Source organism: Pseudomonas sp. S5D5 (assembly GCF_003013355.1).
Classification (GTDB): domain Bacteria; phylum Pseudomonadota; class Gammaproteobacteria; order Pseudomonadales; family Pseudomonadaceae; genus Aquipseudomonas; species Aquipseudomonas aylmerensis.
Genome location: NZ_PTEO01000001.1, coordinates 3,798,629 through 3,913,971 on the forward strand (window position 1 = coordinate 3,798,629; position 115,343 = coordinate 3,913,971).

The 115,343-nt window shown below is 62.6% G+C and carries 94 protein-coding genes (2 of these 94 running past the window's edge); 56 read left to right on the forward strand and 38 right to left on the reverse strand.

Going from position 1 to position 115,343, the window contains the following annotated elements:
- Window positions 1–742 carry the 5' portion of an isopenicillin N synthase family oxygenase gene (locus tag C9990_RS17370; RefSeq protein WP_106804095.1) on the reverse strand. 293 nt of this gene lie to the left of the window's left edge, so 742 of the gene's 1,035 nt are visible here — the first part of the coding sequence; it begins with the start codon at window positions 740–742; the stop codon falls past the left edge of the window.
- A 237-nt stretch (window positions 743–979) separates the two neighbouring features.
- On the opposite strand from C9990_RS17370, the gene C9990_RS17375 reads away from it, so the two are divergent.
- Both C9990_RS17375 and C9990_RS17380 read left to right on the forward strand, forming a co-directional pair.
- A complete protein-coding gene (locus C9990_RS17375) occupies window positions 980–1,720 on the forward strand; it encodes a response regulator (protein WP_106804096.1) in 741 nt (246 codons plus the stop codon).
- Entirely contained in the window at window positions 1,717–3,021 is a 1,305-nt protein-coding gene (locus C9990_RS17380) for an ATP-binding protein (protein WP_065906717.1), read from the forward strand. The genes C9990_RS17375 and C9990_RS17380 overlap by 4 nt, the downstream gene beginning before the upstream one ends.
- Window positions 3,022–3,125: 104 nt before the next feature.
- Here the strand turns inward: C9990_RS17380 and C9990_RS17385 are convergent, their stop codons facing one another.
- Entirely contained in the window at window positions 3,126–4,058 is a 933-nt protein-coding gene (locus tag C9990_RS17385; RefSeq protein ID WP_065906715.1) for a LysR substrate-binding domain-containing protein, read from the reverse strand.
- 256 nt (window positions 4,059–4,314) lie between these two features.
- On the opposite strand from C9990_RS17385, the gene C9990_RS17390 reads away from it, so the two are divergent.
- The 6 genes from C9990_RS17390 to C9990_RS17415 all read left to right on the forward strand — a co-directional run bounded on the left by C9990_RS17390 (window position 4,315) and on the right by C9990_RS17415 (window position 11,708).
- Complete coding sequence (locus C9990_RS17390) at window positions 4,315–5,958, forward strand: ABC transporter substrate-binding protein (protein ID WP_106804097.1); 1,644 nt, start codon at window positions 4,315–4,317, stop codon at window positions 5,956–5,958.
- A gap of 49 nt (window positions 5,959–6,007) precedes the next feature.
- Window positions 6,008–6,961, forward strand: coding sequence for an ABC transporter permease (locus tag C9990_RS17395; protein WP_106804098.1), 954 nt, complete (start codon window positions 6,008–6,010; stop codon window positions 6,959–6,961).
- Entirely contained in the window at window positions 6,958–7,794 is an 837-nt protein-coding gene (locus C9990_RS17400) for an ABC transporter permease (protein WP_106804099.1), read from the forward strand. The genes C9990_RS17395 and C9990_RS17400 overlap by 4 nt, the downstream gene beginning before the upstream one ends.
- Before the next feature lie 2 nt (window positions 7,795–7,796).
- Entirely contained in the window at window positions 7,797–9,437 is a 1,641-nt protein-coding gene (locus C9990_RS17405) for an ABC transporter ATP-binding protein (RefSeq protein ID WP_106804100.1), read from the forward strand.
- 84 nt (window positions 9,438–9,521) lie between these two features.
- Complete coding sequence (locus C9990_RS17410) at window positions 9,522–10,691, forward strand: hypothetical protein (protein ID WP_065906703.1); 1,170 nt, start codon at window positions 9,522–9,524, stop codon at window positions 10,689–10,691.
- A 141-nt stretch (window positions 10,692–10,832) separates the two neighbouring features.
- Entirely contained in the window at window positions 10,833–11,708 is an 876-nt protein-coding gene (locus C9990_RS17415) for a LysR substrate-binding domain-containing protein (RefSeq protein ID WP_106804101.1), read from the forward strand.
- On the opposite strand, the gene C9990_RS17420 is transcribed toward C9990_RS17415, so the two are convergent.
- The 5 genes from C9990_RS17420 to C9990_RS17440 form a co-directional block, all read right to left on the reverse strand.
- Complete coding sequence (locus C9990_RS17420; protein WP_106804102.1) at window positions 11,655–13,031, reverse strand: MFS transporter; 1,377 nt, start codon at window positions 13,029–13,031, stop codon at window positions 11,655–11,657. The genes C9990_RS17415 and C9990_RS17420 overlap by 54 nt on opposite strands.
- A gap of 179 nt (window positions 13,032–13,210) precedes the next feature.
- Window positions 13,211–14,644 (reverse strand): NAD-dependent succinate-semialdehyde dehydrogenase, encoded by a 1,434-nt coding sequence (locus C9990_RS17425; RefSeq protein WP_065906697.1) that lies wholly within the window; start codon window positions 14,642–14,644, stop codon window positions 13,211–13,213.
- On the reverse strand, window positions 14,641–15,675 hold the full coding sequence (locus C9990_RS17430; protein WP_065906695.1) for an aldo/keto reductase: 1,035 nt from the start codon (window positions 15,673–15,675) through the stop codon (window positions 14,641–14,643). The genes C9990_RS17425 and C9990_RS17430 overlap by 4 nt, the downstream gene beginning before the upstream one ends.
- Window positions 15,676–15,685: 10 nt before the next feature.
- Window positions 15,686–16,198, reverse strand: coding sequence for a formaldehyde-activating enzyme (fae, locus tag C9990_RS17435; protein WP_065906694.1), 513 nt, complete (start codon window positions 16,196–16,198; stop codon window positions 15,686–15,688).
- Between the two features lie 104 nt (window positions 16,199–16,302).
- Window positions 16,303–16,779 (reverse strand): GNAT family N-acetyltransferase, encoded by a 477-nt coding sequence (locus tag C9990_RS17440; RefSeq protein WP_106804103.1) that lies wholly within the window; start codon window positions 16,777–16,779, stop codon window positions 16,303–16,305.
- A gap of 271 nt (window positions 16,780–17,050) precedes the next feature.
- Between C9990_RS17440 and C9990_RS17445 the strand changes: the two genes are divergently transcribed.
- Entirely contained in the window at window positions 17,051–18,301 is a 1,251-nt protein-coding gene (locus C9990_RS17445) for a ribonucleotide-diphosphate reductase subunit beta (RefSeq protein WP_005788524.1), read from the forward strand.
- A gap of 63 nt (window positions 18,302–18,364) precedes the next feature.
- On the opposite strand, the gene C9990_RS17450 is transcribed toward C9990_RS17445, so the two are convergent.
- Window positions 18,365–18,664, reverse strand: a complete 300-nt coding sequence (locus C9990_RS17450; RefSeq protein WP_106804104.1) for a putative quinol monooxygenase — start codon at window positions 18,662–18,664, stop codon at window positions 18,365–18,367.
- Between the two features lie 238 nt (window positions 18,665–18,902).
- Between C9990_RS17450 and C9990_RS17455 the strand changes: the two genes are divergently transcribed.
- The gene (locus C9990_RS17455) at window positions 18,903–19,391 is read left to right on the forward strand and encodes a DUF1289 domain-containing protein (RefSeq protein WP_106804105.1); all 489 of its coding nucleotides are present in this window, start codon (window positions 18,903–18,905) and stop codon (window positions 19,389–19,391) included.
- Window positions 19,392–19,476: 85 nt separating this feature from the next.
- On the opposite strand, the gene mdeB is transcribed toward C9990_RS17455, so the two are convergent.
- Window positions 19,477–22,155 (reverse strand): alpha-ketoglutarate dehydrogenase, encoded by a 2,679-nt coding sequence (gene mdeB / locus C9990_RS17460; protein WP_106804106.1) that lies wholly within the window; start codon window positions 22,153–22,155, stop codon window positions 19,477–19,479.
- A 190-nt stretch (window positions 22,156–22,345) separates the two neighbouring features.
- Here mdeB and C9990_RS17465 point away from each other — a divergent pair, with 190 nt between their 5' ends.
- From C9990_RS17465 to C9990_RS17475, 3 genes are all read left to right on the forward strand, one after another.
- The gene (locus C9990_RS17465; RefSeq protein ID WP_106804107.1) at window positions 22,346–23,260 is read left to right on the forward strand and encodes a class I SAM-dependent methyltransferase; all 915 of its coding nucleotides are present in this window, start codon (window positions 22,346–22,348) and stop codon (window positions 23,258–23,260) included.
- Window positions 23,261–23,409: 149 nt separating this feature from the next.
- Window positions 23,410–24,126 (forward strand): phosphatidylcholine synthase, encoded by a 717-nt coding sequence (pcsA, locus tag C9990_RS17470; RefSeq protein ID WP_065906682.1) that lies wholly within the window; start codon window positions 23,410–23,412, stop codon window positions 24,124–24,126.
- A gap of 193 nt (window positions 24,127–24,319) precedes the next feature.
- Window positions 24,320–25,099: a TSUP family transporter gene (locus C9990_RS17475; RefSeq protein WP_106804108.1), complete on the forward strand. Its 780-nt coding sequence runs from the start codon at window positions 24,320–24,322 to the stop codon at window positions 25,097–25,099.
- On the opposite strand, the gene nudC is transcribed toward C9990_RS17475, so the two are convergent.
- Window positions 25,067–25,900: an NAD(+) diphosphatase gene (nudC, locus tag C9990_RS17480; protein ID WP_065906678.1), complete on the reverse strand. Its 834-nt coding sequence runs from the start codon at window positions 25,898–25,900 to the stop codon at window positions 25,067–25,069. The two genes, C9990_RS17475 and nudC, sit on opposite strands and share 33 nt — an antisense overlap.
- 5 nt (window positions 25,901–25,905) lie before the next feature.
- Entirely contained in the window at window positions 25,906–26,718 is an 813-nt protein-coding gene (locus tag C9990_RS17485) for a crotonase/enoyl-CoA hydratase family protein (RefSeq protein ID WP_106804109.1), read from the reverse strand.
- A gap of 192 nt (window positions 26,719–26,910) precedes the next feature.
- Between C9990_RS17485 and C9990_RS17490 the strand changes: the two genes are divergently transcribed.
- From C9990_RS17490 to C9990_RS17505, 4 genes are all read left to right on the forward strand, one after another.
- Window positions 26,911–28,158, forward strand: a complete 1,248-nt coding sequence (locus C9990_RS17490; RefSeq protein ID WP_106804110.1) for a chloride channel protein — start codon at window positions 26,911–26,913, stop codon at window positions 28,156–28,158.
- Window positions 28,159–28,253: 95 nt separating this feature from the next.
- Entirely contained in the window at window positions 28,254–28,808 is a 555-nt protein-coding gene (locus tag C9990_RS17495) for a UPF0149 family protein (RefSeq protein ID WP_065906675.1), read from the forward strand.
- Between the two features lie 594 nt (window positions 28,809–29,402).
- A complete protein-coding gene (locus tag C9990_RS17500) occupies window positions 29,403–30,659 on the forward strand; it encodes a 3-phosphoshikimate 1-carboxyvinyltransferase (protein ID WP_065906673.1) in 1,257 nt (418 codons plus the stop codon).
- A gap of 32 nt (window positions 30,660–30,691) precedes the next feature.
- A complete protein-coding gene (locus C9990_RS17505) occupies window positions 30,692–31,081 on the forward strand; it encodes a hypothetical protein (RefSeq protein ID WP_065906750.1) in 390 nt (129 codons plus the stop codon).
- A gap of 96 nt (window positions 31,082–31,177) precedes the next feature.
- Here C9990_RS17505 and C9990_RS17510 read toward each other — a convergent pair whose 3' ends face one another.
- A complete protein-coding gene (locus C9990_RS17510) occupies window positions 31,178–31,783 on the reverse strand; it encodes an NAD(P)H-dependent oxidoreductase (RefSeq protein WP_106804111.1) in 606 nt (201 codons plus the stop codon).
- Window positions 31,784–31,855: 72 nt separating this feature from the next.
- Here C9990_RS17510 and C9990_RS17515 point away from each other — a divergent pair, with 72 nt between their 5' ends.
- Complete coding sequence (locus tag C9990_RS17515; protein ID WP_106804112.1) at window positions 31,856–32,458, forward strand: TetR/AcrR family transcriptional regulator; 603 nt, start codon at window positions 31,856–31,858, stop codon at window positions 32,456–32,458.
- 4 nt (window positions 32,459–32,462) lie between these two features.
- Here C9990_RS17515 and C9990_RS17520 read toward each other — a convergent pair whose 3' ends face one another.
- On the reverse strand, window positions 32,463–33,134 hold the full coding sequence (locus tag C9990_RS17520; RefSeq protein WP_106804113.1) for a GNAT family N-acetyltransferase: 672 nt from the start codon (window positions 33,132–33,134) through the stop codon (window positions 32,463–32,465).
- 152 nt (window positions 33,135–33,286) lie between these two features.
- Here C9990_RS17520 and C9990_RS17525 point away from each other — a divergent pair, with 152 nt between their 5' ends.
- The 5 genes from C9990_RS17525 (at window position 33,287) to C9990_RS17545 (ending at window position 39,975) form a co-directional block, all read left to right on the forward strand.
- A complete protein-coding gene (locus C9990_RS17525) occupies window positions 33,287–33,997 on the forward strand; it encodes a FadR/GntR family transcriptional regulator (RefSeq protein ID WP_065906667.1) in 711 nt (236 codons plus the stop codon).
- A gap of 109 nt (window positions 33,998–34,106) precedes the next feature.
- Window positions 34,107–35,300, forward strand: coding sequence for an L-2-hydroxyglutarate oxidase (lhgO, locus tag C9990_RS17530; protein ID WP_106804114.1), 1,194 nt, complete (start codon window positions 34,107–34,109; stop codon window positions 35,298–35,300).
- Window positions 35,301–35,358: 58 nt separating this feature from the next.
- A complete protein-coding gene (locus C9990_RS17535) occupies window positions 35,359–36,684 on the forward strand; it encodes an MFS transporter (RefSeq protein ID WP_106804115.1) in 1,326 nt (441 codons plus the stop codon).
- Window positions 36,685–36,765: 81 nt separating this feature from the next.
- Window positions 36,766–37,620, forward strand: a complete 855-nt coding sequence (locus C9990_RS17540; RefSeq protein WP_065906660.1) for a CAP domain-containing protein — start codon at window positions 36,766–36,768, stop codon at window positions 37,618–37,620.
- A gap of 168 nt (window positions 37,621–37,788) precedes the next feature.
- Entirely contained in the window at window positions 37,789–39,975 is a 2,187-nt protein-coding gene (locus C9990_RS17545) for an ATP-binding protein (protein ID WP_106804116.1), read from the forward strand.
- Between the two features lie 2 nt (window positions 39,976–39,977).
- On the opposite strand, the gene C9990_RS17550 is transcribed toward C9990_RS17545, so the two are convergent.
- The 4 genes from C9990_RS17550 to C9990_RS17565 form a co-directional block, all read right to left on the reverse strand.
- Window positions 39,978–41,144 (reverse strand): diguanylate cyclase, encoded by a 1,167-nt coding sequence (locus tag C9990_RS17550; RefSeq protein WP_065906656.1) that lies wholly within the window; start codon window positions 41,142–41,144, stop codon window positions 39,978–39,980.
- Window positions 41,145–41,196: 52 nt separating this feature from the next.
- The gene (glgB, locus tag C9990_RS17555; protein ID WP_106804117.1) at window positions 41,197–43,434 is read right to left on the reverse strand and encodes a 1,4-alpha-glucan branching protein GlgB; all 2,238 of its coding nucleotides are present in this window, start codon (window positions 43,432–43,434) and stop codon (window positions 41,197–41,199) included.
- A complete protein-coding gene (treS, locus tag C9990_RS17560) occupies window positions 43,431–46,778 on the reverse strand; it encodes a maltose alpha-D-glucosyltransferase (protein WP_106804118.1) in 3,348 nt (1,115 codons plus the stop codon). Before treS ends, glgB begins: the two co-directional genes overlap by 4 nt.
- Before the next feature lie 150 nt (window positions 46,779–46,928).
- The gene (locus tag C9990_RS17565) at window positions 46,929–48,917 is read right to left on the reverse strand and encodes an alpha-1,4-glucan--maltose-1-phosphate maltosyltransferase (protein WP_106804119.1); all 1,989 of its coding nucleotides are present in this window, start codon (window positions 48,915–48,917) and stop codon (window positions 46,929–46,931) included.
- A 203-nt stretch (window positions 48,918–49,120) separates the two neighbouring features.
- On the opposite strand from C9990_RS17565, the gene C9990_RS32490 reads away from it, so the two are divergent.
- The gene (locus tag C9990_RS32490) at window positions 49,121–49,294 is read left to right on the forward strand and encodes a hypothetical protein (RefSeq protein WP_162946078.1); all 174 of its coding nucleotides are present in this window, start codon (window positions 49,121–49,123) and stop codon (window positions 49,292–49,294) included.
- Here C9990_RS32490 and C9990_RS17570 read toward each other — a convergent pair.
- Window positions 49,272–49,763 carry an MgtC/SapB family protein gene (locus C9990_RS17570; RefSeq protein WP_065906642.1) on the reverse strand — a complete coding sequence of 164 codons (492 nt, stop codon included), beginning with the start codon at window positions 49,761–49,763 and terminating at the stop codon, window positions 49,272–49,274. The genes C9990_RS32490 and C9990_RS17570 overlap by 23 nt on opposite strands.
- Window positions 49,764–49,885: 122 nt before the next feature.
- Between C9990_RS17570 and C9990_RS17575 the strand changes: the two genes are divergently transcribed.
- From C9990_RS17575 to mapR, 3 genes are all read left to right on the forward strand, one after another.
- The gene (locus C9990_RS17575; protein WP_065906641.1) at window positions 49,886–50,125 is read left to right on the forward strand and encodes a DUF3203 family protein; all 240 of its coding nucleotides are present in this window, start codon (window positions 49,886–49,888) and stop codon (window positions 50,123–50,125) included.
- Between the two features lie 184 nt (window positions 50,126–50,309).
- Window positions 50,310–51,719, forward strand: coding sequence for a cytochrome c oxidase accessory protein CcoG (ccoG, locus tag C9990_RS17580; protein WP_065906640.1), 1,410 nt, complete (start codon window positions 50,310–50,312; stop codon window positions 51,717–51,719).
- Window positions 51,720–51,815: 96 nt separating this feature from the next.
- Entirely contained in the window at window positions 51,816–53,225 is a 1,410-nt protein-coding gene (mapR, locus tag C9990_RS17585) for a GntR family transcriptional regulator MpaR (RefSeq protein WP_065906638.1), read from the forward strand.
- Between the two features lie 44 nt (window positions 53,226–53,269).
- On the opposite strand, the gene C9990_RS17590 is transcribed toward mapR, so the two are convergent.
- From C9990_RS17590 to tpx, 7 genes are all read right to left on the reverse strand, one after another.
- Window positions 53,270–54,016 carry an SDR family oxidoreductase gene (locus C9990_RS17590; protein ID WP_065906637.1) on the reverse strand — a complete coding sequence of 249 codons (747 nt, stop codon included), beginning with the start codon at window positions 54,014–54,016 and terminating at the stop codon, window positions 53,270–53,272.
- Between the two features lie 54 nt (window positions 54,017–54,070).
- Window positions 54,071–56,167: a bifunctional diguanylate cyclase/phosphodiesterase gene (locus tag C9990_RS17595; RefSeq protein WP_106804120.1), complete on the reverse strand. Its 2,097-nt coding sequence runs from the start codon at window positions 56,165–56,167 to the stop codon at window positions 54,071–54,073.
- A gap of 203 nt (window positions 56,168–56,370) precedes the next feature.
- On the reverse strand, window positions 56,371–57,780 hold the full coding sequence (locus C9990_RS17600; RefSeq protein WP_226939992.1) for an efflux transporter outer membrane subunit: 1,410 nt from the start codon (window positions 57,778–57,780) through the stop codon (window positions 56,371–56,373).
- Window positions 57,781–57,947: 167 nt separating this feature from the next.
- Window positions 57,948–61,055: an efflux RND transporter permease subunit gene (locus tag C9990_RS17605; RefSeq protein ID WP_065906633.1), complete on the reverse strand. Its 3,108-nt coding sequence runs from the start codon at window positions 61,053–61,055 to the stop codon at window positions 57,948–57,950.
- A complete protein-coding gene (locus tag C9990_RS17610) occupies window positions 61,052–64,153 on the reverse strand; it encodes an MdtB/MuxB family multidrug efflux RND transporter permease subunit (protein ID WP_106804121.1) in 3,102 nt (1,033 codons plus the stop codon). The genes C9990_RS17605 and C9990_RS17610 overlap by 4 nt, the downstream gene beginning before the upstream one ends.
- Window positions 64,150–65,454: an MdtA/MuxA family multidrug efflux RND transporter periplasmic adaptor subunit gene (locus C9990_RS17615; protein WP_106804122.1), complete on the reverse strand. Its 1,305-nt coding sequence runs from the start codon at window positions 65,452–65,454 to the stop codon at window positions 64,150–64,152. The genes C9990_RS17610 and C9990_RS17615 overlap by 4 nt, the downstream gene beginning before the upstream one ends.
- 231 nt (window positions 65,455–65,685) lie before the next feature.
- Window positions 65,686–66,186 (reverse strand): thiol peroxidase, encoded by a 501-nt coding sequence (tpx, locus tag C9990_RS17620; protein ID WP_106804123.1) that lies wholly within the window; start codon window positions 66,184–66,186, stop codon window positions 65,686–65,688.
- A gap of 159 nt (window positions 66,187–66,345) precedes the next feature.
- Between tpx and C9990_RS17625 the strand changes: the two genes are divergently transcribed.
- From C9990_RS17625 to C9990_RS17675, 11 genes are all read left to right on the forward strand, one after another.
- Window positions 66,346–67,635, forward strand: a complete 1,290-nt coding sequence (locus C9990_RS17625) for a glycosyltransferase (protein ID WP_106804124.1) — start codon at window positions 66,346–66,348, stop codon at window positions 67,633–67,635.
- 72 nt (window positions 67,636–67,707) lie between these two features.
- On the forward strand, window positions 67,708–68,613 hold the full coding sequence (locus tag C9990_RS17630) for an AraC family transcriptional regulator (protein ID WP_065906623.1): 906 nt from the start codon (window positions 67,708–67,710) through the stop codon (window positions 68,611–68,613).
- A gap of 343 nt (window positions 68,614–68,956) precedes the next feature.
- A complete protein-coding gene (locus C9990_RS17635; RefSeq protein ID WP_371920659.1) occupies window positions 68,957–70,240 on the forward strand; it encodes a sugar ABC transporter substrate-binding protein in 1,284 nt (427 codons plus the stop codon).
- Between the two features lie 123 nt (window positions 70,241–70,363).
- Window positions 70,364–71,290: a carbohydrate ABC transporter permease gene (locus C9990_RS17640; RefSeq protein ID WP_065906617.1), complete on the forward strand. Its 927-nt coding sequence runs from the start codon at window positions 70,364–70,366 to the stop codon at window positions 71,288–71,290.
- A 10-nt stretch (window positions 71,291–71,300) separates the two neighbouring features.
- The gene (locus C9990_RS17645) at window positions 71,301–72,131 is read left to right on the forward strand and encodes a carbohydrate ABC transporter permease (protein WP_032886872.1); all 831 of its coding nucleotides are present in this window, start codon (window positions 71,301–71,303) and stop codon (window positions 72,129–72,131) included.
- A gap of 37 nt (window positions 72,132–72,168) precedes the next feature.
- Entirely contained in the window at window positions 72,169–73,272 is a 1,104-nt protein-coding gene (locus tag C9990_RS17650; protein ID WP_106804125.1) for an ABC transporter ATP-binding protein, read from the forward strand.
- Window positions 73,273–73,288: 16 nt separating this feature from the next.
- Complete coding sequence (locus C9990_RS17655) at window positions 73,289–74,770, forward strand: mannitol dehydrogenase family protein (RefSeq protein WP_106804126.1); 1,482 nt, start codon at window positions 73,289–73,291, stop codon at window positions 74,768–74,770.
- A 141-nt stretch (window positions 74,771–74,911) separates the two neighbouring features.
- Complete coding sequence (gene xylB, locus C9990_RS17660; RefSeq protein WP_106804127.1) at window positions 74,912–76,393, forward strand: xylulokinase; 1,482 nt, start codon at window positions 74,912–74,914, stop codon at window positions 76,391–76,393.
- A 12-nt stretch (window positions 76,394–76,405) separates the two neighbouring features.
- Complete coding sequence (locus tag C9990_RS17665) at window positions 76,406–77,344, forward strand: carbohydrate kinase (protein WP_106804128.1); 939 nt, start codon at window positions 76,406–76,408, stop codon at window positions 77,342–77,344.
- 99 nt (window positions 77,345–77,443) lie between these two features.
- The gene (locus tag C9990_RS17670; protein ID WP_065906599.1) at window positions 77,444–77,713 is read left to right on the forward strand and encodes a DUF2790 domain-containing protein; all 270 of its coding nucleotides are present in this window, start codon (window positions 77,444–77,446) and stop codon (window positions 77,711–77,713) included.
- 78 nt (window positions 77,714–77,791) lie between these two features.
- Window positions 77,792–78,190 (forward strand): hypothetical protein, encoded by a 399-nt coding sequence (locus C9990_RS17675; RefSeq protein ID WP_106804129.1) that lies wholly within the window; start codon window positions 77,792–77,794, stop codon window positions 78,188–78,190.
- Here C9990_RS17675 and C9990_RS17680 read toward each other — a convergent pair.
- Both C9990_RS17680 and ilvA read right to left on the reverse strand, forming a co-directional pair.
- A complete protein-coding gene (locus tag C9990_RS17680) occupies window positions 78,187–78,456 on the reverse strand; it encodes a DUF1652 domain-containing protein (protein WP_106804130.1) in 270 nt (89 codons plus the stop codon). The genes C9990_RS17675 and C9990_RS17680 overlap by 4 nt on opposite strands.
- Window positions 78,457–78,689: 233 nt before the next feature.
- Window positions 78,690–79,712: a threonine ammonia-lyase, biosynthetic gene (gene ilvA / locus C9990_RS17685; protein ID WP_106804131.1), complete on the reverse strand. Its 1,023-nt coding sequence runs from the start codon at window positions 79,710–79,712 to the stop codon at window positions 78,690–78,692.
- A gap of 251 nt (window positions 79,713–79,963) precedes the next feature.
- On the opposite strand from ilvA, the gene C9990_RS17690 reads away from it, so the two are divergent.
- Entirely contained in the window at window positions 79,964–80,164 is a 201-nt protein-coding gene (locus C9990_RS17690) for a ParD-like family protein (RefSeq protein WP_027606410.1), read from the forward strand.
- Window positions 80,164–80,925 (forward strand): type I methionyl aminopeptidase, encoded by a 762-nt coding sequence (map, locus tag C9990_RS17695; RefSeq protein ID WP_106804132.1) that lies wholly within the window; start codon window positions 80,164–80,166, stop codon window positions 80,923–80,925. Before C9990_RS17690 ends, map begins: the two co-directional genes overlap by 1 nt.
- A gap of 84 nt (window positions 80,926–81,009) precedes the next feature.
- On the opposite strand, the gene C9990_RS17700 is transcribed toward map, so the two are convergent.
- Window positions 81,010–81,942 (reverse strand): magnesium transporter CorA family protein, encoded by a 933-nt coding sequence (locus tag C9990_RS17700; RefSeq protein ID WP_106804133.1) that lies wholly within the window; start codon window positions 81,940–81,942, stop codon window positions 81,010–81,012.
- 6 nt (window positions 81,943–81,948) lie between these two features.
- Window positions 81,949–83,535 (reverse strand): RimK family protein, encoded by a 1,587-nt coding sequence (locus C9990_RS17705; RefSeq protein WP_065906589.1) that lies wholly within the window; start codon window positions 83,533–83,535, stop codon window positions 81,949–81,951.
- Between the two features lie 94 nt (window positions 83,536–83,629).
- Here C9990_RS17705 and C9990_RS17710 point away from each other — a divergent pair, with 94 nt between their 5' ends.
- Window positions 83,630–84,745, forward strand: a complete 1,116-nt coding sequence (locus C9990_RS17710; RefSeq protein ID WP_065906587.1) for a peptidase C39 family protein — start codon at window positions 83,630–83,632, stop codon at window positions 84,743–84,745.
- On the opposite strand, the gene sfnG is transcribed toward C9990_RS17710, so the two are convergent.
- Window positions 84,729–85,814 carry a dimethylsulfone monooxygenase SfnG gene (sfnG, locus tag C9990_RS17715; protein WP_065906585.1) on the reverse strand — a complete coding sequence of 362 codons (1,086 nt, stop codon included), beginning with the start codon at window positions 85,812–85,814 and terminating at the stop codon, window positions 84,729–84,731. The two genes, C9990_RS17710 and sfnG, sit on opposite strands and share 17 nt — an antisense overlap.
- 268 nt (window positions 85,815–86,082) lie before the next feature.
- On the opposite strand from sfnG, the gene C9990_RS17720 reads away from it, so the two are divergent.
- Window positions 86,083–87,321 carry an acyl-CoA dehydrogenase family protein gene (locus C9990_RS17720; protein ID WP_106804134.1) on the forward strand — a complete coding sequence of 413 codons (1,239 nt, stop codon included), beginning with the start codon at window positions 86,083–86,085 and terminating at the stop codon, window positions 87,319–87,321.
- 69 nt (window positions 87,322–87,390) lie between these two features.
- Here the strand turns inward: C9990_RS17720 and C9990_RS17725 are convergent, their stop codons facing one another.
- Complete coding sequence (locus tag C9990_RS17725) at window positions 87,391–88,176, reverse strand: sulfite exporter TauE/SafE family protein (RefSeq protein WP_065906582.1); 786 nt, start codon at window positions 88,174–88,176, stop codon at window positions 87,391–87,393.
- A 91-nt stretch (window positions 88,177–88,267) separates the two neighbouring features.
- The gene (locus tag C9990_RS17730; protein ID WP_106804135.1) at window positions 88,268–89,038 is read right to left on the reverse strand and encodes a class I SAM-dependent methyltransferase; all 771 of its coding nucleotides are present in this window, start codon (window positions 89,036–89,038) and stop codon (window positions 88,268–88,270) included.
- Between the two features lie 137 nt (window positions 89,039–89,175).
- On the opposite strand from C9990_RS17730, the gene C9990_RS17735 reads away from it, so the two are divergent.
- The 3 genes from C9990_RS17735 to C9990_RS17745 all read left to right on the forward strand — a co-directional run bounded on the left by C9990_RS17735 (window position 89,176) and on the right by C9990_RS17745 (window position 91,010).
- Window positions 89,176–89,697 (forward strand): DUF3455 domain-containing protein, encoded by a 522-nt coding sequence (locus tag C9990_RS17735; protein WP_106804136.1) that lies wholly within the window; start codon window positions 89,176–89,178, stop codon window positions 89,695–89,697.
- A gap of 111 nt (window positions 89,698–89,808) precedes the next feature.
- Complete coding sequence (locus C9990_RS17740) at window positions 89,809–90,339, forward strand: sigma-70 family RNA polymerase sigma factor (RefSeq protein WP_106804137.1); 531 nt, start codon at window positions 89,809–89,811, stop codon at window positions 90,337–90,339.
- Window positions 90,336–91,010 carry an anti-sigma factor domain-containing protein gene (locus C9990_RS17745; RefSeq protein ID WP_106804138.1) on the forward strand — a complete coding sequence of 225 codons (675 nt, stop codon included), beginning with the start codon at window positions 90,336–90,338 and terminating at the stop codon, window positions 91,008–91,010. Before C9990_RS17740 ends, C9990_RS17745 begins: the two co-directional genes overlap by 4 nt.
- Here the strand turns inward: C9990_RS17745 and C9990_RS17750 are convergent, their stop codons facing one another.
- Both C9990_RS17750 and C9990_RS17755 read right to left on the reverse strand, forming a co-directional pair.
- Window positions 91,011–92,312: an ATP-binding protein gene (locus tag C9990_RS17750; RefSeq protein ID WP_106804139.1), complete on the reverse strand. Its 1,302-nt coding sequence runs from the start codon at window positions 92,310–92,312 to the stop codon at window positions 91,011–91,013.
- Window positions 92,313–92,315: 3 nt separating this feature from the next.
- Window positions 92,316–93,017 carry a response regulator transcription factor gene (locus tag C9990_RS17755; protein WP_065906561.1) on the reverse strand — a complete coding sequence of 234 codons (702 nt, stop codon included), beginning with the start codon at window positions 93,015–93,017 and terminating at the stop codon, window positions 92,316–92,318.
- Between the two features lie 289 nt (window positions 93,018–93,306).
- Here C9990_RS17755 and C9990_RS17760 point away from each other — a divergent pair, with 289 nt between their 5' ends.
- The 5 genes from C9990_RS17760 to C9990_RS17785 all read left to right on the forward strand — a co-directional run bounded on the left by C9990_RS17760 (window position 93,307) and on the right by C9990_RS17785 (window position 100,421).
- Window positions 93,307–94,464: an efflux RND transporter periplasmic adaptor subunit gene (locus tag C9990_RS17760; protein WP_065906558.1), complete on the forward strand. Its 1,158-nt coding sequence runs from the start codon at window positions 93,307–93,309 to the stop codon at window positions 94,462–94,464.
- Window positions 94,465–94,476: 12 nt separating this feature from the next.
- Window positions 94,477–97,566, forward strand: a complete 3,090-nt coding sequence (locus tag C9990_RS17765) for an efflux RND transporter permease subunit (protein ID WP_065906556.1) — start codon at window positions 94,477–94,479, stop codon at window positions 97,564–97,566.
- A gap of 648 nt (window positions 97,567–98,214) precedes the next feature.
- Window positions 98,215–98,856 (forward strand): DUF1345 domain-containing protein, encoded by a 642-nt coding sequence (locus C9990_RS17775; RefSeq protein WP_065906555.1) that lies wholly within the window; start codon window positions 98,215–98,217, stop codon window positions 98,854–98,856.
- Window positions 98,857–98,927: 71 nt separating this feature from the next.
- Window positions 98,928–99,767, forward strand: coding sequence for an AraC family transcriptional regulator (locus tag C9990_RS17780; RefSeq protein WP_065906553.1), 840 nt, complete (start codon window positions 98,928–98,930; stop codon window positions 99,765–99,767).
- Between the two features lie 54 nt (window positions 99,768–99,821).
- Window positions 99,822–100,421: a LysE family translocator gene (locus tag C9990_RS17785; RefSeq protein ID WP_106804141.1), complete on the forward strand. Its 600-nt coding sequence runs from the start codon at window positions 99,822–99,824 to the stop codon at window positions 100,419–100,421.
- A gap of 52 nt (window positions 100,422–100,473) precedes the next feature.
- Here C9990_RS17785 and C9990_RS17790 read toward each other — a convergent pair whose 3' ends face one another.
- The 3 genes from C9990_RS17790 to C9990_RS17800 all read right to left on the reverse strand — a co-directional run bounded on the left by C9990_RS17790 (window position 100,474) and on the right by C9990_RS17800 (window position 107,079).
- Window positions 100,474–102,747, reverse strand: a complete 2,274-nt coding sequence (locus C9990_RS17790; protein ID WP_106804142.1) for an autotransporter outer membrane beta-barrel domain-containing protein — start codon at window positions 102,745–102,747, stop codon at window positions 100,474–100,476.
- Window positions 102,748–102,961: 214 nt separating this feature from the next.
- Window positions 102,962–104,959 carry a hypothetical protein gene (locus C9990_RS17795; RefSeq protein WP_106804143.1) on the reverse strand — a complete coding sequence of 666 codons (1,998 nt, stop codon included), beginning with the start codon at window positions 104,957–104,959 and terminating at the stop codon, window positions 102,962–102,964.
- Window positions 104,960–105,168: 209 nt separating this feature from the next.
- Entirely contained in the window at window positions 105,169–107,079 is a 1,911-nt protein-coding gene (locus C9990_RS17800) for a hypothetical protein (protein ID WP_106804144.1), read from the reverse strand.
- A gap of 304 nt (window positions 107,080–107,383) precedes the next feature.
- Between C9990_RS17800 and C9990_RS17805 the strand changes: the two genes are divergently transcribed.
- The 5 genes from C9990_RS17805 to C9990_RS17825 all read left to right on the forward strand — a co-directional run bounded on the left by C9990_RS17805 (window position 107,384) and on the right by C9990_RS17825 (window position 112,503).
- Complete coding sequence (locus C9990_RS17805; RefSeq protein ID WP_106804145.1) at window positions 107,384–108,397, forward strand: LacI family DNA-binding transcriptional regulator; 1,014 nt, start codon at window positions 107,384–107,386, stop codon at window positions 108,395–108,397.
- Between the two features lie 71 nt (window positions 108,398–108,468).
- Window positions 108,469–109,251 carry a sugar phosphate isomerase/epimerase gene (locus tag C9990_RS17810; RefSeq protein WP_106804146.1) on the forward strand — a complete coding sequence of 261 codons (783 nt, stop codon included), beginning with the start codon at window positions 108,469–108,471 and terminating at the stop codon, window positions 109,249–109,251.
- Window positions 109,244–110,185 (forward strand): sugar kinase, encoded by a 942-nt coding sequence (locus C9990_RS17815; protein WP_106804147.1) that lies wholly within the window; start codon window positions 109,244–109,246, stop codon window positions 110,183–110,185. The genes C9990_RS17810 and C9990_RS17815 overlap by 8 nt, the downstream gene beginning before the upstream one ends.
- Window positions 110,186–110,230: 45 nt before the next feature.
- Window positions 110,231–111,529 (forward strand): MFS transporter, encoded by a 1,299-nt coding sequence (locus tag C9990_RS17820; protein ID WP_065906536.1) that lies wholly within the window; start codon window positions 110,231–110,233, stop codon window positions 111,527–111,529.
- The gene (locus C9990_RS17825; protein ID WP_106804148.1) at window positions 111,526–112,503 is read left to right on the forward strand and encodes an NAD(P)-dependent oxidoreductase; all 978 of its coding nucleotides are present in this window, start codon (window positions 111,526–111,528) and stop codon (window positions 112,501–112,503) included. The genes C9990_RS17820 and C9990_RS17825 overlap by 4 nt, the downstream gene beginning before the upstream one ends.
- A 91-nt stretch (window positions 112,504–112,594) precedes the next feature.
- Here C9990_RS17825 and C9990_RS17830 read toward each other — a convergent pair whose 3' ends face one another.
- Window positions 112,595–114,220: a methyl-accepting chemotaxis protein gene (locus C9990_RS17830; protein ID WP_106804149.1), complete on the reverse strand. Its 1,626-nt coding sequence runs from the start codon at window positions 114,218–114,220 to the stop codon at window positions 112,595–112,597.
- Window positions 114,221–114,453: 233 nt separating this feature from the next.
- Between C9990_RS17830 and C9990_RS17835 the strand changes: the two genes are divergently transcribed.
- Window positions 114,454–115,343: the 5' portion of a nucleobase:cation symporter-2 family protein gene (locus C9990_RS17835; RefSeq protein ID WP_106804150.1), read on the forward strand. It continues 538 nt past the right edge of the window; the window shows 890 of its 1,428 coding nt (coding positions 1–890); it begins with the start codon at window positions 114,454–114,456; its stop codon lies beyond the right edge, outside the window.

Genomic DNA, 115,343 nt, shown 5'->3' on the forward strand with positions numbered 1-115,343 from the left:
GTTCCAGCAACTCGCCGATGTTCACCACCAGTGTGTCGGGGCGCGGCGACGCATCAATCCAGCGGCCCTCCTCGACTTCCACCTGCAAGCCGGCCTGGTCCTGCAGCAAAAAGCTCAGGAAGCCGGAGTCCTTGTGCGCCCCCACCCCCTGGCGGCTTTGCTGGGCGTGACGACCGGGGTAGCGGATCAGCTTGATGTGCTCGTTGGGCTTGTCGCCGTACAGCGGGTCAAAGGCGTTTTCCGGCAACGACAACGCTTGGGCAAAGGCGCGCAACAGGCGCAGCGCCATCTGCGTCATCGCCTGCTGCCAGCCGAGCACCAGCGGCTTGAGTTGCGGCAAGGCTGCCGGCCATTGATTAGGGCCTTGCAGGCGCGCCCAGGCCGCCGGATGGTGGCCCGCATCAAGTGGCTCGCGCTCGGCGCCGACGTCAAATTGCTCGCGCAGGTCCGGCTGCCCACGAGTGATCTCCGAGGCCGCGCGGTTATAGCCGCGAAAGTGCGGCGAATTGAGCATGCCCACCGCCAGCTTGTCGGCCTCGGGCAAGGCAAAGAACGCGCGCGCCTGCTGCTGCACTTCGGCCAGCAACGCTGGGTCGATCCCGTGGCCGGTGAGGTAGAAAAACCCGATATGCCGCGCCGCCAGGCGCAACTCGTCGAGGAACTGCTGGCGTTGCTGCGGGCTGCCATCGAGCTGCGATAGGTCGAGCAAGGGTAACGTGGTGATGGACTGCACGTGGGACATCGGCGGCTCGCTCCTTGAACAGAATCCTTGAGAAGCGTCCAAGCTAAACGATCTTAAAAACCAGCAATAAATATCTTTTTAGAATTAGCTTAGGCAGGTCGACCTACCTTCCGCGCTGGCTTTTTGCTTCGTCGTGTATCTCGCTATCGCCAGATACACTGCAATACAAAGGGCACAAGGCAAGCGCGCCGACACTGGCTAGACTGCCGCCCAAGAGTATTTAACGAGGAAGGCAGCATGGACCATGTCGATCACATCCTGATCGTCGATGACGACCGCGAGATCCGCGAACTGGTGGGCAATTACCTGAAAAAAAACGGCATGCGCACCACCGTGGTCGCCGACGGCCGCCAGATGCGCAGCTTCCTCGACACCACCCCTGTCGACCTGATCGTGCTGGATATCATGATGCCCGGCGACGACGGCCTGCAGCTGTGCCGCGAGCTGCGAGTGGGCAAGCACAAGGCCACGCCGGTGCTGATGCTCACCGCGCGCAACGATGAAACCGACCGCATCATCGGCCTGGAAATGGGCGCTGACGATTACCTGGTCAAACCCTTCGCCGCCCGCGAGTTGCTTGCACGCATCAACGCAGTGTTGCGGCGCACGCGGATGCTGCCGCCGAACCTTTTGGTCAGCGAAACCGGGCGCCTGATCCGGTTTGGCCGTTGGCGCCTGGACACCACCGCGCGCCACCTGCTCGATGAAGACGACACCCTGGTGGCGCTGAGCGGCGCCGAATACCGCCTGCTGCGGGTGTTCCTCGACCACCCCCAGCGAGTGCTCAACCGCGACCAGTTGCTCAACCTGACCCAGGGCCGCGATGCCGACCTGTTCGACCGCTCCATCGACCTGTTGGTGAGCCGCCTGCGCCAGCGCCTGCTGGATGAAGCGCGCGAGCCGGCCTATATCAAGACCGTGCGCAGCGAGGGTTATGTGTTCTCCCTGGCGGTGGAAATCCTCGGGGCCGATCAATGACCTTCAAACTCGGCTGGCCACGCACCCTGGCGTCGCAGTTGTCGCTGATCTTCCTGATCAGCCTGGTGTGTGCCCATGGCCTGTCCTTCAGTGCGCAGTTCTACGAGCGCTATATCAGCGCGCGGACTGCCATGCTCGGCAACCTGGAAAACGACGTGTCCACCTCGGTGGCGATCCTCGACCGCCTGCCCGCCAACGAACGCGCGGCCTGGCTGCCGCGCATCGACCGGCAGAACTACCGCTACCTGCTCAACGCCGGCGAGCCCGGCGAGCCGATGCGCAACGATGACATCCCAATGGCCGCCACCTCGATCGCCGAGGCCCTGGGCGAACAGTACGCCCTGACCTTTCGCACGATCCCTGGGTTGCAGAAGCACTTCCAGGCGCACCTGACCCTGGCCGACGGCAACCCGATCACCCTTGACGTGCGCCCCGCCGCCCTGCCCGTGGCCTACTGGCTGCCGGTGGTGCTGGTGCTGCAACTCGCGCTGCTGCTGGGCTGCACCTGGTTCGCCGTGCGCCTCGCCATCCGCCCGCTGACCCGTCTGGCCCGCGCCGTGGAGACCCTCGACCCCAACGCCCATCCGACGCCGCTGGATGAACACGGCCCGACCGAAGTGGCCCACGCGGCTGCCGCGTTCAACGCCATGCAGCAGCGCATCGCCGAATACCTCAAGGAACGCATGCAGATCCTGGCGGCGATTTCCCACGACCTGCAAACCCCGATCACCCGCATGAAGCTGCGCGCCGAGTTCATGGAGAATTCGGCTGATCGCGACAAACTCTGGGGTGATCTCAGCGAAATGGAGCACCTGGTGCGCGAAGGCGTCGCCTATGCCCGCAGCGTGCACGGCGCCACTGAAGCCAGCCACCGCATCCACCTCGACGCCTTCCTCGACAGCCTGGTGTTCGACTACCAGGACATGCACAAGCAGGTGAGCCTCAGCGGCAAAAGTGCAGTGGTGCTCGACACCCGTCCCCACGCGCTGCGGCGGGTGCTGGTCAACCTGGTGGACAACGCCCTCAAATTTGCCGGCGCCGCGCAATTGGAAGTCGGCTCGACGACCGAGGGCGAGCTGTCGATCAAGGTGTTGGACGACGGCCCCGGCATCGCCGAAGACGAACTGGTGCAGGTCATGCAACCGTTCTACCGCGTGGAAAGCTCACGCAACCGTGGCACCGGCGGCACCGGGCTGGGGCTGGCGATTGCCCAGCAACTGGTGGTGGCCATTGGCGGTTCGCTGACCTTGAGCAACCGCCCGGAAGGCGGGTTGTGCGCGCAGATCAAGATCAGCTTGTAAGATACCCCGGCAGGCGCTGGCTTGCCAGCGCTGCGGACACCCGGGTGTGGCAGGCCTGCCGCGCCGATGCGATCGCCGGCAAGCCCGCGCCTACAGAAAAACCGTCAGTTCGCCGCCGTAGACGGCTCCAACTGCCGCTGCGCCAACCAGATCTCTTCCTGCAACCACTGGCTGAACACCTGCAACTGCGGCAAATCCGTTTGCTCCGGTCGCGTCACCAGCCAATAGGACTGATGCCCCTCCACATGCACGTTCAGCACCTGGGTCAACTGCCCCGATGCCAACTCCGCCGCGACCATATGCCAGTCGGCAATGGTGATCCCCAACCCATCGGTGGCCGCGCGAATGGCCAGGTCCAGCAGGTCGAATTCATACCCGCCCTGGGTATCCACACCGTGGATGCGCGCCGCGTCCAGCCAGTGTTTCCAGGTCAGATAACGCTGGTCTTCGCTGGCCAGCACATGCAGCAACGTCATGCGGTTGAGGTCCACGCCCTCGTCGCTGCACTCACGGGCATACAGCGACGGCGCGCACACGGCGATATGCCGCTCCTGTATCAGCAACGAACTGTCGAGGCCATCCCATTCGCCGTTGCCAAACCGAATCGCGCAATCCAGCGTGCTGGTCTGCGCCAGGCTGTCCTGCAAACAGGTGGTGATGCTCAGTTCCAGCTCCGGATGGGCCTCGCGCAAACGCCCCAGGCGGGGCATCAGCCAGCGGCTGGTGAAGGTCGGCGGCGCGTTGACGTGCAACCGGTTGGAATGGGTTTTCTGCTGGATGCTGCGCACCGTCAACTCGATCTTGTCGAACGACTGGTGCAGCGCGCGCAGCAACACACGCCCTGCGCTGGTCAGTTCGAGGTGATGGTGACGACGCTCCAACAAGTTCTCGCCCAGCTGCTCTTCCAACTGCCGGACCTGGCGGCTGACCGCGCTCTGGGTCACGTTCAGCAGCTCGGCAGCCCGGGTAAAACTGCCGGTACTGCCGGCCACTTCGAAAGCCTTGAGGGCATTGAGCCCGGGCATTTTGCGTTTCATGGGAAGCACTCGAGGACGACTGACGAGGCGCCAAGCATCCCATGAGCCAGCAGTTTTTTCCTAGCCAACATGATTTTTTGTATCGCGCAGTAACGATCGCCACGCCAGCGGCGCGTCTATCTCGACACACCGCCACCGCCACGCCGACTAACATGCGTTTAAGGAACGTTTAACCGCTGAATTTATCGTTTGTCGATCGTCGCACCGATGACAAAACTGCGGGCATCTCTAATAAAAACAACATGAGAGCAGCCCCATGTCCGATTCCAACGTTTTAGCGACCCTGGACGGTAACGCGCCGCACCCCGCCGTCGAAGCCCTGTGCAATCAGGTGCAAAGCGGCGAGATCAACCGCCGCCAATTCCTGCGCACCGCCGCCCTCCTCGGCATCACCGTGGCCAGCGCCAGCAGCTTTATCGGCGCAGCCCTGCTCGGCAACGATGCCCAGGCCGCCGACGGCACGCCGGCCCGCCAAGGCGGCAGCCTGCGTTTTGCCTGCGCGATCCAGGAAATCCAGGACCCGATGCTGATCACCTGGATCGAAGCGTCGAACCTGCTGCGCAATGCGCTGGAATACCTGACCTGGGTCGACGCCGACAACATCACCCACCCGTACCTCGCCGAAAGCTGGAGCCCGTCCGACGACCTCACAACCTGGACCTTCAACCTGCGCCAGGACGTGAAGTGGAGCAACGGCGACAGCTTCAACGTCGACGATGTCCAGCACAATATCCAGCGCTGGATCGCCGCCGACTCCAAGTCGGTCAACCGCACGGCGTTCCAGGACATCAAGGCCTTCGAAAAAGTCAGCGACTACCAGTTCCGCCTGCAACTCAAGCGGCCGATCCTGGCGATCCCGGAGATGCTCAACGCGTTCACCTGCGCCATGGTCCATCGCAGCTTCAAGGCTGGCGATGACTGGGCCAAGAACCCGCTGGCGACCGGGCCATTCAAGCTGGTGTCATTCGCGGTCAACAAGCAGGCGACGTTCGCCAAGCGCGCCGACTATTGGGGCAAGCCGGCCAACCTCGACGAGTTGCGCTATATCGACATGGGCACCGACGTGTCCACCCACCTGGCCGCCCTGCAGGCCGGTCAGGTCGACGTGCTGTACCGCGTGACCGTGGCCGAACTCGACCTGGCCAAGCGCTTGCCGGGTGCGCAGCTGCTCAGCTGCAAATCCGCACAGACCGTGGTGATGCGCATGGCCTGCGACCAGCAGCCGTTCACCGATGTGCGGGTGCGCAAGGCGGTAGTGCTGTGCGCCGACAACGCACAAATGCTCAAGGTCGCCTATCGCGGCATGGGCACCCTCGGCGAAGACCACCACGTGGCGCCCTCTCATCCGGAGTACTTTGCGTTGCCCAAGCGCGAGCGCGACGTGGCGGCGGCGAAAAAACTGCTGGTCGAGGCCGGGTTTGCCAATGGCCTGGACATCGACCTGATCGTCGGCAACACACAGGGCCGCTATGAGCAGGATTGCGCGCAGATCCTGCAACAGAACTGCCTGGAAGCCGGCATCCGCATCAACCTCAAGGTGGTGCCCGCGGCCCAGTACTGGCCGATCTGGGACAAGGCCGCGTTCAGCCTGACCTATTGGGCCCACCGCCCGCTTGGGGTGATGTCCCTGGAGCTGGCCTACCGTGGCGGCGGCGCCTGGAACGAAAGCCACTACCACGACCCGGCCTTTGATGCGGCCCTGGACAAGGCCATGGGCATCATCGACCCCAAGCAACGCGCGGCGGCCATGCAAGACGTCGAGCAGATCCTGCAGGACGCGTGCGTGATCGTGCAGCCGTTCTGGGGTGACAAGTTCACCGCCGTGAGCAAAAAGGTCCAGGGCTTCCAGGTCCACCCCTCCGACTTCTACCCCATGGGCAGTGTCTGGCTGAGCGCCTGATCGACAGGCGCAACACCCCTTCCCATCCCCCCGTCGGAGCGTGCACCTGATGGCTCATTTTCTACTGCGCAAATTGCTGATGCTGCTGGCGACCCTGCTGTCGGTATCGCTGATTGTGTTCCTGGCGCTGGAACTGAATATCGAGGACGTGGCAATCAACGTCCTCGGCCCCTACTCCGCCGCCGACCAGCGCGCCGCGTGGCTGCTGGAACACGGCTATAACCAGCCGTTCGCGTGGCGTTACCTGGTGTGGTTGAAGGATTTCGTCAGCGGCGACTGGGGCACTTCGGTGTACTTTCGCGAATCGGTGCTCAAGCTGCTGCTGCCCAACCTCTGGCAAACCCTGACCCTGGCCGGGCTGGCCTTGCTGGTGATGGTGCCGGTGGCGCTGACCCTGGGCGTCCTCGCGGGGATCCGCCAGGGCTCGCCGGTCGACCGGCTGGTGTCGTTCCTGTCGATCGTCACCACCTCGATCCCGGACTTCGCCAGCGCCGTATTCGTCTCGGCGATCTTTGTGTTCTGGCTCAACTGGCTGCCCGGTGTCAGCAGCATGAGTGACGGCTTCAGCGCCGTCGAACTGGTGCTGCCGCTGATGGTGCTGTGCCTGTTCGGCATCGGCTACCTGGCGCGTATCACCCGCGCGTCGATGGTCGAGGTGATGCAGGCGCCGTACATCCGCACCGCGCGCCTCAAAGGTGCCTCCACTGCACGCATCGTGCTGCGCCACGCGCTGCGCAATGTGCTGATCGCGCCGGTCACGGTGATCATGCTGTACATCCCCTGGCTGCTGTCGAACGTGATCGTGGTGGAAGTGTTTTTCGCCTACAAGGGCTTCGGCTCGCTGCTCTATACCGCTTCGCTCAACCATGACGTCTACCTGATCGAAGCCTGCGCGATGATCAGCGGCGTGGTGGTGGGCGTCAGCAAGATCTTCTCGGACCTCGCCTACACCTGGCTCAACCCGCGCATCACCCTGCGCAGTCTCGGCGGAGGCCGCCCATGAACCTGCTCAAATCCTTCAAGCATCCGCTGGCGCTGCTCGGCCTGCTGCTGGTCGGCGGCTGGGTGCTGATCGCCCTGTGCGCGCCGTGGCTGGCGCCGCATGATCCGCTGGAAAGTTTCACGCCGCTGCTGACCCCGCTGACTGCCGGCGATGACGGCGCGCGGTTCCTGCTGGGCACCGACATGATTGGCCGCGACATTCTCTCGCGGCTGATCTGGGGCACGCGCACCGTGCTGTTCTGGTCGATCCTCGCCACCCTCACCGCCTTTGCCGTGGGCATCGCCATGGGCCTGTGCGCCGGTTACTTCAATGGCTGGGTCGACGCGGTGCTGTCGTATGTGGCCGACACCGTGCTGTCGTTCCCGGTGCTGGTGCTGTACATCGTGATCATCATCGCCCTCGGCGCTTCGGCGCTGAACATCCTGATTGCGGTGACCTTCACCAGCGCGCCGGCGATCTTTCGCATCATGCGCGCGCTGACCATCGACATCCGCTCGCGCGACTACGTGCTCAGCGCCATCACCCAGGGCGAAGGCTCGCTGCGGATCATGCTGGTGGAAATCCTGGCCAACTGCGGCGGGCCGCTGATCGTCGATTTCTGCCTGCGCATCGGCTACACCGCGATCATGATCGGCGCCCTCGGGTTCCTCGGCCTCGGCCTGCCGCCACCGACCCCGGACTGGGGCGGCATGATCAATGACGGCCGCGCCATGGCCATTTCCTTCCCGCACCTGGTGATCTTCCCCTGCATCGCCATCTCCACCCTGATGCTCGGCCTGAGCCTGCTCGCCGACGGGCTGGATGAACACGCGCAGCAAGGCGCAAGGAGTTGAGCATGAGCAGCGAGCAAACCGTATTGCGGGTCGACAACCTGTCCGTCGAACTGCCCAAGGGCGCCGACCGCAGCCACGCCGTGCAAGGCATCAGCCTGGACGTGCGCAAGGGCGAAATCCTCTGTGTGATCGGCGAGTCGGGCTCGGGCAAGTCCGTGCTGTCGGCGGCGATCATGGGCGATTACGCCAAGGGCCTGCGGCATGCCGGTGGGGTCATCGACTTCCTCGGCGAGGATATCTGCCGCCTCGACGACGCGCGCCTGCGGGCACTGCGCGGCAACCGCATTGCGATGATTTTCCAGGAGCCGATGGCCGCACTCAACCCGGCGATTCGCATCGGCAAGCAAGTCGAAGAGATCTTCGACATTCATGCGCCGCAGATGCCCGGCGCCGAGCGCCGCGAACGCATGCTTGCGCTGTTGGCGTCCACGCAACTGCCGGACCCGCCGCGCATCGCCAACAGCTTCCCGCACCAGTTGTCCGGGGGGCAATGCCAGCGCGTGGTGATTGCCATGGCCCTGGCGATGAACCCGGACCTGCTGATCGCCGACGAACCCACCACCGCCCTCGACGTGACCACCCAGGCCCAAGTACTGAAGCTGGTGCGCGACCTGCGTGGGCGCGGGCAGCACGGCATCCTGTTTATCACCCACGACTTTGGCGTGGTGGCGCAGATTGCCGACCGCATCGCGGTGATGGAAGGTGGCCGCCTGGTGGAGATCGGCGCACGCGACCAGGTGCTGAATGCGCCGGCTCATGCCTACACCCGCAAGCTGATTGCGGCGGTGCCGGCGCTGCACCCCGAACTGCATGTGCCGAGCGAGGACGGCGAAATGGCCTTGCGCATCGAGCACCTGACCAAGACCTACACGGTCGGCGGCAGCTCGGTGGCGGCGCTGCGCGATGTGTCGCTGAACCTGCCGCGCGGCAAGACACTGGCGATTGTCGGTGAATCCGGCTCGGGCAAAAGCACGCTGGTCAAGGCCGCGATCCGCCTGGTGGACAGCGACAGTGGCCATGTGTGGGTCGGCGACACCGACTTCCTGGCCCTGCGCGGCGCGGCATTGGCCGCCAATCGCCGGCGTATCCAGATGATTTTCCAGGACCCGTATGGCTCGCTCAATCCCCGCCACCGTGTCGGTGACATCATCGCGCGCGCCGCGCAATTGCGGGGGCTGTCGGCCAAGGATGCCTGGGCCGAAGCCGGCGACCTGCTTGAGCAGGTGGGCCTCAAGCGCGATGCCCTGCAGCGCAAGCCTCGGCAGTTCTCCGGCGGCCAGCGCCAGCGCATCGGCATTGCCCGCGCCCTGGCGATGCGCCCGGAAGTGCTGATCGCCGATGAAAGCGTGTCGGCGCTGGATGTGTCGGTGCAAAAGCAGGTACTGGAATTGCTCGCCACGCTGCAGCAGCAGTTGAACCTGAGCATCCTGTTCATCACCCACGACCTGCGAGTGGCGGCGCAGATCAGCGACCACATCGCGGTGATGCGCCAGGGCGAGGTGGTCGAATACGGCACCGCCGAACAGGTGCTGCTGCGCCCGCAGAACGCCTACACCCAGGCATTGCTCGCCGCGGCTCCCGGCGCGTCGCAATTGCCGGCGGCCGGGCCGCCGCTACGGCTGATCCGCCCCGCCGCGCACTGAGTTGAAACCTTTTCCCCGCGTCGCAGCGTTCGCTGCGGCAACGGGCTGCTGTTGCCAAAAATAACTAAAAACGAGAGTAAAACCATGCGACCAACGATGCGCTACTTCACCCTTATCCCTGTGCTCGGCGCCCTCGCGGCGCCGGCCATGGCCGTGCAAGTCACCGACAACCTCGACCTCGGCGGCGCCATCCGGGCACGCTGGGACTATGACCCGGACCGCGACATCCAGAAGTTCGGCCTCGACACCGTGTACCTCAGCGCCAAGTACAACTCCGACAGCTGGATCGGCGAAGCGCAGTACCGGTTCTACGGGCGCTCGTACCCCTACCAGTACACCAAGAACTACGGCGATATCCAGTTCGCCAAGTTCGCCTGGGTCGGCTACAAGTTCAACCCCGAGCAACAGGTGCAAGTCGGCCTCAACACCGTGCCGTTCGGGCTGCAGCCGTACTTCGGCAGCACCTTTTATGAAACCCTGGGCAACGTGATCGGCCTGGAAGACGTGCAGCAGGTCGGCGCCAAGTACGTGCAGCAGACCGGCGACTGGAACGTCCAGGCCGGCTACTACCTGCGCCCGGCCTGGCAAGGCAAAGGCACCAGCAAGGGCGTGACCTATTCCAGCGTGGTCTCCGGCGCCGACAGCTACGTCGCCGATGGCAGCGACAACCAGGAACGCAACACCGTGGTGCTGCGCGTGGCCAAGGCCCTCGACCTGGGCGGCTGGAAGTCCGAAGTCGGCGTGTCCGGCCTGACCTCGACCCTGGAAAACAAAGACACCGGCAACGACGGCCGCCGCAACGCAGTAGCCGTCCACTACCTGGGCAAGAACGGCCCGTGGGGCCTGCAATTGCAGGCAGCGCGCCAACAGATGTCACCGCGCAACCCAGGCACCGACAGCGTGGTCACGTTGGGCGGTTATGACGGCACCTTCAACGTGGCCAGCCGGGGCAATTTGTATGTGGCGGATCTGAGTTATGACGTCGGCGGCAAGTACCTGTTCGACCAGGTCAGTGGGGTGAAGCTGTATGCCAACTACAGTGCGTTCGATAAATCCGAGGATCAGTTCAAGACCTCGCAGCGGGTGATTCTGGGGACGTCGTTTTCGGTCAGCAAGCTGTGGGTGGCGACGGAATGGTTGATCGGCAAGAACGATCCGTACATTGGTGGGAGCAGCTATACCCAGAGCTTGGGGGCTGGGGGTAGTAACCAATGGGAAAATCAGCTGTACATGAACATTGGGTATTACTTCTAATAGGCGGCGTCATTACTGATGCCTTCGCGAGCAAGCCCGCTCCCACATTTGATCGGCGCCGCGGTCAAAATGTGGGAGCGGGCTTGCCCGCGAAGAGGCCGCCAAAAACACTATAAAAACAACCGGTGTGGAATCCATTTCATGCGCCAACTGCCCTCCCTCAACATGCTCCGCGTCTTCGAAGAAGTCGCCCGCCACCGCAGCTTCAGCCAGGCCGCCGTCGGCCTCAACGTGACCCAAGGTGCGGTCAGTCGGCAGATCAAGCAGTTGGAGGACTACCTCGGTGTCGCCCTGTTCATCCGCACGCCGCAAGGCCTGGCCCTGACCGAAGCCGGCTTCGCCCTCTCGCCGCACCTGAGTGACGCCTTCGACCATATCGAGCGAGCCCTGCAGGCCATGCGCGTGCCCAACCTGCGCCAGCGCCTGCGCATCGTCGCGCCGCCGACCTGGGCCACGCGCTGGCTGTCCGCGCACTTGCGGCGCTTTTGCGAGCGCTACCCGGACATCAACCTCAGCGTCACCCATCAAAACAGTCACGCAAGCCTGGCGGAAATCGACTGCCAGATCCGCTTCGGCCTGGAACCGGCACTGCATTGCAGCAGCGAATTGCTGGTGATGGAACGCCACATCGCCGTAGCCAGCCCGGAGCTGTTCATCGACGGCCAGCCGCCCGACCTGCGCCGCGCCCCGCTCCTGCATATCCTGCACGACGGCAAGCGCTTGAAGGTCTGGGAGAACTGGCTGGCGGCCATGGGCCGGGAGGACATCGATGCGGACCAGGGCCTGGAATTCAGCACCCTGGACCAGGTGATTCACACCGCGCTGGCAGGCGGTGGCCTGGCGGTGATCGACCGGCAGATGATCGAGCGGGAATTGGCCAATGGCAGCCTGCTGCCGATCACCCCCGTGGAGGTGATCGGCCCGTATGGCTATTGGCTGGATGTGGCGCCGGACAAGCTGGGCTTATCCAAGGTTCGGCTGTTTACGCAGTGGCTGGGCCAGGTCAGCAATCCCTGATGGCACGGGCGCCTCGGCCTTGCACGCCTGGCTCAAGGTCAACGCCTTGGTTTCCGGCGCCCATGCCCAGGAGATGAGCGCGCCCAGCACCAGGATCGCCGAGAGAATGCCCATGGTCGGGCTCAAGCCGATGCCGGCCACGCTCACCGGCAGCAGGAAGGTACTGACCGCCGAGCCCAGGCGGCTCACCGCCGTCGCCAGGCCGATACCGCTGGCACGCACTTCGGTGGGGAAGCTTTCTGCCGGGAACACCCCGACCAGGTTGCTCACCGCCGACAACACCAGGGTGAACACGCCGAAGGTCAGCACCATCAGCCAGGCCATGCTGCCCGGCAACACCGCGAGCAGGAACAGCGCGACGGCGAGGATGATGAATGAGTTGATCAGGAAGCCCCGGCGCGAGAACTTCACCGTGCACCAGATGCCGATCAGCGCACCGACAATCAGCAACAGGTTGAGCAGCAGTTCGGTGCCAAAGCCCTGGGACAGGCCCATCTTCTGCAGGATCGACGGCAGGAACGTGTAGATCGCAAAGTACGGCATCACGATGCACACAAAGAACAGGCAGTTGAACGCCGTGCGCTTGCGGTATTCACGGCTGAACAGGACGCCGTAGCCCGAACGGGTCTGCGTCGACGGTTCTTCATCGAGGACCACGTGTTCGCCGAGGTGCTTCTTGACGATGGCGCGGGCTTCCGCGATGCGCCCACGGTTGATCAGCCAGCGCGGTGATTCCGGGGTGCCGATACGCGCGATCAGGATCAGCCCGGCGGGAATCGCCGAGGACGCCAGCATCCAGCGCCAGGCATCGTCACCCAGGCTGAGCATGGCCGTGCCGACAAAGGTTGCGGCCACGTAGCCGAAGGTCCAGATCACACTGAATGAGCCCAGCAGCACGCCGCGATGTTTCTTCGGCGAAAACTCCGCCAGCATGGCATGGCCGACACTGAAATCACCGCCAAGGCCAATGCCGATGAGGATGCGGCACAACAACAGGCCCATGGCCGTTTCGGCATAGAACTGCATGACCGAGGCGACAGTGATCAACACAAAGCTGACCAGGAAGATTTTCTGCCGGCCGAGGGTGTCGGAGATCCAGCCGAAAAACAGGCTGCCGAGGAACAGCCCGATCAGCGCCGAGGCACCGATCAAGCCTTGCCAGAAGGCGTCGAGTTGCATCTGTGGGCTGAGCAGGGTGAAAGCGATACCGATCAGGCCGAGGATGTAGCCATCGGTGAAGTGCGCGCCGAAAGTCAGGCCGGCGATCTTCAGGTGAAAGCGGCCGATCGGCAGGTCGTCGATATTGACGGGTTGGGCGGTCATGGTGTTCTCCCTATTGTTGTTTTTGATGGAGTAACGGTGGGCGTGCGCCTTGTGGTTGCTCTGTTAGGCGCTGGCTTGCCTGCGAGCGGTGGATCGGTCGAAGCATGGGTCGCTGGCGTACCGCTGTCGCAGGCAAGCCAGCTTCCACAGTCGACCTCTGCTGTTTGCAGACCTGGGGTCTACAGCCCGCCCATCAACAGGTATTTGATCTCCAGGTAATCATCCAGGCCGTACTTGGAGCCTTCGCGGCCCAGGCCGGATTCCTTGATGCCGCCAAACGGCGCGACTTCGGTGGAGATGATCCCTTCATTGATGCCGACCATGCCCGCCTCCAGGCCTTCGGCCATGCGCCACACGCGGCCAATGTCGCGGCTGTAGAAATAGGCCGACAAGCCGAACGGCGTGTCATTGGCGCGCTGCAGTACCTCGGCTTCATCGCTGAAGCGGAAGCACGCCGCCACCGGGCCGAAGGTTTCTTCCTGGGCGATCAGCATCTCGCCGTGGGCTTCGGTGAGGATGGTCGGCTCGAAGAAGGTGCCGCCCAGCGCATGGCGCCGGCCGCCGCACAACAGTTTGGCGCCCTTTTCCAAGGCGTCGCCCACATGGGCTTCAACCTTGGCCAGCGCGGCGGCGTTGATCAGCGGGCCTTGCTCGGTGTCGCCGTCCAGGGCGCTGCCGACGCGCATGGCCTTGACCGCCTCGGCAAGTTTGGTGGTGAACGCGTCATACACGCCGTCCTGGATAAAGAAGCGGTTGACGCACACACAGGTCTGCCCGGTATTGCGGAACTTGGACGCCATCGCGCCTTTGACGGCGGCGTCGAGGTCGGCGTCGTCGAACACAATGAACGGCGCGTTGCCGCCCAGTTCCAGCGAGACTTTTTTCAGCGTGTCCGCCGCCTGGCGCATGAGCAGTTTGCCGGTGCGCGTCGAGCCGGTGAACGACAGCTTGCGCACCACACTGGAGGCCTGCAGCGCGCCGCCGATGGCCACGGCGTCACCGGAGACAATATTGAACACACCGGCCGGAATGCCGGCCTGCTCGGCAAGGACCGCCAGCGCAAAGGCCGACAGCGGGGTTTCTTCCGAGGGCTTGAGGATCATCGTGCAGCCCGCCGCCAGCGCCGGCCCGACCTTGCGGGTGACCATCGCCAGGGGGAAATTCCACGGCGTGATCGCCGCGACCACGCCGATGGCTTCCTTGGTCACGATGATGCGGGCATCGGCCTTGTGGCTTGGAATCACGTCGCCATAGGCGCGCTTGGCCTCTTCGCCAAACCACTCCAGGAAGCTCGCGGCGTAGACCACTTCGCCCATGGCTTCGGCGAGGGGCTTGCCCTGCTCCAGGCTGAGCAACTGCGCGAGGTCTTTCTGATGGCTGAGCATCAGCTCGCTCCAGCGCTTGAGGCGCTGGCTGCGCTCCTTGGCGGTGAGCGTACGCCAGGCCGGCAACGCGCGGTGGGCGGCGGCGATGGCCAGGTCGGTGTGCTCAGCCCCGGCGCGTTGTACGTCGGCGATCAGCGCGCCATTCGCCGGATTGAGCACCGGGTAGGTCGGGCCACCGCTGGACCATTGGCCATCGATGTAGTTGCCAGTACGGATCAGCGGGTTCATGCCACGGCCTCGATCAGGTTGAAACGGTCCAGGCCCGGACGGGCCGCACGCAGGATGCGCTTGCCGGCGGTGTAGTCGTTGATCACATCGCACGGTGTGTAGTTGCGTTCCAGCTCATGCAGTTCTTCGGCATCCAATTGGGTGTCGAGGGCGGCCAGCGCGCTGTCGAACTGCGCGGTGGTGTCGGCGCCCACCAGCATCACATCGACACCTGGATGGTTGGCGACCCACGCCTGGGCGATCTGCGCGTTGGACACGCCACGGGCACGTGCCACGCGCTGCACCGAATGGGCGATATCGAACGAGGTTTGGTCGCTGTACATCTGCTGGGTGAAGAAGTCGGTCTGGTTGCGCGTCGATTGCACCTCGCCGGTGAGCAAGCCGCGCGCCAGCGGGCTGAACACCGAGACGCCGAGGCCCTGGTCGCGGCAGAACGGGATCATCTCGCGCTCTTCTTCGCGGTAGGCGCAGTTCAGTTGCAGCTGCATGTTGATTGGCTTGACCCAGCCATTGCGTTCGCAGGCCAGGAGAATTTTCGCCAGCTGGCCGGTGAGCATGGTCGACACGCCGATGTAGCGCGCCTTGCCGGAGCGCACGATGTCATTGAGGGCGCTCATGGTTTCTTCGACCGGGGTGTTCACGTCGAAGTAATGCAGCATGAACACGTCGACGTAATCCATGCCCAGGCGGCTGAGGGATGCGTCGATGCTGTCCATGATGTGCTTGCGCGAATGGCCGCTGGCGTTGATGCCGCTGCGGGTGCCGTAGCCGACCTTGGTGGTGACCACGATCTCGTCACGCCGGGCGACGCGCTTGAGGATGCGCCCCACCACTTCCTCGCCGACCCCGGCGGAATAGAAGTCGGCCAGGTCGATGAAATTGACGCCGTTGGCCAGGGCGTGGGCGACGATCGGCTCGCTTTGCTTCTCGTCGAAGATCCACGGTTTCCAGTCCGGGGTGCCCATGTTCATGGTGCCCAGGCACAGGCGCGAGACTTGCAGGCCGGAGTTGCCCAAACGAATGTATTGCATGGGGATGTCCTCAGGCTTTAGGCGTGTAGAAAGGGTTGCTGATCTGGTTGACCACGTCCGCCAGTTGCGCGGTGTACGGCGTGCCGGTGAGGGCTGCGCGGATCGCGGTGCGGCAGGCGTTGTAGTTGTTCAGGTAGACGGCATCGAGGTCGTCGCAGGCCGGGTTGACCCAGTTGGCGGTGACGATGGCCCACTCGTCTTCGGCCTCGGCCGGCAAAGTGCCGTCCAGCAACGCTTCGAGCACGGCCTTGGCGATCCCGGCCTGGGACGCGCCCCAGGTGGCGTTGCCGTGCAGGTCGCTGCCGATCGCGGCCTTGTTGACGTAGAGGGTCATGGGCTTGACCGGGATGTTCGGCTGGGCGATCACCATGAACGGGCAATGCCCTTGGCTGGGAGACGCCAGGCTGTTGGCGAACGCCTGGCCGGCCGGGCCGTTGCGCGGGCCGATCAGGATATTGATGTGGGCCGCGTTGACGCCAGGGCCTTCAAAGCCTTCGCCGATGTACAGATCCAGTGTTTTCATTTCGCAAACGCTCTTTGTTGTTATGGGGAGCTGGTTGGCGATTTTTTAGCACTGGCGCTGAGGGCGGGCGTAACCATTAAAAGTCATGGGGCTGTGAGTTTTTCTCATGCCCCCGGGAAAGCACGCTCCATCTTGATGATCTCGATGCAAACCGGGCTGTTGCCACGGCTGAAGGTGCCCTCGCCAATCTTGCGAAAGCCGCTCGCGGCATAGAATTTTTCGGCGGTGAGGGTCGCCTCCAGATACGCCTTGGCATGACCGGCGGCTTCGATGCGCGCCAGCGCTTCGCGAAGCAGGCGAGCCCCTACGCCCTGCCCGGCGGCCTGGCCACGCACAAACAGTTTGCTGACTTCGTGGCCATCGATTTCCACGAACCCCTGGATCACGTCCGTGCAGGCCAGCCACACATTGCCGGCGACGATTGCCTCGCGGTACGTCTCGGGCGAGCGGCCATCCAGCCACATGTTGATCTGAGTGGGGCCGTAATCGGCGTGGCAGAGGCTTTCGACGGAGTCTTTATGCACGTGGAAAATGCCTTCGGCGTCTTCCAGACAGGCGGCGCGGATCAATAAATGGCTCATTCCCTTGAGGTCCTGATTCGGGTCAATAATCCCGGTCTTTATAGCTGACCCACGTCACGCCAGCCACTCGAGAGCGCACATCTTGTGCGTTGACCATCTTTGTTACACACCATATAGTGTGCCCACAAACAGAACAGACCACTACATAGTGTGCAGAATCGATATTTACCGACCACACTACGCGCAGTATTTCAATGCCTAGTAGCCTGCAAATTACATATTTTTGGACGGGTTCACACGCCGTCAGAACAGACCAGGAAGGAGTATTTCAATGCTGAGTTGGGATGAAGTCGACAACGAAGACACCGGTGCAGCGGTGATCAAGGGCGCCAACGCCGGCCACGCCAGTGAAGCCAACATGGACCGCCTGGATGGCGCAGGCGCCGCCGCCGCGCTGGAAGCGCGCAACGTGACGGCCAACGACTCCGCCGCGATCATCCGCGCCAAGGCCGCCCTCGACAAACTCGACGTCGCCGAAGGCCTCGCCGAGCTGGAAGGCTCCGCCGCCCGCGTCGCCGTTGACGAAAAGCGCATGATCAACTGCCGCGCCGACCTCAACCAACTCGTGCCCTTCAAGTACGACTGGGCCTGGCAGAAGTACCTCGACGGCTGCGCCAACCACTGGATGCCGCAAGAGGTCAACATGACCGCCGACATCGCCCTGTGGAAAAACCCCGAAGGCCTGACCGACGACGAACGTCGCATCGTCATGCGCAACCTGGGCTTCTTCTCCACCGCCGACTCGCTGGTCGCCAACAACCTGGTCCTGGCCGTGTACCGCCTGATCACCAACCCGGAGTGCCGCCAGTACATCCTGCGCCAGGCCTTCGAGGAAGCGATCCACACCCACGCCTATCAGTACTGCATCGAATCGCTGGCCATGGATGAAGGCGAGATCTTCAACATGTACCACGAGATCCCATCGGTCGCGAAAAAAGCCGCCTGGGGCCTGAAATACACCCGTTCGATCTCCGATCCGAAGTTCGAAACCGGCACCGTCGAGACTGACAAGGAGCTGCTGCGCAACCTGGTCGCCTACTACTGCGTCCTGGAAGGCATCTTCTTCTACTGCGGTTTTACCCAGATCCTGTCGATGGGCCGCCGCAACAAAATGACCGGCGTCGCCGAGCAGTTCCAGTACATCCTGCGCGATGAGTCGATGCATCTGAACTTCGGTATCGATGTGATCAACCAGATCAAAATCGAAAACCCACACTTGTGGGATGCCGAGATGAAGGAAGAAGCGACCCAGATGATCCTGCAAGGGACTCAGCTGGAAATCGAATACGCGCGTGACACCATGCCGCGCGGCGTGTTGGGCATGAACGCGGCGATGATGGAGGACTACCTCAAGTTCATCGCCAACCGTCGCCTGTCGCAGATTGGCTTGAAGGAAGAGTATCCAGGAACAACCAACCCGTTCCCGTGGATGAGCGAGATCATGGACTTGAAGAAAGAGAAGAACTTCTTCGAGACCCGTGTGATCGAGTACCAGACTGGCGGTGCGTTGAGCTGGGATTGATTGATCTTGTAGACGCTATCGCCGGCAAGCCGGCGATAGCGCCCTGAATACGGCCATCGCTCCTCAGTTGGAAACCTGTTCCAGGAAGATCAACTTCAACGGCTCGCTGAGCAGCTCATCCGCCGTCGCGGCAAACCGCTGAAAGTATGGCGTCGCAAAATGCGCATCGAGTGCCGCCTGGTCCTTGAACGCTTCACGCATGTAGAACGTGCCGGGTTCGTCCCGCAGTTCATACAGCACATAGTCAAGGTTGCCGGGTTCTGTGCGCGTAGGCTGCACCAGCGCCAACAAGCCTTCCTTGAGCGCCTGTTGTTTGCCTGGCTTGGCCTTGAGGACTGCGATCGATACCAGCGGTTTGTTCATGACGGTAGCTCCGTTAGAGGGCGGACTTGCGGAGACGCTGCTCGCAACGGCAATCATCACTGCGCAGAGCCAGTATCCCAGGGGTTTGAGGGTGGGTTTCATGATCGGTACTCGGTGTGGAATGCGCCCATCTTTGCCCGCTCAGCCACAAAGAAAAACCGACAAAACGCGCTAACACTTTCATCACCAGATTGAAAATGAGCCCACGTTTTCTTGATTAGAAAAGCAGTCGCTATTTATGCCCAATCAAACCATCAAGACGCCCTGCGTCGGCCTGTGCTCTACCGTCTACGGTGACCTGGTCTGCCGGGGGTGCAAGCGTTATCACCATGAAGTCATCCAGTGGAATGGCTACAACGCCGATGAAAAGCAGGCGGTGTGGCTGCGCCTGGAACAACTGTTGGTGCAGGTGATGGCCAGCAAGCTCGAAGTGCTTGACCCGCAGCGCCTTCGCCAGCAACTGGAAGACCGCAAGATTCGCTTCATGCCGCATCAGTCGCCGTATTGCTGGGCCTACCAGCTGATTGCGCGGGGTGCGCGGGTGATCTCCAAGCTGGATGCGTATGGCCTGGCGTTGCTGCCGGAGTTTCGCGAGCGCAGCCTGGCGGATTTGCGCGATGCGATTGACCGCGAGTTTTTCCTGCTGTCCGAGGCGCATTACGAGCGGTATATCGCCCCGGTCTTCTTGAAAGAAGCGTTTGGGCCGGCCCTGATCGCCACCCTCTGACCAACACCGCTGCCCCGTAGGAGCCCGGCTGGCCGGCGATGCGCGCGCAAGATCGTCATCGCCGGCCAGCCGGGCTCCTGCAGGTTCAGCGGGTCCAGGAAGCTTCGCGTTCCGCCTGCAGGCCGTACCGCTCAATCGCCTGCTGGCACACCTGCGGCTGCAGGCTCCCCAGCTCCACCAACGCCGTCAGCGCTGCCAGCACCAGGTGATGGCGGTCCACTTCAAAGAAATCGCGCAACGCCGCCCGCGTATCACTGCGCCCGAAGCCATCGGTGCCGAGCACGGTGTAGCGCGAGTCCAGGTACGAGCCAATCATCTGCGGCAATGCGCGCACGTAGTCAGACACCGCGATCACCGGCGCGCCGGTAGGCAGGCAATCCGCGAGGTGGCTGCTGCGTGCGGCTTCCTGCGGGTGCAGGCGGTTCCAGCGTTCCACCTCGCGCGCCTCACGCGCCAGCTCGCTGAAACTGGTCACGCTGAACACTTCGCTGGTCACCTGCCAATCGTCTGCCAGCAACTGCGCCGCAGCCTGCGCCTCACGCACCAGCGTGCCCGCACCGAGCAGGCGCACCTGGGCGCCGGCGGTGCCTTGCAGGCGATACAGGCCCTTGATGATCGCCGCTTCAACCCCTTCCGGCAGGGTCGGCTGCGGGTAGTTTTCGTTCATCAGGGTCACGTAGTAGAACTCGTCCACGTCGTGCTCCAGCATCTGGTGCATGCCGTGGTCGAGGATCACTGCAAATTCACCGGCAAATGCCGGGTCATAGGCGCGGCAATTCGGCACGGTGGCGGCCGTGAGGTGGCTGCTGCCGTCCTGGTGCTGCAGGCCTTCGCCGCCGAGGGTGGTGCGCCCGGCCGTGGCGCCGAGCAGGAAACCGCGGGCACGCTGGTCGGCGGCGGCCCAGATCAGGTCACCCACGCGCTGGAAGCCGAACATCGAGTAATAGATGTAGAACGGCAACATGCGCAGGCCATGCACCGAGTAGCTGGTGGCCGCTGCGACCCAGGAGCTGATGGCGCTGGCTTCGCTGATGCCTTCCTCCAGGATCTGCCCGTCCGTGGCCTCGCGGTAGCTGAGGATCGAGCCGATGTCTTCCGGCTCGTAGCGCTGGCCGACGCTGGAATAGATGCCGATCTGCTTGAACAGGTTGGCCATGCCGAAGGTGCGCGCCTCATCCGCCACAATCGGCACGATGCGCGGGCCCAGCGCCTTGTCCTTGAGCAGCTGGGTGAGCATGCGCACGAAGGCCATGGTGGTGGACATTTCCTTGCCGTCGGCCGCTGTGGCGAAACCAGCATAGCCCGCCATGGGCGGGATGCTCACCGGCGCAGCAAGCTGACTGCGGCTGGGCACATAACCGCCCAGGGCCTTGCGCCGCTGATGCAGATAACGCAATTCCAGGCTGTCGTCCTCGGGCTTGAAGAAGCTCAGCGACTCGGCCTGTTCATCACTCAGCGGCAACTGGAAGCGATTGCGAAAGGCGATCAGCGCCTCGCGATCAAGCTTCTTCTGCTGGTGCGTAGTCATCTTGCCCTGCCCCGCCTCGCCCATGCCGAAGCCCTTTTTGGTCTGGGCGAGGATCACCGTGGGCTTGCCCTTGACGCGGCGCGCGGCGTGGTAGGCGGCGTGGATCTTGACCATGTCGTGGCCGCCGCGCTTGAGACGGTCGATCTGTTCGTCGCTCATGCCCTCGACCAGCCTGGCCAAGGCTTCGCTCTGGCCAAAGAAGTGTTCGCGGTTGTAGGCACCGTCCTTGGCGGCGAAGGTCTGGAATTGCCCATCGACGGTGTTCGACAGCGTATCGACCAGCGAGCCGTCGACGTCCTTGGCGAGCAAGGCATCCCAATCCGAACCCCAGACCAGCTTGATCACGTTCCAGCCGGCGCCGCCGAACAATGCCTCCAGTTCGTCGATGATGCGCCCGTTGCCGCGCACCGGCCCGTCGAGCCGCTGCAGGTTGCAGTTGACCACCCACGTCAGGTTATCCAAGCCTTCGCGCGCGGCCAGGGTCAGCGCAGACATGCTTTCCGGCTCGTCCATCTCACCGTCGCCGAACACGCCCCACACGTGGCGGTCGGTGGTGTCCTGCAAGCCGCGATGCTGCAGGTAGCGCATAAAGCGCGCCTGGAAAATCGAGCTGATCGGGCCAATGCCCATGGAGCCGGTGGGGAACTGCCAGAAGTCCGGCATCAACCACGGGTGCGGATAGCTGGAGAGCCCGCGCGCACCGGCTTTTGGCCCGCCGAGTTCCTGCCGATAGTGGGCCAGGTCGCCCTCGTTCAGACGCCCCTCGAGAAACGCACGCGCATAGATGCCCGGCGCGGAATGCGGTTGGTAGAACACCAGGTCGCCGCCAAACCCATCGTTGCGGGCACGAAAAAAGTGGTTGAAGCCCACTTCGAACAAATCTGCCGCACTGGCGTAGCTGGCAATGTGGCCGCCGAGTTCGCCATACGCCTGGTTGGCGCGCACCACCATGGCCAGCGCGTTCCAGCGCACCAGCGAGGCCAGGCGCTCTTCCGTCGCGAGGTCACCGGGGAACGCCGGCTGCTGCTCGACGCTGATGCTGTTGATGTAGGGCGTGCCGTGGCGCGGAGTCCAGTCGATGTGCGGCGCACTGGCGTCGCGGGCCAGCAGGTCGAGGATCTGGCGGGCGCGCTCGGGCCCGGCGTTAGCGACCAGCGAGGCCAGGGCATCGCGCCACTCGTCCTGCTCCAACTGATCCGTGGCTGTGTGATTGACTGCACTCGCGAAACCGTTCATGGGCACCTCCGGGATTTTTTCCAGTTTATGTGGGTGCCGGAGGATTTTTTGCCTGTTATCAGGCGCAGATAGCAGAATTTTGAGCATGAATCACTGCCAATCCTGGTTTTACCAGCACGTTGTGCTCAGCCAACCCGCAAGCCCGCAAGTGTGTTTAAAATGCCGCCCGCTCAATGACTGACGTTTAACGATGACCCCAGACGCCCTCGCCACCCTGCACGCCCACCTGCTCACTGCCCTCGCCACTCCACCGAGTGAAACCCGGCGCCTGTTCCACGGCCGTGGCCGTTGCTGGCCGGGCCTGGAACAATTGACTGTGGACTGGCTGCAAGGCGTGCTGCTGGTCGCGCTGTTCAAGGAGCCCGAGGCCGCGCACCTGCAGGCCTTGAAACACCTGCTGCAGGCTGAGTTCGGTACCCATGCCATTGCCCTGCAACACCGCTACCTGCCGCACAGCACCACCGAATGGCTGGCGGGCGACGCTGTCGACGAGAAGGTGATTACCGAAGGCGGGCTGCGCTACCTGATCGACCTGGGTAAAAAACAGAATAGCGGGCTGTTCCTCGACATGCGCTACGGGCGCAACTGGGTGCGCGAACAGGCCAAGGGCCAGCGCGTGCTCAACCTGTTTGCCTACACCTGCGGGTTTTCCGTGGCGGCCATCGAAGGCGGCGCCGATCATGTGGTGAACCTGGACATGGCGCGTGGCGCGCTCAGCCGTGGCCGCGACAACCATCGCCTGAATGGTCACGACCTGAGCAAGGTCAGCTTCCTGGGCCACGACCTGTTCAAGTCCTGGGCCAAGGTCACCAACTGCGGCCCCTATGACCTGGTGATCATCGACCCGCCGTCGTTCCAGAAAGGCAGCTTTTTGCTGACCAAGGACTACCAGCGCGTGCTGCGTCGCCTGCCGGACTTGCTGACGCCACAGGGCACGGTGCTGGCGTGCATGAACGACCCGGCCTTCGGCGAAGACTTCCTGATCGACGGCGTAACCCGCGAAGCACCGGGCCTGCGCTTTGTCGAGCGGCTGCAGAATCCGCCGGAATTTCCGGATATCGACCCACAAAGCGGCTTGAAGGCCCTGGTGTTCCACCAGGGTTGATGCCGAAACGTCCTACGCTTGCTACGCTAAGCAATACACCGGGGCGGTGAACCTTATCCCCCCCTTCCCGGTCGATACCTGCATTCCCCGGCCAGACCCGACGGTGTCACACCGTCGGCTGCCCCGTTTCACCTTTTGGAGAACCGCCCGTGATATCGACCCTGCATGTAGCCAGACTCAAAGCCTGGGGCGCCCACGGCTTTACCGCCACCGGCGTGGTACTGGCCTTCCTGGCCACCCTGGCGCTGCTGGAAAACTCGCCCAAGGCCTGCCTGCTCTGGCTCGGCTTCGCGCTGGTAGTGGATGGCGTCGATGGCTCCCTGGCGCGACGGGTCAATGTCAGCACGGTGCTGCCCAGCTTCGACGGCTCGGTGCTGGACCTGGTGATCGATTACCTCACCTACGTGTTTATCCCGGCACTGTTTATCTACCGCTATATCGACCTGCCGGAATTTACTCACCTGTTCACGGTGTCGGTGATCCTGGTGTCGTCGCTGTTCTGCTTCTGCAACGTGAACATGAAGAGCAAGGACAACTACTTCGTCGGCTTCCCCGCCGCCTGGAACGTGGTGGCGCTGTGCGTGTACATCATCCAGCCGGAAGCCTGGGTGACCTTGCTGACGGTGATCGGCCTGGCACTGCTGACCGTGACCCCGATGAAGTTCCTGCACCCGTTCCGGGTCAAGCGGTTTATGCCGATCAACATCGCAGTCACCACTATCTGGCTGCTGTGCAGCTTTTTGATGGTGATGGATTACCCGAATACCAACCCGTGGACATTTGGGTTGTGGTCGTTGATGTCGGCGTACTTCCTCGGGATTTGTATCTGGCGTACGGCGCTGGAGTGGCTGGGCAACCACAAATAGCCGCGCCAACACCAGTCATTTGCAGGGGCCGGCTTGTCGGCGATTGCGGTTCGTCAGCTCCAGAGAGAGTGGCTGATGTTGCGCTATCGCCGGCGAGCCGGCTCCTACATTTGGATCTGTGTACAGCAGGCAGGTAAGATGCAGGCCTTCGGTGTAGCCCCTTCGCTGCGCCCTTCCAAGAATAAGCCCTGCCATGCCCTTCGAACTCAGCGTTGACCTGACCACCCTCGCCATTCTCGCCGTCGTTGCCTTTATCGCCGGTTTCATCGACGCCATCGCCGGCGGCGGTGGCCTGCTGACCACGCCGGCACTGCTCACCGCCGGCATGCCGCCACACCTGGTACTGGGCACCAACAAGCTCAGTTCCACCTTCGGCTCCGCCACCGCCAGTTTCACCTTTTACCGGCGCAAGCTGTTCCACCCGCGCCAGTGGGTGCATGCCATCGTCGGGACGTTGATCGGCGCCCTCACCGGTGCCGTGGTCGCGCACTACCTGCCTGCCGAAACCCTGAACAAGATGCTCCCGGTGATTGTGTTCGGCTGCGGCCTGTACCTGTTGTTCGGCGGCACGCCCAAGGCGCCGCTGGACGCCGATGCGCCGATCAAGAAGAAATGGCAATCCACCCAGGGCTTTGGCCTGGGCTTCTATGATGGCGTGGCCGGACCCGGCACCGGGGCGTTCTGGACCGTCAGCACGATGCTGTTGCACCCCATCGACCTGGTGAAGGCCAGCGGCGTGGCGCGCAGCATGAACTTTGTCAGCAACGCGGCGGCGCTGTCAGTGTTTATCTTCAATGGCTCGGTGGACTGGATCGTCGGCCTGGTCATGGGCATCTCGGTGATGGGCGGCGCGTTTTTTGGCGCACGCAGCGCTATCAGCGGCGGCGCCAAATTCATTCGCCCGGTGTTTATCACCGTGGTGCTCGGGCTGACAGTGCGCCTAGCCTGGCAACACTGGTTCAGCGTGGCCTAGGCGCCGAGCCACATAGAGGTCGATCAGGTAACGCGCAATCGAACGTGACGCCGGCAGCGGCGGCAGGTCGTGGATGTTGAACCACTGCGCGTCCTCGATCTCGTCGGCCTGGGGCACGATGTCGCCGCCGGCGTACTCGGCGTGGAACCCCAGCATCATCGAATGCGGGAACGGCCAGCACTGGCTGCCCTGGTACTCGATATTCTTGACCTCGACCTGCACTTCCTCGCGAACTTCGCGGATCAGGCAGTCTTCGGCCGACTCGCCCGGCTCGGCAAACCCTGCCAGCGTGCTGTAGACACCGGTCACAAAACGCGGCGAACGCGCCAGCAGGATTTCGTCGCCACGCGTCACCAGCACAATCATGCTCGGCGAGATCCGTGGATAGCTGCGCAGGTCGCAGGCCTGGCAAAACATCGCCCGTTCCCGTGGCACCTGGACCATCGCCTGGCCACAACTGCCGCAGAAACGGTGTTCGCGCGCCCAGGTACCGATCTGCGCGGCGTAGCCGAGCACTTTGTACAGGGTGTGATCGCCTTGCAGCATGAAGCCGCGCAGGCCTTGCCAGCTGCAGTCGGGCACTTGCGCCGCCGCGTCGAGTTCCAGCAGGTACACCGGTTCGCCATCAAGGTGACCGATGCCGTGTTCGGCGAACACAGCAAGGTCCTGGCGCTTGAGCCATTCCCGGGGGAACAGCGGGCCGTTGGCATCATGCAAAAAGCCGTCGCGGCTGCGGGCGACGGCCCAGCCGCCAGGGGCGTCGTTGTCCAGCAGCGTTGTGGTAATCCAGCCTGGGGTCATGTCAGTCAATCCACGAATTCGGGTTTCTGCTTACTCATATGGGCCGCAATGGCCACGCGCAGGTCGTTGGATTGCAACATAGCCGAGTTCCAGGTGGCAACGTATTCCAGACCATCATTGACCGTATGGTCACGCATGTAGCTGATCATCGCCTTGGTGCCGGTCACCGCAATCGGCGACTTGGCGGCGATTTCATGCGCGATTTCGAAGACTCCGGCCAGCAGACTGTCCTGATCGGCATACACCCGGTTGACCAGGCCGATGCTGCGCGCTTCCTCGGCGCCGAACTGGCGGCCGGTGTAGGCCAGCTCGCGCAACATGCCGTCGCCGATAATGCGCGGCAGGCGCTGCAGGGTGCCGACGTCGGCGGCCATGCCGATGTCGATTTCCTTGATCGAGAACTGCGCGCCCTCGGCGGCGTAACGCATGTCGCAGGCGCTGATCAGGTCGATGGCGCCGCCGATGCAGTAACCCTGGATCGCCGCCAGTACCGGTTTGCGGCAGTTGTCGACGGCGTTGAATGAGGCTTGCAGCTCGAAGATCTTGCGGCGCAGCAAGCGTGCGTTGCGCCCCACATCCTTGCCGAATTCATTGGCGACCGAAGCCAGCATCATCAGGTCGATACCCGAGGAGAAATGCTTGCCGGCACCACTGAGCACCACCGCGCGGACGGCGTCGGTGTCTTCGATCCATTGGAAAATGTCGATGATCTCGGTCCAGAACGCGGCGTTCATCGCGTTGATCTTTTCCGGGCGGTTGATCTGCACATGGGCAACGTTGCCGGTGAGTTCGACGACAAAAGCTTGGTATTCGGACATGGCAGTGATCCCTGACTGGCGAGTGATAAGGCCCGAACTATAACAAGGGTACGCCACGGCGCATCGGCCAAAACCGGGACTGGCAAAGGTAATGGAATGTTGTGAGGACGCGCTGCGTGCAGTGCCGATACATTTCATCCGTAAGGCCCGGTTTATCGGCTATACAATCAGGGCCACTGCCTGGAGCCGCCTATGCCGACCACGTTTCGCTCATCCTTGATCCTGGCCCTGGTGGTCGTGCTGACCGGCATCGGTGCCGGCTTGGGCGGGATGCTCCTGGCGTTGCTGCTGCATGGCATCCAGCACCTGGCTTACGGCTACAGCCTCGACAGCCTGGTCAGCCATGCAACCTTTTTATCCGGCGTGACCGCTGCAGCGCCCGAACGGCGCCTGCTGGTGCTGGTGGTGTGCGGGCTGGTCGCGGGGCTGGGCTGGTGGACGCTTTATCGCTACGGCCGCCCGCTGGTGAGCATCCGGCAGGCGGTGTCCGAGAAGATGCCGATCATGCCGCCCAAGACCACCCTCGCCCACGCCTTGCTGCAGATCATCACCGTGGCCCTCGGCTCGCCGCTGGGGCGTGAAGTGGCGCCGCGTGAAGTCGGTGCGCTGGCGGCGACGTGGTTGTCGCAGCGGGCGCGGCTGGAACCGCACATGCATCGCCTGATCGTCGCCTGCGGTGCAGGGGCCGGATTGGCGGCGGTGTACAACGTGCCATTGGGCGGCGCGGTGTTTGTGCTGGAGGTGCTGGTGGGCGCGTTCAGCTGGCCGGCGGCGATCATCGCCCTGGCCACCTCGGCGATTGGCGCGGCGGTGGCCTGGGTCGGGCTGGGTGCCGAATCGCAGTACGTGGTGCCGCACTTTGTGCTGAGCCCGACATTGATCGCCTGGGCGCTGGTGTGCGGCCCGGTGTTCGGCGTGGCGGCGTATGGCTTCACCCGCCTGACCGGTGCGGCGCGGGCCAACGCCGCGCGCGGCTGGCGCCTGCCGGTGTGGTCATTGATCAACTTCACCCTGATCGGCGGCCTGGCAATGCTGCTGCCGCAGATCCTCGGCAATGGCAAAGGCCCGGCGCAACTGGGTTTCGACAATGAACTGACGATCGGCCTGGCGGCGCTGTTGCTGCTGGTCAAGGTGTTGATCACCACCAGCAGCCTGCGCGCCGGCGCCGAGGGTGGCCTGCTGACGCCGGGCCTGGCGAATGGCGCGCTGCTGGCGATCATCCTCGGTGGCGCCTGGAGCCTGGCCTGGCCCGGCGTGCCGCTGGGCGCGTTCGCGATCATCGGCGCCGCAGCGTTCCTGGCCGCGAGCATGAGCATGCCGCTGACCGCGATCGTGCTGGTGGCGGAATTCACCCGCATCGACCATGACTTCCTGGTGCCGATCATTCTGGCGGTAGTGGGCGCGGTGTGCGTGAGCAAACTGTGCCAGCGGTTCGGGTAAAAACCCTGCAAACCGCTGGATAAAAACCGCCTCAAGCGCCATCCTTTGCGCTTTAAGCCGCCCCATCAGCGGCGCTCGACGCTCAAGGAAATGCCATGCACGCCCAACCCCTCACCGCCGCCGATTTCGACTTCATCGAAGAGACCCTGCTCAAGTACGGCGACGACCACTCGGTGCTGAACCTGGCCGAACTCGACGGTTACTTCACCGCGCTGGTCTCCAGCCCAGCCCAGGTCGACGTGGCCGAGTGGTTCCCGGCGATATGGGGCGGGCAAAACCCGGAGTGGGACAACATGGACGAAGCACAAAGCTTCCTCGAACTGTGCGTGCGCCACCTCAACACCCTGGCCAGCCAACTGGCCACCGACGCCCGTGGCTTCAAGGCTCGCTTCGACGAAACCGAACACCAGGGCCAGAACGTCACCCTGGCCGAAGAATGGTGCTTTGGCTACATCCGCGGCGCGGCCATCGGCAACTGGCCGGAACTGCCGGCGGAACAAGCCGCACTGCTGGAAAAAATCTCCTGGTGCGCCGAACAGGACAACTTCGAATTACCCGCCGACCTCGACGTGCAAACACACCAGCAGCGAGTCAGCGAACTCGAACCCGCCGCACGCGCGCTGCATGACTACTGGTTGGCAAAACGATAAAAAGCTGCAGAGCGCATCTGAAACCCCGAGTCGGCAAGCCGGCTCCAACACCTACCCGCTCTTGATCCAACCACTCAGGCCGGCTGCCAGGCCGCCGTGCCGTTGCTTTTGATCTTGATCTTGATCTAGGCGCCCCATCAAACACGCTGGCCGGAATTCGATATTGATTTGGGGGGGTAAACCGGCAGGGATGCCGGTTTAGCCGCCCCGCGCCATGGATGGCGCGTGGCGGCGGCCCCCCAAATCAATATCGGATTACGGGCACACCGAGCCTAGGCGAGGTGCCGAGTGTTGGGGCAAGAGCCCTTTTGGTTACTTTTGGGGCTTTTCCAAAAGTGACCCGCCGTAAGGGCGGAACCATAAGCCGCCGTTACCGCAAAAACGGATATGCCCCCAACCTGATCCACCCCCCCCCAGCGCCCCGAAGCCCGCCATCGCAGGCAATCCAGCTCCCACAGTGACACCAAATCCCACCCAATAAATATCAGCAACCACGACCCCAAGCTCGACAAGCACCGCATCTATACCCGATTATTCAAGTCCGCCCCGTCGGCCACTCCGTGCCACCTCGCCTAGAATCAGGAGCCTCGTACCTTGAGTTCGCAGAAAACCGTGACCGTGACACCGCCCAATTTCCCCCTCAATGGCAAGGTCGCGCCCCCCGGCTCCAAATCCATTACCAACCGCGCCCTGCTGCTGGCGGCCCTGGCCAAGGGCACCAGCCGCTTGAGCGGCGCCTTGAAAAGCGATGACACCCGCCACATGTCGGTCGCCCTGCGCCAGATGGGCGTGACCATCGACGAGCCGGATGACACCACCTTCGTCGTCACCGGCCAGGGCAAACTGCAGTTGCCGACGCAGCCGCTGTTCCTCGGCAATGCCGGCACCGCCATGCGCTTTCTGACCGCCGCCGTCGCCACCGTTGAAGGCACCGTCGTGCTGGACGGCGACGATTATATGCAAAAACGCCCGATCGGCCCGCTGCTGGCCACCCTGCGCCAGAACGGCATCGCGGTCGACAGCCCGACCGGTTGCCCACCGGTCACCGTGCACGGTGCGGGTAAAGTCGCGGCCAAGCGCTTCGAGATCGACGGCGGCTTGTCCAGCCAGTACGTGTCGGCCCTGCTGATGCTGGCGGCCTGCGGCGAAGCGCCGATTGAAGTGGCGCTGACCGGCAAGGACATCGGTGCACGCGGCTATGTCGACCTGACCCTGGACTGCATGCGCGCGTTCGGCGCGCAGGTCGAGGTGGTCGACGACACCACCTGGCGTGTGGCGCCGACCGGCTACACCGCGCATGACTACCTGATCGAACCCGACGCTTCCGCCGCCACCTACCTGTGGGCCGCTGAAGTGCTGACCGGTGGGCGCATCGACATCGGCGTCGCCGCGCAGGACTTCACCCAGCCGGACGCCAAGGCCCAGGCGGTGATCGCGCAATTCCCGAACATGCAGGCCACGGTCGTCGGTTCGCAGATGCAGGACGCCATCCCGACCCTGGCGGTGCTCGCCGCATTCAACAACACCCCGGTGCGCTTCACCGAGCTGGCCAACCTGCGGGTCAAGGAATGCGACCGCGTGCAGGCGCTGCATGATGGCCTGAATGAAATCCGTGCGGGCCTGGCCACGATCGAGGGCGATGACCTGCTGGTCGCCGCCGATCCTGCGTTGGCCGGCACCGCGTGCAATGCCTTGATCGACACCCACGCCGACCACCGCATCGCCATGTGCTTTGCGCTGGCCGGGCTGAAGGTCGCGGGCATCCGCATCCAGGATCCGGACTGCGTGGCCAAGACCTATCCTGAGTACTGGAAGGCCTTGGGCAGTCTCGGGGTCCAACTGACCTACTGAGGCATCGGCGCCGGAATGGGGAGGCAATGCACATGACAATTCGCCAACCCTGCCCACCCGGCGCCTGCGTCTGCGAACGAGAACAACTGCTGGAACGTCCCGGCGCCGACCTGCGCATCCTCAGCCTGACGCGCCAGGAAGAAAAACGCCTGGTCGAACGCCTCGAAAACCTGCAGAGCCTGCAGGACCTCGAACGCATGCAGCAGCGCATGTACGAACTCCTCGGAATCCGCGTGCACATCGCCCCCGGCCACGCCGAGGTCAAGAGCATGCGCGGCATCCAGATCGTCATCGACGACCTGCCAGGCCTGTGCCGCAAGACCCGCCAATCGATCCCGGCGGCGATTCGCCGGGGCATGGAAAAACACCCCGAGATCGCCTACCGCCTGCTGGATGCCCACGACCTGTTTCGCGACGGTTGAACCGCGCTCGAACCACCGATTGCCGCGCCACGACGGATTCCCTGGCGCGTGGCACTGGGCACACTTGATTCAAAGCAACCTGGAACAGGCTGGCGCTCAGGCGTTCTCTCGCACCTGACGCGGGACAAACAACTGCCGGCCGAGCTTCTCGGCGGTGCGCAAATGGCTTTGCGCGCTGTCGCTTTCCGACTCCAGCAACAGCTCGGACGTCAGCACCTGCGCCCCACAGTAGTCAAAAATCCCGTAGTCGATCTGCGTACGCATCGCCTGGGCATAACCATGTCGTTCAAACGCGCTTTCATCGGCGGCCCCCAGCGCCAGCAGATGCACCTGCAAGTGCCGCAGCTTTTTCACCACCGGCGTGTCCGGGCCGTAGTCGATGGCCCAGCCGTTGACGAACACGCGATCGACCCAGCCCTTGAGCAGGCCCGGCAGCGACCACCAGTAGATCGGGAATGCCAGCACCAGCGCATCGGCGCGGTCGATGCGCGCCTGCTCGGCCAATACGTCGGCCGGTGGCGTGGCGCGAGTGCGGTGTACGCGGTGGTCGGCGGCGGTGTAGCGCGGGTCGAAGCCTTCGGCGGCGAGGTCGGCGATTTCCACGGTGTGGCCGCTGGCAGTCAGGCCGGCGGCCACCTGCGCCGAGACGGCGTGAGTGAGGGATTGCGGGTCGTGGTGCGCGACAACGATGAGTGCATGCATGACATTGACTCCCTTTGGGCTTAAGCTACGTTTAGTAAGTTACAACCACTAAGTTACTTTTGGTATATAAGCATGTCAAGCAGTCAGTCCCCTGCCCCACGCCGGCGCTTGAGCCGTGAAGATCGTCTGCGCCAGCTGCTCGATGTGGCCTGGCAACTGGTCCGCGATGAAGGCACCGAAGCCCTGACGCTCGGGCGCCTGGCGGAACTCGCGGGAGTGACCAAGCCGGTGGTCTATGACCATTTCGTCACGCGCGCGGGGTTGCTCGCCGCGCTGTATGCCGACTTCGACGCGCGCCAGGACAAGGTGTTTACCCAAGCCATCGAGGCCAGCGATGCCACGCTGGAGGATCGCGCGTGGGTGATCGCCTCGAGTTATGTCGATTGCGTGCTGTTGCAGGGCCGGGAGATTCCGGGGGTGATCGCCGCGCTGAGCAGCTCACCGGAACTGGAAACCCTCAAGCGCGAATACGAGGCGATTTTCCTCGCCAAGTGCCGCGACGCGCTGTCGCCCTTCGCGCCCGGCGGCACGGTGTCCCAGGTCGGCCTGCGGGCGGTGCTGGGCGCGGCGGAAGCCTTGTCCCAGGCGGCAGCCAGTGGCGAAGTCAGCCGTGAAGAGGCGCAGCAGGAGCTGCTTGCGACCCTGCTGGCGATGGTCAATCGCGGGCGCGGTTGACGGTTTACGCCGGAAGGTTCTGGACGAACAACCGTACCTTGCGCGTCAGTTGATCCAGATGCCGGTCGCGCTGTTTCTCGGCGTCGAGCATCGCGCGCTTGCCGTGCTTTTGCAGCAGGTAGGTATGGATCTGGCGCACTTCCAGCGAGCTGTAGATCGACGCCACGTCCAGCACGCCCATCAGGCCATCAGTGCCGTAGTCGCGGGTATTCATCAGCACCTGGGTGCCGCGCGCGCCCCGCACCTGAAAGCCCATGCGTTCAAAAGCCGGTACTTTTTCCATCGAGCACGCGAGTTCCGCATGGGGATAACGGCTCAACACCTCGCGCATCATCGCGCGCGCCACACCCTGGCGCCGATGGCCGACTTGCACGGCCATGAATGCAATCCCGCAGGCTTGCGGATCGTCCTTGACGGGCAGGTACAGGCAAAAGCCAAGCAGTTCTTCCGCGTCCATCGCCACGACCAACTCGACGGCAATCCCCTTTGAACCGTCCAGGGCTTCCAGGTACAGGTGCACTTCAAAACCGATGGCGTACTGGTAAATGTTGTAGAGCAGGTTACTCGGCGGCAGCGCGACGCTGCTGATGTCGGTGAGGTTGTCCACCACCATCTGCAGGACCTGCGCGTTGATGGGCTCGGGGCACGGTGTCGTGTAGCGGGTAAGGCTGTACATGCAAATTCCTGGGGTTTCGCGTCAAGGCAGCGGCGATTGTACCTGTTGCGGCGAGTGTATGGCCTGCAGGCCGCACCCAAAAGCCACGCCGATATTGACAAGGTAAAATCGTAACGACTATTGTCTGACAACCTGATCAACAAGGTTTTCCCATGCTTGAGCTTCAACGCCCCGATTCGCTGGTCGTCCGGGTTGTCAGTGCCATCCGCGCAGAAATCGACTCCGGCCAACTGCCGCCCGAGTCGCGCTTGCCCACGGAACAGCAACTGGCCGAACAACTCAACGTCAGCCGCTCCGTGGTGCGTGAAGCCATTGCCCAGCTCAAGGCCGATGGCGTGATCACTGCGCGCCGGGGCCTGGGCTCGTTTATCTCGCAGACGCCAGCCGGTACGGTGTTCCGTTTCCCGCAGCCGAATGGACGGCGCCCCGACCTCGCGCAGATGTTCGAAGTGCGCCTGTGGATCGAGACCCAGGCCGCCGCGATTGCCGCGCAACGCCGCGACGAAGCCGACCTGCAGCGCATGAAAAGCGCGCTGCAGGACATGCAGGAGCACCGCGACAACTTCGAAGCGGCCGCCCTCGCCGATGTGGAGTTCCACCGCGCCATCGCCGACGCCAGCAAGAATGACTACTTCGTGGCCTTCCATGACTTCCTGCGCAGCCAGTTGGCCAGCGCCCGCAAGACCGCTTGGGAAAACTCCGCCTCGCGTTTTGTCACCGGCTCTGCCGACGCCACCCAGGAACACCAGGCGCTGTTCCAGGCGATTGCCGACGGCGACGCCCAGCGTGCCGCCGCGAGTGCCGAGGCCCACCTGCGCGCGGCAGCACGCCGCCTGAGCCTGGAACTGCCCGCCAAACATTGACCGAATCCACCCTTTTGCAGCGTGTCCCCGACACGCCATTTTTTTAACCAAAACATTAGTCTGACAACCTGATAAGCAGACTGATGTGCAACCGCAGGTACCCCACGCAATGATTCACGACTTTTGCATCATCGGCGGCGGCATCGTCGGCCTCGCCACCGCCATGGAGCTGCTCAAGCGCCAGCCGGGCGCCTCGCTGGTGATCCTCGAAAAGGAATCGGTGCTGGCCAAGCACCAGACCGGCCACAACAGCGGCGTGATCCACGCCGGCATCTACTACGCGCCGGGGAGCCTCAAGGCCGACCTGTGCAAGCGTGGCGCCGAAGCCACCAAGCAGTTCTGCACCGAGCACGGCATCAAGTTCGAGGTGTGCGGCAAGCTGCTGGTGGCGTCCAGCCCGCTGGAAATGCAGCGAATGGAAGCGCTGCATGCCCGCGCCCAACTCAACGGCATGCAGGTCGAGCGCCTTGATGCGGACCAGTTGCGCGAGCGCGAACCGAACATCGTCGGCCTGGGCGGGCTGTTCCTGGATGCCACTGGCATCGTCGATTACCGCCAGGTGTGCGAGACCATGGCGCGGGTGATTCGCCGCAGCGGTGGCGAGATCTGCCTGGAACGCACCGTCACCGGCATCCATGAAGATACCGACACCGTCACCATCAACACCCTTGGTGAAACCTGGCAGGCGCGTCATCTGGTGGTGTGCGCTGGCTTGCAGTCGGACCGCCTGGCGACCCTGGCCGGGATCAAGATCGACCACCAGATCATCCCGTTTCGCGGCGAATACTTCCGCCTGCCGCCGGAAAAAAACGGCCTCGTCAATCACCTCATCTACCCGATTCCCGACCCGGACTTGCCGTTCCTCGGTGTGCACCTGACCCGCATGATCGACGGCAGCATCACCGTCGGCCCGAACGCCGTGCTGGGCCTGGGTCGCGAAAACTACCGCAAGTTCTCGATCAACTGGCGCGACGTGGCCGAGTACGCGCGCTTCCCCGGCTTTTGGAAAACCGTCTGGCAGAACCTCGGTTCGGGCACCACCGAGATGAAGAACTCGTTGTTCAAATCCGGCTACCTGGAGCAGTGCCGCAAGTATTGCCCGTCACTGACCCTCGACGACCTGCTGCCCTATGAAGCCGGGATCCGCGCCCAGGCGGTGATGCGCGACGGCAGCCTGGTGCACGACTTCCTGTTCGCCCAGACCTCGCGAATGCTCCATGTCTGCAACGCCCCCTCACCGGCCGCGACGTCAGCCATGCCGATCGGCGCGATGATCGCCGACCGCCTGTTCACGCCCCAGTAACACCCGGCAATACGCCTCCATTTGACAATAACTACAAAGACTCAGAAGGAAGTACAGCATGACGGCATCTGCCTCCATCCCCGGCACCGAAACGCCCGAGCAAACCCGCAAGCGCCTGCGCAAAGTCGCCGCCGCGACCATCTTTGGCTCAATGCTGGAGTGGTACGACTTTTACCTGTACGCGACCATGGCGGCGATTGTGTTCTCGAAAATCTTCTTCGATAACAGCGACCCGAAGACCGCCACGCTGATGGCTTTTTCGACCTTTGCCATCGGCTTTATCGCACGCCCGTTCGGCGGCATCCTGTTTGGCTACCTGGGCGACAAGTTCGGCCGCAAGCAAGTGCTGGTGCTGACCTTCTGCCTGATGGGCGTGTGCACCACGCTGATCGGCCTGATCCCCAGCTACGCCTCCATCGGCATCTGGGCGCCGATCGTGCTGGTGTTCATCCGCATCATCCAGGGCCTGGGTGCGGGGGCCGAACTGTCCGGCGCGGCGGTCACCTCCTATGAGCACGCTGCGCAGGGCAAGCGCGGCAGCCAGGGCGCATGGCCGGCGCTGGGCCTGAACCTGGGCCTGTTGCTGTCGTCGCTCACCGTGTACCTGCTGACCATCAACGGCAACGAGTTCCTGCTGGCCGGCGGCTGGCGTATTCCCTTCGTCTGCAGCATCGTGCTGGTGGGCGTCGGCCTGTGGGTACGCAAGAGCATTCCGGAAACCCCGCAGTTCAAGGAGCTGAGCAAAGAAGCCGCCAAGGCCAAGGCCTCGCCGCTCAAGGCCCTGTTCAAGAACGACCTCAAAGGCCTGGCCGTAGTGTTCTTCGTGGCCATCGGCTACAACGCGCTGAGCTACATCTTCAAGACCTTCTCCCTGGCGTACCTGACCCAATTCAAAGGCGTGGATGTGCACGTCACGTCGCTGTCGGTAACCATCGCCAGCCTGATCGCCATCGTCGCCGTGCCTTGCTTTGGCTGGCTGTGTGACAAGTGGAGCAGCAAGCACGTGCTGATCCTCGGCGGGCTGTGCTCGCTGCTGTTCGCCTACCCGTTCCTGGCCCTGCTCAACAGCGGCGAAAGCCTGATGATCTACATCGCGATCGGCGTCGGCACCGGCGTCCTCGCACCGATGATGTTTGCCCCGCAGGGCTCGTTCCTGAGCCGGCAGTTCCCGACCCAGACGCGCTCTTCCGGCTTCGGTACCGGCCGTGAAATCGGCACCGCCATCGCCGGTGGCCTGGCGCCACTGGGTGCGTTGTCGATGGTGGCGGCATCGGCCACCCACTCCACTGATGGCGTGGTGATAATCCTCGCCATTTCGGCGCTGCTGGTGGTGGTGTTTGCGTTGTGTGACCAGGGCCGCAAGCACTCGGCATTCAAGAACTGAGGAAAAAAGTTCGGACCAACGGGTGCATGGACGCACCTACATCGCGCATCATGGGCACTTTCAAGCTCAAGGGTAACGTCCATGCGCGTTCTGTCATTGATGATGGGTCTTACGACGCTGGCCGCCAGTACGGTGTTCTGCGCCAGCGCGATGGCGAATGAAGAAATCCAGCTGGTGCAACAGATCAACGACTACCGCAGCCAGGTACAGCGCTGCGGTGACCAGGGTTCCCAGGAACTGCCACCTTTGGCCAGCGACACCCGCCTGGTGCTGCCGGCCACCAATGTCGGCGACTTGCAACAGGCCCTGGCCCGGGCGGCATACCCGATGGTGAATGTGCAGGCCATCAGCCTGTCCGGCCCCAAGGATGCCCAGGCTGCCATGAAGGCGGTCCGCGAGAGTTTCTGCCGCGTGGTGCTCGATCCGCAATTTGTCGATATCGGTGTGAGCAACAGCGGCCAGGACTGGCGCATCGTGCTCGCCCGTCCCCTGCTGTCCAGTGGCCTCGGCGACTGGCAGACCGAAGGCAAGCAACTGCTCACCCTGATCAACACCGCGCGCGCGCAACCGCGCCAGTGCGGCACCCAGGCATTCAGCGCGACCACCCCGCTGTCCTGGAATGACGACCTGGCCGGCGCCGCCAACAGCCACACGCGCAACATGGCCAACGGCAATTTCTTCGACCACCTCGACCACGACGGCCGTACCCCCGGTGACCGCGCCGAACTGGCCGGCTACCCGGCAAAAAACATCGGCGAAAACATCGCCGCCGGCCTGGACACGCCGCGCAAGGTCGTCGACGGCTGGCTCGCCAGCCCCGGGCATTGCGCCAACCTGATGAACCCGCAGTTTCGCGAATTGGGCGCGGCCTATGCCATGGACCCGAAAAGTGACGCAGGGATCTACTGGACCGGTTTGTTCGGCACATCGCAGTAAAAAACAGCGCCCGGATCGCGGAATATTTATCTATTCAAATGGATGAAGCATCAAATTGCCATCTCGTGGATAATTCCGCTGAACTGGCAACGTTCATTTCGGTCTGTTGCTTGTTAGCCTGACCTCTTCAGGCGCTCGACCGATTGTGGCAAACAAGGTGTTCTCCCAATGATGAATTGGCTGCAAAGCAGCAGCGACATGGCTGAGCGGGTACGCCAGCATGATTGGGCAAGTACGCCCCTGGGCCCGCTGGAACAATGGCCGGATGTGCTCAAGACCACGGTAGCGTTGTGCTTTGCCTCGAGCTTTCCCCAGGCCATCGTCTGGGGACCGCACCTGATCACGCTCTACAACGATGCGTTTGTGCCCATCCTTGGCGACAAGCCCTACTCGCTGGGGCGACCTTTCAGCGAAACCTGGCATGAAGTGTGGGACCAGGTCGGCCCCATCGCGGACGCGGCTTTCGAAGGGCATGCCACCTACATCGAGAACTTCCCGCTGCTGATCGAGCGTGGCGCGGGCCCCGAGCAGGCCTACTTCACCTTTTGCTACAGCCCCATCCGCGATCCCCAGGGCAAGGTCGTCGGCTTGCTGGACACGGTGACCGAAACCACCGCCACGGTATTTCTTGCGCGGCGCCTGGCGGTGCTGGATGCGATCGGCAACGCCGTGACCAATGCCACCGATGCCGAAACCATCATGTCCACCACCACGCGCCTGCTGGCCGAGCACCTGCAGGTGTCCAACTGCGCCTATGCGGACATGGACGCCGATGAAGACGGCTTCACCATTCGCGGCAATTGGGCGGCGCCCGGCTCGCCGAGCATCGTCGGACGCTACAGCCTGGCCTCGTTCGGTGAGTTGGCCGTACAACGCCTGCACGCCGGCGAGCCGGTGGTGGTGCAGGACAATCGCATCGAATTCGAGCCGCACATCGCCGCCAGCTACCAGGCCCTGGGCGCGTTGGCGACCGTGTGTTTCCCGCTGATCAAGCATGGCCGGCTCACCGCGCTGATGGCCGTGCATCACAAAGCGGCGCGCGTGTGGTCGCCCTATGACCTGGCCCTGGTGGGCGAAGTCACCGAACGCTCCTGGGCACATATCGAGCGCGTGCGCGCCGACGTCGCCGTGCGTGAGGGCCTGGCGGCATTCACCGAGCTGAATGCGACCCTGGAACAGCGGGTGGCGGAACGCACCACCGCCCTCTCCCAGGCCGAAGCCGCGCTGCGCCAGTCACAGAAGCTGGAAGCCATCGGCCAGTTGACCGGCGGCGTCGCCCATGACTTCAACAACCTGCTGACGATCATTCGCTCGTCGGTGGATTTCCTGCGCCAGCCCGGTCTCTCCGAGGAGCGGCGCCAGCGTTACATGGGCGCGGTGTCGGACACCGTCGAGCGGGCCAGCAAACTCACCAGCCAGCTGCTCGCCTTCGCCCGGCGCCAGCCATTGAACCCGGAAGTGTTCGATGTGAGCCTGCGAGTCAAGAATATCGGCGAGATGCTGGAAAGCCTCACCGGGGCGCGGATCCAGGTGCGCGTCGAGTTGCCCGACAGCCCGTGCCATGTGCGCGTCGACTCCAGCCAGTTCGAAACCGCGCTGATCAATATGGCCCTCAACGCCCGTGACGCCATGAACGGCCAAGGCACGCTGACCTTGCGCGTGGCCACCGTGGCGGCCCTGCCGCGTATCCGTGGCGACGCCGAGTCGCGCCAGCCCTTCGTCACGGTGTCCCTGGCCGACACCGGCAGCGGCATGGCCAGCGACAACCTGGAGCGCATCTTCGAGCCGTTCTTTACCACCAAGGCCGTCGGCAAAGGCACCGGGCTGGGTTTGTCCCAGGTGTTCGGTTTCGCCAAGCAGTCCGGCGGCAACGTCGACGTGGCCAGCACCCCGGGCCAGGGCACGGTATTTACCCTGTACCTGCCGGCCGTTGAGTCCCAGGCAGTCCAGTTGGCGCACCTGCAGCAAGCCGCGTGCCCGGACCATGACCCGTCGCACCGCCATATCCTCATCGTGGAAGACAACCTCGACGTGGGCCGCTTCGCCAACCAGATCCTCCAGGACCTGGGCTACCAGACCACCTGGGCCACCGATGCCGAACAGGCACTGGCGATGGCCGGCGCGGACGCCATGGCCTTCGACGGGGTGTTCTCGGACGTGGTCATGCCGGGGATCACCGGCGTGATGATGGCCAGGGTGCTGCGCGAGCGCCGGCCGGACCTGCCGATAGTTCTCACGTCGGGCTACAGCGAGGAGCTGGCTGACAGCGGCTATGAAGGCTTCGAGTTCCTCGCCAAGCCCTATTCCGCCGACCAGGTCGCACGGGTGCTGGCCAAGGCCATGCTCAAGGACTGAGCCTATTCCGCCACGGCCACTTGATTGCGACCCAACGCCTTGGCGCGATACAGCGCCTTGTCGGCGGTGTTCATCAGGCCGTGCAAATCCTGGTCAAGGGTATGGGTGGAGGCCACGCCGAGGCTGGCGGTCAAGCCATGCACCGGCTCGGAGACCAGGCCGGAGATCGCCTTGACCAACTGCTCGGCAATGTCTCGCGCCGCCTCCAGCGAGGTATTGGGCAGCAGCACCGCGAACTCCTCGCCCCCCAGGCGGCCGTACACATCGGCCTGGCGGAACGAGGCACTGATCACCCCGCCAATCTGGCGCAGCACCTGGTCACCGGCCTGGTGACCGTAGGTATCGTTGATCTGCTTGAAGTGGTCCATGTCCAGCATCAGCGCGCACAACGGCTGCTGATTGTGGCGGCATTGCGCGTACAACACCTGGGCATGTTCGAAAAACGCGCGACGGTTCATCAGCCCGGTGAGTTCGTCGGTCTGTGCGGCGCGTGTAGAGATGTTGTGGGCCCGTTCCATTTGCCGGGTCAGGCGAAAGGCTTTTTCCAGCGCATCCGACAGCTTGCGCGTGGCGCTGACCACAAAGGTGGAGAACACCAGCACGGCGACAGCCACCCCGACTTGCATCGACGACGGCTGGAACAACAGCCACAGCGTGCACGGCAGCAGCACCAGGGCCAGGGACGCCAGGGTCATGTAGCGATACGCGGAATAACACGAGACGGCACTCACCGACATGCCCACGGTAAACAGCATGACCAGCACCTGCGACACTCGATCGTCGGTCGGCATTACGGCCAGTGCGCCGGCGCCCCAGACGCCGGCAGACAGCATCAGCGTGATCCAGTAGCGACGCTCCCAGCGCTGCGGGGTGCGCTCGCCGTTGGGACAGCGGAACCACTCCATGAACATCTTGACCCGCAGCAATGACGTGGCCGCCAGCACCAATAGCCAGACCAGCATGACCGTGTGGTCAAAGCGCTCCCAACACAGCCAGCAGAGCATCACCGCAGCGAGGTAACTGCCGAAAATCGCGGCAAAGGACTGCCGAAACAACTGATGCAAACGGTCAGTCCGCACCTGTTCCTCTATAAAGCAATCCTGGTCCTGCCTACGCCCAAGGCCGTTCATGAAATTCGCCTGATTCAACTGCCACGACAAGGGTGCCATTGTGGCACCCTGCCAGTAGCGCGGACAACAGAATCCAGCCGTGTAGAGCGCTTTAAAGCGCTTGCGGCCGCAGAATCAACACACCCAACGGCGGCAGATTCAAGGACAGCGAGACCGCCTGCCCATGGCGCGGCTCATCACGCGTGGAAACGGTGCCACCGTTACCGTAATTGGAGCCCGCATACAGGTCGGCGTCGCTGTTGAGCACTTCGCTCCAGCTCCCGGCAAACGGCACCCCGACGGCATACGCCTCACGCGGCACCGGGGTGAAGTTGGCAACCACCAGCACCGGCTTGCCATCCTTGCTCCAGCGCAGCCAGGCATACACGCTGTTGATCGCATCATCGCCGATCAGCCATTGGAAGCCCTGGGGCGCGTCGTCCTGTTCGTGCAGGGCCGGTTCCTCGCGGTACAGGCGGTTCAAGTCGCCCACCAGTTTCTGCACGCCGCGGTGTTCCGGGTATTGCAGCAGGTACCAATCCAGCTGCTGGTCGTGGTTCCACTCGCGCCACTGGCCGAATTCGCAGCCCATGAACAGCAGTTTCTTGCCAGGGTGCATCCACATGAACGCCAGGTAAGCCCGCAGGTTGGCAAATTTCTGCCAGCGGTCGCCGGGCATCTTGTCGATCAACGAGTGCTTGCCGTGCACCACTTCATCGTGGGAAATCGGCAGGATGAAACGCTCGGACCAGGCATACACCAGGCCGAAGCTCAGTTCATTGTGGTGATGGGCGCGGTACACCGGGTCCTGCTGGATGTAGTGCAGCGAATCGTGCATCCAGCCCATGTTCCACTTGTAGTTGAAACCCAGGCCGCCCTGTTGGGTGGGCTGGCTGACGCCGGGCCAGGCGGTGGATTCTTCGGCAATCACCAGCGCGCCAGGCGCCTCCAGGGCGACCACGTCGTTGAGGTGGCGCAGGAAGTCGATGGCTTCGAGGTTCTCGCGACCGCCGTGGCGATTGGGCACCCATTCGCCGGCCTTGCGCGAATAATCGCGGTACAGCATCGACGCCACGGCATCCACGCGCAGCCCATCGATGTGGAAGTGCTTGAGCCAGTGCAGCGCCGAAGCCAGCATGAAGCCGTGGACTTCGGTGCGGCCCAGGTTGTAGATCAGCGTGTCCCAATCCTGGTGAAAGCCTTCGAGCGGATTGGCGTATTCATACAGCGCGGTGCCATCGAACTGCGCCAGACCGTGGGTATCGGTAGGAAAATGCGCCGGCACCCAGTCGAGAATCACACCAATATCCGCCTGATGCAGTGCATTGACGAAGTAGGCAAAGTCTTCCGGCGAGCCAAAGCGTGCCGTCGGGGCGAATTGCGACAGCGCCTGATAGCCCCAGGAGCCGCCGAACGGGTGCTCCATGATCGGCATCAGTTCAACGTGGGTGAAGCCCAGTTGCTGCACATAGGGCACCAGCCGTTCGGCCAGCTCGCGCCAGTTGTATTGGCGCGAGACCTCGCCCGCCTCGTCCAGCTCGCACTGCCAGGAACCCACGTGCAGCTCGTAGATCGACAGCGGCGCGGTGGTCTTCTGACGCTCGACGCGCGACTGCATCCACGCATGGTCCTGCCAGTCCACCTGCAACGGCGCCGCGACCTTGGAGGCGGTGTCCGGCGGCAGTTGGGTGGCCAGCGCCATCGGGTCGGCCTTGAGCGGCAGGATCCCGTTGGCAGCGAGAATTTCGTATTTGTAGGCTGCGCCCGGTTGCAGGCGTGGGATAAAGATCTCCCATACACCGGACGGATGACGCAGGCGCATCGGGTGCCGACGCCCGTCCCAGATGTTGAAGTCGCCGACCACCGACACACGCCGGGCATTCGGCGCCCACACGGCAAATCGCACGCCCTCCACGCCGTCGACGCTGGTCACCTGGGCGCCCAGGCAGCTGCCGAGGTCGCGGTGATTGCCTTCGGCAAACAGGTACAGGTCCATTTCACCCAGCAGCAGTTGCTGGAAGCTGTACGGGTCTTCGGTGATCTGCTCACCGCCCGCCCACTGGATTTTCAGCAGGTAGGCCTGGCGAGTCGCGAAGTGCCCGACAAACAAACCCGGCACCTGGGTCGCATCGAGGCTGCCGATCTGCTCGCCGCTGTCGCGTGCCAGCACCTGCACACTGAGGGCTTCCGGCAGGAAGGCGCGGATAAACTGGCCGCCCTGCTCGTCATCGTGCGGCCCCAGGATCGAGAACGGATCATGGTGCTCGGCGCGCACCAGCGCTTCGACGTCGTTGGACGCCGGCAATGCAGTCAATTTCGGCTGCAGCGGTTCTTTATGTGTAAAGCTCATGACGTCTCCCCACCGCGTACAGTTTTCGATATAGGTACAAGCCCACTCAGCAAGCCGTGCAACCCTTGCAGGGGCACTGGCAGCCAGGTCGGGCGATTTTCCGCTTCGTAAGCCACTTCATACGCGGCCTTCTCGAGGCTGAACAACGTCAGCGCAGCGTCCTGGCCCTTGGCATCCTGCCAGTCATGCGCCAGTGTAGACGTAGCTGCCTGATAAGCCTGGATAAATGCCTGGCGCGCTTCTTTCAGGTAACGATCGGTCACGCGCTTGCGGGCAACGTCCGCCTCCGTCGAGTGATCCACGCCCTGCACATTCAGCGCCATCGCCGCCGCGTAATCAAAGGAACGCAACACCCCGCTCACATCCTTGTACGGGCTGTGCTTGCCCCGGCGCTCATGCAGCGGCCGCGCAGGCTCGCCTTCAAAGTCGATCAGGTAGGCATCGCCCTTCACCACCAGCACCTGGCCCAGGTGCAAATCACCGTGGACACGAATGCGCAGGCCGCCCAGCGTGGCTTTCGCCAAGGCCTGCACATGGCTGGCAATGGCTTTTTTCTGAACCAGCAATTCACTGACCAGCGCCTGATCGCCAGGGTTCAATTGGCTTTGGTGCAGCTTGAGCAATTGCAGCGCACGGTCGATCTGTGCACCGACATCCTTGGCCCAGGCCTGGGTATCCTTGACTGTGGTGACCTCGGGCTTGAAGTCTTTGTTCGTGGTCTTCGCGCCCAGTACCCCATGCATTTCGCCCAGGCGCTGCCCGAGCAATCCGGCAAAGTCGGCCAGTTCGCCCAGGGCGTTGTAGTGTTGTTCCTGCTCGGAAATGGCTTCGGCGAGTTCGTCGCGGATCGCGCGTTCAAGGTTGTTCTGGGTCCAGCTCCAGGCATCGCCCTGGTTGCTCAGGTAGCCTTGGGCAATCATCAACAGGTTGTCATCGCCCGCCGCATCGCGGCGCACCATCGAGCCCAGCAATGGCGAAATGTTCGGGTAGTCGGCGGCGGTCAGGTAGGCGCTCATTTCCAGCTCCGGGTGCACCCCGGCGCTGACTTTGCGGATCAGTTTGAGCACCAGGCTTTCGCCCACCACCACTGAACTGTTGGACTGCTCGGCAGACAGGTAGCGCACCACCGACTCGTCATTGAGCTGCAACTTGGCCAGGTGCGGCGTGGCTTCAAAACGCAGGTCGCCATCGCTGGTGTTCAGCACGGTGCCGGCTTGCAGGCCCTGGATGACCGCGCGAATGAAGTGCTCAAGGCTGAAGGCGTCCGTCACCAACCCGACCTGGCGCACACGGCGCACGCGGGCCAGCGCCAGTTGCTGCGGCAAGGCGCTGGTGAACTGGTCTTCGCCGAGAAAGCCGAATGGCAGCTGATATCGGTTGACCTGGCCACCGGCGGTCACCTCAAGCTCGCTGAGCAACACCGGGTGCTGCGGGTCGCCAAAGCGTGCGCCATAGACGATGCGCACGCTGTCGATGGCCGTGTCCTTGCCGGCAAACCAACGGCGCTTGGGCAGCCAGGCCGGCAGCGAGGTCTGCTCCAGGGTCGCGCGGCACGGCTCTTCGAGCAGCTCTTCCATGCGTTTTTTCAGCACCAGCGTGGTGAAGTCCGGCATGCTTTGCGCCGGTTCCACATGCCAGCTCGGCATCTGGTTTTCCGCCGCCAGCACGAACCAATAGAAGCCATATGGCGCCAGGGTCAGCAGGAAATTCAGCTGGCCAATCGGCGGGAATGCATTACCGCCCAACATCTCCACCGGCACCATGCCGGCGAACGCCGACAGGTCCAGTTCGGCTGCCTGGGCACTGCGCGACACGTTGGCCACGCACAGGATGATTTCGGTACGCCCATCGTCGCCGGTGAATTCGCGGGTGTAGGCGAGGATGCGGCGGTTGCTGGGCGAGAGCATTTTCAGACTGCCACGGCCGAACGCCTTGGACTGCTTGCGTACCGCAAGCATGCGGCGGGTCCAGTTGAGCAGCGAGTGTGGATCCTGGGCCTGGGTTTCGACGTTGACCGACTGGTAGCCGTATTGCGGGTCCATGATCGGCGGCAACACCAGGCTCGCCGGGTTGGCGCGGGAAAAACCGCCGTTGCGGTCGATGGACCACTGCATCGGCGTGCGCACCCCATCACGGTCGCCCAGGTAGATGTTGTCGCCCATGCCGATTTCATCGCCGTAATACAGGGTCGGTGTGCCTGGCATCGACAGCAACAAGCTGTTGAGCAATTCGACACGTCGACGGTCACGCTCCACCAACGGCGCCAGGCGCCGGCGGATACCCAGGTTGATCCGCGCGCGGCGGTCAGCGGCGTAGTAGTTCCACAGGTAATCGCGTTCTTTGTCGGTGACCATTTCCAGGGTCAGCTCATCGTGGTTGCGCAGGAAAATCGCCCATTGGCAGTTGGCGGGGATCTCCGGGGTCTGGCGCAGGATGTCGGTGATCGGGAAGCGATCTTCCTGGGCCAGCGCCATGTACATGCGCGGCATCAGCGGGAAGTGGAAGGCCATGTGGCACTCGTCACCGTCATCACCCTTGCGATCACCGAAGTACAGCTGGGTGTCTTCAGGCCACTGGTTGGCCTCGGCGAGCAGCATGCGGTCGGGGTAATGCGCGTCGATCTCGGCGCGGATCTGCTTGAGCACGCCGTGGGTTTCAGGAAGGTTTTCGTTGTTGGTGCCATCGCGTTCGATCAGGTAGGGAATCGCGTCCAGGCGCAGGCCGTCGATGCCCATGTCCAGCCAGTAGCGCATCACCGACAGCACGGCTTTCATCACCTGCGGGTTGTCGAAATTGAGGTCCGGCTGGTGGGAATAGAAGCGGTGCCAGAAGTACTGGCCGGCGACCGGGTCCCAGGTCCAGTTGGATTTTTCGGTGTCGAGGAAAATGATACGTGTGCCGTCGTACTTCTGGTCATCATCCGACCACACGTAGAAGTCCCGCGCCGCCGAACCGGGCTTGGCCTTGCGGGCGCGTTGGAACCATGGGTGCTGGTCCGAGGTGTGGTTGATCACCAGCTCGGTGATGACCCGCAATCCGCGCTTATGGGCCTCGGCGATAAAGCGCTTGGCGTCGGCCATGGTCCCGTAGTCGCTGTGCACGCCCCGGTACTCGGCAATGTCATAGCCATCGTCGCGCCGCGGCGAAGGGTAGAACGGCAGCAGCCAGATGGTGTTCACGCCCAGGTCGGCGATGTAGTCGAGCTTGGCGATCAGCCCGGGAAAGTCACCGATGCCGTCGTTGTTGGAGTCGAAATAGGATTTGACGTGAACCTGATAGATCACCGCGTCCTTGTACCAGAGCGGGTCTTTGATAAAGGTGGCAGCCTTGGGTTTCTTCGCCATTGGAAACTCCTGAAATGCGTGAACATCCACTTGAAACACCGCGAACCCGTGTCGGAGCCGGCTTGCCGGCGGTCGCGGTGTTTCAGGGAAAAAAAGGTGTCAGGCCCGCTGCCATCGCCGGCGAGCCGGCGCCTGCAGGGGGAGACGGTCTCAGGCAACAGTGAGGCGCCAGATCCCGAACGGCATATGCGGCTCCAGGCGGGTCCACTGGTTTTTGCCGTACCAGGTCCAGCGATGGCCGTTCATCAAGTCTTCGCCTTGGGTCTGGGCATCGTCGGGCAGGCCCAACTCCCATAGCGGCAGCTCGAAATGCGCTTCCTGGGCGTTGAACGGGTCGAGGTTGACGGCCACCAGGATGAAGTTGCTGCCATCCTCACTGCGTTTGCCGAAATACAGGATGTTGTCATTCCAGGCGTTGTAGAGCTTGAGGCCCAAGTGCGTGTGCAAGGCCGGGTTCTGTCGGCGAATGCGGTTGAGTTGGGCGATCTCGGCAATGATGTTGCCGGGCGCAGTGAAGTCCCGTGGACGGATCTCGTATTTCTCCGAGTCCAGGTATTCCTCTTTGCCCGGCACCGGCGCCGCTTCGCACAGCTCGAACCCCGAATACATGCCCCACAGGCCCGAGCCCATGGTCGCCAGTGCGGCGCGGATGAGAAACCCCGGCCGACCGGATTCGTGCAGGAAGCCGGGGTTGATGTCCGGCGTGTTGACGAAGAAGTTCGGCCGGTAGCATTCACGCCACGGCGACTGGTTCAGCTGCGTCAGGTACTCACCGAGTTCGGCCTTGGTGTTTCGCCAGGTGAAATAGGTGTAGCTTTGGGAATAGCCGACCTTGCCCAGGCGCGCCATCATCGCCGGCGTGGTGAACGCCTCGGCGAGAAAGATTACGTCGGGGTACTTGGATCGCACGTCGCTGATCAGCCATTGCCAGAACGGCAGCGGCTTGGTGTGAGGGTTGTCGACGCGAAAGGTCTTCACGCCCTCTTCCACCCAGCCCACCACGATGTCGCGCAATTCGGTCCACAGGCTCGGGATCGCGTCGGCGGCATAGAAGTCGACGTTGACGATGTCCTGGTATTTCTTCGGCGGGTTCTCGGCGTATTTGATCGTGCCGTCCGGGCGCCAGTTGAACCAGCCCGGGTGTTGCTTGAGCCACGGATGGTCCTGGGAGCATTGGATGGCGAAGTCCAGGGCGATTTCCAGGCCGTGATCGGCGGCAGCCTTGACCAGGCGCCGGAAGTCATCGCGGCTGCCCAATTGCGGATGGATCGCCTCATGGCCGCCCTCCTCGCTGCCGATGGCATACGGGCTGCCCGGATCCTCCGGACCGGCGGTCAGGGAATTGTTCTTGCCCTTGCGGTGGCTGCGGCCGATGGGGTGGATCGGCGGGAAATACAGCACGTCGAATCCCATGTCGTGGATCATCGACAGGCGCGAGTGCACATCGTTAAAGGTGCCGTGGCGGGCGGGATCGTCAGTGATCGAGCGCGGAAACAGCTCGTACCAGCTGGCAAACTGAGCCGCCTCGCGCTCGACATCAATCGGGTAGACACGGCTGATGCTCAAATAGGCACGGTGGTCGGCCTGGGTCATCAAATGTGCACTGTCTTCGTGCAGGAACTGCGCGACCTGCTCGGTTTCCAGCAGGCCGGAGAGTTCGTGGTGCAGCAGCATCAGGCGGTCGCGCAACTCGTTGTCGCTGCGTTCGGCGGCCTGCAGCACCAGGCTGCGACCTTCCTGCAACTCCAGGCTGACCGGTACCCCGGCCTCATGTTTCTTGCGCAGTTCGTAGCAGAAGCTGGCGAAGGTATCGATCCAGGCTTCAATGCAGTATTCGTGGGGGCCTTGGTCACTGACGGTGAACCCGCCCTCCCAGCCATTGTTGCCCACGTCGTTCATCACCACGCTGTGCCAGTGTTCCTGGTGCAGCGGGCGCCAGCGGATCAGCACCGCCAGCTTGTCGTGGCCGTCGGCAAAGACTTTGCTGGTGACGTCAATGCGCTGGCCAACCACCGCCTTGACGGCGAATTCGCCGCCATCGATCACGGGGGTGGTGCTTTCGATCGCGATCCTGGGCAGCAACAATGCCTGGGACAGCGGCAAGAGGGATTCTTCTGGAACCTGTGTTTCAGCAGTCATCGAGCATCTTCCCCTTACGCCCTGTGGACGCTCTTTGCTTGATCTGAATTCTGAGACGACGCCGCTCTCCCTGAGCAGGGCCGTATAAGGTCCGAGCCTGCCTCACCGGGAAAAGTTCAGGTGGATGTGCGGCCATTGAGCGGGAATCAAATCGCCCCGGCGGCTGTCCACCGATAGAGCAAAGCACAAAGGAGGCCACACCGATGAATATCCCGATCCCGGCAGAAACCCCGGACCCGAATATCGACAACCCGACGCTGCCACCCACCGAGCCGGAGCCGATTCCGGAACAAGACCCGCCCCAAGACCCGCCACCCGTGGAGGAGCCGCCGACCACCATGCCGCCCGTGATTGTCAGCCCTTCTCAAAGCGCTTGACGATTTTTGGCATCACGCTGAACACCAGCAGAGCCAGCAAGGTACTCAGCACCGCTGTCGATTCCCGGCCCAACCCGGCCGAGACCCCAATCGCAGCGGTCATCCACAGGCCGGCGGCGGTGGTCAGGCCCTTCACGTGCCCTTCTTCCTCATCCTTGCCCTTGATGATGGTCCCGGCGCCGAGGAAGCCAATCCCGGCAATCACGCCCTGGACCACGCGGCTCATGGCATCGGCCTGATTGCCGGACATCTGCGGCACCATCACGAACAGCGCCGCGCCCAGGGCCACCAGCATGTGCGTGCGCACGCCCGCGGCCTTGCCCTTGCTCTCGCGCTCGAAACCGAGAATGCCGCCCAGGACCGCAGCGATCAGCAGGCGCACGGTGATTTGGGTGAGTTGTTTCGCATCGCCGATATCGGCAAATTCAGCTTGCAGGGTTTGCCACACTTCTTGCCACCAGGCGTCCATGGATGCCGTCCTTTTTGTCTTTATGGGTCAACGATGGACAGCGGCGACCGCCAGTCAGTTGCCTTGAACCCGCGCACATCGCTGCGCCCTAACGTTCATAGCCCATGAGAAAGGAGAACGGCATGCCCATTCGTATCGAAAACCAGCTGTGTTACTTCATGCTCGATGACAATGGCCAGGAACAAAGCGTGCCGGCGACACGGGTCAATATCGTCACCGACATCGACAAATCCATGTCCTACGTGGAATTGGCGGCCGAGCGGATCTATATCACTGAAGCCGAGGCCGATGCGCTCACGGTCGCCGGCGCCCACGACGGTCGCCAACATGTGAAGGCCGAAGAACCTGGTTCGTTGATTTAATTGATCTGTATCAGCACGCCCAGGATAGCGCTGCACCCCTGATGCAACGGGGTGCAGCACATTGTCGCAGCGGCGCTTGAAGCCCTTATCTGATCCGCTTTTTATCGCCCTAGCTGAGTCTGTTATGCACACAGCACCACGCGCATAGTTCATCCGCCTGATGGAGGCTGATGAGCGAACGACCATGAGCGAAAGAATCCCTACCGTGGAAACCTTTGTGCCCATACACCCAAAGAAGGTGAAGGCCAAATCCAGCGACAACCTGATTCATACCCGCAGCTTCACCGGCCTGTTCCGCACCTTGCGTATCGGCGGTGCCGGCTTGCTGTTCCTGGCCTTCTTCGGCACCGTGTGGCTGAACTGGGGCGACCGCCAGGCGGTACTCTGGGACCTGGCGCAGAGCAAATTCCATATCTTTGGCGCGACCTTCTGGCCCCAGGATTTCATTTTGTTGTCGGCGCTGCTGATCATCTGCGCCTTCGGCCTGTTTGCGATTACCGTGTTCGCCGGCCGCGTGTGGTGCGGCTACACCTGCCCGCAAAGCTCGTTCACCTGGCTGTTCATGTGGTGTGAGAAAGTCACCGAAGGCGAGCGCAATCAACGTATCAAGTTGCAAGCGGCGCCGTGGAGCGTGAACAAACTGGCGCGGCGCGCGGCCAAGCACACCCTGTGGCTGGGCATCAGCGTGCTCACCGGGCTGACCTTTGTCGGCTACTTCACGCCCATCCGCCCGCTGGCCGCCGAGCTGCTGACCTGGCAAATGGGCGGCGTCAGCCTGTTCTGGGTGCTGTTCTTCACCGCCGCCACCTACCTCAACGCCGGGTGGCTGCGCGAAGCGGTGTGCATGCACATGTGCCCGTATGCGCGCTTCCAGAGTGTGATGTTCGACAAAGACACGCTGACCATCTCCTATGACGCCGCCCGTGGCGAAAGCCGTGGCCCGCGCAAACGTGAGGCCAGGCCGGCCGACGTCGGCCTGGGAGATTGCATCGACTGCCAGCTCTGCGTGCAGGTGTGCCCCACCGGTATCGACATCCGCGACGGCCTGCAAATGGAGTGCATCGGTTGCGCAGCCTGTGTCGACGCCTGCGACTCGATCATGGACAAGATGGGTTACGCGCGCGGCCTGGTGAGCTACACCTCCGAACATCAACTGCAAGGTGGCAAGACTCATCTGCTCAGGCCACGCCTGATCGGCTACAGTGCCGTGCTGCTGGTGATGATTGCCGCACTGGTGGTGGCCCTGGTGGGGCGGCCGATGGTGTCGCTGGATGTGACCAAGGACCGCGGCATGTTCCGCGAAAATGCCCAGGGCCTGATCGAGAATATCTACAGCCTCAAGGTCATCAACAAGACCCAGCAACGCCAGGACTACCGCCTGGAACTGGTGGACGGCGAAGGCTTCCAGTTGCAGGGCAAGACCGAGATCAGCCTGGCGCCTGGGGAGATCAGCGATGTGCCGGTGTCCGTGGCCCTGCTGGCCGACAAACCGACCAGCAGCTCACAGACCTTGCGTTTCAAGGTCACGGATGTGGATGAACCCTGGATCTACAGCGCGGCCGACAGCCGTTTTGTCGCCCCGCTGAACCGCTGAGGTCTATCCGACCCAGTGGCGATTCAACTGTGGGCGCTGACTTGCCGGCGCCTGCCATGGACTTGCGTACACTTTCAAAAAGCTGATTAGGCCCCCATGAAACGCTACGAAAAATTTGCCGACGACATTGCAGAACTGATCCGCTCCGGCGTGCTCGGCCCCGGCCAGCGTGTGCCTTCGGTGCGCTACGCCAGCCAGACTTACGGCGTCAGCCCATCGACAGTGTTCCAGGCGTATTACCTGCTGGAGCGACGTGGGCTGATCCGCGCCCGGCCGCGCTCGGGTTACTTCGTCAATACCCACGCACCGAGCCCGTTTTCCGAGCCGGTGGTGAGCGAGCACGTGCACGAGTCCACTGAAGTGGATGTGAGCGAACTGGTGTTCTCGGTGCTGGACTCGATCAAGGACCCCAACACCGTGCCGTTCGGCTCGGCCTTCCCCAGCCCGATGCTGTTCCCGCTGCCGCGCCTGGCCCGCTCCCTGGCCAGCGCCAGCCGCGAGATGGACCCGCGCCTGGTGGTCACCGACATGTCGCCGGGCAACCCGCAACTGCGTCGGCAGATTGCCCTGCGCTACATGGTCGGCGGGCTGATGCTGCCCATGGAAGAACTGCTGATCACCAATGGCGCCCTCGAAGCACTCAACCTGTGCCTGCAGGCCGTGACCGAACCCGGCGACCTGGTCGCGATCGAGGCCCCGGCGTTCTACGCCTGCCTGCAAGTGCTCGAACGCCTGAAACTCAAGGCAGTCGAAATCCCCGTGCACCCGCGCGACGGCATTGACCTCAACGCGCTGGCACAAACCCTGGAGCGCTACCCGATCAAGGCCTGCTGGACCATGACCAGCTTCCAGAACCCGATGGGCGCGACGCTGCCAGAGGCCAAGAAGCAGGCGCTGGTAGAACTGCTGCGCAGCCATCAAGTGCCGCTGATCGAAGACGATGTGTACGCCGAGTTGTATTACGGCCAACACGCGCCGAAACCGGCCAAGGCGTTTGATACCGAGGGCCTGGTGATGCACTGCGGCTCCTTCGCCAAGAGCCTCGCGCCCGGCTATCGCGTGGGCTGGGTGGCCGCCGGGCGCTATGCGCAGAAAGTCGAACGCCTGAAGCTGATGACCTCGCTGTGCCCATCGATGCCGGCCCAGGCGGCGATTGCCGATTATCTGCAGCACGGCGGCTACGACCGGCACCTGCGCAAATTGCGCTATGCCCTGGAGGAACAGCAAAGCGCCATGCTCGCCGCCATTGCGCGTTACTTCCCGGCCCAGACCCGCGTCAGCCAACCGGCCGGCGGCTATTTCCTGTGGCTGGAATTGCCCGAGCAAACCGACTCATTGAAGCTGTTCCAGATGGCGCTGGCGCAAGGCATCAGCATTGCGCCGGGCCCGATCTTCTCGGCTACCCAGCGCTTTCGCAACTGCATCCGCCTGAACTACGGCAGCCCGTGGACTGAAGCGTCGGAAAAAGCCATGGAGACCTTGGGGCGGATCGTCCGCTCCTTTTGATCCCGATGCCTTGTGGCGAGGGCGCTTGCTCCCTCACTTCAACATCAACGGCCGCCGCCCAGGTCCAGGAACGTACCGGTGGCATACGAGGCCTTGTCTGACAGCAACCAGATAATCGCTTCCGCGACTTCATCCGGGCGTCCGCCACGGGCCATGGGGATACCGGATTCGAGTTTGCTGACGCGGTCCGGGTCGCCGCTCAAGGCGTGGAAGTCGGTGAAGATATACCCCGGGCGTACCGCGTTGACGCGAATGCCCTCGCCCGCGACCTCTTTGGACAGGCCCAGGGTAAAGGTGTCGAGTGCGCCCTTGGAGGCCGCATAGTCAACGTACTCCCCCGGCGAACCCAGGCGCGCCGCCACCGATGACACGTTGACGATACTGCCACCCTGCCCGCCATGCCTGGGCGACATGCGCAGCACCGCGTGCTTGGCGCAGAGGATCGGGCCGAGCACGTTGGTCTTCATGATTTTCAGGATGCGGAATTCAGACATTTCATCGACCCGCGCCTTGTGCGCGACGGTGCCGGCGTTGTTGACCAACGCGGTGACACGCCCCAACTCGGCATCCACACGGTTGAACAGCGCGATCACCTCATCTTCAATGCTGACATCCGCGCGCACGGCAATCGCCTGGGCGCCCAAGGCACGCACCTGTTCGAGGACGCTGTGGGCGGCGGTTTCATCGGACTGGTAGTTGATGCAGATGCGATAGCCCTCGCGAGCTGCCAGCAGTGCCGTCTCGGCGCCAATCCCGCGGCTACCCCCGGTGATGATGACAACTTTGTCCATGCGTGCGGTCTCCTGATCCAACCTGATGGTTATGGTTGGATCCAATACTAACCGTCACGCACGGCTTTTGTCAGGCGCGACTGCCTCTTCGGCACGCTGGATGTCGAGCATGAAACTGTCGGCCGGCAGCGGATGGCCGAGCAGGTAGCCCTGCAGGGAATTACACCCCAGGCGGGTGAGGAAATTCTGCTGCACATCGGTCTCCACCCCCTCGGCGACAATCCGCAAGCCCAGGGCCTGGCCCAGGGCAACGATCGCCGAGACGATGGCGGCATCGTCGCTGTCGTGCTCCAGGTCACGCACGAAGCCGCGGTCGATCTTCAACTCGTTGGCGGGCAAGCGCTTGAGGTACATGAGGCTGGAATAGCCGGTGCCGAAATCGTCAATGGACAAATCCACGCCCATTTCCGACAACTGCTGCAACACCGTCATGCTCGCATCGGCATCGCTCATGGCGGTGGTCTCGGTGATTTCCAGGGTCAGGCTGTTGGCCGGCAACTGGTGCCGCGCGAGTGCCGTGGCGACACTTTTGACCAGCCCGGCATGGCAGAACTGCAGCGCCGAGAGGTTCACGGCGATGCGCCAGTCTTCATAGCCCTGCACATACCACAGACTCATCTGGCGGCAGGCCTCGTCGAGCACCCACTCACCAATCGGAATGATCAGGCCAGTCTTTTCCGCCAATTCGATAAAGGTCGCCGGCAGCAACAGGCCCTGTTGCGGATGTTCCCAGCGCAACAACGCCTCGGCACCGACCGGGATGCCACTGACCGCGTCGAACTTGGGCTGGTAGTACAGGCGAAATTGCTGCTGCTCGACGGCATTGCGCAGGTCCTGCAGCAACTGCAGCTGCTTGCGCGCATTGGTATTCATCGACACATCGAAAAAGCTGTAGCCGTTCTTGCCCATGCCCTTGGCGTGGTACATCGCGGCGTCGGCGTTCATCAGCAGTTCCTGGGGGCTGCTGCCATTGCCCGGGAACATGGCGATGCCGACGCTGGCGGAGATTTTCAGTTCATGCTCGGCCACCTGGAACGCGCGGTTGATCAGTACCACCTGGCGCTCAGCAAGGCCCAGGGCGTCATCCGGCTGGGTCAGTTGTACGAGCAACACAAACTCATCCCCGCCGATGCGCGCCAGTGTGTCCTGGCTGCGCAGGTCCTCGCGCAGGCGCAGGCCGACTTCGCGCAACAGTTGGTCGCCCATATGGTGACCAAAGGCATCGTTGACCGGCTTGAAGCCGTCGAGGTCGATAAACATCAGCGCGAAGCAACCGCCCTGCTCTTTGACCGCTTGCATCGCCTGTTGAATGCGATCCGCCAGCAACGTGCGATTGGGCAAGCCGGTGAGCATGTCGTGCAGCGCCAGGTGGGTGAGCTCCTGATTGGCCAGGGTCAGCGAGTCGGCGAGTACGGCCGTGCGGGCTTCCAGGCGCGCGTCGAGCAGTGAGGTCAGCAACGCGATGATCAACACCGCCAGTGAGGTCACCAGCACCAGGTTATCCAGGCCCTTGCCGCTCAAGCCGCTCAACGCGGCGCCGCAGTAGCTCTCATCGGCAAATTGCGCCGCCGCCATGCCGGTGTAGTGCATGCCGACGATGGCGATCCCCATCACCACCGCCGCCCCGCCCCGGGCCAGGCGCACGTAGGGGGTGTTGCGGCGCAGATTGAACGCAATCCACAGCGCAGCACCGGAGGCCACCACCGCGATCAGCAACGAGGCGCCAAATAAGGTGGGGTCGTAGTCGATGCCGGGGGTCATGCGCATCGCGGCCATGCCGGTGTAATGCATGCTGGCGATGCCGGCCCCCATGATCAGCGCGCCCAAGGCCAGCTGCCACGCGGGCAATCGTGGCTGGCTGACCAACCACAAGGCAAAACCACTGGACAATACTGCGATCAATAACGACAGCGCGGTAATGCCCAGGTCAAACCCCAGGGCAAACGGCAGGCGCAGCGCCAGCATGCCAATAAAGTGCATGGACCACACGCCCACTCCCATCGCCAACGCCCCGCCGGCCATCCATAGGTAAACGGCGCGTCCTTTGGCCGTCGCGAGACGACCGGTCAGGTCCAGGGCGGTGTAGGAAGCGAGAATCGCGACAAACAGCGAAATCACAACCAGCGAGGGGGAATAACTACCGATGAGCATGGGACTTCTCGTACACAACGGGCCCGAGAGACCCGTGCGAAATGGCAAAGCGGGCGATTGTAGCGAGATTAATTCTTGAGCACTTGATTAATTATCAGAGCGCCATTAGTGGCAATTTGACGCCAATGATCTGGCTCGCGGGCGCTGCGCAAGGCACTGCAGACGCCGCCTTTGCAAGCCGGCGCCGGCAGTGAATTGGGGGGTCAGTCCTTTTCGGCGATGGGCGTTTGCCCATCCCAACCACCGCCCAACGCGGCGATCAGTTGCACGCTGGCCACCAGGCGTGTCTGCAGCAAGGTCAGCACGGTGCGCTCGTTGCTCAGCGCGGTGGCCTGTACCGTCACCACGTCCAGGTAGGCGATCAGCCCGGCCTTGTACTGGTTCTGGGTCAGGCGCAGTGACTCGCGCGCGGCGTCGAGTGCTTCATTGCTGACCACTGCTTCGTCTTCCAGCACCTTGAGCTGCACCATGTAGTTTTCCACTTCACGGAAGCCATCGAGCACGGTCTGGCGGTACTTGGCCACGGTTTCGTCATAGGAGGCCACGCTGCGGTCGACTTCCGCCGAGCGCTGGCCGCCGTCGAACAGGGTCATGGCCAGCTTGGGGCCCACCGACCAGAAGCGGTTCGGCAGGCTGATCCAGTCGGCGTAGGTGCTGCTGGAATAACCGCCGGCCAGGCTCAGGCTCAGGTCCGGGTAGTAGGCTGCCTTGGCCACGCCGATATTCGCGTTGGCGGCGATCACCGAACGTTCGGCCGAGGCGATATCCGGGCGGCGTTCCAGCAGTTGCGACGGCAGGCTCACCGGAATCTGCGGCAGCGCCGGGATGTCCTTGCTCACCGCCAGGTTGAAGTTGGCCGGAGCCTCGCCGATCAATACGGCAATCGCGTTTTCCAACTGGGCGCGCTGCCAGATCAGGTCGATCAGGCTGGCCTGGGTGGTCTTGAGCTGGGTCTGCGCCTGGGCCACCGCATCCTTGCCGGAAACGCCGGCACGGTATTGGTTTTCGGTCATTTGCAGGGAGCGCTGATAAGTCTCCAGGGTCGCTTGCAACAGGCGCGTCTGCTCATCCATCACGCGCAATTGCAGGTAGCTTTGCACCAGTTCCGACTGCTGGCTCAGGCGCATCGCCGCGAGGTCGGCCGAGCTGGCCTCGGCACTGGCTTCGTTGGCTTCCAGGCCACGGCGCAACTTGCCCCAGATATCCGCCTCCCAACTCACGCCCAACTGCGCATTGAGGGTGTCGCGGATGCCACTGCTGGAACTGCTGAGGCTGGCGTTACTGCTGCCAGTGCCCTGGCTCGCGCGGGTTTTGCCGGCGCTCAGGTCGACGGTGGGGTAAAACGCACCGCGCGAACTGCGCACCAGGGCCTGGGCCTGGCGAAAGCGCGCCTCGGCCTGGGCCACGGTCTGGTTCGAGTTGTTCAGGCGCAACACCAGGTCATTGAGTTGGCGATCGCCGTACAACTCCCACCAGGCGCCACGGGCCAGGGAATCGCTCGGCGTGGCCTGGCGCCAACCCTGGGCTTCCTTGAACTGTGCAGGCTCGACCACTTCCGGGCGCTTGTAATCCGGGCCGACGGCGCAGGCGCTGAGCAGCAGCGCAAGCCCCATCGTAGGCGCGAGTTTGCTCGCGAAGGTCGCCAACGATAACGCGCCCAGCCGGGGCACACGCGGTGTCCGGTTTTTTTTCGCCGGCAAGCCGGCGCCTGCGGAGCAAGGCGCGTTGTCGAGGTCCGCCACGGCAACCGGATGCGGTGCGTTGGCATTGATTGAATCAGTCATAGCGCAGTGTCCAGGGCAGCATCGGTGCGCACGCCGCGCCAGGCGTTGAAACGGTGGCGCGCGCGGTCGAGATAGAGGTAGACCACCGGGGTGGTGTAGAGGGTCAGGACCTGGCTGAACACCAGGCCGCCAATAATGGTCAGGCCAAGCGGGTGGCGCATTTCCGCGCCATCGCCGGTGCCAAGCAGCAACGGCAAGGCCCCGAGGATGGCCGCCAACGTGGTCATCAGGATCGGGCGCAAACGCAGCAGGCAGGCACTGCGAATCGACTCCAGCGGCCCCATGCCGTCGTTGCGTTCCAGTTGCAGGGCGAGGTCGATCATCAGGATCGCGTTCTTCTTCACCACACCGATCAGCAGGAACAGCCCCAGCAAGGAGATCAGGCTGAACTCGCCCCCGGTCAGGTAGATGGCGAGCATGGCGCCAACCCCGGCCGACGGCAGCGTCGAGAGGATCGTCAGCGGGTGGATGTAGCTTTCATACAGGATGCCCAACACCAGGTACACCGCCACCAGCGCGCCGAGGATCATGAAAGGCTGGCCTTTCTGCGTGGCGGCGAAGGCATCGGCAGTACCGGCCATCTTGGCGATCACGTCTTCCGGCAGGCCGACCTTGGCAATCGCCCGCTCGATGGCGGCCGTGCCCTGCTCCACCGTGACGCCGGGCGACATGTCGAAGGCAATGTTTTCCGAGGCGAACTGGCCTTCGTGGCTGACGCGGTCATCCGCCAGGCTGTTTTCATAATGGGCAATGGTCGACAACGGCACCCGTGCGCCCGTGGAGGTAATCACCTGCATCTGGTTGAGGGTGATCGGGTCCTGGGCGTATTTGGGGTTGACCTCCATCACCACCTGGTACTGGTTGAGGCTGTCATAGATGGTCGAGATCTGCCGCTGGCTGTAGGCGTTGTTGAGCACCGCCGTGACCATGTTCATATCGATGCCGAGGCGCTTGGCCTGGTCGCGGTCGACAATCAGCGTGACCTGGGCCGCGCCGCGCCCTTCGCGGGCGTCGATGGCGGTCAGCTCCGGCAGCTCGCGCAAGGCGGCGACCACTTTCGGGTACCACAGGCGCAACGCGGCCAGGTCACCACTTTGCAGGATGTAGGAGTACTGCGCGCTGGTCTGGTCGCGGCTGCCGCCAAATTGCAGGTCCTGGTCGGCCATCAGGAACAGGCGCCCGCCCGGCACCAGCGGTACATCCTTGCGCAGGCGCTCGATCACCGCCTGGGCGGAAATCTTGCGCTCGCTGATCGGCTTGAGCCGCACCAGCATCACCGCGTTGTTGGTGCCGTTGTTGCCGCCGATAAAGCCGGCCACGCTGAGCACTGCCGGGTCCTTGAGCACGGCCTTGCGGAAGGTTTCCATCTTCGGCTGCATCACGCTGAACGACAGCCCGTCATCACCGCGCACAAAACCAATCAACTGGCCGGTGTCCTGCTGCGGCATAAAGGTTTTCGGCACCACCACGTACAGCGCCACGTTCACGCCGATGGTCAGCAACAGGCTGAGCAGGGTCAGGCGGCGGTGGCGCAGCACCCAGTCGAGGCTGGTGGCGTAGCCGGCGACCATGCGGTCGTTGATCTTCTGGCTCCAGCGCTGCAGGCCGGTCATCTGCCCTTTCACATGCGGCTTGAGCCAGCGCGCGCAGAGCATCGGCGTCAGGGTCAGCGAAACAATCAGCGACACAATGATCGCCGCCGACAAGGTGATGGAAAACTCGCGAAACAGGTTGGTGACAATGCCGCCCATGAACAGGATGGACAGGAACACCGCCACCAGCGACACGTTCATCGACAGCAAGGTGAAGCCCACTTCCTGGGCACCCAGGTACGCCGCCTTCATCGGCGGCACGCCGTCGTCGATATGCCGGGAAATGTTCTCCAGCACCACGATGGCGTCGTCGACCACCAGGCCGGTGGCAAGGATCAGCGCCATCAACGAGAAGTTGTTCAACGAGAATCCGTACAGGTACATGATCGCGAACGTGCCCACCAGCGACACCGGCACCGCCAGGGTCGGGATCAGCGACGCACGGAAGTTGCCGAGGAACAGGTAGACCACCAGGATCACCAGCCCCACCGCAATCAGCAAGGTCATCTCGGCTTCATGCAACGTGGCGGTGATCACCGGCGAGCGGTCCATAGCCAGGCTGAGCTTGACGCTGGACGGCAGCACCGCCTGCAACGCCGGCAGTTGCGCCTTGATCTGCCTGACGGTCTCGATGATGTTGGCGCCGGACTGGCGGTTGATCACCAGCAGCACCGCCGAGTCATTGTTGAAGAAACCACTGTTGTAGCGGTCTTCGACGCCGTCGCTGATCTTCGCCACGTCGCCCAGGCGCAGGGCCGCGCCGTTCTGGTAGCGAATCAGCAGCGGCTCATAGTCCTTGGCTTTTTCCAGCTGGTCGTTGGCCTGGATCTGCCAGTTGCGCTCGCTGTCTTCCAAGGAGCCCTTGGGCCGCCGCTGGTTGGCGTTGGCGATGGTGTTGCGCACGTCGTCCAGGGCCACGCCGTACTGGTCCAGAGCCTTGGGTTCCAGCTCGATGCGCACCGCCGGCAGGGAACTGCCGCCGATCTGCACTTCGCCCACGCCCGGCACCTGGGACAGGCTTTGCGAAAGGATGGTGGACGCCAGGTCGTACAACTGGCCCTTCTGCAACACGTCCGAGGTCAGCGACAGCACCATGATCGGTGCCTGGGACGGGTTGATCTTCTTGTAGGTGGGCATGCTGCGCATGCCGCTGGGCAGCAGGTTGCGCGAAGCATTGATTGCCGCCTGCACTTCTCGCGCCGCGCCGTTGATGTCGCGGTCGGAGTCAAATGCCAGGATAACCCGCGTGGAGCCCTGGCTCGACGAGCTGCTCATGGTGGTGATGCCGGCAATCGCGCCGAAGGAGCGCTCCAGCGGCGTGGCCACGGTGGACGCCATCACCTCGGGGCTGGCCCCCGGCAGGCTGGCCGACACCACGATCACCGGGAAGTCGATCTGCGGCAACGGCGACACCGGCAGCAGGTTGAAGCTCACGCCCCCCAGCAACATGATCGCCAGGCTCAGCAGCATGGTGGCTACCGGCCGGCGAATGAACGGTCCGGACAAATTCATGACTCAACCGGCTCCAGGCTTTGCGGCTCTTTGCGCCAGCGACGGCCCAGGCGATCGAAGTACAGGTAGATCACCGGCGTGGTGAACAGCGTCAATACCTGGCTCACCAGCAAACCGCCGACCATCACCAGGCCCAGAGGCTGACGCAGTTCGGCACCGGAACCGGTGGCCAGCATCAGCGGCACCGCACCAAACAGCGCGGCCAGGGTGGTCATCAGGATCGGCCGGAAACGCAACAGCGCCGCCTGGTAGATCGCGGTCTGCGGGTCGAGGCCCTGGTTGCGTTCGGCGTCGAGGGCGAAGTCGATCATCATGATCGCGTTCTTCTTCACGATACCGATCAGCAAAATGATGCCGATGATCGCGATCATGCCCAGGTCATTGCCGCTGAGCAGCAACGCCAGCAAGGCTCCCACCGCCGCCGACGGCAACGTGGACAGGATGGTGATCGGGTGAATGTAGCTCTCGTAGAGCACGCCGAGCACGATGTACATGGTGACCACCGCCGCCAGGATCAGCAGCAAGGTGCTCGACAACGACGCCTCGAACGCCTGCGCCGCGCCCTGGAACTGCGTCTGCACGCCCACCGGCATGCCGATGTCCTTCTGCGCCTGGTTGATCAGCTCCACGCCTTTGCCCAGCGCGACGCCGGGGGCCAGGTTGAACGACATCATCACCGCCGGGAACTGGCCGATATGCGCAATCGCCAGTTGCGCCTGGCGCTGCTCCACATGGGCCAGGCTGGACAGGCGCACCTGGCCGCCATCGGTGGTTTTCACGTGGATCTGGTTCAGCGCCGCAGGGCCGAGGGTTTCCCCGGACTGCGCCTGCAGCACCACGCGGTACTGGCTGGCCTGGGTATAGATGGTCGAAATCTGCCGCTGGCCGAAGGCGTCATACAGCGCGTCGGTAATGGTCGACACACTGACACCCAGGCGCGAGGCCGCATCACGGTCGATTACCAGGTACACCTGCAGGCCTTTGTCCTGCAGGTCGCTGGCCACGTCGGTGAGTTCCGGCATCTGGCTCAGGGCGTGCACCAGCTTGTCGCTCCACAGCGCCAGCAGGTCGGCGTCCGGCGAGGACATGCTGAACTGGTACTGCGTGCGGCTGACGCGGTCTTCGATGGTCAGGTCCTGCACCGGCTGCATGAACAGGCGGATGCCGACCATCTTGTCGATTTCCGGTTGCAGGCGGGTGATCACCTGGGCCGCGCTCAAGTCGCGCTGGCCGTGGGGCTTGAGGTTGATCAGCAGGCGGCCGCTGTTCAGCGTGGCGTTATCGCCATCCACGCCGATATACGACGACAGGCTTTCCACCGCCGGGTCGGCGAGAATGATCTTCGCCAGCTCCTGCTGGCGCTGGCTCATGGCCGCAAAGGAAATCGACTGCGGGGCTTCGGAAATCCCCTGGATCACGCCGGTGTCCTGCACCGGGAAGAAGCCCTTGGGCACCACCAGATAGAGAACTACGGTGAGGCCCAGCGTGGCGATGGCCACCAGCAGGGTCAGCGGCTGGTGCTTGAGCACCCACTGCAACTTGCGCCCGTAGGCTTCGATCAGCCAGTCGATCCAGGCGCCGCTGGCCTTGTAGAAACGGCCCTGCTCCTCTTCCTTGGGTTCATGCTTGAGCAGGCGCGCGCACATCATTGGCGTGAGGGTCAGCGACACCACCAGGGAAATCAGGATCGCCACGGCCAGGGTGATGGCAAATTCGCGGAACAGCCGCCCCACCACATCGGCCATGAACAGCAGCGGGATCAATACCGCGATCAGCGACAGGGTCAGGGAAATCAGGGTGAAGCCGATCTGCTTGGCGCCCTTGAGCGCAGCATTCAAGGGTGTCTCGCCCTCCTCGATATAGCGCGAGATGTTCTCCAGCATCACGATCGCATCGTCCACCACGAAGCCGGTGGCGATGGTCAGGGCCATCAGCGTCAGGTTGTTAATCGAAAAACCGGCCAGGTACATCACGCCAAAGGTACCCACCAGCGACAGCGGCACGGCAATGGACGGGATGATCGTGGCGCTGACCCGGCGCAGGAACAGGAACGTCACCATCACCACCAGGGCAATGGCGATGAGCAATTCGTGTTGCACATCAGTGACCGAGGCGCGGATGGTCTGGGTGCGGTCGGTCAGCACCGTCACATCGAGGCCGGCCGGCAGGTTGTCGGTGATGCTCGGCAGCAGCGCCTTGATACGGTCGACCACCTCGATCACGTTGGCACCCGGCTGGCGCTGGATATTCAGCAGCACGGCCTGGTTTTCATTGGCCCAGGCGGCGAGGCGCTCGTTTTCCGCACCGTCGACAATTTCAGCCACGTCTTTAAGGCGCAGCGGCGCGCCATTGTTGTAGGCCAGGATCAATTCGGCATATTGCTGCGGCGAGACCAACTGGTCGTTGGCATCCAGCATCGACACTCGCGTGGGGCCGTCGAAGTTGCCCTTGGGCTGGTTGACGTTGGAGGCGGCGATCAGGGTGCGCACGTCCGACAGGTTCAAGCCGTTGGCCGCCAGGGCCTCCGGATTGACCTTGATGCGCACGGCCTGGCGCTGGCCGCCGGCGATGCTGACCATGCCGACGCCGCTGATCTGCGCGATTTTCTGCGCCATGCGCGTGTCGACCAGGTCGTTGAGCTTGGGCAGCAGCATGGTCTTGGAGGTGATCGCAAGCGTCAGCACCGGGGTATCCGCCGGGTTGACCTTGTTGTACACCGGCGGCGCCGGCAAATCCTTGGGCAGCAGGTTGGTGGCGGCGTTGATCGCGGCCTGCACCTGTTGTTCGGCAACATCCATATTGATGTCGAGGTTGAAGCGCAGGGTCAGCACCGACGCGCCGCCGGAGCTGGTGGACGCCATCTGGGTGAGACCGGGCATTTGCCCGAACTGGCGCTCCAGCGGCGCGGTCACCGCACTGGTCATCACATCGGGGCTGGCGCCGGGGTACAGGGTCATCACCCGGATCGTCGGGTAGTCCACCTGGGGCAACGCCGATACCGGCAACAGGCGATACGCGATGATGCCGGCCAACACAATCGCCAGCATGCTCAGCGTGGTGGCGACCGGGCGGAGGATAAACAGCCGCGACAGGTTCATGAACCGACCTTTTGCGCCTTGCCGGCGGAGGCGCCGGTCTCCCCTTTAGCTGCCGGCTGGCCCTGCAGGTGTTCGGTGGGGGTGGTCGGTACTTCGCTGCTGTCGTTGACCACTTCGATTTCGCTGCCGTCCTTGAGGCGGTCGGTGCCTTCGAGCACCACACGGTCGCCGGCCTTCAGGCCTTCCTTGATCACCGTGTTGTCGCCGTCGGTATCGCCGACCACCAGGGTCTGGACCTTGACCTTCTTGTCACCGTCGAGCACGTAGACAAAGGTGCCGGTGTTGCCGAACTGGATCGCCGCCGACGGCGCCAGCACCACGTTGTGCAGGGTGTCGGCCAGCAGGTGCACATTGACGAACTGATTCGGGAACAGTGCCTGGTCCTTGTTATCGAACCGCGCCTTGAATTTCAGGGTGCCGGTGGTGACATCGATCTGGTTGTCCAGGCTTTGCAGCACGCCGGTGGCCTGCTGCTTCACGTCGCCACGGTCCCAGGCTTCGACGGGCAGCTTGTTGCCGGCGTGGTAGCGGGCGAGCACGGTTTCCAGGGTGTTTTCCGGCAGGGTGAACGCCACGCTGATCGGCTGGGTCTGGGTGATGACCGCGAGAAACGTGGTGTCGTTGGCCGCGACCAGGTTACCGACGTCGACCTGGCGCAAGCCGACGCGGCCACTGATTGGCGCGCGGATCTTGGTGAATTCGAGGTTGAGCTTGGCGTCGTCCACCGCGCCCTGGTTGGTCTTGACCGTGCCCTGGTATTGCAGGACCAGCGCTTCGGCGGTGTCCAGGGTTTGCTTGGCGATACTGTCCTGGGCGTACAGGCCGCGATAACGCTCGACGTCGACCTGGGCGTTTTTCAGCTGGGCCTGGTTCTGCATCAGCGTGCCCTGGGCCTGGAGCAAGGCGTTCTGGTAGCTGCGCGGGTCGATCTCGGCCAGCAGGTCGCCCGCCTTGACCATCTGCCCTTCTTCAAAGGCGATCTTCACCAGCTCGCCGCCCACCCGGCTGCGCACATTGATGGTATTGAGCGCCGTCACCGTGCCCAAGGCCTTGTAGTACACCGGGAATTCCCCCAGCACCGCAGGCGCCACACGCACCGGGATCGGGCCGGTAGACCCGCCGAAGCCCGGGCGCATCATCCCCGACTTGCCGGCATGCCCAGCCGGTTTTTTCGCGTCGGCGTCCTTGTGGCTGCCGGGCCAGAATTTCCAGCACAGGCCGGCGATGACCAGCAGCACGAGCAGGCCGAACAGCCAGCGGCGGGAGTTGCGGGGGGAGGATTGCATGGAGTGATCAACCATTGGGCGCGAGAGCTTCTTCTTTGGGAGGCTGAAAGATAAGCACTGGAGCGCTTTAAGAAAAGCGCCTTTACCGGCTATTTACCTTGGGCTTACAACTTTTAACTTCTGACCTTAGTCCATTGCCTATTTCGCTAAGCGCCTGAACGACAAATAAAAACGGCCTGGACTAGGCCAGGCCGCAATCATGTAGCACGCGTGTTACTGCAAAACGACAGTAATGCGCCGAAACAGTTACTTCAAAACAGCCAGGGCGGCTTCGTAGTTGGGTTCCTGGCCAATTTCGCTGACCAGTTCGCTGTGCAGCACCTTGTCGTGTTCATCCAGCACCACCACGGCACGGGCGGTCAGGCCACGCAGTGCGCCTTCGGCGATGGAGACGCCGAAATCAACGGCGAAGCCCGGGTCGCGGAAGTCCGACAGGTTTTTCACGTTTTCCAGGCCTTCAGCGCCGCAGAAGCGCGCCTGGGCAAACGGCAGGTCGCTGGAGATGCACAGGACCACGGCGTTCTTCAGGTCATTGGCCTGGGCGTTGAACTTGCGAACCGAGGTCGCGCAGGTCGGGGTGTCGACGCTTGGGAAGATATTCAGCACTTTGCGCTTGCCGGCGAAGGTCGCCAGGGTTGCGTCCGACAGGTCGCCGGCGGTGAGGATGAAATCCGGAGCCTGGGAACCGACTTGCGGCAGCTCGCCTTCAACCTTGATTGGGTTGCCACGGTGGGTGACTTGAGCCATGAACAGAATCCTTATGCTGGGTTTTGGTTAAACGAATTCGAGAGGCCGAAGTTAACCACAAAGTGCCGTGGCTACCTACCACCAGACGCAAATTGTCATGCCACCGGGTTGTGGTTTAATTGCGCGCTTTTGCCCTGCCCTTAAAGGAAGCCGTTGTTGATGAATCAGCCTGCCACCAAAGTCCTGGTCATTGGTTATGTCTGGCCGGAGCCGCGTTCTTCGGCGGCGGGCGGGCACATGATGCAGATCCTTGAGAGTTTTCTTACACAAGGTTGGGACATTACCTTCAGCAGTCCGGCGACCATCGGCGAACACAAGGCGGACCTGCCCGCCCTCGGCATCCGCGAATGCGCGATCGAACTGAATAACAGCAGTTTCGACGATTTTATCCGCGAACTGGCCCCGGACATCGTGCTGTTCGACCGTTTCATGATGGAAGAGCAGTTCGGCTGGCGCGTGGAGAAATGCTGCCCCGACGCCCTGCGCGTGCTTGAGACCTCCGACCTGCAGAGCCTGCGGGACGCGCGCCAGCAGCGCTTCAAGGAGCACCTCAAGGCCCATCCCGACACTGACGACTTCAGCGCCCTGTTCACCCCCGCGCTGCGGGAGGAATTCGAGTTGATGGCCGACACCGACCTGGCCAAGCGCGAAATCGCCGCGATTTATCGTTGTGACATCAGCCTGATGATCTCCGACGTCGAAATCCGCCTGCTCACCGAGCAGTTCAAGGTGCCCGCCGCCCTGCTCCACTGGTGCCCGCTGATGCTGCAGCCGCCGACCGCGGCGTTTGTGCCGTTTGAAGACCGTGCGCACTTCCTCAGCATCGGCAACTTCCGCCACGCGCCCAACTGGGATGCGGTGCTGTGGATGAAGAACAGCCTGTGGCCGCTGATCCGCCAGCAATTGCCCGGCGCCCAGTTGCATATCTACGGCGCCTACACCCCGCCCAAGGCCACCGCCCTGCACAACCCGGCGCAAGGCTTCCACGTGATGAACTGGGCCGAAGACGCGCTGCAAGTGATGACCGCTGCACGCATCTGCCTCGCGCCGCTGCGCTTTGGTGCCGGTATCAAGGGCAAGTTGGCCGATGCGATGCTGTGTGGCACGCCGAATATCACCACGCCGATCGGCGCCGAAGCCATGGGCGACGAGCAGCCCTGGCCCGGCGTAATCGCCGAGGATGCGCAGGCATTCGCCGCTGCGGCGGTCAGGCTGTACCAGGACCGCGAACGCTGGACCCAGGCGCAGGAACACGGCCGCCAGTTACTGGCCAGCCGCTATGACCAGGACCTGCATGGCCCGGCGCTGGTGGCCTGCCTGGAACACTGCCGCAGCCACCTTGCCGCCCATCGCCGGGATAACTTCACCGGCAGCATGTTGCGCCATCACGCGCATAAAAGTACGCAGTACATGTCCCAGTGGATCGAGGCCAAAAACCGCCTCGCCTGAACACCGGTGCTGGCGAGGTCGCGCGCGAGGGGGCATTATCCCAGGCAGCAACCACAATAAAGCGACGGCAGCATGACCCGAGCAGCGCGAATCACCGACCCTTCCTACGAGCTGATGGACGATCACAACGGTCTGTCCATCATCTATCGCCAACACGGCTTCCCCTGCCCGCTGGTGCGCTGGCATTTCCACAAGGAATACGAGCTGCACTTGATCGTCGCCAGCTCGGGCAAGGTGTTTATCGGCGACTACATCGGCAATTTCTACCCCGAAAGCCTGTTTCTCACCGGCCCCAACCTGCCGCACAACTGGATCAGCCAGGTCGAGGAAGACGAAGTGGTGCCCAAGCGCGACATGCTGGTGAACTTCACCGATGAGCTGTTCGAGCACGGCAGCCATATTTTCGCCGAGCTCAAGACGCTCACGCCGCTGCTGGAACGGGCGCAATACGGCATCGAATTTCGCTGCAAAAAGACCATCGCCCAGGCCATGACCCTGATGCAGCGCATCGAGGATGCCCAGGGCATGGCGCGCCTGGGGCACTTTTTCATTCTGTTGGAGGTGCTCAGCGCGTGTGAGGACTACCAGTTGCTGTCGGGAGTAAACACCGCGCACCTGGCGGACGAACACAGCGTGGACCGCACCAACCGCGCGGTGGACTACATCTTCGCCCACTACGCACGCGAGTTGCCGCTGGAGGAAGTCGCGGAATACCTGGGGATGAAGCCGACGTATTTTTCCCGGGTGTTCAAGCAGGCCACCGGCCGCACGTTTATCGAGTTTGTGAACCGGTTGCGCATCAGTAAGTCCTGCGAACTGCTGGCCGATGGCGACAAGGCAGTGACGGACGTGTGCTTTGAGTCGGGATTCAACAATATCTCCAACTTCAATCGGCGTTTCCAGCAGTTGAAAGGCATGACCCCTTCCCACTATCGGCGCCTGGCGGTGCAGCGGCTCACCGAGCAGAACCTGGCCTGAACCGAGCGCTGCACGGTCCCGTAGCAGCCGGCTTGCCGGCGAACTTCCTACAAACGCCGCGTTTATCCAGGTTTGCGCGTAATCGTTTACGAGCATCGCCAGCCAGCCGGGGGACGCACTCGGCGAATCGTTTCAGCTGCTTTCAATGCGAGTGCAAAAAAGTATCAGTGCAAGTGCGCCCAAGGATTTGTCATAACCCCATTTGAAGGCTGTAATCAACGCACACTCTTCCTGGCCGTTCGTGGGAAGACACAACAACAATAACTGTCCTTCTGCAGCCCTGGGCGCAGAAATGGAGTGCGCGATGAAGTTCACAGCAAAAACTCTGCTTGCCTGTTCTTGCATGACTGTATGCATGACCCTCAGCGCCGTCAGCTTTGGCGCGCAAACCCTGACCATTGCCACCGTCAACAACAGCGACATGATCCGCATGCAAAAGCTCTCGAAAACTTTCGAGACCGAGCATCCGGATATCAAGCTGAACTGGGTGGTGCTTGAAGAAAACGTGCTGCGCCAACGCCTGACCACTGACATCGCCACCCAAGGCGGGCAGTTCGACGTGTTGACCATCGGCATGTACGAAGCCGCACTCTGGGGCGCCAAGGGCTGGCTGGAACCGATGAAGGATCTGCCGGCTTCCTACGACCTCGATGATGTATTCCCTTCGGTGCGTGACGGTTTGTCCGTCAAGGGTTCGCTGTATGCCCTGCCGTTCTACGCCGAAAGCTCGATCACCTATTACCGCACCGACCTGTTCAAGGACGCCGGGCTGAGCATGCCCGAGCACCCGACCTGGACCCAGATCGGCGAATTCGCAGCCAAACTCACCGACAAGAGCAAAGAGCAATACGGCCTGTGCCTGCGCGGCAAAGCCGGTTGGGGCGAAAACATGGCGCTGATCACCACCCTGGCCAACGGCTACGGGGCGCGCTGGTTCGATGAGAAGTGGCAGCCGGAATTCACCGGCCCCGAATGGAAAGACGCGCTGAACTTCTACGTCGACAACATGAAGAAATCCGGCCCGCCGGGTGCCTCCAGCAACGGTTTCAACGAAAACCTGGCGCTGTTCAACAGCGGCAAGTGCGCTATCTGGGTGGACGCCAGCGTGGCCGGCTCGTTTGTCACCGACAAGACCCAAAGCAAAGTGGCTGACCATGTCGGCTTCACCTTTGCCCCGCACGAGAAGACCGACAAGGGCACCTCGTGGCTCTACTCCTGGTCACTGGCGATCCCGACCAGTTCCAAGGCCAAGGACGCCGCCAAGGTATTCACCAGTTGGGCGACTTCCAAGGAATACAGCCAGTTGGTGGCCAAGACCGACGGCATCGCCAACGTACCGCCAGGTACGCGCAAATCGACCTACAGCGACGAGTACATGAAGGCCGCGCCGTTCGCCAAGGTGACCCTCGAATCGCTGAAAGTCGCCGATCCGACCAAACCGACCCTCAAGCCCGTGCCGTATATCGGGATCCAGTTGGTGACCATTCCTGAATTCCAGGCGATTGGTACCCAGGTCGGCAAGTTCTTCTCGGGTGCGCTGACCGGTCAGCAGACGGTGGATGCTGCATTGACCGCCGCGCAGACCACCACCGAGCGTGAAATGAAGCGGGCGGGTTATCCCAAATAAAGCCGGCACACCGCCGTAACTGCTTTATGTGGGAACTGGCTTGCCGGCGATGCAGGCAAGCCAGTTCCCACCCTGACCGCGCTCCGATTCTCGTTCTGCATGTACCTGACTGGTCCTGATCCTATGAATACCACCACTGCCCAAGTGCAAACGACCACGCCTCACACGCCACGCAAAAGCCGCCTGGCCAACCCCGGCTGGTTCCTCGTCACCCCTTCGGTCGCCATGCTGCTGCTGTGGATGATCGTGCCGCTGGGCATGACCCTGTACTTTTCGCTGATCCGCTACAACCTGCTCTACCCTGGCGAAAACCAATTCGTGGGGCTGGAGAACTTCACCTATTTCATCACCGACTCAGGCTTCCTGCCGGGCGCGACCAATACCCTGTTGCTGGTCGGCAGCGTGCTGTTGATCAGCGTGGTGTTCGGCGTGTTGATCAGTGCCTTGCTGGAGGCCAGTGAGTTCCTGGGCCGTGGCATCGTGCGGGTGATGCTGATTTCGCCGTTCTTCATCATGCCCACCGTCGGTGCGCTGATCTGGAAAAACCTGATTTTCCACCCGGTGTCGGGGATTCTCGCCGCCGTCTGGAAGCTGTTCGGCGCCGAGCCGGTGGACTGGCTGGCGCACTATCCGTTGCTGTCGATCATCATCATTGTGTCGTGGCAGTGGCTGCCGTTTGCGATCCTGCTGCTGATGACCGCCATGCAGTCCCTCGACCAGGAACAAAAGGAAGCCGCACGCCTGGACGGCGCCGGCGCCATCGCAATCTTCTGGCACCTGACCCTGCCCCACCTGGCACGCCCGATTGCCGTGGTGGTGATGATCGAAACCATCTTCCTGCTCTCGGTGTTCGCCGAAATCTTCACCACCACCAACGGTGGGCCGGGCTACGCCTCGACCAACCTCGCCTACCTGATATACAACCAGGCGCTGGTGCAGTTCGACGTGGGCATGGCCTCGGCCGGCGGCTTGATTGCCGTGGTCATCGCCAATATCGCGGCGATCATCCTGGTGCGGATGATCGGCAAAAACCTGACTGACAAGCCTTGAGGGCCGCGCCATGACGCTTCAACAATCCCGCCGCCTGCAAAGCCTGTTGCTCGGCACTTTGGCCTGGGCCATCGCGATCCTGATTTTCTTCCCGATCTTCTGGATGGTGCTGACCAGCTTCAAGACCGAAATCGATGCGTTCGCTACCCCACCGCAGTTCATCTTCACGCCGACGCTGGAGAACTACCTGCACATCAACGAGCGCAGCAACTACTTCAGCTACGCCTGGAACTCGGTGCTGATTTCGTTCAGTGCCACCGCCCTGTGCCTGCTGATCTCGGTGCCCGCCGCCTACTCCATGGCCTTCTACGAGACCAAGCGCACCAAAGGCACGCTGCTGTGGATGCTCTCCACCAAGATGCTGCCACCGGTGGGCGTGCTGATGCCGATCTACCTGCTGGCCAAGAGCTTCGGCCTGCTGGATACGCGCATCGCGCTGATCATTATCTACACCCTGATCAACCTGCCGATTGTGGTCTGGATGGTTTACACCTACTTCAAGGACATCCCCAAGGACATCCTCGAAGCCGCGCGCCTGGACGGCGCCACCCTGTGGCAGGAAATGGTCCGGGTGCTGCTGCCGATCGCCAAGGGCGGCCTGGCGTCCACGGTATTGCTGTCGCTGATCCTGTGCTGGAACGAAGCGTTCTGGTCGTTGAACCTGACCTCGTCCAACGCAGCACCGCTGACCGCGCTGATCGCCTCCTACTCCAGCCCTGAAGGCTTGTTCTGGGCCAAGTTGTCCGCCGTCTCGACCCTGGCCTGCGCGCCGATCCTGATCTTTGGCTGGATCAGCCAGAAACAGCTGGTACGCGGTTTGTCCTTCGGCGCCGTGAAATAACGGCCTTTCAATAAAAAATTCAAAGCGGAGGCCCATCATGGCCAACCTGAAAATCAAGAATCTGCAAAAAGGCTTCGAAGGTTTCTCGATCATCAAAGGCATCGACCTGGAAGTGAACGACAAGGAGTTCGTGGTCTTCGTCGGCCCCTCGGGCTGCGGTAAATCGACCCTGCTGCGCCTGATCGCGGGCCTGGAAGAAGTCACCGACGGCACCATCGAACTGGACGGCCGCGACATCACCGAAGTAACCCCGGCCAAGCGCGACCTGGCGATGGTGTTCCAAACCTACGCGCTGTACCCGCACATGAGCGTGCGCAAGAACATGTCGTTTGCCCTGGACCTGGCCGGCGTCGACAAGAAACTGGTCGAGAGCAAAGTCAGCGAAGCGGCGCGTATCCTCGAACTCGGCCCGTTGCTGGAGCGCAAGCCCAAGCAGCTGTCGGGCGGTCAGCGCCAGCGTGTGGCGATCGGCCGGGCGATTGTGCGTAACCCGAAAATCTTCCTGTTCGACGAACCACTGTCCAACCTCGACGCCGCCCTGCGCGTGCAGATGCGCCTGGAGCTCGCGCGCCTGCATAAAGAGCTGCAGGCGACCATGATCTACGTGACCCACGACCAGATCGAAGCCATGACCCTGGCCGACAAGGTGGTGGTCCTCAACAGCGGCCGTATCGAGCAAGTGGGCTCGCCGCTGGAGCTGTACCACCAGCCGGCCAACCTGTTTGTCGCGGGTTTCCTGGGTACGCCGAAGATGGGCTTCCTCAAGGGCAAGGTCACGCGCGTCGAAGGCCACGGCTGCGAGGTGCAACTCGACGCAGGCACCACCATCAGCCTGCCGTTGAGCGGCGCGACCCTGAGCGTGGGCAGCGCGGTGACCCTGGGCATTCGTCCAGAACACCTGGAAATCGCCACGCCGGGCCAGACCTCCCTGACCGTCACCGCCGACGTCGGCGAGCGCCTGGGCAGCGACACCTTCTGCCACGTCATCACCGCCAATGGCGAGCCGTTGACCATGCGGATCCGGGGCGACATGGCCAGCCAATACGGCGAGACGCTGCACCTGCACCTGGACCCGGCGCACTGCCATCTGTTCGACACCGACGGTGTAGCCGTGGCCCGCCCACTGCGCGCTGCCGCCTGATTTCGCGAGAGTTGTGATGAAACTGAATAAGCAGAACCTTACCCAACTGGCGCCGCACGTGAACATCCCGGCCTATGCGATTGCCAGCACCTCCCAGGGCATCGCCCATATCGGCGTCGGCGGTTTCCACCGTGCGCACCAGGCGTACTACACCGATGCGCTGATGAACACCGGCGAAGGCCTGGACTGGAGCATCTGCGGCGTCGGCCTGCGCAGCGAGGACCGCAAGGCCCGCGACGACCTGGCGGGCCAGGACTACCTGTTCACCCTCTATGAACTGGGCGATACCGACGACACCGAAGTGCGCGTGATCGGCTCAATCAGCGACATGCTGCTCGCCGAAGACAGCGCCCAGGCACTGATCGACAAACTGGCCAGCCCCGAGATTCGCATCGTCTCGCTGACCATCACCGAAGGCGGCTACTGCATCGACGACAGCAACGGCGAGTTCATGGCCCACCTGCCGCAGATCCAGCATGACCTGGCGCACCCCGGCGCACCGAAAACCGTGTTCGGCTTTATCTGCGCCGCGCTGACCCAGCGCCGCGCCGCCGGCACCCCGGCGTTCACGGTGATGTCCTGCGATAACCTGCCGCACAACGGCGCCGTCACGCGCAAGGCGTTGCTGGCCTTTGCCGCGCTGCACAATGCCGACCTGCACGACTGGATCAAGGCCAAGGTGAGCTTTCCGAACGCCATGGTCGACCGCATCACGCCGATGACCAGCACCGCCCACCGCCTGCAGTTGCACGACGAGCACGGCATCGACGATGCCTGGCCGGTGGTCTGCGAACCGTTTGTGCAATGGGTGCTGGAAGACAAGTTCGTCAACGGTCGCCCGGCCTGGGAGAAGGTCGGCGTGCAGTTCACCGATGACGTGACGCCCTATGAAGAGATGAAGATCGGCCTGCTCAACGGCAGCCACCTGGCCCTGACATACCTGGGGTTTCTCAAGGGTTACCGGTTCGTGCACGAGACCATGAACGACCCGTTGTTCGTCGCGTACATGCGCGCCTACATGGACCTGGATGTCACGCCGAACCTGGCGCCGGTACCGGGTATCGACCTGACCGACTACAAGCAGACCCTGGTCGACCGTTTTTCCAATCAGGCGATTGCCGACCAGTTGGAGCGCGTGTGCTCGGATGGCTCCTCGAAGTTTCCCAAGTTCACCGTGCCGACCATCAACCGCTTGATTGCCGATGGGCGCGAGACCGAGCGTGCGGCGCTGGTGGTCGCGGCCTGGGCCTTGTATTTGAAGGGCGTGGATGAGAATGGCGTGAGCTATAAAATCCCCGACCCGCGTGCGGAATTCTGCCAGGGGCTGGTGAGTGATGAGGCGTTGATCAGCCAGCGACTGCTGGGCGTGGAAGAGATTTTTGGCACGGCTATTCCCAACTCGCCGGAGTTTGTGGCAGCGTTCGAGCGTTGCTATGGGAGCTTGCGTGATAACGGCGTCACCGAAACCCTACAGAACCTCCTGAAGAAACCGGTTTAAAAAATGTGGGAGGGGGCTTGCCCCCGATGAGGGTGTGTCAGGCAAATATCCTACACTGACCCACAGCCATCGGGGGCAAGCCCCCTCCCACACTGGACCGGGTTGCCAATCCAAAAAAATAACACCGCTGAGCACACCCTCATGACCCAGCAAAACCTGTTCCTCGGCATCGACTGCGGCACCCAAGGCACCAAGGCCATCGTCCTCGACGCGTCCAGCGGCAGGGTGCTGGGCCTCGGCGCTGCGGCGCACACTCTGATCAGCGGCGCGAATGGCCGTCGCGAACAGCACACCCAGGAGTGGCTGGACGCCTTTACCGAAGCCACCCACCGCGCCTTGCAACAGGCCGGCGTCGACGGCCAGGACATCCTCGGCATCGGCGTGTCCGGCCAGCAGCACGGGCTGGTGCTGTTGGATGACAGCGGCCAGGTGCTGCGCCCGGCCAAGCTGTGGTGCGACACCGAAACCGCGCCGGAAAATGATCGTCTGCTGCACTACCTGGGCGGCGAAAGTGGCTCGCTGGAACGCCTCGGCGTGGCCATCGCGCCGGGCTACACCGTGTCCAAGTTGCTCTGGACCCGCGAGCAGCACCCGGACGTGTTCGCGCGCATCGCGCATATCCTGCTGCCCCACGACTACCTCAACTACTGGCTCACCGGCCGCGCCGTGGCGGAATACGGCGATGCCTCCGGCACCGGTTACTTCAATGTGCGCTCCCGTGAATGGGACGTGGCGCTGCTCCAGCACATCGACCCCAGCGGTCGCCTGCAGGCCGCGCTGCCCGAACTGATTGACGCCCACCAGTCGGTGGGCACGATCCTGCCGGCCATCGCCGAACGCCTGGGCATCAACCCCAACGCGCTTGTCTCCAGCGGCGGCGGCGACAACATGATGGGCGCCATCGGCACCGGCAATATCGCCCCCGGTGTGATCACCATGAGCCTCGGTTCCTCGGGCACCGTGTATGCCTTCGCCGACCAGCCCAACGTGAGTGCGCAGGCGTCGGTAGCGACTTTCTGTTCCTCCAGCGGCGGCTGGCTGCCGTTGATCTGCACGATGAACCTGACGAACGCCACCGGGGTAATCCGCGAGCTGTTCGAGCTGGACCTCAACGCGTTCAACGCCTTGGTCGAAAAGGCCCCGATCGGCGCCGACGGCGTGAGCATGCTGCCGTTTCTCAACGGCGAACGCGTGCCCGCCCTGCCCCACGCCACCGGCAGCCTGCACGGCCTGACCATGACCAACCTGACCCGCGCCAACCTGTGCCGCGCCGTGGTCGAAGGCACCACCTTCGGCCTGCGCTACGGCCTCGACCTGCTGCGCCATACCGGCCTGCAAAGCCTGCGCATCCGCTTGATCGGCGGCGGTTCGAAAAGCCCGGTGTGGCGGCAGATGGTCGCCGATATCATGAATACCGAGGTTATCTGCACCGAACAAAGCGAGGCTGCGGCCCTGGGCGCGGCGATCCAGGCGGCGTGGTGCCAGTCCGGCGAATCCCTGGCCAGCCTGTGCGACCGGTGCGTGAGCGTCGACCCGGCCAGCCGTACCCTGCCGGTGGCAGCCAGCGTCAGCGCCTACCAACAGGCATACGCGCGCTATCAACAGCTAGTAGCAACCCTTTAAGAGCGAACGACTATGTATCTGGTGTGCGGTGAAGCGCTGTTTGATTTTTTCAGCGAGGAAGATGCCAGCGGGCAGGCTTCCAAGGTCAATTACAAGGCAATTGCCGGTGGCTCGCCGTTCAACGTGGCGGTGGGTCTGCGCCGCCTGGGCATCGATGCCGGGCTGTTCGGCGGGTTGTCGACCGACTTCCTCGGGCGGCGCTTGTTGCAGGTGCTCAAGGATGAAGGCGTCAGCGAGCAGTTCCTGGTGGAGTTTGCTGCGCCGACGACGTTGTCGATGGTCGCCGTGGGCGCCAATGGTTCACCGCAGTACAACTTCCGCGGCGAAGGCTGCGCCGACCGCCTGCTGGAAGTCGCCCATCTGCCGGTGCTGGGCGCGGACATTCGCGGCCTGCATGTCGGCTCGTTCTCGCTGGTGGTGCAGCCGATCGGCGACACCCTGCTGAGCCTGGTCAAGCGCGAAAGCGGCAAGCGCCTGATCAGCCTGGACCCCAACGTACGGCTCAACCCCCAGCCGGATATCCAGCTGTGGCGCGAGCGCGTGGCGGAGCTGGTCAAGCACGCCGACCTGATCAAGGTCAGCGACGAAGACCTGCACCTGCTCTACCCCGACCAGTCGCCGGAAAGCGTGCTGCAAGGCTGGCTGCAGCACCGCTGCCAGCTGGTATTCCTCACCCGTGGCGGCGACGGTGCCAGCGTCTTCAGCCGCCAGCACGGCAACTGGTCGCAACCGGCACAGAAGGTGGTGATGGCCGATACCGTCGGCGCTGGCGACACCTTCCAGGCCGCCTTGATTGCCTGGTTGACCGAGCAGAACCTGGATTCGGTGGAGGGCCTGCAGCAACTGACGCGCACGCAGATCGACACGATGCTCGGCTTCGCCATTCGCGCTGCCGCGTTGACGTGTGGCAAGACTGGGCCGGATTTGCCGTATCGTGATCAACTCGGCTGAATCCAGCCTTTATGAAGGTTTTGTCAGCCAGGCAAAAATTAATCGACGGTTAATCCCGCAAGTCGAGAGTGAAAGTGTACTCACTTGCGGAGAACCACCATGAAACTGCGCACTTTAATGCTTGGCGGCGCGCTGGCGCTGGCGGCGGTGTCGGGCCTGGCCCAGGCTGCCGATCAAACGGCGACTGTCACCCCTGTGCCTTACCACTACGGCATGCCGATGAACATCGCCAAGGTGCTGGCCATGAACGAGGCCCAGACCAATGACTGCAAAGTCATCAAGGCGGATATCAAGTTTGTGGACACGGCCGGCAAGGTCGAAGACGTGAGCTATCGGAAAATGTCCGAAGCCTGCGACTTCCAGAATTGAGCCGGTGAAAGACCCAGGACAGGCCCGCACAGGAAGGAGTAGTCTTGCGGGCTTGTCATACGGCTGAAGGGATTCGCCATGCAGTTGAGTTTCCGCTCTCTCGCAACATTCAGCGCCCTGCTCTGCTTCGCCCTTGCACTTGTCTGGGGCCTGCGTCCTGACCTGCTGCTGTGGTTATGGAGTGTCGAATATTCCAGCGCCACCGGGCTGGTGTCGCGCCGCAATGCCGCGCTGTTCCTGGCCATCGGCCTCATGTTCTACCGTGCTCGCCTTGCCCCACCCTCAGACACACGCCGCGCCCTGACCAGCGGGTTTATCGCCGGCTGCCTGGTGCTGGCCGTATTGGGGTTCGGGGAGTGGATCAATGGCAATGCAGGCCCTGGGATCCTGCTGGCGGTGGCAACGGAAACCGTATTGGGCCTGGCGTTTATCCAGGCCCACAGGTCTTCGGTCACTCACTCTCAAGCGTCGATCTAGTACAGGTTGCGCGCAGCTACTCGTTGCAGCGCGGGTGCATGGCTGTGCTTGAGGTCTTCACGCAACCCGGTGATCAGGTTGCACAAGGCTCGACTGCTGTCGAGTTTGTCGGCGTTGATACCTTTGACTTCCAAATCCACCCGGTCACGGTCGCGGTCGTCATAGACCTTGATCGTCAGCGAGGCATCTTCGGCTTTGGTGCATTCGCACCGTTTAGGCAGGAAACTTCCTTCGATAATACTGCGAAGTTCTAATTCCGAAAGCATGGCCAACCTCTCCTTTTCTGAGACTGCCAATCGATTGTTTTTAGTCTGGCAAGCGTGTGCCTGCCGCGTCTTGCCGCCCCTGGAAGACGCTTACCATCACCAGCCTACTCGGCAAAATCCAGTCTCGTTGTAACCATTCCTCATAAGCACCCAGCACCCTTATATAAGCTTGGCCGGGTAGATGAAATAATCGTCGAACCGCTGCGATTAATCGTTTAACCCCACGCCTGGTATCAAACTGCGCCTTGCGCGACCACTCTTTCAGCAACATATCGCAAACTATCGAAGTTGATGTTCGCGCCGGAATTAACCGCTACCAATGTCTGCCCCGCTATGCCACGCGTTGACACGTATTGGCGAATACCCGCGACCGCCAAGGCACCGGAAGGCTCGGTGATGGAGCGGGTATCGTCGTAGATCAACTTGATGGCGCTGCACAGTTGGTCATTGCTCACGGTGATCACTTCATCCACCCACTGCCGGCAGATTTCAAAACCAAACGCACCGATCTGCGCGACCGCCGTGCCATCGGCAAACCCGTCGACACTCGGCAACACCACACGCTCACCGGCGCGCAGGGCCGCCAACAGGCAACTGGAGCCTTCGGGCTCGACGCCGATGATGCGCACTTCGGGCCGCAGGTATTTGACGTAGGCCGCGATCCCGGCAATCAGCCCGCCGCCGCCGACCGGGACGAAGATCGCGTCCAGCGGCCCTTGCTGCTGGCGCAGGATCTCCATGGCCACCGTGCCTTGGCCGGCGATTACATCCGGATCGTCGAAGGGCGACACGAAGGTATACCCGGAGGCGTCGGCCAGTTGCAGCGCGTGGGCCAGGGCAAAGGGAAAGCTGGCACCGTGCAACACCGCTTCGGCGCCCCGGGAGCGCACGCCCAGCACCTTCAATTCAGGCGTCGTCGCGGGCATCACGATTCGCGCCCGGATCCCCAGTTCACGCGCCGCCAGCGCCACCCCCTGGGCATGGTTGCCTGCCGACGCGGTGACTACGCCCCGCGCCTTCTGCTCGGCGGTCAGTTGCACGAGCTTGTTGTAGGCACCGCGAATCTTGAAGGAGAAGGTCGGCTGCAGGTCTTCGCGCTTGAGCAGCACCTGGTTGCCGAGCAATGCCGACAGCGCCGGCGCGGCTTGCAGGGGCGTGCGCACCGCCAGGTCATAGACCGGAGCGGCGAGGATCTTTTTCACATAGTGTTCAAGCAGGCCTGCATCAGCGCGGGGAGGAACGGGACAGCTGCTCATGGGTGTCTCCTGGTGTGTGTAGAGCCCGGGAGACGGAAAAACAAAACCCGCCTCAAGGGCGGGTCTGGGTGCAGCCGTGTGCTATCCCGCCAAATGAGGAATGGCGGTAATAATAATGCTTGGCTGGCTGCGGAAGGCTTGGAAGGTCATGCCAGGAAATTAACCGGCCATCCGGACCAAGTCAACATCCTGTTTACTTCAAGCATACGAAACGTATACGATTCGTATATCAATCCAGCACAGTGAAGACCATGGGCATCGTCAAGATCAGCGACCAACTGCACGAACAACTCCGCCTGGCCAGTGCGGCCATGGACCGCTCCATCAACGCCCAGGCCGAGTTCTGGATCAAGGTCGGCCTGCTCGCCGAACTGAACCCCAGCCTGCCCTACCACGAGTTGATCAACAAACTGCTGCTGGACAAGCCCGACCTGATCCGGGGGCGCAGCTGATGATCAAGACCGCCGCCCAACTGGCTGTCATGCGCGAATCCGGGCGCCTGCTGGCCAAAGTGTTCGACATGCTCGACGGGTTTGTCAGCGCCGGCCGCTCCACGCTGGAGCTGGACAGCGCCGTCGAAGCCTTCATCCGCAATGACCTGAAAGCCCGCCCTGCCAGCCTCGGGCAATACGATTACCCGTTCTCCATCAACACCTCGATCAACGAGGTGGTGTGCCACGGCATGCCCAGCGCCAAGGAGATCCTCAAGGACGGCGACATCATCAACATCGACATCACCCTGGAAAAAGGCGGCTTTATCGCCGACTCCAGCAAGATGTACATGATCGGCACCGTCGCCCCCAAGGCGCGGCGCCTGGTGGAAATGACCTTTGAGGCGATGTGGGCCGGCATCCGCCAGGTCAAGCCCGGCGCGCGCCTGGGCGATATCGGCCATGCGATCCAGAGCCACGCGCAGGCCAACGGCTACAGCGTGGTGCGTGAATACTGCGGCCATGGCATCGGCAAGCAGATGCATGAGGACCCGCAGATCCTGCACTTCGGCCGCCCCGGCACCGGCATGGAACTGCGCGAAGGCATGGTGTTTACCATCGAACCGATGCTTAACCAGGGCAGTTCCAAGGTGCGCAGCCTGAAAGATGGCTGGACGGTGGTGACCAAGGACAACAGCCTGTCGGCGCAGTGGGAACATACCGTGGCCGTGACGGCGGATGGCTTTGAAGTGCTGACCCTGCAAACACAGCCAGGCGAATAACCTGTGGCGAGCGGGCTTGTCCCGCGTTGGGCTGCGCAGCAGCCCCAAACCAGGCGCAGAGGCGTGCCTGATGCATCGCCACCTTTACATCGCCGCGCCCGCCATCCGCTTGAGCACTAGCACCATCAAGCCTGCCCCCAACCCCATCGCAGCCAGGAACAACGGGTACGACACCCACCACGGCGTACCCGCCGTCATCATGCTGAACTCCGACATCCCACCCACACTGGCAATCAGATTGAGCGGCAGGAACACCACGTTGATCAGCGTGAGCTTGCGCAACAGGTTGTTCATGCTGTTGTTCATCAGGTTGCCGCGCGCATCGATCAGCCCGGAAAACACATTGGAATAGATCTCGGCCTGTTTGTAGCACTGATGGTTCTCGATGATCAGGTCATCGATCAGGCCGAGGATTTCCGCGCCGAAGTGCTCCTTTTCCGCGTGGTTGCGCAGCCGCGACAGCACAGCGCCGTTGCTGTGCAGCGCGTTGATGTAATAGATCAGGCTTTCACTGAGGTTGAACATCTGCATCAGGTGATGGTTGCTCATCGACGCGTTGAACTGCTGCTGCAACTCGCGCGCGACCAGCTTGATCACCTTGAGGTGGCCCAGGTAGTGGTGGATGTTGTTGAGCAGCAGGTCGAGCAATACGTCGAGCGGCGCGTGCAACGGCCGGCGCTGGCCCAGGCCGCTCAGCGGGGTTTCATCGGTGGCGATTACCAGCAGCCGACCGGGTGAAAACAGCAGGCCGCAGGACGACACTTCGAATACCAGGTTGCCGCCGCCAGAATAGTTCTCCGGGCGTTTCCAGATCAGGAACAGGTTGTCGGGGTGAAACTCGATGCGCGAGACCTCGTCCGGGTCCAGGGCCGACGCGAGTGCATGCTCATCCAGCTTGTGATGGTCACGCAGCCATTCACGCTCGCTCGGGTCAGGGTTGTTGAATAACAGGATCGGCGCCGAGGCGCTGTCCACGCCCAGCAGTTTTCCATTGATTAGCTCAAAACGCTGGATCATCGGGACTCACCAGACCTGGCCCTGGCGTTTCAACTCCAGGCGCCGTACGAATTCCTCCAGCACCAGGCCATACAGGTCGTCCTGCAAATAGGCGTCTTCGATGCCCGCATCCAGGTTGGGATTGTCGTTGACCTCGATCACCACCACCTTGTCGCCGGACTGCTTGAGGTCGACGCCGTAGAGCCCGTCGCCGATCAGGTTGGCGGTCTTCACCGCCAGCTCCACCACCGCCTTGGGCGCTTCATGGACCGCCAGGGTGCGGCACTCGCCGTTGATGTCCGAGCCGATGGCCTTGTGGTTGTAGATCTGCCAATGGCCCTTGGACATGAAGTACTGGCAGGCAAAGATCGGCTTGCGATTGAGCACGCCGATGCGCCAGTCGTATTCGGTGTAGAAGAACTCCTGGGCGAGCAGCAGCACCGAATGTTCGAACAGCTCGGCAGTGGCCTTGAGCAAGGCTTCCTGGCTTTCGACCTTGATCACACCCCGGGAGAAACAGCCATCGGGGATCTTCAGCACCAGCGGGAAACCCAGGCGCTCGCCGACCCGTTCGAAATCTTCCGGTCGTTCCTTGTAGAGAATCTCGGTGGCGGGCATGCCCAGTTGATGGCTGTTGAGCAGGTCGGTGAGGTAGACCTTGTTGGTGCAGCGCAGGATCGAGGCCGGGTCATCCATCACCACCAGCCCTTCGCTCTCGGCTTTCTTGGCGAAGCGGTAGGTGTGGTTGTCGACGCTTGTAGTCTCGCGGATCAGCAAGGCGTCGTATTCGGCCAGGCGCGAGTAGTCCTTTCGCTCGATCAACTCCACATCGATGCCCAGGCCCTTGCCCACGCGGATGAAATTCTCCAGCGCCTTGGCATTGGACGGCGGCAGTTGCTCCTGGGGATCGTGAAGAATCGCCAGGTCATAACGGGCCAGACGACGTGAACGGGGCTGGCGCCAGATCTTGCGGCTGAAGTTGTCGAGGGCGTGGGCGAATTGATCTTCCTGGTCATCGCGCAACTTGTGCAGTACGCCGGACTTGACCCCTTCAATGTGCCAGCCGTTGTTCTTTCTGAATTCAACTAACAGGATCGGGCACGGGAACGCTTCAAACAACTGGCGGGCCAACTCCTGCAACGGTTCAATATTGGTTCGACCAAAGTAAAGGGTCAGGGTGAAACCTTCGGTATTGCTGTAGAGATGATGACTCAAGGCTTTATCGAGGGTTTTATCCAGGTCATCCAGCGCCAGGCCGTAGAGTGACTTCTTGGTCAGCTCGCTGATGGTGCGCACCGACGGAATCACCTTGTGCCCGCGCGCTTCAGCCAGCAATGAACAGTAATAGCCGTGCCCCAGGTACTTGTAGCTGCGGCACAGGTTGATCACCTGCACACGCTTGCCGGTCTCGCTTTCGCGGGTTTGCTCCAGGTATTCCTGCGCGGTGACGATGTCTTCGCTGGGGAAGTAGGAGGCCCAGTCTTCCTTGCGCTCGACAATGATCACAACTTGACTGGCGCCTTTGGGGGGGGCGGAAAAATAACCCTTATTGGTTATTGTCGCCGCGACAGTTTGCTCGGATACTTCACGCCAATGACCTTGTACCGCCGACATAATATTTGATCCGCTTTAGAGAACTCGACCTTTTCTATTAAGCACGATCTTTTAGAGAAGTCCCGTTTCGTTACGCAACTTTTACGGCGGTCATATGGCTCTTTTCTTTCGCGTTGCAGCCCCCGAGGACGTGCCTGAATTAGTGGCACTGGAACAGCACTGTTTCACCACTGACCGGCTGTCACCGCGCAGTTTCCACTGGATGGTCAGCCGCGCCCATGGCCGGTTGCTGGTGGCGGAACAGGACGGGCAATTGCTCGGCTATGCGCTGGTGCTGTTCCACCGTGGCACCTCGCTGGCACGGCTGTACTCCATCGCCATCGCCGAGCACGCGCGCGGCATGGGCCTGGGCAAACAGCTGCTGAGCCGCATCGAGGCCTGCGCAGTGGAACACGACTGCGCCTACCTGCGCCTGGAAGTGCGCACCGACAACCCCGGCGCCCTCGCCCTGTATGAACGCAACGGCTACCGCCGCTTTGCCCTGATCAACGACTACTACGAAGACCACAGCCCGGCCCTGCGCCTGGAAAAACGCATCCTGCAGCACCAGGATGCGCGCTCGCACAGCGTGCCGTATTACCAACAGACCACCGACTTCACCTGTGGCGCCGCCTGCCTGTTGATGGCCATGGGCGCGCTGGTCCCGGAGCGCCCGGCCCTGCGCCGCGAAGAGCTGCAGATCTGGCGGGAAGCGACCACCGTGTTCATGACTGCCGGCCATGGCGGCTGCAGCCCGCAAGGCCTGGCTCTGGCGGCGTGGCGTCGGGACTTTCGGGTGCGGATGCAGGTGAATGTGCGCGGGCCGTTGTTTCTGGATGGCGTACGCGATCCGCATAAAAAGGACGTCATGCGCGTGGTGCATGCCGCGTTTGAGGAAGAGTTGGCAGGCAGCGACGTCGAGCAGGTTTTCGGCGGCGCCCTGGACTTGCCACGGCTGTTGCAGGAGGGCGGACAGCCGCTGGTGTTGATCAGCAGCTACCGCCTCACCCGCTCGAAATCCCCGCATTGGGTGATCGTCACCGACTGCGACGACGACTTCGTCTACCTGCACGACCCGGATGTGGATCACAGCCAGCACCGCCAGCCCCTGGACTGCCAGCACCTGCCAGTCAGCCATGCAGAGTTCGAGCGCATGTGCCGCTTTGGCAATAACAAGCTGCGCGCGGCGGTGGTGGTCTTCACCCGGGGAATGCTCAGGCCACCTGCTTGATCGCGGCCTTGGCCTCCAGCTCGCGCACCAGTGGCAACACGCGCTGGCCGAAGTACTCGACCTCTTCCTGGAAGTGCAGGAAGCCGGCCAGTACCAGGTCCACGCCCACGGCCTTGAGTGCGACGATGCGCTCGGCGATCTGCTGCGGGGTGCCGATCAGGTTGGTCTTGAAGCCGTCGTTGTACTGCACCAGGTCTTCGAAGCTGGACTTGGCCCAGTTGCCCTCGCCTTCGGGGGAAGCCTTGCCGGCCTGCCGGGCCGCGTCGCCGAACGCATTCACCGCCTCCGGATCGGCCTTGTCGATGATTTCCGCGAGCACGGCGCGGGCTTCTTCCTCGGTATCCCGGGCGATGATGAAGGCGTTGACGCCGACCTTGACCGAATGGTTGTTCGCAGCGGCCTTGGCGCGAATGTCATCGACCTGGGCCTTGATGCCTTCCGGGGTGTTGCCGTTGGTGAAGTACCAGTCCGACACCCGCGCCGCCATGTCGCGCGCCGCCCGCGAACTGCCGCCCTGGAACACTTCCGGGTGGCCCAGCGGCTTGGGCTTGAGGGTGTATTGGTTGAAGCGATAGAAGTCGCCCTTGAAGGTGAAGTTGTCCTGGGTCCAGATGCCCTTGAGGGCACGGATGAATTCCTCGGAGCGACGATAACGCTCGTCGTGTTCCAGCCAGTGTTCGCCGATGGCCTGGAACTCACCCTTGAACCAGCCACTGACGATGTTCACCGCGATGCGGCCGTTGGTGAGCTGGTCAATGGTTGCCAGTTGCTTGGCCGCCAGCGCTGGTTGCCATGGGCCGGGCAGGATCGCGGCAATCACTTTGAGCGTGGTGGTCGCCGCCAGCAGCGCGTGGCTGAACGCCACGGACTCATGCTGGTTCTCAGCGCCGTAGCCGGCGGTGAAGCGAATCTGCGTCAGGCCATATTCGAAGCCGGCGGCTTCGGCCAGTTGCGCCAGTTTGCGGTTGTAGTCGATGCCCCAATGGGTGCGCTGTTCGATCTTGCTCACCACCAGCCCACCGCTGACGTTGGGCACCCAATAGGCAAATTTCACGGCTTGCTGACTCATCGATCACTACCTCGCACACAGGGATGTACCGAGGGGTTGAGCAGCAAGCGTGCCAGCCGCGGGCAAACGCACGCGCCGTGCGGGCTACGGCGGCAAACCCGGCCGGCGCTCAGGCGCAGACGCCTGTCATGGATCGTGGCGGTTTGTCGGTTCACTGTTGCTGGGGCAACAGCTGGCGCAGCATCTCCCGCGTAAACATGGGCCCAGGCACCCGGCACGGAGTGTGCAATCACCCTTGGCATTGATCACTGCCCTGGAGCTTTTGCCCATGACCGAACAACACGTCATCAACCCGCTGTCCACCGGCGTCGACTACACCACCCTCGCCGCGCGCTTTCGCCCGATTTTCCAGCGTATCGCTGCGGGTGCGGTGGAGCGCGAGCAAACCCGCACCCTGCCCCATGAACCGATCCAGTGGCTTAAACAAGCCGGTTTCGGCGCGGTGCGGGTGCCGGTGGAATACGGCGGTGGCGGCGCGTCCCTGCCGCAGTTGTTCGAGTTGCTGATCGAGCTGGCTGAAGCCGACTCCAACGTGCCCCAGGCCCTGCGCGGGCATTTCGCGTTTGCCGAAGATCGCCTCAACGCCGCCCCGAGTGCCGGCCGCGACCTGTGGTTCAAGCGCTTTGTCGACGGTGATATCGTCGGTTGCGCCTGGACTGAAATCGGCACCGTGGCCATCGGTGAGGTGGTCACCCAGGTCAGCCCGGATGGCGATAACTGGAAGCTCAACGGCGAAAAGTTCTACAGCACCGGCAGCATTTTCGCCGACTGGATCGACGTGTACGCCCAACGCAGCGACACCGGCGGCGATGTGATCGCCGCCACGCGCGCGCGCCAGCCCGGCGTGGTGCACAGCGATGATTGGGACGGTTTCGGCCAACGCACCACCGGCAGCGGCACCTCGCGCTTTACCGATGCGGTGGTGGAGGCGGACAACGTCATCGACTTCGCTACTCGCTTCAAATACCAGACCGCGTTCTACCAGTTGGTGCTGCTCGCCAGCCTCGCCGGTATCGGCCGCGCCGCGTTGCGCGATGTCGCCCATCAGGTGCGCAGCCGCAAACGCATCTACAGCCACGGCAATGCGCCGCATGTCAGCCAGGATGCACAGGTCCAGCAGGTGGTGGGTGAAGTCGCGGCGCTGGTGTATGCCGCCGAAGCCAGCGCGTTGAAAGCCGCAGCGCCGGCGCAACAGGCTTACCTGGCGCGGTTTGGCGGCGATGATGCGGCTGAGCACGCGGCCAATCTGGCCGCCGAGATCGAGTCGGCCACGGCGCAGGTGGTGGTGTCGGAATTGATCCAGCGCGCCACCAGCGAACTGTTCAATGCACTGGGGGCGTCGGATGTGCGCCAGGGCAAGTCTCTGGACCGCCACTGGCGCAATGCGCGCACGGTGTCGTCGCACAACCCGGTGATCTACAAGGCGCGGATCGTCGGCGACTGGGTGATCAATGCGACCGAGCCACCGTTTGTGTGGCAGATCGGTAATGGGCCGGCGAAAGCCTGAATCAAGGTTGATCGCAGTCAGCATGTGGGAGGGGCTTGCCCCCTCTCACCTTTGGACCCTGTTTATGTCTTAAAAGGCCAGTTTGTAGCCGATGGTCATCAACATGATTGCCAGGCATGGGCGCAATACGCCGTCCGGGACTTTGCCGGTCATGTGGCTGCCCAGGTAAATGCCCGGCAGCGAGCCCATCAGCAAAAAGCCCAGCAGGTGCCAGTCCATATTGCCCATGCCGGCGTGGCCCAGGCCCGCCACCAGGGTCAGGGGCACGGCGTGGGCGATCTCGGTGCCCACCAGGCGGCGGGTGGCCAGGAACGGATAAAGGATAAACAACGCGACGGTGCCCAGTGCGCCGGCGCCGATGGAGGTCAGCGCGACCATGGTGCCCAGCACGGCACCGGTCACCACCGTCAACGCATTCAGGTTGCGCGGGTTCATGTGGTAGCCATCGCCGGCATGGCGCTGGGCGAAGGCCAGCAGGCTTTTCTTGAACAGGATCGCCAGCGCCGTCAGCAGCAGCACCACGCCGAGGGCCTGCTTGATCACCGCGTTCATGGCGCTGGGGTCAGTGTGCAGGCTGGCGAGGAACCACAAGGTCAGCAACACGGCAGGCACGCTGCCCAGGGTCAGCCAGCCGGTGATGGTCCAGTCGATGTTCTTGTTCTTGCTGTGTACCAGCACGCCACCGGACTTGGTGATCGCGGCGTACAACAAGTCAGTGCCGACCGCCGTGGCCGGATTGATGCCGAACCACAACAGGATCGGCGTCATCAACGAGCCCCCGCCCACGCCGGTCATGCCAACGATAAAACCAACGATCAGGCCCGCGACTACAAAACCAACATTACCCACATCCATTACAACTTCCCGCGGCCTTATAAATTTCTGGCCGCAGGATAGCGATTTTTCTTATAACGACTTATATCAATATGATCTGACTTTATGCCTTTTAGCTCAGTCGACGGCAGACGTACGCCTGAGTCTGGTACGGGAAGGCCACGGTGTCACGCCCGCACAGGTCCGGATGGGTGTCGATCAAGTCCTGCAACTGCGCGGTCACCTTGGCCTTTTCCGCGTCCGGCAGCGCGGCAATAAAGCTCACCGAGAGGAAGCGATCCATGATCACCTCTTGAGGGCTGCCGACATGGCTATACGGGAAACAGCTGAGTTCAGGCGCGGAAAAAAGCTCGCCGGTAAAGGCTTCGCGCCAGCGCCCGGTATGAAAGCGCGGCGTGTCGCCCTCGTAAGGCGTGATGATCGCGGTGATCGCCGCGACCCAGGCCACCGACTCATCACGCACATTCCACACCAGTCCGAGCCGGCCCGCGGGTTTGAGTACACGGTGGATCTCCCGCAGCGCCGCCTGGGTCGAGAACCAGTGGAACGCCTGGGCGCAGACCACCGCGTCGGCACTGGCGGCGGCCAGGGGCATGGAGTCGGCGGTACCGTCGACCAGGCGCACGTCCGGCAACAGCTTGCTCAATTGCGCGCCCATCGCCTGCACCGGTTCGACGGCGATCAGGGTCGGCGCCAGGGTGCTGAGCAAACGCGTGAATTTGCCGGTGCCGGCGCCCAGGTCGATGACAGTTGACTGCGCGTCAACGCCGAGCGCCTCCGTGAGCCAGCCGGTCAGTTGCCGTGGATAATCCGGCCGGCCCTGGGCGTAGGTGACGGCCTGGGTGGAGAAACCTTGTTGAGCAGACGCGTGGACACCAGTCATTGCCAATCTCTCCTCGGATAAAGCGGGGACACAGTGTGCGCCTTCATGACTTTATTTTCTAATCGCTGCATCCAATCGTGCGCGTCATGGGTAGTCCTTCCAGTACCCCCGCTGTTTGACTGAATGGAGAAGCACCGATGAACGCTAAAACACTGCTCTGCCTCACCGGCTTGTTGTTCGCCACCCCCGCCGCTTTTGCCCAGACCGGCTTGCCCGACAGCATCAAAGTGCCGGCGGGCCACAAGGTCGCGCTGGAAACCACCGGCATTGGCGAAATCACCTACGAGTGCCGCGACAAGCCCAATGCCGCCGGCCAGACCGAGTGGACCTTCGTCGGCCCCAAGGCCGTGCTCAATGATCGCAGCGGCAAGCCCGTCGGCACCTATTTCGGCCCACCGGCCACCTGGCAGGCCAAGGACGGTTCGAAAATCACCGGCACCCAGCTCGCCGTGGCGCCGTCGGGTGACGGCAACCTGCCCTATCAACTGGTCAAGGCCAACCCGGCCGAAGGCAAGGGCGCGATGAGCGGCGTGAGCTACATCCAGCGGGTCGCGCTCAAAGGGGGCGTTGCCCCGAGTACCGCGTGCAGTGCCGCCAACAAGGGTGAGCAGGCGGTGGTGAGCTACCAGGCCGATTACATTTTCTGGTCCGCCAGCTGAGCAAAGTCAGCTACGCTGCCCCCTGTGGGCGCCGGCGTGTCGTGGCGAGCACGCTTGCTCGCCACACAGGGAGCGTGGCGGCGGTTAATTCAGTGCCAGGAATACAACGTTTTGCCTGAGACCCTCTTTGATTACCCAGCCTGCCTCTCGGCCTGTGCCCGGGGCGACCAACGCGCCCTGCGCCAGTTGTATGAGCAGGACAGCAGCCGTTTGCTCGGCGTCGCATTGCGCATCGTGCGGGACAAGGCCCTGGCCGAAGACATCGTGCACGACGCGTTTATCAAGATCTGGCGCGGCGCCGGCAGTTTCGACCCCGTGCGCGGCTCGGCACGCGGCTGGGTATTCAGCGTGACCCGCCACCTGGCGCTCAACCATGTGCGCAACCAGCATCGCGAGGTGGCGCTGGGCGAGGAACACGAACAGCTCGCCGCCGACACCGTGACCTTTGAATTTCCCGCGCGCTCGGGGCAGATGCACACCTGCCTGGAGCAACTCGACCCGGCCCGTCGCACCTGCATCCTGCATGCCTATGTCGACGGTTATTCCCACAGCGAAATCGCGCAAAAACTGGGCACCCCATTGGGCACTGTCAAAGCCTGGATCAAACGTAGCCTCACCGCGTTGCGGGAGTGCATGGCATGAACGAAACACTCGACGAACTGGCCAGCGAATACGTGCTCGGCACCCTGCCCATCGAGCAGCGTGCCGAGGTGGAACGCCTCCTGCCGCACGATGCCGAACTGCGGGCCGCGGTGGATGCCTGGGAGCAACGGCTATTGCCCCTGACAGCCCTGGCAGCACCAGTGCCGCCCTCGCCTCTCCTGTGGCGGCGCATCGAGCGCACCCTCGCACCCACCGCCAGCGGAGTGCCGTGGTGGAACCTGCTGGCCGTGTGGCGCGGCCTTGCCGGTGCCGGCCTGCTGGCGAGCCTGGTGCTGTCTGCGTTGCTGCTGACCCGTCCACCCGGCGCCACGCCGAGCTTCGTGGTGGTGCTGGTGGCGCCACAGAGCCAGGCGCCGGGCTGGGTGATCCAGGCCAGCCACAATCAGCAGATTCAGTTGATTCCATTGGGGGTGATGGAAGTCCCGGCCGACAAGGCCCTGCAGTTCTGGACCAAGGGCGAGGGCTGGCAAGGGCCGGTGTCCCTGGGCCTGGTCAAGCCGGGACAGACCCTCTCGGTGCCGCTGGACAAGCTGCCGCCATTGACGCCAAACCAGTTGTTCGAGCTGACCCTCGAGGCCCCGAGCGGCTCACCCACCGGCAAACCTACGGGGCCGATCCAGGCAATCGGCCGCGCGGTCAAAGTGCTCTGATCAGGCGACGCAGGGCAGCCACACGCGAAACCGGGCACCGCCCAGTGGCGAGGCCTGCGCGGTTAACGTGCCGCCCTGGGCTTCGAGGGCGCGCCGGCTGATCGCCAGGCCCAGGCCGAAACCACCGGTGGCGCGGTCGCGGCTGCGGTCGAGGCGGTAGAACGGTTCGAAGATGCGCTCGCGCTGGTCCAACGGAATGCCGATGCCGTCGTCGTCCACCCAGATTTCACAGCCCTTGGGGCAGACCTTGACCCCGACCTGGATGCGTTTTTCGCAGTAACGCGTGGCGTTGCGCAGCAGGTTCTGCAAGGCACGGGCGGTGAGGCGCGGGTCGAGGCTGAAGCGCTCCACGGCGCAATCGAGTGCCACATCAATAACGATTTCGGGGTTTTCCAACTCGTCATCGACACTGCCGAGCACGCTGTCGATAAATTCGTCGAGCACCACCTCGACGCGTTCGGGCAATTGCGCCGGGTTTTGCAGGCGGCTGTAGGACAGCAATTCCAGCACCAGTTCATCCAGCTCGCGAATATGCGCCACCAGGCTTTGCAGGCGCTCGCGGCTGGCTTCGGGCAGGTCTTCGGAGAGCGCCAGGGCGAGGCCGAAGTCCAGGCGCGTCAGCGGTGTGCGCAATTCGTGGGAGACGGCGTTGAGCAGGTCGCGCTGCTGGTTGAGCAGGTGCTCGATGTCGCCGGCCATGGTGTCGAAGACCGAGGCCAGGCTGCCGATGTTGGAGCTGGGGGCAATCCCGGTGCGCGCGCTGAGGTTGCCGCGACCGAGTTGGGTGGCCGTGCTTTTCAGGCGCTCCAGGTCACGCCAGTGCGGGCGCAGCCAGACCAGCAGGCACGCCAGCAGCGCGATGCCGATCAACACGTTCATCGACCAGTACAGCAGGTTCATGTCCAGCGAATCGGGAGGGATGGTCAGCTTGACCACGAACTGGTCGTTGATCGGTGAGCTGACCTCCTCCATCCAACCCCACTCCCCGAGGCGGATCACCGGCTTGCCCTGCGCCAACTGCAAGGCCTCCGCCGGGGTGTAGCGCGCGTCCTGACGCAGCAGCAACTGCACTTTCAGCGGTGCGAAGTCGCGGTCCAGTTGTTCGGTGACCTGCGACCAGCGCTCCACCGGTGCGCGCAGGTACTGCTTGACGATCAGCTTTTGCATGCCCCGCGACTGCTCGACGTTGTAGTCGAGGTAGCGATGCTCGAACAGTTGGATCACCAGCTTGGGAATCAAGAAGATTGCCGCGCTGTAGGTGATGATGATGATCAGGGAGAGGCGCAGCAGTACGCGAAACATGGATCAGCATTCCCACTCGGAACGACTGAACAGGTAGCCCTTGCCCCACACCGTCTTGATCTTGCGCGCTTCGCCGGCGTGGTCGTCGAACTTGCGGCGCAGCTTGGAAATGGCCACGTCCACCGAACGGTCGGTGCCGTTGAACTCGATACCGCGCAGGCGTTGCAGGATCTGGTCGCGGCTAAGCACCTCGCCGGCATGCCGGGCCAGCACCACCAGCAGGTTGTACTCGCCGCTGGACAACTCCACCGCCTGCTCGCGCCAGGTCACGGTGCGCTCCGACAGGTCGATGCACAGGTTGCCCATGAGGATCTGGTCATTGGCCACCTGGGGTTCGGACAAACTGCTGCGCCGCAGCAAGGTGCGCACCCGCGCCAGCAGCACGCGTGGCTCGCAGGGTTTGGTCACATAGTCGTCGGCACCCATTTCCAGGCCAAGCACCTGGTCGTGGCTGTCATCGCGGGCGGTGAGCATCAGAATCGGCAAGCCCGCCGAGTCGGCGCGCAACAGGCGGCAGACTTGCAGGCCGTCGAGGCCCGGCAGCATCAGGTCGAGGATCACCAGGTCCGGCGGGTTGAGCCGCGCGCGCTCACGCACGTGGTCGCCACGGCTGAGCACGCTGACGTGGTAGCCATTGCGCTCCAGGTAGCTGGCAATCAGCTCGGAGAGTGCGGCGTCGTCTTCCACCAGGAGGATGTTGGGCATAAAGGTGTTTCCAGAAAATACAGTTATTGGTCGTACACAAATCCCATGTGGGAGGGGGCTTGCCGCCGACAGCGGTGGGTCAGTGAAGGCTGTTTCGACTGATACACCGCGATCGGGGGCAAGCCCCCTCCCACATGGGATCTCCAGTGCTTGCAGGATTGTGCAAGGATATACGCCCTCTGCCGACTATGGGTCGCACCTTACATTTCTTCACAGACCACCTACACAGCTTCACAGCACCACGGCGCAGGTGACCTTAGGATGCGCCAGTCAATATTGGGATAAGAGCATGTCAAAGAATCTGTTTGCGCCGTTTTGCCTGCTGGCCCTGACGCTGGCACTGAGTGCCTGCGACAAGTCGGCCACGCAAGCGCCGGAAATGCCGCTGGCCAAAGTCCGCATTGAAACCCTGCAGGCCAAGCCCCTGTCCATCAGCAGCGAGCTGAGCGGGCGCATCGCCGCGCCGCGCATCGCCGAAGTGCGCGCGCGGGTAGCCGGTGTGGTGATGCAGCGGGTGTTCAAGGAAGGTCACGACGTCAAACAGGGCGACGTGCTGTTTCGCATTGACCCGGCGCCGTTCAAGGCTGACCTCGACAGCGCCCAGGCCAACCTGAGCAAGGCCGAGGCCAATGCGTTCCAGGCGCGCCTGCAGGAGCAGCGCTACAGCCAGCTGGTCGAAGGCAACGCGATCAGCGGCCAGGACTACGACAACGCCCGCGCCGCCGTGCGCCAGACCAACGCCGAAGTCGCCGCCAACAAGGCGGCCGTCGAGCGCGCCAAGCTGAACCTGGGCTACGCCACCGTGACGGCACCGATTTCCGGGCGTATCGGCCGCGCGCTGGTCACCGAAGGTGCACTGGTCGGCCAGAACGAGGCCACGCCCCTGGCGATCATCCAGCAACTGGACCCGATCCACGCCGACCTGACCCAATCCACCCGCGAACTGAACGACCTGCGCCGCGCCTTCCGCGCCGGCAGCCTGAAGCAGGTCGGCCAGGATCAGGCCAAGGCCACGCTGATCCAGGACGATGGCAGCCTCTACCCACTGCCGGGCAAATTGCTGTTCGCCGAAATCAGCGTCGACCCCGGCACCGGGCAGATCATCCTGCGCAGCGAATTCCCCAACCCGGACCTCGATTTGCTCCCTGGCAGCTTTGTGCGTGTGCGCCTGGAGCAGGCCGTCGATAAACAAGGGATCAGCGTGCCGCAACGCGCCATCGTCCGCGACAGCGCCGGTATCCCCATGGTGCTGCTGCTGGACGCCGAGCAAACCGTGAGCCAGCAACCGGTGGAACTGGGTGCGGTGGTCGAGGACCGCTGGATCGTCAGCAGCGGCCTCAAGCCCGGTGACCGCATTGTCGTCGAGGGCCTGCAACACGCGCGCCCCGGTGAAAAAGTCCAGGTGGATGACAGCCCCGTGCCGCTCGCCCAGGCACCCGGCCAATAAGGATTATTGAGAATGCCGCAGTTCTTTATTGATCGCCCGATCTTCGCCTGGGTGGTCGCCCTGTTTATCCTGCTCGCCGGCTTGCTGGCGATCCCGCAGTTGCCGGTGGCGCAGTACCCCAATGTCGCGCCGCCCAAAGTCGAGATCTACGCGGTGTATCCCGGCGCCTCGGCCCAGACCCTGGACGAAAGCGTGGTCAGCCTGATCGAGCAGGAGCTCAATGGCGCCGACCACCTGTTGTATTTCGAATCCCAGAGCAGCCTCGGTTCGGCCACCATCACCGCGACGTTCCAGCCGGGCACCGATCCGGAAATGGCCCAGGTGGATGTGCAAAACCGTCTCAAGGCAGTCGAGCCGCGCCTGCCGCAAGCGGTGACGCAGCAGGGCTTGCAGGTGGAGAAAGTGTCCGCCGGTTTCCTGCTGCTGGTGACCCTCACCTCCAGCGACGGCAAGCTCGATGACGTAGCGCTCAGCGATTACCTGGCGCGCAACGTAATGAACGAGCTCAAGCGCCTCGACGGGGTCGGCAAGGCGCAGTTGTATGGCGCCGAGCGCGCCATGCGCATCTGGATCGACCCGCAGAAGCTGATCGGCTTCAACCTGACCCCGGCGGACGTGAATGCCGCGATCAGCGCGCAGAACGCCCAGGTTTCCGCTGGCAGCATCGGCGACTTGCCGGGCACCAGGACCCAGGAAATCACCGCCGCGATCCTGGTCAAGGGCCAGCTGTCGACGCCGGCGGAATTCGCCGACATCGTGCTCAAGGCCAACCCGGACGGCTCCACCGTGCGCATCGGCGATGTGGCGCGGGTGGAAATCGGCAGCCAGGAGTACCAGTTTTCCACGCGCCTGAACGGCAAGCCGTCCACCGCCGTCAGCGTGCAACTGGCGCCGGGCGCCAACGCGTTGAACACGGCGACCCTGGTGCGGGCGAAGATGGACGAGCTGTCGCGCTACTTCCCGGCCAATGTCGAATACAAGATTCCGTACGACACCTCGCCGTTCGTCAAGGTCTCGATCACCAAGGTGGTCTACACCCTGCTCGAAGCCATGGCGCTGGTGTTTGCGGTGATGTTCCTGTTCCTGCAGAACGTGCGCTATACGCTGATCCCGACGCTGGTGGTGCCGATCGCGCTGATGGGCACCTTCGCGACCATGCTGCTGCTGGGGTTCTCGATCAACGTGCTGACCATGTTCGGCATGGTGCTGGCCATCGGTATCCTGGTGGATGACGCCATTGTGGTGGTGGAGAACGTCGAGCGGATCATGGTCACCGAGGGCCTGTCGCCCAAGGAGGCGACGAAGAAAGCCATGGGCCAGATCACGGGCGCTATCGTCGGGATTACCCTGGTGCTGGTGGCGGTGTTCCTGCCGATGGCGTTCATGGCCGGTTCGGTGGGGGTGATCTACCAGCAGTTCTCGCTGTCGATGGCCACCTCGATCCTGTTCTCGGCGTTCCTGGCCCTGACCTTGACCCCGGCGCTGTGCGCCACCCTGCTCAAGCCGATCGCCAAGGGCGAACACCATGCCAAGGGTGGTTTCTTCGGCTGGTTCAATAAACGTTTCGAGCAACTCACCGATCGCTACGAAGGCTGGGTGGCCTATGCGCTCAAGCGCAGCGGCCGCTACCTGCTGGTCTACCTGGTGTTGCTGGTGGGCCTGGGGCTGATGTTCAGCCGCCTGCCCTCCTCGTTCCTGCCGGTCGAAGACCAGGGCTACACCATTACCGATATCCAGCTGCCGCCGGGTGCGAGCAAGAACCGCACGGTGCAGGTCGCCGAGCAGATTGAAGCGCACAACGCCAGCGAGCCGGGGGTGGGCGATACCACCATGATCATGGGCTTCAGCTTCTCCGGCTCGGGGCAGAATGCGGCGCTGGCGTTCACCACGCTCAAGGACTGGTCGCAGCGTGGCAGCGATGACTCCGCAGCCTCGATTGCCGACCGCGCCAACGCGACGTTCAGCGAGCTCAAGGATGCGATCGCGTATGCGATCCTGCCGCCGCCGGTGGATGGGCTGGGCACCTCCAGCGGGTTCGAATTCCGTCTGCAGGACCGTGGGGGCGTCGGCCACGCCGCATTGATGCAGGCCCGCACCGAACTGCTGGCGGCCGCGGAAAAAAGCCCGATCCTCGCCAACGTGCGCGAAAGCGCCCTGGCCGAGGCGCCGCAGGTGCAGTTGGAAGTCGACCGCAAGCAGGCCAATGCGCTGGGCGTGTCGTTTGCCGATGTCGGCAACGTGCTGTCCTCGGCCATCGGCTCGGCGTATGTCAACGACTTCCCCAACCAGGGCCGCATGCAGCGGGTGGTGGTGCAGGCCGAAGGTGACCAGCGCAGCCAGGTCGCCGACTTGATGAAGATCCACGTGCGCAACAACGCTGGAAAGATGGTGCCGCTGTCGGCGTTTGTCGAAGCCAAGTGGACCCAGGGCCCGGCGCAGCTGACCCGCTACAACGGTTATCCGGCGATTGCCATCAGTGGTGAAGCCGCGCCGGGCCACAGCACCGGCGAAGCGATGGAAGAAATCCAGCGCCTGGTCAGCCAGTTGCCCGCGGGCCTTGGCCAGGAATGGACCGGGTTGTCGTTGCAGGAACGCTTGTCCGGCTCGCAGGCACCCTTGCTGTTGGGGTTGTCGCTGCTGATCGTGTTCCTGTGCCTGGCGGCGCTGTATGAAAGCTGGTCGATCCCGACCTCCGTGCTGCTGGTAGTGCCGTTGGGCGTCCTCGGCGCGGTGCTGGCCGTGACCTTGCGTGGCATGCCCAACGATGTGTTCTTCAAGGTCGGCTTGATCACCATCATCGGGCTGTCGGCGAAGAACGCGATCCTGATCATCGAATTTGCCAAGGACCTGTATGACCAGGGCGAAGACCTGATCGATGCGACCCTCAAGGCCGCGCGGCTGAGGTTGCGACCGATCATCATGACCTCGCTGGCGTTCATCCTCGGCGTAGTGCCGCTGGCGATTGCCACCGGTGCCAGCTCGGCGAGCCAGCAGGCGATTGGTACCGGGGTGATCGGCGGGATGATTACCGCGACGTTGGCGGTGGTGTTTGTGCCGGTGTTTTTTGTGGTGGTGATGAAGCTGGTGCGCAAGAAGGGCTGATGCGGGCGGTGGTTCTTGTGAGGAATGCTGAGATTTTTGTGGCTGGTTGGCTTGTTGTGGCCAGTGAGCTTGTTGTGGCCAGTGGACTTGTCATGGCTAATGAGCTTGTTGTGGTGAGCAGGCTTGTTGTGGTGAGCGGGCTTGCCCCGCGTTGGGCTGCGAAGCCGCCCCAAAACCATCCACCCCGGAATATCTGGAAAACCGCGGTGAGACTATTGGGGCTGCTTCGCAGCCCAACGCGGGGCAAGCCCGCTCGCCACATGAAGCCTGCTCACCACATTAAGCCATCTTTAACACATGAAGCCATGCTCACCACATGACACCCGTTCACCACATGAAGCCATCTTTACCCCATGGAGCCATGCTCACCCCATGACCCCCAGTTCACCCCATGAAGCCATGTTCACCCCATGACACCAGCTCACCATATGAAGCCAGTCCACCCCCTGGAGCCATCTTCACCTTATGAACCCATGCTCAACCCATGGAGCCATCTTTACTCCATGAAGCCATGCTCACCCCATGGAGCCATCTTCACCCCATGAACCCATGCTCCCCCCATACCCCCTCGCTCCCCATAAGCTCACCATTGGGCCAGCCGCTTCAGAATGCGCTAAGGTGCTCACAAATAGCCATGTGTGAGCTGCCATGCCCTTTCTAGCCCGTACCCACCCTCGCCTCTCTTCCGCCGCCGTGCTCGGCCTTGCCGTGGGCATCCTGGCGCCGGCGGATACTCTCGTGAGCAAAATCCTCATCGGCTGGAACGCCGGGGTCTGGACCTACCTGGTGCTGATGCTGTGGCTGACCATCCGCGCCAAGGCCCAGGATGTGAAACGCATCGCCGAGATCGAGGATGAAAATGCCGGGCTGGTGCTGTTCATGGTGTGCATCGCGGCCATCGCGAGTTTGGCCACCATCACGTTCGAGCTGGTCGGCAGCAAGGACCTGGCCACGTCCGAGCGCCTGCTGCACTACGGCTTTACCGGGCTGACGGTGATCGGTTCGTGGCTGCTGATCGGGGTGATTTTCAGCGTGCATTACGCCCGCCTCTATTACACCTGGGAGGGCAAGGAGCCGGCGCTGCGTTTTGCCGAAGGCTTGCTGACCCCCAACTATTGGGACTTCCTGTATTTTTCCTTCACCATCGGCGTGGCGGTGCAAACCTCCGACGTCGGCGTTGCCACCCGGGGCATGCGCAAGGTGGTGCTGGGCCAGTCGTTGATCGGATTCCTGTTCAACACCGCGATCCTGGGTTTCTCGATCAACATCGCCGCCGGACTGTTCGGCTAGCTGCACAAACCTTCTAGACGCCCTGGAGCCGCTGGGCGCTAATACCCTTACACATTCCGTTCCGGTGTCTTATGGCCGCACGCAATTGGATCGACCTGTCCCAGGACGCCGACACCGGCATCGAGACCCTGCGCGCGCATTTCGAGGGGCATGCCTACGACCCCCATTGGCACGACAGCTACCTGGTCGGCGTGACCGAACAAGGCGTGCAGCAATTCAACTGCCGTCGCACCCGTCACAACAGCGTGCCCGGCCAGGTGTTCCTGGTCGAGCCCGGCGAGTTGCATGACGGCGATGCGCCCACGCCGGACGGCTTTACCTACCACATGCTCTACCTCGACCCGCAGTGGCTGGCGCGGGAAGTGAGTGCGGTGTTCGAAGAGGCGCCGCTCGACAGCCAGCTGGGGTTCGCCCACACCTTGACCAGCGACCCGCGCCTGGCCATTGCCACCAGCCAGGCGTTCCAGACCCTGCACAGTGGCGAGTTGCGCATTGTGCGGCAACGGGCCATGGACCAGTTGCTCGAGCGCCTCACGGCCCAACTGCACTGGCGCAGCCGTTACCGCGAGGATCCACGCCTGCCGCGGGTGGCCCACAAGGCGCGGGAATACCTGCACGCCCACCTGCATCACGACGTCGGCATGGATGAACTGGCGCTGGCCTGCGGCGTCGACCGCTTCCGCCTGACCCGCGCGTTCAAGAGCGCCTTCGGCCTGCCGCCGCATGCCTATCTGGTGCAACTGCGCCTGGCGCGCGCCCGGCACTGGCTGGCCAAGGGCGAGCAACCGGCCGATGTGGCAATCGCCCTGGGCTTTGCCGACCAGAGCCACCTCGGTCGCTGGTTCGTACGCGCCTACGGCCTGACGCCCGCCGCGTACCGCAAGCGCTGCTCAAATCTTCCAGACAGGTAACGTGCGCGCTGGCGAAGATCGACTCCATCGATTGGTTTACCGGAGTCACCCGCCATGTTGCCCACGTTGCTGCCGTTCATGCTGTTCGCCTTCGTCGCCTCCATCACCCCCGGCCCCACCAATATCCTGGTGCTAAGCAACAGCGCGCGGTATGGCTTCAAGGCCGCCTTGCCGATCATCCTCGGAGCGTGCGCCGGCGCGGCGGGGATTGTGCTGCTGGTGGGGGCCGGCGTGGGCCAGTCGCTGGTGCAACTGCCCAGGGTACAAAGCGCGATGCAGTGGGCTGGAGTGGCGTGGCTGAGTTACCTGGCCTGGCAGATTTTCCGCACACCGACAACCGCGATCGACCCACAATCGGCGCAAACACGCCTGGGCTTGACGGGCGCCGCCAGCCTGCAATTGATCAACCCCAAGACCTGGATGATGGCATTGGCGGTGGTCAGTGTGTTCGCCGGCACTGGCGCAGACCGCCAGCACCAGGTATTGATCCTGTCGCTGGTGTTTTTCCTGATTTCACTGCCCTGTCTCGGCGCCTGGGCGATGCTGGGCGCAGGCTCCAGCCGGGTCTTGCGCTCGGCGCAGGCCATGCGCCGTTTCAACCAGTGCATGGCCTTGCTCCTGCTGGGTTCGACCTGGCTGGGCGTACTGATCTGAAGGCACAAAAAAGGGGAAGCCCTAGCTTCCCCTGTTCAAGTGTGTGTGCGCCTTAGAAATCGTAGCGCACACCGAAGTTGACGCCCCAAGGCTGGTCGATCTTCTTGCCTTTGCTGGTTTCAATATCCGCATGCAGCTTGACGTTCTTGGAAACCGACATGGCCAGGCCTGCCGCCAGCTCGATCCGCGAGCCCGACAGATCATTGTTGAAGCTCTGATCGTTGACGAACACCTTGTTGCTCTGGTCGAACTCATGGGCGAGCGCGGTGCGCAGGTACGGCTGCAACACACCGCCGCTGTCCAGCTGGATGTTCTTGCCGGTGGTCACGCCCACCTTGCCGACCACGGAGCTGGAGCGATCACCTTTGGCTTGCAGGCCGTTGGACAGCTCATAGCTCTGCGCCTGGGTGATGGTTGCCGACAACTGGCCGTAGGGTTCGATGAAGAAGTCGTTATCCAGTTTGATATGGCGACCCAATTCCGCCGAGGCCCCCACGGCATTTTGCGCGTAGTTGCCCTTGGCTTTCTTGCCGTCGCTCATGATCACGTTCACGTCGTTGTGCAAGCGGTTGAGCTTGGCGACACCGTCGAAATACAGACCGCTCTCATCGTCCAGCCACGTGGCGTAGGCACCCAGGTAGTAGCTCTTGACCTCACCTTTACTGCCACGGGTGAGGTTCAGGTCCGAGCTGCTGTGACCGGCCATGACACCGGCCAGCCACTGACCATCACCGCTGGACAACGGCGCGTCGGCGCCAATCGTGAAGCCCTTCTGGGTTTGCGCATAACCGGCACCGTTTTTATTGGCGGCCACCTCATATTTGTTGCCGTAGCTGCGCATCCACAGGCCATTGTCCTTGCCATCGCTGAAGCGCAATTCACCCATGCGGGTGCGCAGGATGGACGATTCGCCGTACAACACGGTCGGCGCACTGTTGAACAACGCCAGTACCGAGTGGGCGCTGGTGCTGGTACCGCGACGCGTCGGGTCGAGCTCCCAGTCGTTGCCGTCCTTTTGCAGACCATAGGCATAGGCGCCGATGTCCACGGTGTCGCCCACCAGGGAAAAGTGTGCGTCGCCGCCTTCGGTATGCACCACCTTGATCGGCTTGCCGCTGGCCAGTTCCGAACCGGTGGCGTCCAACAACAGGCGGTGGTTCCCCTCGGCCTTGCCTTCCACGTTGAGGAAGTCGGTCTGGTGGGTGGCAAAGTCGGTGTGCATGATGAACGTGCCGTTGCCTTCCAGGCTCTTGACGTCCAACTGGTAGAACTCATCCGGCCCACCAAAGTGCACGGCGCCGCCGCCCATCTTCAAGGCGTCGACATTGCTGTCGCCTACCAATACCCAATTGGAGGCATCGTTGACGCTCAACTCGGCGACGTTCTTCAACTGGCCGGTCAGCCAGGAGCCATTGTTGAGCTGCACTTTCGCGCTGCCGCCCTCTTCGACCACGATGTCACCCACCAGGACGCTGCGGTCGACGTTCATGTTGGCGCTGGCGCCGCCGGTGACTTCCAGGATATTGCCGTTGCCGCCGCTCAAGGTCGAGCCGTTGAGCACGTGGATATCCGCCTCGGTCGTGCCGTATTCATCGCCTTCCACCAATAGCGCGGCACCGTTGCGACCTTCGACATGCGAGCGGTTCAATACCAGGCTGCTGCTGTTCATGTCCGCACTTTCATAACTCAGGCGTACACCATTCTCGCCACCGGTAATGACGCTGGCGACCGCACTGGCGGCCCCGCCCAGCAACAATACGCCGATGCCATCCTCATCGGTTGCAATGACATCCGAGCCAAAGAAGTCGAGTTGGCTGAATGAGGTGGCCCGCGCACCTTCAGTCGAGCCCAGGATAGTGCTGTCGAAAACAGTGGCTGTCGAACCCTCATCAGTGAGGAAGTTACGTGCAGCCAAGAGGCCGACACCGTTGTGATTGATGACCTGGCTGCCCCTGATCTGGGCGTTGCTGCCTTGCAGGTTGATGGCAAAGGCGGCGGTACCGCGGGCTTCTACCGATGCGCCGTCGAGGTTGATTTGCGAACCCTGGGTCGCGTAAATGTCCTGCGCCTTGCTACCTGCGTTCAGGGTCAGTGCACCGGCAGTCACTCGCGACTGAAGCATCTGGGCACCGTTGGACGTCAAGTGGGCATTCTCGCTGATGATCCAGTCGTCCACCCGTACACCGGCCTCGATAGTGCGTTCCAAGCCTGGGTGCAATGTGGTGGTGGCATGGGTGAAGGTGGCGCCCAGCAACAGGAGGCCGACAGCAGGCACCTGGAGCGCCAGGGCCAAAGGATGTTTTTTGAACCGTGCATCGATAGTCATTGCATGTATACCCGTAAAGAACCTTCCCGAAAGGGAACGAATTGACCGGCACCAAGCGAGATAGGCCCAGGTCATGACGGGGCGCAGGTTAGTGAGGAAGGGGGAATGGGTATGTAGGACTTATCTGCGATTAATAGCTGAGTTGCCCGACGCCTGAATGGTCAAAAAAAAAGAGGAGCCAGGCTCCTCTTTTTAGTACGACATAGGCCCGCTCTCAACTCGGCCAAGGTGAACCGTCACAGTAGACCGGACCTGGGCGAATCCCTCTCACCAACAGGATGGCTTCGGCGGAAAGAACAGGAGATGGGGTACCAATGATGGGTACGGTGTAGGTGATATTGACCGACCCCATATCCAGCGCTGCCGCACTGATGGGTTTCACGTAGGTCTCGTAAGGCCTGACGGGGACAGTGAAGCCCAACTGGGTCTGCTCGAAGTTCAATGGCCCGAACAGAAACGGCCCGCTCGCCGCAGGAATAGGGACTGCGCCATCATTGTCACTGCAGCCCGTCCAATTCAGCGTGATAATCATGCCGACCGCCAACAGTTCATGAGGTGGCACAAATACATGCACCTCGCGATCCGGTCCTTGCAACGTGCTGCACACGATTTCTGCAGGCGCACTACCTGGGATCTCTTCCAAGGCCTTAGGGACCCGGGGTGGAGGGAACGCAATCACGTTGGCATTGACGTTGATGTCCTGGGACGGTGATGAAACCCGGTTGGTGGTCCCACTGATCTCGATTTCCCAGCGCAGTGGAATCACATTGTTGGAATGCTTCTGGATGAACGGAAATGGCACTTCCATGTCGATCTCATCACCGGGCATGGCGGTCGCGGGGTCCACCTCTTTTCTATCGACCAGTTCGTTTTGGTAGAACAGATTGATCCAGAAGCGCATTGCAGACGGCGGCGGAGCACCACTCCACAGGCGTACGACGACATCGGCATTCATCTGTGAGTCGCGTTCATCCAATTCGTTGGTCAACCCTGAGCCACGCCCCGTCAGGATTGGCAGTGGCAGGTTGGGGTTGATCAGCTCAGGCTCCCAAGGGTTGATCGGCCCCCCCACCTGCAGGTCGAGGTCGATATTGGTAGGCGTGGGGACCCAATGCATCACCCCCCCTCGATCCACCGCATATTCCACCCTCAAGTTGATCCTGCCGGTACTCGTAGCGTACAAGTCGACCAGCGTCTGAAAGCCCACATGGAAGTTGTACGGCAGTGCAGACCCACCCAGTGGGTAGGGGCCTACGTCCCGGGAACCATGCGTGGTGGTCAGGCGCACCAGCAGTTGATCGTTCGCACGATCAGCGTCGTAATTGGGAATAATCACAAACATGCCGGAAGAGGCGGCGGTATCGATACGGTTAATCAGGCGGTCACCCACGCCCGTCAAGGAAAGCGCATCCCTTACACCCGGCGGGCTGAGTACTGGCGCAGGTCGCAACCCCACCGTGATAGGCAGTTCGAACGAAGCGTCGCTGATATTGCCGGCGACATCGACCAAGCGGTACCTCAACCTACGAGGGCCATCCCCCATATCGGCCAGGGCCTGGGTGAAGCGCACCACGCTGTCGGGGAACACCGGACCCTCCGCAAGAACCTCCAGTGAGTCGCCGTTGTACAGGCGCCATCTGTCACCGGGCTGGGCCCCCTCCGCGACATACGCTGGAATCCCGAAGGGTACGCCGGTGGGGTTTGCGTCCAGCAGCGCCTGAGTGACGCTGCCCGCCCATCCAGGCGGTAGCGTCAAACGGCGAGGCCCGTCGGGAATGCTGTCGTAGGGAGCGGTTCGGTCGATGACCAGCGGCGCCTCAAACGAGCCTGAGTCATTCCCGGAGCCCTGGATGACTCTGTAGCTGAGCGTGTGATCACCTTCAGTGAGGAATCGCCGCGCAATATTGACCGTATAGAAGTCCGGAATGGGCGGTGGGAAAAATACCGGTTCACTGATGATGCGCCCGGTTTGGAAATCACCGATATCATCAAGATGGACATCCAGGCTATCGGGCCTTAACGGATTGGTAGGCGCGGGAGACCACAGCGGAATATCCACTTCAAGAAAGTTTTTATCGGCCGCTTCTCTGAAAATCAGGCCCGGGTATTCGATCGGATCAACCAACCCGGTAATAGTCGGGGCAGGCAGTACAATGGGAACCGGGGTGGACTCCACACCTGTTTGTTTGGACTTGGGAACTATCTTTTTCATGTGAGTCACTCTCTTTGGTATAAAAGATTACTCTGTCGAGCGCGCGACGACGCCCATAGATCCACACAGCATGTGCAACTTTCTTATTATCCCTACCGCTACTCACCGACAAAAAAAGTTCAAGCGATTCCGCAACCGAAGTGTATCCACGGCTGAATGATGGAGACAGGCTCACTCAAACAAATCAGTGGGTTCTAACTTCCCTGCAATCATCCCTGACTGTTCGGGCATTCATCGTCCAGTGAATCACAAAAACCCTCATCGCCTGGCTGACAAATCTTTCCTGAACCGGGATACACGCGATCAATACGCACCAGCTTCTGGGCGGACTGGCCTATCACAACACCCCGCCGAAGCACGAAAAACCTGGCGATCGCCGATGCAAATCTACGCATCGGTTCAATCTTCGTGTCCCACGGCCACACCCTGACCGCTTGCCCGTTGGCGACATAATTAACCGTTACGCTGAAGTCAGTATCTGCAATCGGCTCTTCGCCGTTATTCTTTGTATAACCTTGCCAAAAAAATTGAATTTCATCCCCCGTTTGAAATCGACTGTCATCGCGTATGAACCAATACACGCCATGGCAAATAGCCGGGCGCGATTCGCAAGTAAGATAGTTGACAGGACCGTGCAGGGTATGTTGTATCAATGGGGCATCAAACTGAATCAGCGGCGCCGCATGAACATTGACGGGCGTCGAGTCTGAATGCTGTTCGTTCACCCCGTTACTGGTGGTGTAATACACCGGCAAGTCCGGTAAATTACCACCGCTGACAATCACGTTACCGGGCACATCCGTGAACGGTACCGGCTGGTCGAACATATCTCCCGGCTGCACTTCATAGTGGGCCACCGGCCCCACGCCGTTCCAATACAGCTCCAGCCGCTCTCCCGCCACCGGGTTCTGGTAGAGGCGTACCCATACCTCAGCGCCAGCCGTCGCATCACGAAAATCGAGTTCATTGTGTAATCCAGAGCCTTTGCCGTACACATCCACCCGCTCCAGCGTGGTATTGAGCAGCGCGGGCGCATTGGCGTGATCCTGTCCGGCGATAGTCAGGTCGACCCAGAAAAAACTCGACGGCGAAGGCACGGGTGGGCGCCCCGCACGTTGAATCTCGTACCTGACTTGCACCTCGGTACGCGCCAGAGGGCCGGACCCGCGCAAGATATCCCAGGGTATCTCGACCGGAAATGGGAAGCCGGTGATAGGTATTGCCGGCAGCACAGGGCGACCGTCACAGAACATCACGACACGGTCGCCCGCTGCAAAATCATCGTATTCACGGGGAATCCGCGCCGCGACCCGCGCTCGCGCATCATCACGCTTGATCAGGAAGTCCAGATAGGCAGGAGGACGAATATCAGGCGCAGGCAAGCTGCTCGGATCAGCAATCAGGTTCACCTGGAAATCCATCGGAGCACTGAACGCCAACGTAAAATTTCCGGCGCGATCGTATAAGCGGTATTGCAAATAGGCGATCCCGTTACTGAGGCCGCGAAAATGCTCGGCAGGAATCCGCAGAATCAGCGGATCGGTGATCAATGGAAATTCCTGCCTGCCCGTCTGGATGGGCGGAAACGGCGGTGTGTTATTGCTCAGGTAATAACCGACCAGATCACGAGCCGCGCGGCCAATGTAGGCCAGTATCTCGACTTCGATGAACGGGTTGGCGGCCAACACGGCTTCGGTGATGCCGGACGCCTCTATGGCAGGGTCGACAAACCGCGCCTTGTCGTCCGGATCCTGAAACCTTGGCGGGTTGTTATCCACCGTCAGCGTCCAGGGAAACGATGGCGTGGCGAAGCCGCCTTCATCCGTCACCGTATAAAACGCCTCTACCACCGCATCGAGTTCCCGCATGAAGTCGACAGGGACATATAAGGAGTACGGAAAAAGCGCCGGATCCAGCGGCCCGGTAAACGACTGCGAGTCAGCTTCGACTTCCACGCCGCGCACCCGCCACCACAACGTGAGGACATGGGTTCTGCCCACTGAGGGACCTGGCACCCACTGGGGAATACGGCACTGCAGCGGTTGCAGCGATACCGGCAGAGGAATCAGCCCTTCCGGGTCCGCAGGATCGACCCCTACCACCTCGTCGAAAGTCGGCAATACGCGAGCCTCTCCCTCCTTGGTAGACCGTACACCCGGTTGGGCGGCTGGTTTGTGTGAGCTGGGCATTTTCTCTTCCCTCGCAATTATCCTGGAGAGAATTAAGCGCTCAAACGCACACCTCCGATACTGTCAGAAGTAACAGGTACTACTCGCCATTCGTCGGATTGGTTCGGGATGAAGACCAGGACTATCGTCACCCGCCCTTGACGGAATGGTCGTCGATGGTGTTTCCTGAAACCGGTTTCAGGGCCAGCACCACGGTCACTGGAGCCCTTGACTCGAATAAAAAGGTGCAACCGTCGTGAATTCATTTTCCGCCGCCCAGCGCAGCCGTGTGACCATGCTTGACGTGGCCGAGCGCGCGGGTGTGTCCAAGGCCAGCGTGTCGCGTTTTATCGGCGATGACCGCGCCTTGCTCTCCGATGCCATCGCCCTGCGCATCGAACAAGCCATCGACGAACTCGGCTACCGCCCCAACCAGATGGCGCGTGGCTTGAAGCGTGGCCGCACGCGCCTGATCGGCATGCTGGTGGCCGATATCCGCAACCCCTACTCCGTTGCCGTGATGCACGGTGTCGAAACCGCCTGCCGCCAGCACGGCTACAGCCTGGTGGTGTGTAACACCGACCGCGATGACGCCCAGGAGCGCCAGCACCTGGCAGCACTGCGCGCCTACAACATCGAAGGGCTGATCGTCAATACGCTCGGCCATCACCTCGACCAACTGCTGGAACTGCAACGCGAAATGCCCCTGGTGCTGGTGGACCGCAAGCTCGAGCCGCTGCACAGCGACCTGGTCGGCCTGGATAACCCGGCGGCGGTGCGCATGGCGGTGGAGCACCTGGAACAGCAGGGTTACCGCGATGTGTTGCTGGTGAGCGAAGCCACCGATGGCACCAGTTCACGCCTGGAACGCCTGGACAGCTTCAAGGCCGAAATCGCCCGGCGTCCGGCATTGACCGGCGCCATCGTGGAACTGGATGACCAGTTGCAACAGCGCCTGCAGCGCTTTCTCGCCAAACCCGGCCGCAAGGCTTTGTTCTGCGCCAACGGCATCGCCGCACTGGCCTGCACCCGCGCCCTCAAGGCATTGGGCTGCGAGCTGTTTGCCGACGTCGGCTTGATCGCCTTCGATGACCTGGACTGGTACCCGCTGGTAGGCACCGGCATCACCGCCCTCGCCCAACCGACCGAGGCGATTGGCGCCAGCGCCTTCGACTGTCTGCTCAAGCGCCTGCGCGGTGATACCGAGCCGACTCGCACCCTGGATTTCTTGCCCCAACTGATTGTCCGAGGCTCCACAACCCCCACGTAGGAGCCGGCTTGCCGCCTCCTGCAGCGTTGATTTTCGTATAAAAATGAAACCGGTTTCAGAGGTAGACAACAATGCATAAATACCCCGTCTCCATCAGCCTTTCCAGCTACGGCGCCGACCTGGTCCGCCAGCAGGGCCAGTTGAGTTTTGTCCAGTTGCTGGCCTCCGCCGGTGCCCAGCGCATCGAATGGCGTGAAGAACTGCTGACCCACGAACAACCCGCGCAACTGGCCGAAGCCGCTGCTGCGCAGGGCCTGGAGTGCGTGTTCTCATCGCCGCTGGAACTGTGGGTCGCCGGCCGTGCGCAGCCGAATGCCGAATTGAGCGCGACCCTGGACCGCGCCCAGGCCTTCGGGGCGCGCTGGCTGAAAGTCTCGCTGGGTTATTTCACCGATACCAACGACCTGGAAAGCCTGCACGCCCTGCTCAACCGTCACTCGGTCAAGCTGTTGGTGGAAAACGACCAGACCCTGTACGGCGGGCGCATCGAGCCGATGCAGCGGTTTTTTACCGAGGTCGAACGCCAAGGCTTGCCGGTGAAGATGACCTTCGACATCGGCAACTGGCAGTGGCAGGACCAATCCGCGCTGACCGCCGCGCGCCTGTTGGGCCGGCACGTCGACTACCTGCACTGCAAGGCCGTGGCGCGCCGCGCAGACGGCAAGCTGGTGGCGCTGCCGCCTGGCGCCACCGACCTGCATCTGTGGGAACAACTGCTCAAGCACATGACTCAAGGTATTACCCGGGCCGTGGAATTCCCGCTGCAGGGCGATGACCTGGTCGCGGTCACCGCACAGCAGGTCGCTACCCTCGCCCACCTTGGCCAACCGCCTGCGGAGAATGCGCATGTCTGAGATCGATATCCTCTCGTTTGGTGAAACCATGGCGATGTTTGTCGCCGAGCAGACCGGCGACCTGGCCCAGGTCGCGCAGTTTCACAAACGTATCGCCGGGGCCGACAGCAATGTCGCCATCGGCCTGTCGCGCCTGGGTTTCAACGTGGCCTGGCTGAGCCGGGTGGGCAATGATTCCCTCGGGCGCTTTGTGGTCGACACGCTCAAAAATGAAGGCCTGGATTGCCGACATGTGGCGGTCGACCCGCTGCACCCGACCGGCTTTCAACTCAAGTCCCGCGAAGAAGCCGGCGCTGACCCGCAGGTGGAGTATTTCCGCAAGGGCTCGGCGGCCAGCCGCTTGTCCATCGCCGCCATCAGCCCGGCGCTGCTGCAGGCGCGTCACTTGCACGCCACCGGGATTCCGCCGGCGCTTTCTGACGCTACCCACGAGCTGTCCGTTGAACTGATGACCCAAATGCGCAAGGCCGGACGCAGCGTGTCGTTCGACCCGAACCTGCGCCCTTCGCTGTGGGCCAGCCAGGCGCAGATGATCAGCGCCATCAACGCGCTGGCGGCCCTGGCCGACTGGGTCCTGCCGGGCCTGGGCGAAGGCCGCTTGCTCACCGGTTATGACGACCCGGCCGATATCGCCGCGTTTTACCTCGACCAGGGCGCCGAAGCCGTGGCGATCAAGCTCGGCCCGGACGGCGCCTACTTCCGTACGCAGATGGACAAAGGCTTTATTGCCGCCGTGCCGGTCGAAAAGGTCGTCGACACCGTGGGTGCCGGCGATGGCTTTGCCGTGGGCATGATCAGTGCCCTGCTGGAAAACCTCAGCTTTCCCGAGGCGGTCCAGCGCGGCAACTGGATCGGCAGCCGCGCCGTGCAGAGTCGCGGCGACATGGAAGGTTTACCCAAGCGCGAAGAATTGCCCAACCGATCCGTTGCCTGACCCATCACCTGTTGCCACAACTACAACAAGCTCAGGAGCAACCCCATGGAAACCGTGAAACTCGCCACCCGTCGTTGGTGGTACATCATGCCCATCGTTTTTATCACCTACAGCCTGGCGTACCTGGACCGCGCCAACTACGGCTTCGCCGCCGCCTCCGGGATGGCCGAAGACCTGATGATCACTCCCGGCATGTCATCGCTGCTGGGCGCATTGTTTTTCCTTGGCTACTTTTTCTTCCAGGTGCCGGGGGCGATCTACGCGCAAAAGCGCAGCGTTAAAAAACTGATCTTTGTCAGCCTGATCCTCTGGGGCGGGCTGGCCACGCTGACAGGCGTGGTGTCCAACGCCTACATGCTGATCGTCATTCGCTTCATGCTTGGCGTGGTCGAGGCCGCCGTGATGCCGGCGATGCTGGTGTACCTGTGCCACTGGTTTACACGTGCCGAACGCTCGCGCGCCAACACCTTCCTGATCCTCGGCAACCCGGTGACCATGCTGTGGATGTCGGTGGTCTCGGGGTATCTGGTGCAGCATTTCAGCTGGCGCTGGATGTTCATCATCGAAGGCCTGCCGGCGGTGCTCTGGGCGTTTATCTGGTGGAAGCTGGCGGATGAAAAACCCGCCGACGCCAAGTGGCTGAGCGAGCAGCATAAAAAAGACCTGGAAAGCGCGTTGGCCGCCGAGCAGGTCGGGATCAAGGCGGTGAAGAACTACGCCGAAGCGTTCCGTTCGCCGAAAGTCATCATCCTCGCGCTGCAGTTCTTCTGCTGGAGCATCGGCGTGTACGGCTTCGTGTTGTGGCTGCCGTCGATCCTCAAGAAAGGCTTGCAGATGGACATGGTCGAGGCCGGCTGGCTGTCGGCCCTGCCTTACCTGGCGGCGGTGATTGCCATGCTGGCGGTGTCCTGGGGCTCGGACAAACTGCAAAAGCGCAAACGCTTCGTCTGGCCGCCGCTGCTGATTGCCTCCATCGCGTTCTACGCGTCCTACGTGCTCGGCGCCGAACACTTCTGGTGGTCCTACACCCTGCTGGTGATTGCCGGCGCCTGCATGTACGCGCCCTACGGCCCGTTTTTCGCGATTGTGCCGGAAATCCTCCCGGCCAACGTCGCCGGGGGCGCCATGGCGCTGATCAACAGCATGGGCGCCCTGGGCTCGTTCGGTGGCTCGTACCTGGTGGGTTACCTCAATAGCAGCACCGGCTCGCCCGGCGCTTCGTACCTGCTGATGAGCGGCGCGTTGCTGCTGTCAGTGGTGCTGACGATTTTCCTCAAGCCCGGCGCCAGCGACCGTGAACGTGCGCCGTTGCCCACCCTTGAATTGAAGGCCAAAACCTCATGAAAAAATCTGTCGTGCTGTACAAAAAACTCTCCGCCCCCTTGATGGCGCGCTTGCATGAGCAGGCCGACGTGACCCTGATCGAAGCGCTGGACCAGGCCGGCCTGGCCAAGCTGCGCGACGCCCTGCCCGGCGCCCATGGATTGCTCGGCGCCAGCCTGCGCCTGGATGCGCAATTGCTCGACCTGGCGCCGCAATTGGAAGCGGTGGCCAGTGTGTCGGTGGGCGTAGACAATTACGACATCGACTACCTGACCCAACGCGGCATCCTGCTCAGCAACACCCCGGACGTGCTCACTGAAACCACCGCCGACACTGGCTTCGCGCTGGTCCTGGCCACCGCCCGGCGCGTGGTCGAATTGGCCGACATGGTGCGAGCCGGCCAGTGGAACAAGAATATCGGCCCGGCGCATTTCGGCACTGACGTACACGGCAAGACCCTCGGCATCATCGGCATGGGCCGCATTGGCGAAGCCCTGGCCCAGCGCGGGCATTTCGGCTTCGGCATGCCGGTGATCTACCACAGCCACGCGCCCAAGCCCGCCGTGGAAGAGCGCTTTGGCGCGCAGTACCGCAGCCTGGATGACTTGCTGCAACAGGCCGACTTTGTCTGCCTGACCCTGCCGCTCACGGCCGAAACCGAGAAACTCATCGGCGCCGAGCAGTTCGCGCGGATGGGCCCGGAGACGATCTTCATCAATATTTCGCGGGGCAAGGTAGTGGACGAAGCGGCGCTGGTCGAGGCGTTGGAAAAACGCACGATTCGCGCGGCGGGACTGGACGTGTTCGAGCGCGAGCCGCTGGATCACAACTCGCCGTTGCTACGCCTGAACAATGTAGTGGCCACGCCGCATATCGGTTCGGCCACCCATGAAACCCGCGAAGCGATGGCCCAATGCGCGGTGGACAATCTGCTCGCGGCGTTGGCCGGTCAACGGCCGAAGAACCTGGTCAACCCCACGGCCTGGAAGCAATGACCCCGGTACAAATGGCCTGAATAATCGGCTCGCGCCCACCCCCTGCAGGAGCCGGCTTGCCGGCGCCTACCAGGGTTGACCGTACGTCCAATCAGATTACAAACCTGGCAACCATCCCGTTCAAATCCACCGCCAGGCGCGACAACTCATGGCTGGCCGCGCTGGTCTGGTTGGCACCCGCCGCCGACTGCGTGGCCAGGTCGCGGATGTTCACCAGGTTGCGGTCCACTTCACGCGAGACCTGGGCCTGTTCTTCCGATGCGCTGGCGATCACCAGGTTGCGTTCGTTGATCAGGCTGATGGACTGGGTGATCTGCTCCAGGGCCACGCCGGCGGCGCGCGCCATTTCCAGGGTGTTCTGGGTGCGTTGGTTGCTCTGCTGCATCGACTGCACGGCTTCACCGGTACCGTTCTGGATGCCGGCGACCATCTTCTCGATTTCCTGGGTCGACTGCGCCGTGCGATGGGCCAGGGCCCGTACTTCGTCCGCCACCACTGCAAAGCCGCGCCCCGCCTCACCGGCACGTGCCGCTTCAATCGCGGCGTTGAGCGCCAGCAGGTTGGTCTGCTCGGCAATCGCGCGGATCACGTCCAGCACCTTGCCGATATCCCGGCCCTGGGACGCCAGGCCTTCGATCAGCACTGCCGTGTTTTGCACATCCTGGGTCATGGTCTGGATCGCCCCGACGGTTTCCACTACACGGTCGCGCCCTTCCCGCGCGGCCTGGTTGGATTGGCCGGAAGCTTCGGAGGTGGACACCGCGTTGCGTGCGACTTCTTCCACGGCGGCGGTCATTTCGTTGACGGCCGTGGCGGCCTGGTCGATCTCATTGTTCTGTTGCTGCAGGCCACGCGAAGCTTCCTCGGTGACCGCGCTCAGCTCTTCCGCTGCCGAGGCCAGTTGCGTCGCCGAGCCGGCGATGTGCTGGATAGTCTGGCGCAGGTTGGCTTGCATGCTTGCCAACGCGCTGATCAAGCGGGCGGGTTCATCCTTGCCGTCATCCGCGATCACTTTGCTCAAATTGCCGCCGGCGATGGTTTCCGCCACTTCCACGGCCTTGCGCAACGGGGTGACGATGCTGCGGGTCAGCAGCCAGGCCAACAGCACGGTCATCAGCGCAGCGACCACCGACACAATGATGATGCCGCTGACGGCTTGCTGGTAACTGCCCTCGGCTTCGCGGCCAGCCTGGTCGGCATCGGCACTGTTGATCGCAATCAACTTGTTCAACTGCTCGCCCATCAGGTCGGTACCGTCCTTGATCCGCGTGTTGATCAGGGTGCGCATCTCATCGACTTTGTTTTGCTGGGACAGCGACATCATTTCAGCCTGTGCGGCGAAATAACTGTCGAGCGTCGCCGCGAAGGTCTTGTACAAGGCCGCTTCTTCAGGGCCGGCCGGCATCACGGCGTAGGCCGCCTGGGCCTGCTTGACCTTGTCCATCAGCACCGCCACGCGGGTCTTGGCCTCGTCCAGGGCCGCTGGCTCGCGATTGATCAGGATGCGAAAGGACAGGATGCGCAGGCGCAGGACGTTTTCGGTCATGGTGCCGAGAAACTTCACGCTGGGTAACTGGTTGGTCCCCATGTCCAGCGACGACTGGCGAATCGTGGTCATGCGGTTGACCGCAAACACACCCAGGATGATGACAAGCAACGCAATGAACGCAAAACCGAGGAAAGCGCGGGGAGCAATGTTCAGATTACGGAGGGACATAGGGGTGCTCTCAAGAAGTAGTGTTGGCGAGCGTCCCTGCCGCGACACGATCCGTCAGCGTCAACGCGCTGTTCGGACCTCTGGCACCACTGTTGTAATAAGTGTGTGGGGCCTGTCCAGGCTATCGGCCGACTTGAGAAATTAATGCGGGTGTTTCGAAATATATTTACACACTTCTGACGACCGGCACTTTCTGGCATCCTGCGCCTCCATTTCCCAGCCTGGCCCGTACTTTGTCTGACGCTCAAGCCCCCCGCCCCCGTTATAAATCCGACCTGATCTACGGCCTGGAAGACCGCCCGCACTTCACCGCGGCGATTTTTGCGGCGTTGCAGCATGTGTTGGCCAGTTTTGTCGGCATCATCACCCCGACCCTGATCGTCGGCGGCGTGCTCGGCCTGGAAAGCGAAGTGCCGTACCTGGTGAGCATGGCGTTGTTCGTGTCCGGGCTCGGCACCTTTGTGCAAGCGCGCACATTCGGCCCGATCGGCTCCGGACTGCTGTGCCTGCAAGGCACCAGTTTCTCGTTTATCAGTGTGATTCTCAGCGCCGGCTTCATGGTCAAGGCGCGCGGCGGCGGCACCGATGAGATCCTCTCGACGATCTTCGGCATCTGCTTTTTCGCGGCGTTTATCGAAGTGGTGCTCAGCCAGTTCATCGGCAAGCTGCGCAAGCTGATCACCCCGGTGGTGACCGGCACCATCATTACCCTGATGGGCCTGTCGCTGATCAAGGTAGCGGTCACCGACATGGCCGGCGGGTTTGGCGCCAGCGACCTCGGCGCCGCCAGCAATATGGGGCTCGCGGCCCTGGTACTGCTGACCATCGTGGTGCTCAACCGCTTCAATAACCCGTTCCTGCGCCTGGGCTCGATCGTGATCGGCCTGACCCTCGGCTTTGTCGTCGCCTGGTGGCTGGGCCGCGTCGACATGGCTGCCCTGCCCCAGGTGCCGCTGATCAGCGTGCCGGTGCCGTTCAAGTACGGCTTTTCGTTTGACTGGGTGGCGTTTATCCCGGTGGCGGTGATCTTCCTGATTTCGCCACTGGAAGCCGCCGGCGACCTGACGGCCAACTCGATGATTTCCCAGCAACCGGTCAAGGGCCCGCTGTACATCAAGCGCAT

Coding starts and splice junctions, on each gene's coding strand:
- C9990_RS17375 (WP_106804096.1), top strand. CDS start 980: ATGGACCATGTCGATCACATCCTGATCGTCGATGACGACCGCGAGATC.
- C9990_RS17380 (WP_065906717.1), top strand. CDS start 1,717: ATGACCTTCAAACTCGGCTGGCCACGCACCCTGGCGTCGCAGTTGTCG.
- C9990_RS17385 (WP_065906715.1), bottom strand. CDS start 4,058: ATGAAACGCAAAATGCCCGGGCTCAATGCCCTCAAGGCTTTCGAAGTG.
- C9990_RS17390 (WP_106804097.1), top strand. CDS start 4,315: ATGTCCGATTCCAACGTTTTAGCGACCCTGGACGGTAACGCGCCGCAC.
- C9990_RS17395 (WP_106804098.1), top strand. CDS start 6,008: ATGGCTCATTTTCTACTGCGCAAATTGCTGATGCTGCTGGCGACCCTG.
- C9990_RS17400 (WP_106804099.1), top strand. CDS start 6,958: ATGAACCTGCTCAAATCCTTCAAGCATCCGCTGGCGCTGCTCGGCCTG.
- C9990_RS17405 (WP_106804100.1), top strand. CDS start 7,797: ATGAGCAGCGAGCAAACCGTATTGCGGGTCGACAACCTGTCCGTCGAA.
- C9990_RS17410 (WP_065906703.1), top strand. CDS start 9,522: ATGCGACCAACGATGCGCTACTTCACCCTTATCCCTGTGCTCGGCGCC.
- C9990_RS17415 (WP_106804101.1), top strand. CDS start 10,833: ATGCGCCAACTGCCCTCCCTCAACATGCTCCGCGTCTTCGAAGAAGTC.
- C9990_RS17420 (WP_106804102.1), bottom strand. CDS start 13,031: ATGACCGCCCAACCCGTCAATATCGACGACCTGCCGATCGGCCGCTTT.
- C9990_RS17425 (WP_065906697.1), bottom strand. CDS start 14,644: ATGAACCCGCTGATCCGTACTGGCAACTACATCGATGGCCAATGGTCC.
- C9990_RS17430 (WP_065906695.1), bottom strand. CDS start 15,675: ATGCAATACATTCGTTTGGGCAACTCCGGCCTGCAAGTCTCGCGCCTG.
- fae (WP_065906694.1), bottom strand. CDS start 16,198: ATGAAAACACTGGATCTGTACATCGGCGAAGGCTTTGAAGGCCCTGGC.
- C9990_RS17440 (WP_106804103.1), bottom strand. CDS start 16,779: ATGAGCCATTTATTGATCCGCGCCGCCTGTCTGGAAGACGCCGAAGGC.
- C9990_RS17445 (WP_005788524.1), top strand. CDS start 17,051: ATGCTGAGTTGGGATGAAGTCGACAACGAAGACACCGGTGCAGCGGTG.
- C9990_RS17450 (WP_106804104.1), bottom strand. CDS start 18,664: ATGAACAAACCGCTGGTATCGATCGCAGTCCTCAAGGCCAAGCCAGGC.
- C9990_RS17455 (WP_106804105.1), top strand. CDS start 18,903: ATGCCCAATCAAACCATCAAGACGCCCTGCGTCGGCCTGTGCTCTACC.
- mdeB (WP_106804106.1), bottom strand. CDS start 22,155: ATGAACGGTTTCGCGAGTGCAGTCAATCACACAGCCACGGATCAGTTG.
- C9990_RS17465 (WP_106804107.1), top strand. CDS start 22,346: ATGACCCCAGACGCCCTCGCCACCCTGCACGCCCACCTGCTCACTGCC.
- C9990_RS17475 (WP_106804108.1), top strand. CDS start 24,320: ATGCCCTTCGAACTCAGCGTTGACCTGACCACCCTCGCCATTCTCGCC.
- nudC (WP_065906678.1), bottom strand. CDS start 25,900: ATGACCCCAGGCTGGATTACCACAACGCTGCTGGACAACGACGCCCCT.
- C9990_RS17485 (WP_106804109.1), bottom strand. CDS start 26,718: ATGTCCGAATACCAAGCTTTTGTCGTCGAACTCACCGGCAACGTTGCC.
- C9990_RS17490 (WP_106804110.1), top strand. CDS start 26,911: ATGCCGACCACGTTTCGCTCATCCTTGATCCTGGCCCTGGTGGTCGTG.
- C9990_RS17495 (WP_065906675.1), top strand. CDS start 28,254: ATGCACGCCCAACCCCTCACCGCCGCCGATTTCGACTTCATCGAAGAG.
- C9990_RS17505 (WP_065906750.1), top strand. CDS start 30,692: ATGACAATTCGCCAACCCTGCCCACCCGGCGCCTGCGTCTGCGAACGA.
- C9990_RS17510 (WP_106804111.1), bottom strand. CDS start 31,783: ATGCATGCACTCATCGTTGTCGCGCACCACGACCCGCAATCCCTCACT.
- C9990_RS17515 (WP_106804112.1), top strand. CDS start 31,856: ATGTCAAGCAGTCAGTCCCCTGCCCCACGCCGGCGCTTGAGCCGTGAA.
- C9990_RS17520 (WP_106804113.1), bottom strand. CDS start 33,134: ATGTACAGCCTTACCCGCTACACGACACCGTGCCCCGAGCCCATCAAC.
- C9990_RS17525 (WP_065906667.1), top strand. CDS start 33,287: ATGCTTGAGCTTCAACGCCCCGATTCGCTGGTCGTCCGGGTTGTCAGT.
- lhgO (WP_106804114.1), top strand. CDS start 34,107: ATGATTCACGACTTTTGCATCATCGGCGGCGGCATCGTCGGCCTCGCC.
- C9990_RS17535 (WP_106804115.1), top strand. CDS start 35,359: ATGACGGCATCTGCCTCCATCCCCGGCACCGAAACGCCCGAGCAAACC.
- C9990_RS17540 (WP_065906660.1), top strand. CDS start 36,766: ATGCGCGTTCTGTCATTGATGATGGGTCTTACGACGCTGGCCGCCAGT.
- C9990_RS17545 (WP_106804116.1), top strand. CDS start 37,789: ATGATGAATTGGCTGCAAAGCAGCAGCGACATGGCTGAGCGGGTACGC.
- C9990_RS17550 (WP_065906656.1), bottom strand. CDS start 41,144: ATGGCACCCTTGTCGTGGCAGTTGAATCAGGCGAATTTCATGAACGGC.
- glgB (WP_106804117.1), bottom strand. CDS start 43,434: ATGAGCTTTACACATAAAGAACCGCTGCAGCCGAAATTGACTGCATTG.
- treS (WP_106804118.1), bottom strand. CDS start 46,778: ATGGCGAAGAAACCCAAGGCTGCCACCTTTATCAAAGACCCGCTCTGG.
- C9990_RS17565 (WP_106804119.1), bottom strand. CDS start 48,917: ATGACTGCTGAAACACAGGTTCCAGAAGAATCCCTCTTGCCGCTGTCC.
- C9990_RS32490 (WP_162946078.1), top strand. CDS start 49,121: ATGAATATCCCGATCCCGGCAGAAACCCCGGACCCGAATATCGACAAC.
- C9990_RS17570 (WP_065906642.1), bottom strand. CDS start 49,763: ATGGACGCCTGGTGGCAAGAAGTGTGGCAAACCCTGCAAGCTGAATTT.
- C9990_RS17575 (WP_065906641.1), top strand. CDS start 49,886: ATGCCCATTCGTATCGAAAACCAGCTGTGTTACTTCATGCTCGATGAC.
- ccoG (WP_065906640.1), top strand. CDS start 50,310: ATGAGCGAAAGAATCCCTACCGTGGAAACCTTTGTGCCCATACACCCA.
- mapR (WP_065906638.1), top strand. CDS start 51,816: ATGAAACGCTACGAAAAATTTGCCGACGACATTGCAGAACTGATCCGC.
- C9990_RS17590 (WP_065906637.1), bottom strand. CDS start 54,016: ATGGACAAAGTTGTCATCATCACCGGGGGTAGCCGCGGGATTGGCGCC.
- C9990_RS17595 (WP_106804120.1), bottom strand. CDS start 56,167: ATGCTCATCGGTAGTTATTCCCCCTCGCTGGTTGTGATTTCGCTGTTT.
- C9990_RS17600 (WP_226939992.1), bottom strand. CDS start 57,780: ATGGGGCTTGCGCTGCTGCTCAGCGCCTGCGCCGTCGGCCCGGATTAC.
- C9990_RS17605 (WP_065906633.1), bottom strand. CDS start 61,055: ATGAATTTGTCCGGACCGTTCATTCGCCGGCCGGTAGCCACCATGCTG.
- C9990_RS17610 (WP_106804121.1), bottom strand. CDS start 64,153: ATGAACCTGTCGCGGCTGTTTATCCTCCGCCCGGTCGCCACCACGCTG.
- C9990_RS17615 (WP_106804122.1), bottom strand. CDS start 65,454: ATGGTTGATCACTCCATGCAATCCTCCCCCCGCAACTCCCGCCGCTGG.
- tpx (WP_106804123.1), bottom strand. CDS start 66,186: ATGGCTCAAGTCACCCACCGTGGCAACCCAATCAAGGTTGAAGGCGAG.
- C9990_RS17625 (WP_106804124.1), top strand. CDS start 66,346: ATGAATCAGCCTGCCACCAAAGTCCTGGTCATTGGTTATGTCTGGCCG.
- C9990_RS17630 (WP_065906623.1), top strand. CDS start 67,708: ATGACCCGAGCAGCGCGAATCACCGACCCTTCCTACGAGCTGATGGAC.
- C9990_RS17635 (WP_371920659.1), top strand. CDS start 68,957: ATGACTGTATGCATGACCCTCAGCGCCGTCAGCTTTGGCGCGCAAACC.
- C9990_RS17640 (WP_065906617.1), top strand. CDS start 70,364: ATGAATACCACCACTGCCCAAGTGCAAACGACCACGCCTCACACGCCA.
- C9990_RS17645 (WP_032886872.1), top strand. CDS start 71,301: ATGACGCTTCAACAATCCCGCCGCCTGCAAAGCCTGTTGCTCGGCACT.
- C9990_RS17650 (WP_106804125.1), top strand. CDS start 72,169: ATGGCCAACCTGAAAATCAAGAATCTGCAAAAAGGCTTCGAAGGTTTC.
- C9990_RS17655 (WP_106804126.1), top strand. CDS start 73,289: ATGAAACTGAATAAGCAGAACCTTACCCAACTGGCGCCGCACGTGAAC.
- xylB (WP_106804127.1), top strand. CDS start 74,912: ATGACCCAGCAAAACCTGTTCCTCGGCATCGACTGCGGCACCCAAGGC.
- C9990_RS17665 (WP_106804128.1), top strand. CDS start 76,406: ATGTATCTGGTGTGCGGTGAAGCGCTGTTTGATTTTTTCAGCGAGGAA.
- C9990_RS17670 (WP_065906599.1), top strand. CDS start 77,444: ATGAAACTGCGCACTTTAATGCTTGGCGGCGCGCTGGCGCTGGCGGCG.
- C9990_RS17675 (WP_106804129.1), top strand. CDS start 77,792: ATGCAGTTGAGTTTCCGCTCTCTCGCAACATTCAGCGCCCTGCTCTGC.
- C9990_RS17680 (WP_106804130.1), bottom strand. CDS start 78,456: ATGCTTTCGGAATTAGAACTTCGCAGTATTATCGAAGGAAGTTTCCTG.
- ilvA (WP_106804131.1), bottom strand. CDS start 79,712: ATGAGCAGCTGTCCCGTTCCTCCCCGCGCTGATGCAGGCCTGCTTGAA.
- C9990_RS17690 (WP_027606410.1), top strand. CDS start 79,964: ATGGGCATCGTCAAGATCAGCGACCAACTGCACGAACAACTCCGCCTG.
- map (WP_106804132.1), top strand. CDS start 80,164: ATGATCAAGACCGCCGCCCAACTGGCTGTCATGCGCGAATCCGGGCGC.
- C9990_RS17700 (WP_106804133.1), bottom strand. CDS start 81,942: ATGATCCAGCGTTTTGAGCTAATCAATGGAAAACTGCTGGGCGTGGAC.
- C9990_RS17705 (WP_065906589.1), bottom strand. CDS start 83,535: ATGTCGGCGGTACAAGGTCATTGGCGTGAAGTATCCGAGCAAACTGTC.
- C9990_RS17710 (WP_065906587.1), top strand. CDS start 83,630: ATGGCTCTTTTCTTTCGCGTTGCAGCCCCCGAGGACGTGCCTGAATTA.
- sfnG (WP_065906585.1), bottom strand. CDS start 85,814: ATGAGTCAGCAAGCCGTGAAATTTGCCTATTGGGTGCCCAACGTCAGC.
- C9990_RS17720 (WP_106804134.1), top strand. CDS start 86,083: ATGACCGAACAACACGTCATCAACCCGCTGTCCACCGGCGTCGACTAC.
- C9990_RS17725 (WP_065906582.1), bottom strand. CDS start 88,176: ATGGATGTGGGTAATGTTGGTTTTGTAGTCGCGGGCCTGATCGTTGGT.
- C9990_RS17730 (WP_106804135.1), bottom strand. CDS start 89,038: ATGACTGGTGTCCACGCGTCTGCTCAACAAGGTTTCTCCACCCAGGCC.
- C9990_RS17735 (WP_106804136.1), top strand. CDS start 89,176: ATGAACGCTAAAACACTGCTCTGCCTCACCGGCTTGTTGTTCGCCACC.
- C9990_RS17745 (WP_106804138.1), top strand. CDS start 90,336: ATGAACGAAACACTCGACGAACTGGCCAGCGAATACGTGCTCGGCACC.
- C9990_RS17750 (WP_106804139.1), bottom strand. CDS start 92,312: ATGTTTCGCGTACTGCTGCGCCTCTCCCTGATCATCATCATCACCTAC.
- C9990_RS17755 (WP_065906561.1), bottom strand. CDS start 93,017: ATGCCCAACATCCTCCTGGTGGAAGACGACGCCGCACTCTCCGAGCTG.
- C9990_RS17760 (WP_065906558.1), top strand. CDS start 93,307: ATGTCAAAGAATCTGTTTGCGCCGTTTTGCCTGCTGGCCCTGACGCTG.
- C9990_RS17765 (WP_065906556.1), top strand. CDS start 94,477: ATGCCGCAGTTCTTTATTGATCGCCCGATCTTCGCCTGGGTGGTCGCC.
- C9990_RS17775 (WP_065906555.1), top strand. CDS start 98,215: ATGCCCTTTCTAGCCCGTACCCACCCTCGCCTCTCTTCCGCCGCCGTG.
- C9990_RS17780 (WP_065906553.1), top strand. CDS start 98,928: ATGGCCGCACGCAATTGGATCGACCTGTCCCAGGACGCCGACACCGGC.
- C9990_RS17785 (WP_106804141.1), top strand. CDS start 99,822: ATGTTGCCCACGTTGCTGCCGTTCATGCTGTTCGCCTTCGTCGCCTCC.
- C9990_RS17790 (WP_106804142.1), bottom strand. CDS start 102,747: ATGACTATCGATGCACGGTTCAAAAAACATCCTTTGGCCCTGGCGCTC.
- C9990_RS17795 (WP_106804143.1), bottom strand. CDS start 104,959: ATGAAAAAGATAGTTCCCAAGTCCAAACAAACAGGTGTGGAGTCCACC.
- C9990_RS17810 (WP_106804146.1), top strand. CDS start 108,469: ATGCATAAATACCCCGTCTCCATCAGCCTTTCCAGCTACGGCGCCGAC.
- C9990_RS17815 (WP_106804147.1), top strand. CDS start 109,244: ATGTCTGAGATCGATATCCTCTCGTTTGGTGAAACCATGGCGATGTTT.
- C9990_RS17820 (WP_065906536.1), top strand. CDS start 110,231: ATGGAAACCGTGAAACTCGCCACCCGTCGTTGGTGGTACATCATGCCC.
- C9990_RS17825 (WP_106804148.1), top strand. CDS start 111,526: ATGAAAAAATCTGTCGTGCTGTACAAAAAACTCTCCGCCCCCTTGATG.
- C9990_RS17830 (WP_106804149.1), bottom strand. CDS start 114,220: ATGTCCCTCCGTAATCTGAACATTGCTCCCCGCGCTTTCCTCGGTTTT.